General features: G+C 65.3%; 95 protein-coding genes, 2 tRNA genes and 2 pseudogenes (2 of these 99 cut by a window edge). 56 read left to right on the top strand and 43 right to left on the bottom strand.

The features are described from left to right. Window positions 1-50, top strand: partial view of a Bug family tripartite tricarboxylate transporter substrate binding protein gene (locus tag KAQ61_RS13315; RefSeq protein WP_210931919.1) — the end only. The gene continues 943 nt to the left of window position 1, outside the view; the window shows 50 of its 993 coding nt (coding positions 944-993); the start codon falls outside the window, past its left edge; it ends in the stop codon at window positions 48-50. A gap of 50 nt (window positions 51-100) precedes the next feature. Here the strand turns inward: KAQ61_RS13315 and KAQ61_RS13310 are convergent, their stop codons facing one another. Continuing rightward, window positions 101-895, bottom strand: a complete 795-nt coding sequence (locus KAQ61_RS13310; RefSeq protein WP_210929477.1) for a crotonase/enoyl-CoA hydratase family protein — start codon at window positions 893-895, stop codon at window positions 101-103. Between the two features lie 377 nt (window positions 896-1,272). Here KAQ61_RS13310 and KAQ61_RS13305 point away from each other — a divergent pair, with 377 nt between their 5' ends. The 3 genes from KAQ61_RS13305 to KAQ61_RS13295 all read left to right on the top strand — a co-directional run bounded on the left by KAQ61_RS13305 (window position 1,273) and on the right by KAQ61_RS13295 (window position 8,887). Continuing rightward, window positions 1,273-2,304 (top strand): helix-turn-helix domain-containing protein, encoded by a 1,032-nt coding sequence (locus KAQ61_RS13305; protein ID WP_210929476.1) that lies wholly within the window; start codon window positions 1,273-1,275, stop codon window positions 2,302-2,304. Window positions 2,305-2,393: 89 nt separating this feature from the next. Further along, window positions 2,394-8,309 carry an alpha-2-macroglobulin family protein gene (locus tag KAQ61_RS13300; protein WP_244982900.1) on the top strand — a complete coding sequence of 1,972 codons (5,916 nt, stop codon included), beginning with the start codon at window positions 2,394-2,396 and terminating at the stop codon, window positions 8,307-8,309. A 266-nt stretch (window positions 8,310-8,575) separates the two neighbouring features. Further along, window positions 8,576-8,887: a YciI-like protein gene (locus KAQ61_RS13295; RefSeq protein WP_210929474.1), complete on the top strand. Its 312-nt coding sequence runs from the start codon at window positions 8,576-8,578 to the stop codon at window positions 8,885-8,887. 144 nt (window positions 8,888-9,031) lie between these two features. Here the strand turns inward: KAQ61_RS13295 and tenA are convergent, their stop codons facing one another. After that, window positions 9,032-9,706, bottom strand: a complete 675-nt coding sequence (tenA, locus tag KAQ61_RS13290) for a thiaminase II (protein WP_210929473.1) — start codon at window positions 9,704-9,706, stop codon at window positions 9,032-9,034. Window positions 9,707-9,843: 137 nt separating this feature from the next. On the opposite strand from tenA, the gene KAQ61_RS13285 reads away from it, so the two are divergent. Then, a complete protein-coding gene (locus KAQ61_RS13285; RefSeq protein ID WP_210929472.1) occupies window positions 9,844-10,728 on the top strand; it encodes an endonuclease/exonuclease/phosphatase family protein in 885 nt (294 codons plus the stop codon). Beyond that, complete coding sequence (pbpC, locus tag KAQ61_RS13280; RefSeq protein ID WP_210929471.1) at window positions 10,673-13,099, top strand: penicillin-binding protein 1C; 2,427 nt, start codon at window positions 10,673-10,675, stop codon at window positions 13,097-13,099. The genes KAQ61_RS13285 and pbpC overlap by 56 nt, the downstream gene beginning before the upstream one ends. Window positions 13,100-13,131: 32 nt before the next feature. On the opposite strand, the gene lldD is transcribed toward pbpC, so the two are convergent. The 3 genes from lldD to KAQ61_RS13265 form a co-directional block, all read right to left on the bottom strand. Beyond that, window positions 13,132-14,271: an FMN-dependent L-lactate dehydrogenase LldD gene (gene lldD, locus KAQ61_RS13275; RefSeq protein WP_210929470.1), complete on the bottom strand. Its 1,140-nt coding sequence runs from the start codon at window positions 14,269-14,271 to the stop codon at window positions 13,132-13,134. Then, window positions 14,268-15,035, bottom strand: a complete 768-nt coding sequence (gene lldR, locus KAQ61_RS13270) for a transcriptional regulator LldR (RefSeq protein ID WP_210929469.1) — start codon at window positions 15,033-15,035, stop codon at window positions 14,268-14,270. The genes lldD and lldR overlap by 4 nt, the downstream gene beginning before the upstream one ends. A 69-nt stretch (window positions 15,036-15,104) precedes the next feature. Continuing rightward, entirely contained in the window at window positions 15,105-16,904 is a 1,800-nt protein-coding gene (locus tag KAQ61_RS13265) for an L-lactate permease (RefSeq protein ID WP_043380712.1), read from the bottom strand. 272 nt (window positions 16,905-17,176) lie between these two features. Between KAQ61_RS13265 and KAQ61_RS13260 the strand changes: the two genes are divergently transcribed. From KAQ61_RS13260 to KAQ61_RS13235, 6 genes are all read left to right on the top strand, one after another. After that, entirely contained in the window at window positions 17,177-17,500 is a 324-nt protein-coding gene (locus KAQ61_RS13260) for a diguanylate cyclase domain-containing protein (RefSeq protein WP_338026713.1), read from the top strand. 132 nt (window positions 17,501-17,632) lie between these two features. Then, window positions 17,633-18,814, top strand: coding sequence for an alpha-hydroxy acid oxidase (locus KAQ61_RS13255; RefSeq protein ID WP_276514445.1), 1,182 nt, complete (start codon window positions 17,633-17,635; stop codon window positions 18,812-18,814). 221 nt (window positions 18,815-19,035) lie between these two features. Continuing rightward, complete coding sequence (locus KAQ61_RS13250; protein ID WP_183303123.1) at window positions 19,036-19,968, top strand: DMT family transporter; 933 nt, start codon at window positions 19,036-19,038, stop codon at window positions 19,966-19,968. A gap of 63 nt (window positions 19,969-20,031) precedes the next feature. Continuing rightward, window positions 20,032-21,255 (top strand): DNA polymerase IV, encoded by a 1,224-nt coding sequence (dinB, locus tag KAQ61_RS13245; protein WP_210931915.1) that lies wholly within the window; start codon window positions 20,032-20,034, stop codon window positions 21,253-21,255. Between the two features lie 158 nt (window positions 21,256-21,413). Beyond that, complete coding sequence (locus tag KAQ61_RS13240; RefSeq protein ID WP_162524662.1) at window positions 21,414-22,973, top strand: methyl-accepting chemotaxis protein; 1,560 nt, start codon at window positions 21,414-21,416, stop codon at window positions 22,971-22,973. Between the two features lie 101 nt (window positions 22,974-23,074). Beyond that, window positions 23,075-25,342, top strand: a complete 2,268-nt coding sequence (locus KAQ61_RS13235) for a hypothetical protein (RefSeq protein WP_210929468.1) — start codon at window positions 23,075-23,077, stop codon at window positions 25,340-25,342. 70 nt (window positions 25,343-25,412) lie between these two features. On the opposite strand, the gene KAQ61_RS18870 is transcribed toward KAQ61_RS13235, so the two are convergent. From KAQ61_RS18870 to KAQ61_RS13195, 8 genes are all read right to left on the bottom strand, one after another. Next, complete coding sequence (locus KAQ61_RS18870; protein ID WP_244982899.1) at window positions 25,413-26,066, bottom strand: histone; 654 nt, start codon at window positions 26,064-26,066, stop codon at window positions 25,413-25,415. 197 nt (window positions 26,067-26,263) lie between these two features. Beyond that, window positions 26,264-27,349, bottom strand: coding sequence for a ribonucleotide-diphosphate reductase subunit beta (locus KAQ61_RS13225; protein WP_045266219.1), 1,086 nt, complete (start codon window positions 27,347-27,349; stop codon window positions 26,264-26,266). A gap of 123 nt (window positions 27,350-27,472) precedes the next feature. Next, the gene (locus tag KAQ61_RS13220) at window positions 27,473-30,385 is read right to left on the bottom strand and encodes a ribonucleoside-diphosphate reductase subunit alpha (RefSeq protein WP_210929466.1); all 2,913 of its coding nucleotides are present in this window, start codon (window positions 30,383-30,385) and stop codon (window positions 27,473-27,475) included. 518 nt (window positions 30,386-30,903) lie between these two features. Beyond that, window positions 30,904-31,503: a 1,6-anhydro-N-acetylmuramyl-L-alanine amidase AmpD gene (ampD, locus tag KAQ61_RS13215; protein ID WP_210929465.1), complete on the bottom strand. Its 600-nt coding sequence runs from the start codon at window positions 31,501-31,503 to the stop codon at window positions 30,904-30,906. Then, window positions 31,487-32,953, bottom strand: a complete 1,467-nt coding sequence (locus KAQ61_RS13210) for a sigma-54-dependent transcriptional regulator (RefSeq protein WP_210929464.1) — start codon at window positions 32,951-32,953, stop codon at window positions 31,487-31,489. The genes ampD and KAQ61_RS13210 overlap by 17 nt, the downstream gene beginning before the upstream one ends. A gap of 8 nt (window positions 32,954-32,961) precedes the next feature. Further along, on the bottom strand, window positions 32,962-34,704 hold the full coding sequence (locus tag KAQ61_RS13205; protein ID WP_244982898.1) for an MFS domain-containing histidine kinase: 1,743 nt from the start codon (window positions 34,702-34,704) through the stop codon (window positions 32,962-32,964). 21 nt (window positions 34,705-34,725) lie between these two features. Next, a complete protein-coding gene (locus KAQ61_RS13200; RefSeq protein WP_042415249.1) occupies window positions 34,726-34,959 on the bottom strand; it encodes a PP0621 family protein in 234 nt (77 codons plus the stop codon). Further along, window positions 34,956-35,771, bottom strand: coding sequence for a cytochrome C assembly family protein (locus KAQ61_RS13195; protein ID WP_210929463.1), 816 nt, complete (start codon window positions 35,769-35,771; stop codon window positions 34,956-34,958). Before KAQ61_RS13195 ends, KAQ61_RS13200 begins: the two co-directional genes overlap by 4 nt. A gap of 287 nt (window positions 35,772-36,058) precedes the next feature. On the opposite strand from KAQ61_RS13195, the gene ffh reads away from it, so the two are divergent. The 3 genes from ffh to KAQ61_RS13180 all read left to right on the top strand — a co-directional run bounded on the left by ffh (window position 36,059) and on the right by KAQ61_RS13180 (window position 38,815). Then, window positions 36,059-37,450 carry a signal recognition particle protein gene (gene ffh / locus KAQ61_RS13190; protein WP_042415246.1) on the top strand — a complete coding sequence of 464 codons (1,392 nt, stop codon included), beginning with the start codon at window positions 36,059-36,061 and terminating at the stop codon, window positions 37,448-37,450. Window positions 37,451-37,747: 297 nt separating this feature from the next. After that, window positions 37,748-38,311 (top strand): C40 family peptidase, encoded by a 564-nt coding sequence (locus KAQ61_RS13185; RefSeq protein ID WP_244982897.1) that lies wholly within the window; start codon window positions 37,748-37,750, stop codon window positions 38,309-38,311. 84 nt (window positions 38,312-38,395) lie between these two features. Beyond that, complete coding sequence (locus tag KAQ61_RS13180; protein WP_051519380.1) at window positions 38,396-38,815, top strand: hypothetical protein; 420 nt, start codon at window positions 38,396-38,398, stop codon at window positions 38,813-38,815. A gap of 63 nt (window positions 38,816-38,878) precedes the next feature. Here the strand turns inward: KAQ61_RS13180 and KAQ61_RS13175 are convergent. The 6 genes from KAQ61_RS13175 to KAQ61_RS13150 form a co-directional block, all read right to left on the bottom strand. Beyond that, window positions 38,879-38,955, bottom strand: a tRNA-Met gene (locus tag KAQ61_RS13175). 6 nt (window positions 38,956-38,961) lie between these two features. Beyond that, a tRNA-Met gene (locus KAQ61_RS13170) sits at window positions 38,962-39,038 on the bottom strand. A 28-nt stretch (window positions 39,039-39,066) separates the two neighbouring features. Then, window positions 39,067-39,846: an enoyl-CoA hydratase gene (locus tag KAQ61_RS13165; RefSeq protein WP_045266227.1), complete on the bottom strand. Its 780-nt coding sequence runs from the start codon at window positions 39,844-39,846 to the stop codon at window positions 39,067-39,069. 65 nt (window positions 39,847-39,911) lie between these two features. Next, window positions 39,912-41,675, bottom strand: a complete 1,764-nt coding sequence (locus tag KAQ61_RS13160; RefSeq protein WP_210929461.1) for a M61 family metallopeptidase — start codon at window positions 41,673-41,675, stop codon at window positions 39,912-39,914. Window positions 41,676-41,765: 90 nt separating this feature from the next. Then, the gene (locus KAQ61_RS13155; RefSeq protein WP_042415235.1) at window positions 41,766-42,479 is read right to left on the bottom strand and encodes a DsbC family protein; all 714 of its coding nucleotides are present in this window, start codon (window positions 42,477-42,479) and stop codon (window positions 41,766-41,768) included. A gap of 82 nt (window positions 42,480-42,561) precedes the next feature. Continuing rightward, window positions 42,562-43,701: an FAD-dependent monooxygenase gene (locus KAQ61_RS13150; RefSeq protein WP_210929460.1), complete on the bottom strand. Its 1,140-nt coding sequence runs from the start codon at window positions 43,699-43,701 to the stop codon at window positions 42,562-42,564. A gap of 107 nt (window positions 43,702-43,808) precedes the next feature. Between KAQ61_RS13150 and KAQ61_RS13145 the strand changes: the two genes are divergently transcribed. From KAQ61_RS13145 to KAQ61_RS13130, 4 genes are all read left to right on the top strand, one after another. Continuing rightward, a complete protein-coding gene (locus KAQ61_RS13145) occupies window positions 43,809-44,693 on the top strand; it encodes an MOSC domain-containing protein (RefSeq protein WP_210929459.1) in 885 nt (294 codons plus the stop codon). Window positions 44,694-44,741: 48 nt separating this feature from the next. Further along, window positions 44,742-45,044 (top strand): hypothetical protein, encoded by a 303-nt coding sequence (locus KAQ61_RS13140; protein WP_042415228.1) that lies wholly within the window; start codon window positions 44,742-44,744, stop codon window positions 45,042-45,044. Window positions 45,045-45,327: 283 nt separating this feature from the next. Next, entirely contained in the window at window positions 45,328-46,422 is a 1,095-nt protein-coding gene (gene ychF, locus KAQ61_RS13135) for a redox-regulated ATPase YchF (RefSeq protein WP_042415225.1), read from the top strand. Between the two features lies 1 nt (window position 46,423). Continuing rightward, window positions 46,424-47,350 (top strand): NUDIX hydrolase, encoded by a 927-nt coding sequence (locus KAQ61_RS13130; protein WP_043380827.1) that lies wholly within the window; start codon window positions 46,424-46,426, stop codon window positions 47,348-47,350. Between the two features lie 113 nt (window positions 47,351-47,463). Here KAQ61_RS13130 and KAQ61_RS13125 read toward each other — a convergent pair whose 3' ends face one another. Then, window positions 47,464-47,988 carry a YqaA family protein gene (locus KAQ61_RS13125; RefSeq protein WP_210929458.1) on the bottom strand — a complete coding sequence of 175 codons (525 nt, stop codon included), beginning with the start codon at window positions 47,986-47,988 and terminating at the stop codon, window positions 47,464-47,466. Between the two features lie 60 nt (window positions 47,989-48,048). On the opposite strand from KAQ61_RS13125, the gene KAQ61_RS13120 reads away from it, so the two are divergent. The 7 genes from KAQ61_RS13120 to KAQ61_RS13090 all read left to right on the top strand — a co-directional run bounded on the left by KAQ61_RS13120 (window position 48,049) and on the right by KAQ61_RS13090 (window position 55,192). Further along, window positions 48,049-48,591: a M15 family metallopeptidase domain-containing protein gene (locus KAQ61_RS13120; RefSeq protein ID WP_210929457.1), complete on the top strand. Its 543-nt coding sequence runs from the start codon at window positions 48,049-48,051 to the stop codon at window positions 48,589-48,591. 125 nt (window positions 48,592-48,716) lie between these two features. Then, on the top strand, window positions 48,717-49,769 hold the full coding sequence (dusB, locus tag KAQ61_RS13115) for a tRNA dihydrouridine synthase DusB (RefSeq protein ID WP_210929456.1): 1,053 nt from the start codon (window positions 48,717-48,719) through the stop codon (window positions 49,767-49,769). Continuing rightward, the gene (locus KAQ61_RS13110) at window positions 49,766-50,014 is read left to right on the top strand and encodes a helix-turn-helix domain-containing protein (protein WP_042415216.1); all 249 of its coding nucleotides are present in this window, start codon (window positions 49,766-49,768) and stop codon (window positions 50,012-50,014) included. The genes dusB and KAQ61_RS13110 overlap by 4 nt, the downstream gene beginning before the upstream one ends. 84 nt (window positions 50,015-50,098) lie before the next feature. Next, entirely contained in the window at window positions 50,099-51,697 is a 1,599-nt protein-coding gene (gene purH, locus KAQ61_RS13105; RefSeq protein WP_210929455.1) for a bifunctional phosphoribosylaminoimidazolecarboxamide formyltransferase/IMP cyclohydrolase, read from the top strand. A 237-nt stretch (window positions 51,698-51,934) separates the two neighbouring features. After that, complete coding sequence (locus KAQ61_RS13100; protein ID WP_042415210.1) at window positions 51,935-52,381, top strand: c-type cytochrome; 447 nt, start codon at window positions 51,935-51,937, stop codon at window positions 52,379-52,381. Window positions 52,382-52,823: 442 nt separating this feature from the next. Then, complete coding sequence (locus KAQ61_RS13095) at window positions 52,824-54,296, top strand: amino acid permease (RefSeq protein ID WP_043380849.1); 1,473 nt, start codon at window positions 52,824-52,826, stop codon at window positions 54,294-54,296. A 290-nt stretch (window positions 54,297-54,586) separates the two neighbouring features. Next, entirely contained in the window at window positions 54,587-55,192 is a 606-nt protein-coding gene (locus KAQ61_RS13090) for a DNA-3-methyladenine glycosylase I (protein ID WP_210929454.1), read from the top strand. Window positions 55,193-55,250: 58 nt separating this feature from the next. Here KAQ61_RS13090 and hemL read toward each other — a convergent pair whose 3' ends face one another. Further along, window positions 55,251-56,555 carry a glutamate-1-semialdehyde 2,1-aminomutase gene (hemL, locus tag KAQ61_RS13085; protein WP_042415205.1) on the bottom strand — a complete coding sequence of 435 codons (1,305 nt, stop codon included), beginning with the start codon at window positions 56,553-56,555 and terminating at the stop codon, window positions 55,251-55,253. Continuing rightward, window positions 56,539-57,528 carry a bifunctional hydroxymethylpyrimidine kinase/phosphomethylpyrimidine kinase gene (gene thiD, locus KAQ61_RS13080; RefSeq protein ID WP_210929453.1) on the bottom strand — a complete coding sequence of 330 codons (990 nt, stop codon included), beginning with the start codon at window positions 57,526-57,528 and terminating at the stop codon, window positions 56,539-56,541. The genes hemL and thiD overlap by 17 nt, the downstream gene beginning before the upstream one ends. A gap of 110 nt (window positions 57,529-57,638) precedes the next feature. Here thiD and KAQ61_RS13075 point away from each other — a divergent pair, with 110 nt between their 5' ends. From KAQ61_RS13075 to arsC, 15 genes are all read left to right on the top strand, one after another. Next, on the top strand, window positions 57,639-57,791 hold the full coding sequence (locus KAQ61_RS13075) for a rubredoxin (protein WP_042415201.1): 153 nt from the start codon (window positions 57,639-57,641) through the stop codon (window positions 57,789-57,791). Between the two features lie 59 nt (window positions 57,792-57,850). Continuing rightward, entirely contained in the window at window positions 57,851-58,237 is a 387-nt protein-coding gene (locus KAQ61_RS13070) for a response regulator (protein ID WP_210929452.1), read from the top strand. A 37-nt stretch (window positions 58,238-58,274) separates the two neighbouring features. Next, window positions 58,275-58,646 carry a response regulator transcription factor gene (locus tag KAQ61_RS13065; protein WP_042415197.1) on the top strand — a complete coding sequence of 124 codons (372 nt, stop codon included), beginning with the start codon at window positions 58,275-58,277 and terminating at the stop codon, window positions 58,644-58,646. A gap of 11 nt (window positions 58,647-58,657) precedes the next feature. Then, window positions 58,658-59,200 carry a chemotaxis protein CheW gene (locus tag KAQ61_RS13060; RefSeq protein ID WP_210929451.1) on the top strand — a complete coding sequence of 181 codons (543 nt, stop codon included), beginning with the start codon at window positions 58,658-58,660 and terminating at the stop codon, window positions 59,198-59,200. 24 nt (window positions 59,201-59,224) lie between these two features. Further along, on the top strand, window positions 59,225-61,459 hold the full coding sequence (locus KAQ61_RS13055) for a methyl-accepting chemotaxis protein (RefSeq protein ID WP_210929450.1): 2,235 nt from the start codon (window positions 59,225-59,227) through the stop codon (window positions 61,457-61,459). A gap of 64 nt (window positions 61,460-61,523) precedes the next feature. Beyond that, window positions 61,524-67,613, top strand: coding sequence for an Hpt domain-containing protein (locus KAQ61_RS13050; RefSeq protein ID WP_210929449.1), 6,090 nt, complete (start codon window positions 61,524-61,526; stop codon window positions 67,611-67,613). 194 nt (window positions 67,614-67,807) lie between these two features. Further along, window positions 67,808-68,407 carry a YqgE/AlgH family protein gene (locus tag KAQ61_RS13045; RefSeq protein WP_210929448.1) on the top strand — a complete coding sequence of 200 codons (600 nt, stop codon included), beginning with the start codon at window positions 67,808-67,810 and terminating at the stop codon, window positions 68,405-68,407. After that, window positions 68,404-68,856, top strand: a complete 453-nt coding sequence (ruvX, locus tag KAQ61_RS13040) for a Holliday junction resolvase RuvX (protein WP_210929447.1) — start codon at window positions 68,404-68,406, stop codon at window positions 68,854-68,856. Before KAQ61_RS13045 ends, ruvX begins: the two co-directional genes overlap by 4 nt. Beyond that, window positions 68,853-69,362, top strand: coding sequence for a bifunctional pyr operon transcriptional regulator/uracil phosphoribosyltransferase PyrR (gene pyrR / locus KAQ61_RS13035; RefSeq protein WP_042415181.1), 510 nt, complete (start codon window positions 68,853-68,855; stop codon window positions 69,360-69,362). Before ruvX ends, pyrR begins: the two co-directional genes overlap by 4 nt. 1 nt (window position 69,363) lies before the next feature. Then, complete coding sequence (locus tag KAQ61_RS13030) at window positions 69,364-70,326, top strand: aspartate carbamoyltransferase catalytic subunit (protein ID WP_042415178.1); 963 nt, start codon at window positions 69,364-69,366, stop codon at window positions 70,324-70,326. Window positions 70,327-70,551: 225 nt separating this feature from the next. Further along, complete coding sequence (locus tag KAQ61_RS13025) at window positions 70,552-71,847, top strand: dihydroorotase (protein WP_210929446.1); 1,296 nt, start codon at window positions 70,552-70,554, stop codon at window positions 71,845-71,847. 108 nt (window positions 71,848-71,955) lie between these two features. Then, a complete protein-coding gene (locus KAQ61_RS13020) occupies window positions 71,956-72,729 on the top strand; it encodes a lysophospholipid acyltransferase family protein (protein WP_244982896.1) in 774 nt (257 codons plus the stop codon). An 87-nt stretch (window positions 72,730-72,816) separates the two neighbouring features. Next, window positions 72,817-74,238: a dihydrolipoyl dehydrogenase gene (locus KAQ61_RS13015; protein WP_210929444.1), complete on the top strand. Its 1,422-nt coding sequence runs from the start codon at window positions 72,817-72,819 to the stop codon at window positions 74,236-74,238. Window positions 74,239-74,289: 51 nt separating this feature from the next. Continuing rightward, a complete protein-coding gene (locus tag KAQ61_RS13010; RefSeq protein ID WP_210929443.1) occupies window positions 74,290-74,685 on the top strand; it encodes a DUF423 domain-containing protein in 396 nt (131 codons plus the stop codon). 63 nt (window positions 74,686-74,748) lie between these two features. Next, window positions 74,749-75,099, top strand: coding sequence for an arsenate reductase (glutaredoxin) (arsC, locus tag KAQ61_RS13005; RefSeq protein ID WP_210929442.1), 351 nt, complete (start codon window positions 74,749-74,751; stop codon window positions 75,097-75,099). Here arsC and KAQ61_RS13000 read toward each other — a convergent pair whose 3' ends face one another. The 7 genes from KAQ61_RS13000 to ureE form a co-directional block, all read right to left on the bottom strand. Beyond that, window positions 75,100-75,546, bottom strand: a complete 447-nt coding sequence (locus tag KAQ61_RS13000) for a phage tail tape measure protein (protein ID WP_210929441.1) — start codon at window positions 75,544-75,546, stop codon at window positions 75,100-75,102. Between the two features lie 107 nt (window positions 75,547-75,653). Continuing rightward, the gene (locus KAQ61_RS12995) at window positions 75,654-76,736 is read right to left on the bottom strand and encodes a DUF697 domain-containing protein (RefSeq protein ID WP_210929440.1); all 1,083 of its coding nucleotides are present in this window, start codon (window positions 76,734-76,736) and stop codon (window positions 75,654-75,656) included. A 165-nt stretch (window positions 76,737-76,901) separates the two neighbouring features. Continuing rightward, window positions 76,902-77,564 carry an urease accessory protein UreG gene (gene ureG, locus KAQ61_RS12990; RefSeq protein ID WP_043380916.1) on the bottom strand — a complete coding sequence of 221 codons (663 nt, stop codon included), beginning with the start codon at window positions 77,562-77,564 and terminating at the stop codon, window positions 76,902-76,904. Between the two features lie 29 nt (window positions 77,565-77,593). After that, the gene (locus KAQ61_RS12985; RefSeq protein WP_210929439.1) at window positions 77,594-77,926 is read right to left on the bottom strand and encodes an antibiotic biosynthesis monooxygenase family protein; all 333 of its coding nucleotides are present in this window, start codon (window positions 77,924-77,926) and stop codon (window positions 77,594-77,596) included. Window positions 77,927-77,937: 11 nt separating this feature from the next. Beyond that, window positions 77,938-78,636, bottom strand: coding sequence for an urease accessory protein UreF (locus KAQ61_RS12980; RefSeq protein ID WP_210929438.1), 699 nt, complete (start codon window positions 78,634-78,636; stop codon window positions 77,938-77,940). A gap of 1 nt (window position 78,637) precedes the next feature. Then, a complete protein-coding gene (locus KAQ61_RS12975; RefSeq protein WP_210929437.1) occupies window positions 78,638-78,973 on the bottom strand; it encodes a DMT family transporter in 336 nt (111 codons plus the stop codon). Next, window positions 78,970-79,671 carry an urease accessory protein UreE gene (gene ureE, locus KAQ61_RS12970; RefSeq protein WP_210929436.1) on the bottom strand — a complete coding sequence of 234 codons (702 nt, stop codon included), beginning with the start codon at window positions 79,669-79,671 and terminating at the stop codon, window positions 78,970-78,972. The genes KAQ61_RS12975 and ureE overlap by 4 nt, the downstream gene beginning before the upstream one ends. 81 nt (window positions 79,672-79,752) lie before the next feature. Here ureE and KAQ61_RS12965 point away from each other — a divergent pair, with 81 nt between their 5' ends. After that, on the top strand, window positions 79,753-80,226 hold the full coding sequence (locus KAQ61_RS12965; protein WP_045266260.1) for a gamma-glutamylcyclotransferase family protein: 474 nt from the start codon (window positions 79,753-79,755) through the stop codon (window positions 80,224-80,226). A 4-nt stretch (window positions 80,227-80,230) separates the two neighbouring features. Here the strand turns inward: KAQ61_RS12965 and ureC are convergent, their stop codons facing one another. The 4 genes from ureC to KAQ61_RS12945 all read right to left on the bottom strand — a co-directional run bounded on the left by ureC (window position 80,231) and on the right by KAQ61_RS12945 (window position 83,257). Further along, a complete protein-coding gene (ureC, locus tag KAQ61_RS12960) occupies window positions 80,231-81,949 on the bottom strand; it encodes an urease subunit alpha (RefSeq protein ID WP_210929435.1) in 1,719 nt (572 codons plus the stop codon). A 1-nt stretch (window position 81,950) separates the two neighbouring features. Further along, a complete protein-coding gene (locus tag KAQ61_RS12955; protein ID WP_042415133.1) occupies window positions 81,951-82,256 on the bottom strand; it encodes an urease subunit beta in 306 nt (101 codons plus the stop codon). 17 nt (window positions 82,257-82,273) lie between these two features. Continuing rightward, window positions 82,274-82,891 (bottom strand): HupE/UreJ family protein, encoded by a 618-nt coding sequence (locus KAQ61_RS12950; protein ID WP_210929434.1) that lies wholly within the window; start codon window positions 82,889-82,891, stop codon window positions 82,274-82,276. Between the two features lie 63 nt (window positions 82,892-82,954). Then, window positions 82,955-83,257 (bottom strand): urease subunit gamma, encoded by a 303-nt coding sequence (locus tag KAQ61_RS12945; protein ID WP_042415127.1) that lies wholly within the window; start codon window positions 83,255-83,257, stop codon window positions 82,955-82,957. A 195-nt stretch (window positions 83,258-83,452) separates the two neighbouring features. Here KAQ61_RS12945 and KAQ61_RS12940 point away from each other — a divergent pair, with 195 nt between their 5' ends. From KAQ61_RS12940 to KAQ61_RS12905, 8 genes are all read left to right on the top strand, one after another. Beyond that, window positions 83,453-87,061 carry a hybrid sensor histidine kinase/response regulator gene (locus KAQ61_RS12940; RefSeq protein ID WP_210929433.1) on the top strand — a complete coding sequence of 1,203 codons (3,609 nt, stop codon included), beginning with the start codon at window positions 83,453-83,455 and terminating at the stop codon, window positions 87,059-87,061. Then, window positions 87,058-88,035, top strand: coding sequence for a response regulator (locus KAQ61_RS12935; protein WP_210929432.1), 978 nt, complete (start codon window positions 87,058-87,060; stop codon window positions 88,033-88,035). Before KAQ61_RS12940 ends, KAQ61_RS12935 begins: the two co-directional genes overlap by 4 nt. Window positions 88,036-88,127: 92 nt before the next feature. Further along, window positions 88,128-89,396: an urea ABC transporter substrate-binding protein gene (gene urtA / locus KAQ61_RS12930; protein ID WP_043380954.1), complete on the top strand. Its 1,269-nt coding sequence runs from the start codon at window positions 88,128-88,130 to the stop codon at window positions 89,394-89,396. A 100-nt stretch (window positions 89,397-89,496) separates the two neighbouring features. Then, window positions 89,497-91,098 (top strand): urea ABC transporter permease subunit UrtB, encoded by a 1,602-nt coding sequence (urtB, locus tag KAQ61_RS12925; protein ID WP_210929431.1) that lies wholly within the window; start codon window positions 89,497-89,499, stop codon window positions 91,096-91,098. Between the two features lie 148 nt (window positions 91,099-91,246). Next, window positions 91,247-92,392 carry an urea ABC transporter permease subunit UrtC gene (urtC, locus tag KAQ61_RS12920; RefSeq protein WP_210929430.1) on the top strand — a complete coding sequence of 382 codons (1,146 nt, stop codon included), beginning with the start codon at window positions 91,247-91,249 and terminating at the stop codon, window positions 92,390-92,392. Further along, window positions 92,389-93,261: an urea ABC transporter ATP-binding protein UrtD gene (gene urtD, locus KAQ61_RS12915; protein WP_210929429.1), complete on the top strand. Its 873-nt coding sequence runs from the start codon at window positions 92,389-92,391 to the stop codon at window positions 93,259-93,261. Before urtC ends, urtD begins: the two co-directional genes overlap by 4 nt. Window positions 93,262-93,571: 310 nt before the next feature. Then, window positions 93,572-94,264: an urea ABC transporter ATP-binding subunit UrtE gene (gene urtE / locus KAQ61_RS12910; protein ID WP_210929428.1), complete on the top strand. Its 693-nt coding sequence runs from the start codon at window positions 93,572-93,574 to the stop codon at window positions 94,262-94,264. Between the two features lie 238 nt (window positions 94,265-94,502). Then, a complete protein-coding gene (locus KAQ61_RS12905) occupies window positions 94,503-95,873 on the top strand; it encodes a tyrosine-type recombinase/integrase (RefSeq protein WP_210929427.1) in 1,371 nt (456 codons plus the stop codon). On the opposite strand, the gene KAQ61_RS12900 is transcribed toward KAQ61_RS12905, so the two are convergent. After that, a complete protein-coding gene (locus KAQ61_RS12900) occupies window positions 95,874-96,899 on the bottom strand; it encodes a hypothetical protein (protein ID WP_210929426.1) in 1,026 nt (341 codons plus the stop codon). Between the two features lie 614 nt (window positions 96,900-97,513). Next, window positions 97,514-98,146: a hypothetical protein gene (locus KAQ61_RS12895; protein ID WP_210929425.1), complete on the bottom strand. Its 633-nt coding sequence runs from the start codon at window positions 98,144-98,146 to the stop codon at window positions 97,514-97,516. A gap of 513 nt (window positions 98,147-98,659) precedes the next feature. Between KAQ61_RS12895 and KAQ61_RS12890 the strand changes: the two genes are divergently transcribed. Further along, window positions 98,660-99,415: a DNA-binding protein gene (locus KAQ61_RS12890; protein ID WP_210929424.1), complete on the top strand. Its 756-nt coding sequence runs from the start codon at window positions 98,660-98,662 to the stop codon at window positions 99,413-99,415. Window positions 99,416-99,515: 100 nt separating this feature from the next. Here the strand turns inward: KAQ61_RS12890 and KAQ61_RS12885 are convergent, their stop codons facing one another. The 4 genes from KAQ61_RS12885 to KAQ61_RS12870 all read right to left on the bottom strand — a co-directional run bounded on the left by KAQ61_RS12885 (window position 99,516) and on the right by KAQ61_RS12870 (window position 106,778). Beyond that, window positions 99,516-102,032, bottom strand: coding sequence for a DEAD/DEAH box helicase (locus KAQ61_RS12885; RefSeq protein ID WP_210929423.1), 2,517 nt, complete (start codon window positions 102,030-102,032; stop codon window positions 99,516-99,518). Beyond that, complete coding sequence (locus tag KAQ61_RS12880; protein ID WP_210929422.1) at window positions 102,029-104,587, bottom strand: site-specific DNA-methyltransferase; 2,559 nt, start codon at window positions 104,585-104,587, stop codon at window positions 102,029-102,031. The genes KAQ61_RS12885 and KAQ61_RS12880 overlap by 4 nt, the downstream gene beginning before the upstream one ends. 73 nt (window positions 104,588-104,660) lie before the next feature. Continuing rightward, complete coding sequence (locus KAQ61_RS12875; RefSeq protein WP_210929421.1) at window positions 104,661-104,876, bottom strand: helix-turn-helix domain-containing protein; 216 nt, start codon at window positions 104,874-104,876, stop codon at window positions 104,661-104,663. A 639-nt stretch (window positions 104,877-105,515) separates the two neighbouring features. Continuing rightward, window positions 105,516-106,778, bottom strand: coding sequence for a DNA primase family protein (locus KAQ61_RS12870; protein ID WP_210929420.1), 1,263 nt, complete (start codon window positions 106,776-106,778; stop codon window positions 105,516-105,518). A gap of 840 nt (window positions 106,779-107,618) precedes the next feature. Here KAQ61_RS12870 and KAQ61_RS12865 point away from each other — a divergent pair. Further along, a pseudogene (locus KAQ61_RS12865) lies at window positions 107,619-107,759 on the top strand (ABC transporter ATP-binding protein); the annotation flags it as partial. A 34-nt stretch (window positions 107,760-107,793) separates the two neighbouring features. On the opposite strand, the gene KAQ61_RS12860 reads toward KAQ61_RS12865, so the two are convergent. The 3 genes from KAQ61_RS12860 to KAQ61_RS12850 form a co-directional block, all read right to left on the bottom strand. Next, window positions 107,794-108,636: a M48 family metallopeptidase gene (locus KAQ61_RS12860; protein ID WP_244982895.1), complete on the bottom strand. Its 843-nt coding sequence runs from the start codon at window positions 108,634-108,636 to the stop codon at window positions 107,794-107,796. A gap of 190 nt (window positions 108,637-108,826) precedes the next feature. Further along, entirely contained in the window at window positions 108,827-109,198 is a 372-nt protein-coding gene (locus tag KAQ61_RS12855) for an Hsp20/alpha crystallin family protein (protein WP_042415104.1), read from the bottom strand. A gap of 371 nt (window positions 109,199-109,569) precedes the next feature. Then, the gene (locus tag KAQ61_RS12850; protein WP_210929419.1) at window positions 109,570-110,457 is read right to left on the bottom strand and encodes a LysR family transcriptional regulator; all 888 of its coding nucleotides are present in this window, start codon (window positions 110,455-110,457) and stop codon (window positions 109,570-109,572) included. Window positions 110,458-110,643: 186 nt separating this feature from the next. Between KAQ61_RS12850 and KAQ61_RS12845 the strand changes: the two are divergent. From KAQ61_RS12845 to KAQ61_RS12830, 4 genes and pseudogenes are all read left to right on the top strand, one after another. Further along, window positions 110,644-111,584 (top strand): annotated as a pseudogene (locus KAQ61_RS12845) (Bug family tripartite tricarboxylate transporter substrate binding protein). Between the two features lie 11 nt (window positions 111,585-111,595). After that, the gene (locus KAQ61_RS12840) at window positions 111,596-112,999 is read left to right on the top strand and encodes a lyase family protein (RefSeq protein ID WP_244982894.1); all 1,404 of its coding nucleotides are present in this window, start codon (window positions 111,596-111,598) and stop codon (window positions 112,997-112,999) included. Next, window positions 112,983-113,429: a carboxymuconolactone decarboxylase family protein gene (locus tag KAQ61_RS12835; RefSeq protein ID WP_210929418.1), complete on the top strand. Its 447-nt coding sequence runs from the start codon at window positions 112,983-112,985 to the stop codon at window positions 113,427-113,429. The genes KAQ61_RS12840 and KAQ61_RS12835 overlap by 17 nt, the downstream gene beginning before the upstream one ends. Window positions 113,430-113,434: 5 nt before the next feature. After that, window positions 113,435-114,205: an alpha/beta fold hydrolase gene (locus KAQ61_RS12830; protein WP_210929417.1), complete on the top strand. Its 771-nt coding sequence runs from the start codon at window positions 113,435-113,437 to the stop codon at window positions 114,203-114,205. Between the two features lie 27 nt (window positions 114,206-114,232). Here the strand turns inward: KAQ61_RS12830 and KAQ61_RS12825 are convergent, their stop codons facing one another. Then, window positions 114,233-114,246 carry the 3' end of an urease accessory protein UreD gene (locus tag KAQ61_RS12825; RefSeq protein ID WP_210929416.1) on the bottom strand. 817 nt of this gene lie beyond the right edge of the window, so the window shows 14 of its 831 coding nt (coding positions 818-831); the start codon falls outside the window, past its right edge; its stop codon occupies window positions 114,233-114,235.

Genomic DNA, 114,246 nt, shown 5'->3' with positions numbered 1-114,246 from the left:
CCGCGGTCTGGAAGCGCATCATCCAGGACAGCGGCTTTCAGCCCCAGTAAGGCGGGCGGCCAAACGGGGGGCTGCCCCCAGGTTGGCATGCAGCGTGCCGTCAACGCTGCAGTTGCACCTTGTGCGCCTTCTTGTGCACGAAATCGCCCAGGCGCTGCTGCACGTCGTGTCCCTGCTGGATCATGGCCATCACCAGTCCTTCGGTAAAGAGTCCGTCCGTGGCGGACATGTCGGCAATGCGGCTGATGGCGCTGACGATGGCGTAGTTGGACAGCGGCGCGTTGCCGGCAATTTTTTCGGCCAGCTGCAAGGCCAGCTCTGGTGCCTGGGTGTCGCCCTGGGCAGGGTCGCAGACATAGTGGGCCAGACCCAGCTGCCGTCCCTCCTGGGCATCCAGGACGCGGCCGGTGAGCATCATCTCCACCATGCGTGGCGCGGAAATGATGCGCGCCGTGCGCACCGTGGCGCCGCCACCGGTGAAGATGCCGCGCGTGCCCTCGGGCAGGGCAAAGAAGGTGCTGCTGTCGGCCACGCGCACATGGGCCGCGCTGGCCAGCTCCAGGCCCCCGCCGACCACCGCCCCCTGCAGGCAGGCGATGACGGGAATGCCGCCGTGCTGGATCTTGTCGAACGCGCGGTGCCAGCCCTGGCACACGCGCATGAATTCGACGCCGCTGCGCGCCTTGGCATGGTGCTCCTTCAGGTCCAGGCCCGCGCAGAAATGCTCACCCCGGGCCATCAGCACGATGGCGCGGATGTGTGCGGGCACGGCCGAGAAGTAGGCATCGATCGCGGCAATCGCCTCCTCGTTCAGCGCGTTGCGCTTGTGGGCCATGTTCAGGGTGAGGATGCCGATGGGGCCTTGCTCGGACGTCAACACGAGGGGTTCGGTCATGGAAATGCTCCTTGAGGGCTGCGGGTGAAGACGGCGTTGCGGCCGGGTGCTGGCATGGCGACGGGCGTGGTGTGCGGGTCTTGCAGCCATACCGGTGCCATGCACATGCGAATCACGCCATTCACTGGGGGCGAAGGCTTGCACCACTGCAGTCGCCGTGTTCGTGGGAGGCTGCGGTGGGTGTGCCGCGCTGTGTGTGAAGATCGCTACATTTGCAGGTGGTATGCACTAGGATGGATGAAAGAGGTGCGATTTGCAGATCATGGGCCAGTGGCCAACTGGATCTGACATGCCTTCAGCATAGGTGGCAGTGGTGGACCCGCCAATCGCTAATCGCGCCGCGCAATGTGCAAAAACTGACAAGAAGAGGGTGGGTCATGGAATCCCGTCAATGGGCTGCTGTTGCGGCCACGGTGTCGCTGGAGTTGGTGCAGGACTGGCTGGACAGCTTGCAGCGGCTGTGCCCGGAGCCGCTGCTCGACGACTGCCTCAAGCAGGCAGGCATCGTCAAGGCCTTCCTCGGCCACCCCGGGGCACGGCTGACGCACGACCAGTGCGTCGGCCTGTACCAGCGCAGCGCCGCCGCCACGGGCGACGAGATGATGGGCTTGTGGAGCCGCCCGGTGCGCACTGGCGCCCTCAAATACATCATGCGGGCGGTGCTGGATGCGCCCAGCATCCAGGTGGCGCTGTACCGCTTCACGCAGTTCTGGAACCTGTTGCTCGATGACTACCGGCTGCAGCTGAGCGACGCGGGCACCACGCTGTGCCTGGCACTGGTGGCGCGCAGCCCTGCGGCCGGGCTCAACCGCTTCGGCCATGCGCTGATGCTCAAGCTGACCCATGGCATCGTCTCCTGGCTGGTCGGGCGCGAGGTGCCGGTGCAGCAGGTGGGCTTTGCCTTTGCCCCGCCCGCGTTTGCGGCCGACTATGCGGTGCTGTTCCCGGCGCCGGTGGTGTTCGACGCTGCGCATTCGCAGATCGTGTTCGCGGCTGAGCTGGGCAAGGTCCGGCCCGTGCGCAGCCGCACCGAGGTGCGGGCCTTCCTGGTGCGGGCCCCCCGGGACTGGATCTTCACCGCCTACCACGAGCATGCGTTGCGGCTGAAGGTGCGCGAGCTGCTGTACATGGAACTGGGCCGTAGCCTGGAGGATGTGGCCGCGCGCCTGCACATGTCGTCGCGCACCTTGATCCGCAAGCTGCGCCAGGAGGGGCTGTCCTTCCAGGGTATCAAGGACGATCTGCGCCGCGACCTGGCCATCCTGCAATTGGCACGCGGCGAGGTGGCGCTGGGTGAAATCGCCTATGCGCTGGGTTTCAGCTCGGTCGCGGTGTTTCACCGCGCCTTTCGGCACTGGACGGGCATGACGCCCGGCGCCTACCGCGCCGCACAGCGCCAACTGGCCTGAAGAGGCCACCCGGTGCCGGCATGTGCGCGGCCGTGCACCGGCTTGGTGCTACGCTGTGCGCAATTTTTATCGTTTTGAGGGAGCATCAGGTGTTGCAAGGACGTTGGAGCAAAAGGTGGGGGTGGGCGCTGGGGCTGGTCGCAGGCATTCCCTGGGCGGCACAGGCGGTCCAGATCAGCCAGGTGACGCCGCAGGGCGCAGTCAACGAAGTGCAGCAGGTGGTGGTGCAGATGTCGGCCGATGCGGTGCGCCTGGGCAATGCCCAGGCCCCGGCCCCGGTGCGCGTGCAGTGCGCGCCCGGCAACGCGGCGGGCACCGGTCGCTGGACCAATGCGCGCGAATGGGTCTGGCAGCTGGACCAGCCCTTGCCGGCCGGCACGCGCTGCAGCGTGCAGCTAGAAAAATCATTCAAATTGCCATCTGGTCAAGCATTGACGGGCGCTTCCAGCTATCAGTTTGAGATTGCCGGCCCGCTGGTGCGCGAGACCTGGCCGGCCACCTACGAGCCGGTGGACGAATCCCAGACCTTTGTGCTGCAGCTCAATGGCGCGGCCACCCCGCAAAGCCTGCAGCAGCATGTGCATTGCCGGGCCCAGGACGTGGGTGAGCGCATTCCCGTGCGGGTGCTGGATGCCGCGCAGACGCGCGCGGTGGTGCAGGCCCTGCACCTGCCCGCCAAGGGCCACTATGCCGCCCTGGAATGCGGGCGCCGCCTGACGGCTGGCAGCCGCGTGCAGCTGGTCTATGGCGCGGGTGTGCAGATGGCCAGCGGCGTGACCAACAAGGCCAGCCGTACCTTTGATTTCGAGGTGCGCCAGGCCTTCACCGCCGAGCTGCAGTGCCAGCGCGAGCGGGCGAATGCCGGCTGCCTGCCGATCCGCGATGTGACGCTGTCGTTCACCGCCCCCGTGCCGGTGGACCAGGCGCGCCAGGTGCACCTGCTGCACCAGGGCAAGTCATTGCCCCCGGTGCTGGAGGCCGGTACGGACCGTGTGCAAAGCCTGCGCTTTGCCGCGCCGTTCACCCCGACCGGGCAGTACCAGCTGGTGCTGCCGCCCACGCTGCAGGACGATGCGGGGCGCAAGCTGGCGAACGCAGCCTCGTTCCCGCTGACGGTGGTGATGGGCGACACCCCGCCGCTGGCCAAGTTTGCGGCGGCGCCGTTCGGCGTGCTGGAGCGCTTTGCCGAGGGCGAAGACGGCGTGGCCGTGCTGCCCGTGACGGTGCGCAAGGTGGAGTCTGTCGATCAGCCCGCCAGTGGGGCCGGGGCCCAGGTGCGCAGCCTGCGGCTGACGCGCGACAGCGACATCATTCGCTGGTGGGACCTGGTGCAGCGCTACGAGCAAGGCAGCATCCCGCGCAAGACGGCCCAGCGCGAACTGAAGGCGCCTGTGCCGCGGCCGGTGGACGAGTCGGACCAGCACTATGTGCAGACCCGCACCCTGTCCTTGCTGACCGGCCAGAAGGGCGTGCAGTCGTCGCAACTGCCCAAGGCGAGCGCCGACCCGCGCCCCCTGGAGGTGGTGGGCATCCCGCTCAAGGAGCCCGGCCTGCATGTGCTGGAGATCGAGTCCCCGCACCTGGGCGCCGCCCTGCTGGATGAGCGCCTGGGCCAGCCGCGCAGCATGTTCGTGCGCACCTCGGCCCTGGTCACCAACCTGGCCGTGCACCTGAAGCTGGGGCGTGAGGGCTCGGCCGTCTGGGTCACCTCGCTGGACAAGGGGCAGCCCGTGGCGGGTGCCACGGTGCAGGTCTCCGACTGCCGCGGGCAGTCGCACCAGCGTGGCACCACCGACGCCCAGGGCTTGCTGCAGCTGCCCGATCTGGACAAGGAGGCCCCGCGCTGCAACCAGCACGAGGGCAGCGGCCAATGGTTTGTCAGTGCCCGCCACCAGTCCCAGGGCGTGGAGGATGTGGCCTTTGTCTGGAGTGACTGGCAGCGCGGCATCGAACCCTGGCGCTTCAACCTGCCCGTCGCCTGGGGCAACCGGCCCGAGCTGGTGGCACACACGGTGCTGGACCGCAACCTGGTGCGGGCCGGGGAAACCGTGTCCATGAAGCACGTGGTGCGCCTGCAGAACCTGCAGGGCCTGGCCCTGCCGGCGGACTGGCCGGTCGAGATGGTCATCACCCATGTGGGCAGTGGCCAGCAATACCGCCAGCCGCTGGACTGGGTGGACACGCGCAATGGTGGGCGCAACGCCACCAACGCCTGGGCCGTGCCTGCGGCCGCCAAGCTGGGGCAGTACACGGTGGAGCTGCGCTGGGGCGCTTCGGCCCGCCAGGGCCAGCGGATTCAGGAGTCGGGCAGCTTCCGGGTGGAAGCCTTCCGCATGCCCGTGTTCCAGGGCGCGGTGCAGCCCGTGGACAAGGGCGTGCTGGTGCAGCCCAAGACCCTGCCGGTGGCCGTGCAGCTGAACTTCCTCAACGGCGGTGCCGCCAACGGCCATGCCGTGCAGGTCAGTGCCTTGCTGCGCGACCGCTATGTGTCTTTCGAGCGCTGGCGTGGCTACAGCTTCAGCGCCCCGCGGGCCCCCGAGCAGGCCGACCGTGACAGCGAAGACATGGGCAGCAGCAATGACGGTGCACGCCTGGTGGCCGACAAGCTGGCGCTGACGCTGGATGCGCAGGGCCAGGGTCAGGTGGCGCTGCCATCGCTGCCGGCCGTGGCTGCACCGCAGGATCTGGTGCTGGAGGCCAGCTTTGCCGACCCGAACGGCGAAATCCAGAGCCTGCGCAGCACCCACACCCTGTGGCCGTCGGCCGTGCTGGCTGGCTTGCGCACCGAGGGCTGGATGTCCGTGGGCCGCAAGATGCGCCTGCAGGCATTGGCGGTGGACGCCCAGGGCAATCCCCAGGCGGGCGTGCCCCTCAAGGTGCAGGCCGTGCACCACACCACCAGCTCTACGCGCAAGCGCCTGGTGGGTGGCTTCTACAGCTACGACAACCAGCGCAGCAGCAAGGACCTGGGCACGGTGTGCAGCGGCAAGAGTGATGCCCGTGGCCTGTTGCTGTGCGAAGTGCAGGTGGTCGAAGCTGGGGAGGTGGAGCTGATCGCCTCGGCCCAGGATGGCCAGGGCCGCGTGGCGCGTGCCGCCGACACCGTCTGGGTAACGGGGCGCGGCGAGCTGTGGTTCGGCGGCCAGGACCATGACCGCATGGACGTGCTGGCCGAAAAGGCCAGCTACGCGCCGGGCGAAACCGCCAAGCTGCAGGTGCGCATGCCCTTCCGTGAGGCCACGGCCCTGCTGAGCGTGGAGCGCGAAGGCGTGCTGCACACCCAGGTGGTGCACCTGCAGGGCAAGGACCCGACGGTGGAGCTGCCGGTGCAGGCCGGCTGGGGGCCGAATGTCTACGTCAGCGTGCTGGCGCTGCGCGGGCGCCTGTATGAAGTGCCCTGGTACAGCTTCTTCACCTGGGGCTACAAGGTGCCCCGGCAGTGGTGGAATGCTTTCTGGTACGGCGGCAAGGAATACGTGGCGCCCACGGCCCTGGTGGACCTGAGCAAGCCGGCCTTCCGCCTGGGCGTGGCCGAGCTGAAGGTGCAGGACCGTTCGCAGCAGCTGACGGTGGCGGTGCAGGCCGACAAGGCCAGCTACCAGGTGCGCGACAAGGCCAAGGTCACCATCCGCGCCACTCTGCCGGATGGCAAGCCCGCAGCCCATGCCGAGGTGGCCGTGGCCGCCGTGGACAAGGCCTTGCTGGAGCTGTCGCCCAACCCCACTTGGGATTTGCGCGCCGCCATGTGGCAGCGCCGCAGCTGGGCGGTGTCCACGTCCACGGCCCAGATGGAGGTGGTGGGTCGGCGCCACTATGGCCGCAAGGCCGCGCCCCCGGGCGGCGGCGGCGGCAACGGCGCCCCCACGCGCGAACTGCTGGACACGCTGCTGCTGTGGCAGCCCCGCGTGCAGCTGGATGCCCAGGGCCAGGCCGTGGTCGAGGTGCCGCTCAACGATGCCCTGACCAGCTTCCAGATCGTCGCGGTGGCCGAGGACGGTGTGCAGCGCTTTGGCACCGGCAGCACCGACATCCGCACCACGCAGGACCTGCAGCTCATCAGCGGCCTGCCGCCGGTGGTGCGCGAGGGCGACCAGTTCCGTGCCATGGTCACGGTGCGCAATACCACGCAGCAGCCCATGCAGGTGCAGCTGCAGCCCAAGGCCCATGGCCTGGAGCTGCCGGCCCAGACCGTGGAGATCGCGGCGCAGCAGGCGCGCGAGGTGAGCTGGAACGTCACGGTGCCCACGGCCCTGGGTCAGGCCACGGAAAGCGCCTGGGACTGGCGCCTGGAAGGGCGCGACACCAAAACCGGCGCCAAGGATGCGCTGGCCTTCACGCTGCGCCTGCTGCCGGCCGTGCCGCTGGCGGTGCAGCAGGCCACCCTGGTGCAGATCGACGGCCACTGGCAGCAGCCCCTCGAATGGCCCGAGCAGGCCGTGCCCGGCAAGGGCGGCCTGCGCCTGGCCTTCAGCGACCGGCTGGCCGATCCGCAGCAGGGCGTGCCCGGGCTGCGCGACTGGTGGCAGGCCTATCCCTATGCCTGCCTGGAGCAGACCGTGGGCAAGGCCATCGGCTTGAACGACGCCGACCTGTGGCAGCGCACCATGGCCAAGTTGCCCACCTACCTGGACGATGACGGCCTGGCCATGTACTTCCCGCCCCAGGGCGGCTACCAGGCCCGGGGCAGTGACAGCCTGACGGCCCACCTGCTGTCGGTGCACCACAGCCTCCAGCGCGTGGCGCCGGCAATGGCCCTGCCCGTCGCTGAGAAGGCTCGCATGGAGTCCGGTCTGATCGCCTTTGTCGAAGGGCGCATCGAGCGCCAGCACTGGAGTCCGCGCAAGGACCTGGAGGTGCGCAAGCTGGCCGCGATTGCGGCGCTGGCGCGCAGCGGCAAGGCCCGCCCGGCCATGCTGCAGAGCATCAGCCTGTCGCCCCAGGACTGGCCGACGCACGCGGTGATCGACTGGCTCAGCATCCTGCAGCAGATGCCGCAGGTGCCCGAGCATGACCAGCGCCTGGCCGAGGCGCAGCAGGTGCTCAAGGCCCGGCTGTCGTACACGGGCAGCCAGGTCGGTTTCAGCACCGATGCCCAGGACCAGTGGTGGTGGCTGATGCAAAGCGCCGACGTGAACGTGGCGCGCCTGCTGCTGACCACGCTGGACGATGCCGCCTGGGATGCCGAGCGCACGCGCCTGGTCACCGGCCTGCTGGCGCGCCAGCAGCGCGGCCACTGGGGCACGACCACGGCCAACACCTGGGCCGGGCTGGCGCTGCGCCAGTTCTCCCAGAAGTACGAGCGCGATGCCGTCACGGGCGACACCACGGCCCTGCTGGGTGCCGCCACCCAGACCGTGCACTGGGCTGCTGCGGTCACGCCACCGGCGGCCGGTGCCACTGCGCTGCCCGCAGGCAGCGGCGCCGGACTGACCGAGGGCCTGCCACCCCGCACGCTGTTCCTGCCCTGGGGCGAGCGCCGTCTGGGCCAGCTCAATGTGCAGCACCGCGGCACGGGCAAGCCCTGGGTGGCCCTGCAGTCCGTGGCTGCCGTGCCGCGCACCCAGCCGCTGAATGCCGGCTATGTGCTGCGCAAGACCGTGACCGCCGTGCAGGGGGCTGACGCCCAGCGCTGGCAGCGCGGCGATGTGGTGCGCGTGCGCCTGGAAGTGCAGGCCAGCGCGGACATGACCTGGGTGGCGCTGAGCGACCCGATCCCGGCTGGTGCCACCATCCTGGGCAACGGCCTGGGGCGCGATTCCATCGTGGCGCAGCAGGGTGAAGGCAAGGGCGCCGAAGGGGTCTGGCCGGCCTTCGTGGAACGCGGCCAGGACAGCTACCGTGCGTACTGGGACTACCTGCCCAAGGGCACCAGCGTGGTCGAGTACACGCTGCGCCTGAACAACGCCGGTGACTTTGCGCTGCCGCCCACGCGGGCCGAGGCCTTGTACGCCCCCGAGATGTTTGGCGAGCTGCCGAACGCCCGCTGGAAGGTGGCGCAGCCCTGAGCATGCTGCGGATGCACCCCGGGCCTGCGGGCGTGGGCCTGGGATGGTCTGGGGCACGGCCCCGTCGCGCCGTGGCGATGGCCGGGTCTGCGGTGGGCGCTTGGCCGCTCATCCGCATCCCACGGCCCGCCTGGGCCCAGCGTCCACACGTTCGGAGGGCCCTGCCCCCGCTGTCGATCCCGCGACGCGCCGGACCCGCGCGGGCCCCGACAATCCCATCCCGGTACCCTTGTTTTCTTTTCACCGCCTGCTGCGAACGGCCTGCCATGCATTACCTGCTGACCTACCACTACACCGACGATTACCTGGAGCGCCGCGGCGCCTACCGCGACCAGCACCTGCGCCTGGGCTGGGAGGCGCATGAGCGCGGCCAGCTGCTGCTGGGCGGCACCGTGTGTGCCCCGGCCCACAGCGCGGTGCTGGTGTTTGTCTGCGACAGCGCGCAGACGGTGGAGGACTTCGTGCAGGCCGACCCCTACTTCCAGCACGGCCTGGTGCGCAGCCACACCATCCAGCCCTGGAGCACGGTGCTGGGCGCCACGGCCAGCACGCCCGTGTACCCGGCCAAGCCGGCCTGAGGGTTGCTGGGGTCCGCCCCAGTCGCTTCGATATAAAGAGCGCATGGCGCGCGTTCAAACAAGGTTTGCGATGCATTCGATGCTGAAACCCTTGTAGAACGAGCACCACGCGCTCTTTTTTTGCGCGGTGTTCGCCCGCGTGGCTCAGCAGGGCCAGGTCTGCATGCGGTAGGCGCTGTCCCAGAACATCCACTCCAGCCGCGCGGCGTCGGTGTAGGCCGCGTGCATCTCGGCCAGCGTGCGGGCATCGGCCTGCGCGGCCACGGCATCCACGGTGGCGCGCACGGCGCGCACATGGGCGTTGAACTCGTCTCCGCCATAGGTGTCGATCCAGCCCTGGTAGGGGTTGTGCGCCACGCTGCGCGCCTGCAGGTGCACACCGACTTCGGCATAGATCCAGAAGCAGGGCAGCAGGGCCGCCAGCGCGACGGGGTAGGAACGGCTCCAGGCCACGGACTGCAGGAAGTGGCAGTAGTGGTGGCAGGTCGGCGACAGCGGCGTGCGGGCAAACTGCTCGGCGCTCACGGCGTATGTCTGCATGAAGCTGTGGTGCAGCTCCCGCTCGGCCACCACGGCCTCCTGGGCGGCGGCGGCAAACTGCACCACACCCGGCGCATCGTCGGCCTTGGCCGCAGCCACGGCCAGGGCGCGGCCAAAGGCGACCAGGTAGTGCGCGTCCTGGATCATGTAGTGCTGGAACACGTCGCGCGGCAGGCTGCCATCGGCCAGGGTCTGGTTGAAGGGCAGGGCCAGCGTGGCCTCGAACAAGGCCAGGTTCTGTTGCCAGGCCTGCTGGCTGAATGTGGAAGAGTTGCTCATAAGACAGAAAATATGCACACAATGTCAAACTATGCCGCCAAGGGGCGTGCCCGCGCCCGGCCTGTGGCCAGGGCCCGAGCCCGGGCGGAGCACCGCCCGCCAGCGGCCGACGACAGATTGCCGACAGAGAGATCATCATGCATTTAGTGACCTGGAATACCCAATGGTGCTGTGGCCTGGATGGGCGTTCCGATCCTGCGCGCATCGTGCAGGCGGCGCAGGCTCTGGGTCATTGCGATGTGCTTTGCCTGCAGGAGATCGCGGTGAACTACCCGCAGCTGGCAGGCCAGCCCGGCGACCAGGTGGCGCAACTGCAGGCCCTGCTGCCGGACTGGCAGATCTTCTTTGGCGCGGCCGTGGACGAATGGACACCGGCCGGCCGCCAGCGCTTTGGCAACCTGATCGCCACGCGCCTGCCGGTGCTGCAGGTGCAGCACTACCCCCTGCCTTATCCGGCCGACGCGGGCGTGCGCAGCATGCCCCGCATGTGCACCCAGGTCACGGTGCAGGACCCGCAACTGGGCGCCGTGCGCGTGCTGACGACGCACCTGGAGTACTACTCCAAGCGCCAGCGCATGTCGCAGGTGCGCTACCTGCGCCGCCTGCACCTGGAGGCGCTGTCGCAGCTGTGCTGGGCGCCGCAGCCCGCGCAGGATGGCTCGCCCTTCCAGACCAAGGCCCACACGCCGCATGCGGTGCTGTGCGGGGATTTCAATTTCGAGGCCCATGAGCCCGAGTACGAAGCCATGGGCTCCCAGGCCGGCGTGATCGAATGCCTGGATGCCGGCTGGCCCGAACAGGTCGTGGGGGCCCGCTGGCACGATGCCTGGCGGGTGCTGTCGCCCCAGACGCCCCAGCCGCCCACCTTCAAGCTGTTTGACCGGACCTATGGCCCCGATCCCGTGGCCTGCGATTTCGTCTGGCTCAGCGACAGCCTGCGCGCGCAGGTGCGCAGCCTGGACGTGGATGGCCAGACCCAGGCGTCGGACCACCAGCCCGTGCGCGTTGTCCTCGGTGCGTAGTTCCGGACTGCAGGGGCTGCCGCGCAGCCTGCTCTGGCTGGGCTGCCTGCTGGTGCCGTTGGTGGCCCAGGCCCTGCCCAGCCCGCAAGAGGTGCGCCGCGGCTTTCAGCCTTCGGAAACCTACATCCTGTCGCGCGAGGGCGAGCTGCTGCAGCGCCTGCGCACCGACATGCAGGTGCGCCGTGGCCAGTGGGTGGAGCTGAGCGACACCTCGCCCGCGCTGCGCATGGCCTTGTTGGTCAGCGAGGACAAGCGCTTCTACGCCCACAGCGGCGTGGACTGGAAGGCTGTGTCGGCCGCCGCCTGGGGCCAGCTGTGGCACCGCCGCACGCGCGGGGCCAGCACCATCACCATGCAGCTGGCCGGCTTGCTGGACGAGGACTGGCGTGCCAGCAACCAAGGGCGCAGCGTGGGGCAGAAGCTGGGCCAGGCAGTGGCCGCCACGCAGTTGGAGCGCCAGTGGCGCAAGGACCAGATCCTGGAGGCCTACTTGAATCTGCTGCCCTTCCGGGGCGAGCTGGTGGGCATCGATGCCCTCAGCCGCAGCCTGTTTGGCAAGGCCGCGCATGGCCTGGACGCGGTCGAGGCCGCGATCGCCGCCGCCCTGGTGCGGGGCCCGAACGCCAGCCCCGAGGTGGTGGCCCAGCGGGCCTGCGGGGTCTGGCAGGACATGCAGGCCTGGGAGTCGCGTGCCGCGCCGCCGGCCGCAGACTGCGGTGCGATTGAATGGCGCACGCAGCAGAGCCTGCGTGCGCGGCTGTGGCCGGCCAGCGAGGGCCTGGCCCCGCACTGGGCCCAGCGCGTCTGGCAGTCGCAGCGCGAGGCGGCACAGGCCCCGTCCGCGCGGGTGACGACCACCGTCAGTGCCCCGGTGCAGCGCCTGGCGGTCGAAAGCCTGCAGCGCCACCTGCGTGAGCTGCAGGGCCGCAATGTCGAGGACGGCGCCGTGCTGGTCCTGGACAACGCCAGTGGCCAGGTGCTGGCCTGGGTGGGCTCGTCGGGCGGGCTGAGCCAGGCCGCCGAGGTGGACGGGGTGCTGGCCTGGCGCCAGCCGGGCTCCACCCTCAAACCGTTCCTGTATGCCCAGGCGCTGCAGGAAGGGCGGGTGACGGCGGCGTCCCTGCTGGAGGACTCGCCCGCGCACATCGCCACGCCGTCCGGCCTGTACATCCCGCAGAACTACGACCGCAAGTTCAAGGGCTGGGTGTCCGTGCGCTCGGCCCTGGCAGGGTCGCTGAACGTGCCTGCCGTGCGCACCCTGGTGATGGTGACGCCGGACGCGTTTTTTAACCAGCTGCGCCAGCTGGGACTGCCGCTGCGTGAAAACGCCGGGTATTACGGCTACAGCTTGGCGCTGGGCAGCGCAGAAGTGCCGCTGCTGCATCTGACGAATGCCTACCGGGCCTTGGCCAACGGCGGCCAGTTTGCGCCCGTGGCACCTGCGGTTTTGGGTGCAGCGCCGCGCGCCAAGCCGGTGCAGGTGCTGTCGCCGCAAGCTGCATTTGTGGTGGGCGATATATTGTCGGACGCCCAAGCCCGCGCCAGCACCTTTGGGCTGGACAGCGTGCTGGCCACACGGTTTTGGACGGCGGTGAAAACCGGCACCAGCAAAGACATGCGCGACAACTGGGCCCTGGGCTGGTCGCAGCGCTACACCGTGGGCGTGTGGGTGGGCAATGCCTCGGGCGAGGCCATGCATGGCGTCAGTGGCAGCAGCGGTGCAGCGCCCATCTGGGCCGACATCATGGCCGCGCTGCATGCGCGGCTGCCCAGCCGTGCACCGTCAGCGCCTTCAGGCTTGCGCCCGCAGGCGGTGCAATTTGTGGCGGCTGCGGGTGCCGCGGCACTAGAGCCGGGACGCAAGGAGTGGTTTCTGGAGGGAACGCAGCAGCCGGTGTTTGCTATAGAAGGTGAAGCTGCTAGCGCTCCATATTCAAGCACTTCAGGTATGAAAGTATCTGAAAAGACTATGAATCAAGCGCAAGCAGCTATCAAAAATGTGTTGCCTGCCGTGCATGCCCAGATTGCGCAGCCGGTCAGCGGCACCATTTTGGCGCTGGACCCCGACATTCCACCCCAGCACCAGCGGCTGCAGCTGCAGGCCAGGCCTATGGGGGCGGGCAGCGCCGGTTGGCAGCCGCAGGGGCTGCGCTGGCAGTTGGTGACGCGCCAGCCGCACGGGGAAACCGTGCGCCAGGAGCTGGGGCGTGGCAGCCCTGTGGCGTGGTTGCCTTGGCCGGGGCGCCACCGGCTGGAGCTGCGGGATGCCGCAGGCCAGTTGCAAGACAGTGTGGAGCTGGAAGTGCGCGGTGCAGGCACACGCCAGCCACAGGCGGCACCTTCACCAGTGCCTTCAGCACGTTCGCGCTGAAGGTGCGGGGCGGTCCAATCGGGCGCAGAGAATCAGCGCTCGCGCACCAGCAAGTCGCCGGTGATCTCGGCCACGTTTTTCACGCTGGTCAGCGTCATGGCCACGCGCATTTCTTTTTCCAGCAGGTTCAGCAGGTTGGTCACGCCCGCGCCGCCTTCGGCGGCCAGTGCGTAGATGAAAGCGCGGCCAATCATGGTGCAGTCTGCGCCCAGGGCCAGCATGCGCACAATGTCCAGCCCGTTGCGGATGCCCGAGTCGGCCAAGATCTTGATCTGGCCTTTGACCGCGTCAGCAATCGCGGGCAGGGCGCTGGCCGAAGACAGCACGCCATCGAGCTGGCGGCCGCCGTGGTTGGAGACGATGATGCCGTCGGCACCAAAGCGCACGGCATCCTTGGCATCTTCCGCGTCCAGAATGCCCTTGATGACCATAGGCCCCTTCCAGGAGTCACGAATCCATTCCAGGTCTTTCCAGGAGATGGAGGGGTCAAAGTTGGCCCCCAGGTAGCCCATGTAGTCTTCCAGGCTGACGTTTTTGCCCATGTAAGTGGAGATGTTGCCCAGGGTGTGCGGACGGCCCAGCAGGCCCACGTCCAGCGCCCACTGTGGGTGCAGCACCGACTGCACATAGCGGCGCATGGCCGCGTTGGGGCCGCTCATGCCGGAGTGTGCGTCGCGGTAGCGCGCTCCCGGCACGGGCATGTCGACCGTGAACACCAGGGTGGAAACGCCGGCCGCCTGCGCACGCTCCAACGCGTTTTTCATGAAGCCGCGGTCTTTGAGCACGTACAGCTGGAACCACATGGGGCGGTTGAGCTTGGGGGCGACTTCCTCGATCGGGCAGACCGAGACGCTGGACATGGTGAAGGGAATGCCTTTTTGGTCAGCGGCCATGGCGGCCTGCACTTCACCGCGGCGCGCGAACATGCCCGTCAGGCCGACGGGGGCCAGCGTGACGGGCAGCGATAGCTTTTCGCCAAACAGCTCAATGCTGGTGTCCAGCTGGCTCATGTCTTTGAGCACGCGCTGGCGCAGGGCCACGTTGGCCAAGTCATCCACGTTGCGGGCCAGCGTTTTTTCTGCATAAGCACCACCGTCAATGTAGTGAAACAGAAACGGAGGCAAACGCTTTTGTGCCGCAGCACGGTAGTCGGTGGTGGAGGAAATAATCATGACGAGGTCGCAACAGAAGGTGAAAGGCGTCCCAGGCGCTGCAGCCGGGCCGTGTCTGCATCGGCTTGGGTGAGTTTGTCGTGGACAAAATTCAGGTGATCGCTGATCACGCTGCGGGCTTGCTCCGGCTCGCCATTCAAAATGGCTTGCATGAGCTGGTAGTGCTGTTGCGTCAATTGCTCCAGCACTTTGGTGTTGTCATGCACAAACATCAGGCGGCGGTTTTCGGCCACGGTGTTGAGCATCAGCTCAAACAGGCTGCGCATGACTTGCACGATGACGGCATTGTGGGAAGCCTCCGCAATCGCCAGATGGAACTGCGCATCGGCATTCGCAGAGGCTTCGGTATCTTGCAGGTGCTGGTAGCGCAGCAAAGCGTCAAAGCTGCGCTGAATGCGCGTCTTGTCCTGGGCGGTTGCGCGCTGGGCCGCATGCCAGGCGGTGCTGACTTCCAGGCTTTGGCGGGTTTCCAGTACGTCGTAGCGGTACTGGGGGTCATCGCGCACCAGGGGAACCAGCGGGGAGATGACCTGATCATGCCAGTTGGGCTGGATGGGTGGGGTTTGCACAAAGGTGCCAGCCCCGACACGGCTCTCCAGCAAACCGCGGCTGGAGAGTTTTTGAATGGCTTCGCGCAGTGCGGTGCGCGACACACCCAGATCTTCGGCCAGTTGCCGCTCGGCGGGCAGACGCTGGCCGGGCTGCAGCTGGCGCTGCTGAATGAGGGTGTGGAGCTGCTCGGCTATCTGATCGGAAATTCGCATGTGGGTGACTCGGTCCATAACGCTGCAAGCGAATTCGTTGGTCCTGTCGAGATAGCCGAGGCAGCTGCTTTAGCGCGCAGCGGCCAGGTTTTGGCCTTGGTGCCCGCTAGCTGCCAAAGGCTTGCCCTTGGTCATCGACAGGGCCGCCAGCACCACCACCAGCCACACGGCAGCAGCCACCCACCAACCCAGGCTACCGGTGATGAGCGCTTGGCCAATCAAGCCCGCTTGGATGCAGTAGTAGGCCATAGGAACCAAGGTCTTGCGGATGACTTCACCTTCACGGTTCATCATGCCCACCACAGCGCCCGCAGCGACCACGTTGTGCACGCAGATCATGTTGCCTGCAGCACCGCCCACAGCCTGCAATGCCACGACGACGGCGGACTGGTCCAGATTCAGGGCAATTTGCTGTGCCGTAGAGAACTGGAAGTAGGCAAACATCATGTTGCTGACCGTGTTGGAGCCTGCAATGAATGCACCCAGGCTACCCACCCAAGGCGACACGTTGGGCCATGCATTGCCGGCCAGGGCGGCGGCACCCTGTGCCAGCACCAAAGGCATGCTCAGCATGGAGCCGTCAGCTGATGCGGAATTGATGAACACCTGCACCATCGGCACGGCCAGCAGCAGGGCGGGCGCCGCCTCCACCATGGTGTGTGCGGAAGACTTCACAGCGCGACCATATTGGCCTTGCTTCATGCTGAAGATCAAGATACAGGCCAGCGATGCCAGGATCAGGATGAAACCGGGCGAGTACAGGAACTGTGCCGAGGGCGAGATATTGGTGCCAAACAGCGCAGGAATCTTCAGCGTGGTCAAAGGGCCGGTCAAAAAGGCCTTCAGCGGTGCCACGGTGCGAGTGAGGATCAGCAGGGCAACCACCAGCACATAGGGAGAAAACGCACGCAGTACCGAGAACTTGGCAGCGCTGGTCGCAGAGCTGTCAGCATCGTTAGAGACGGTGCCCAGCCACTTTTGCTCCCACGCTGCACGGGGAGGAAAGTCAAAGCTTTGTTTGGGAACCAAAAAGCCTTTTTTGGCAGCGCTGATCACGATGACCAGACCCACCAGTGCACCGACCATCGAGGGGAACTCAGGGCCTAATACGCGGGCAATCAGGTAGTAGGGCAGGGTGAAGGCCACGCCGGCAAACAGTGCAAATTTCCAAGCCTTGAGGCCTTCGGTGAAGGATTGTTGGGCACCGAAGAAGCGGGTGAGCATGCCGCACAGAATCAGCGGAATCACGAAACCCACCAGCGCGTGAACCATGGCCACGTTTTCCACGATTTGCTGCAGGTACTCCAGCGGCTGCATGGGGGCCAGCAATTGCGCCACATCGGTCTTGTTGTCAATGCCCGAACGCACGCCCACCAGCATGGGGGTGCCTACCGCGCCAAAGGACACAGGGGTGGACTGGATGACCAGCACCGCCATGACCGCAGCCATGGCTGGGAAGCCCAGGGCCAGCAGCAAAGGAGCGCCCACGGCGGAAGGGGTACCAAAGCCCGACGAGCCTTCAATCAGCGAACCAAACAGCCACGCCACGATGATGACTTGCACGCGGCGGTCTGGAGAGACATCCATGAAGCCTTGGCGAATGGCCAGCAGTGCACCGCTTTCTTTGAGGGTGTTGAGCAGCAACACTGCACCGAAAACGATAAACAGCAAGGTGATGGCCGTTACCACTCCGTTGATGGTGGCGGCCGCGATTACCGCACCGGGCGCCTGCCACACAAACAGTGCCAGCAGTGCTGTGACCAAGTAGGCCGAACTCATGGAGAGTTTGGCCGACCGCCCTAAAACCACCATCAAAAGAAACACCACCGCAATCGGGGTGAGGGCTAAAAGCGTGTGTCCAATATTCATGTGTGATGTCTCCAAGGGTGGCTGCGCACGGGCGCGTGGCTTATGAATGCCACGTCACCTTTGCATGGTTTTAATTGGTCGTACCAATATTATTTAATGTTGAGCTGCAGATTGTAAAAGTCATTGCATGGACTCTATTTAACGGTTTTTGTCTGTTTTTTCGTGGTTTACCCTTGTTTTTTGTTGATTGGTCATACCAATCTGTGTGCAAGTTCAATGCTTATCCACACGTAGGGAGTGCGATTGCATAAGCCCGCTTTGGCACCCCATCGATGGCTTTCGGTAATGCAGCGTTTAAAAAATGCAGCACAGGCATTGCGCTGCATCTAAGTGTCAAGTCCAGGATGATTGGCTGCTTAAAAACAAGCGCCCTTTGCTCCATGGTCGAGAAGGTGCTGCACGCCAGCGGTGGTGTGGCGCTGTACCCCGACCATGCCCTGCAGTGGGATGCGCTGCTGCACTGTGCCGATACGGCGATGTACGCGTCCAAGCAGGCCGGGCGCCACCAGATTCGCTTGTACCAGGTCCACGCAGAGGCTGCGTTGCTGGCGCGGGCGGAAGTCGCCGCACAGGCGGTCGTCGGCCCCAAGGCGTAAGCCACACTTTTCGCCATCTTGCTTGCGCACGGTGTGCATGCCCAGGCTGGGTGGTGGCAGGGCTTGGAGTGCATGACGACGCACTACGATATGCGCCATGACTGCAATGACTGAATGAAGAAGGGCTGACCTGTGGCTGACCTGTCCAAAATAACCTGTATTGAAGACCTGCGCGTGATCGCCAAGCGCCGCGTGCCGCGCATGTTCTATGACTATGCCGATTCGGGTTCGTACACCCAGGGCACCTACCGTGCCAACGAGCAAGAGTTCCAGAAGATCAAGCTGCGCCAGCGCGTGGCGGTGAACATGGAAGGGCGCAGCACGCGCACCACCATGGTCGGCCAGGACGTGGCCATGCCGGTGGCGATCGCGCCCACGGGCCTGACGGGCATGCAGCACGCGGATGGCGAGATACTGGCGGCCAAGGCGGCCAAGGCCTTCGGCATCCCCTTCACGCTGTCGACCATGAGCATTTGTTCGCTGGAAGACATTGCCACCCACACCGACCGCCATCCCTTCTGGTTCCAGCTGTACGTGATGCGCGACCGCGGCTTCATGGAGCGCCTGATCGACCGCGCCAAGGCGGCCAACTGCTCGGCGCTGCAGCTGACGCTGGACCTGCAGATCCTGGGCCAGCGCCACAAGGACATCAAGAACGGCCTGTCGACCCCACCCAAGCCCACGCTGGCCAACCTGATCAACCTGGCCACCAAGCCCCGCTGGTGCCTGGGCATGCTGGGCACGCGGCGGCGCAGCTTCGGCAACATCGTCGGCCATGTGGATGGCGTGGGCGACATGTCCTCGCTGTCGTCGTGGACGGCCGACCAGTTTGACCCGCGCCTGAACTGGGGCGACGTGGAGTGGATCAAAAAGCGCTGGGGCGGCAAGCTCATCCTCAAGGGCATCATGGATGTGGAAGATGCCCGGCTGGCCGCGCAAAGCGGTGCGGATGCGCTGATCGTCAGCAACCACGGCGGCCGCCAGCTGGATGGCGCGCCGTCGTCCATCGAGGCCCTGCCCGCGATTGCGCAGGCCGTGGGCCAGGACATCGAGGTGTGGATGGACGGCGGCATCCGCAGCGGGCAGGACGTGCTCAAGGCGCGCGCGCTGGGCGCCCAGGGCACCCTGATCGGGCGCAGCTTCCTGTACGGCCTGGGGGCCTTCGGCCAGGACGGCGTGACCCGCGCGCTGCAGATCATCCAGAAGGAGCTGGACACCACCATGGCCTTCTGTGGCCACACCAACATCAACAACGTGGGCACCGACATCCTGCTGCCCGGCACCTACCCCCAGCCCTGGCACGACCGCGGCTGAGCCGTGCGCCGGCACCTGCCGCGCAGCGTCGCAGGTGGGTGGGCGTATTGAAAAAACAGAGCGGCTGGCGCTCGTGCAGACTGGAATTCAATGTCAAAAGCATCTGAAACCAAGGTCTGACAAGCGCCAGCCGCTTCTTTTTTATCTGTCGTTGCTGGCTGTGCCCGCCGTCGCCAATCGGCGCGAGACGCCCCGGCCCCCGCGCCGTATGCTGCCAGCCCATGTCTGAATCGCTTGTTTCCTGGATGTGGCTGTGGGTGCCCATCACCCTGTTTGCGGCCCTGGCCCAGACCGTGCGCAACACGGCCCAGCGCAGCCTGACCCAGCAGCTGGGCACGCTGCCCGCCACGCTGGTGCGCTTTCTGTACGGCCTGCCGTTTGCGGCCGTGTTCCTGCTGCTGCTGTACGTGCTGCCGGCGCAGCCCCCGGCGCTGCCGCATTTCAGCGCCGCCTACCTGGCCTGGATCACGCTGGGCGCGGTGTTCCAGGTGGCGGCCACGGCGGCGCTGCTGCTGGCCATGAAGGAACGCAATTTCGCCGTGGCGGTCACGCTGTCCAAGACCGAGATCCTGCAGGTCGCCCTGTTCGGGGCTGTGTTCCTGCACGAGTTGCCCACGGCCCTGGCGCTGGCGGCCATGGTGATTGCCACCGTCGGCGTGCTGCTGCTGTCGCTGCCGCCGCGCGGGCAACTGCTGTCGCTGCAGGCCTGGTTCAGCAAGTCGGCGCTGTACGGCCTGGCCTGCGGCGCGTGCTTTGCGATTGCGGTCATCGGCTTTCGCGGCGGTGCGCTGGCACTGCAGGCGCAGACGCCGTGGCTGTCGGGGGCCTGGGGCGTGCTGGTGGCCCAGACCCTGCAAAGCATCGTGCTGGGGGCCTGGGTGGCCTTCAAGACGCCGCAGGGCATCCGGCCCATCTTCCGGGCCTGGCGCATCTCGCTGCTGGCCGGCTCCATGGGGGCGGCGGCCTCGCTGGCCTGGTTTACCGCCTATGCCATGCAAAGCGCGGCGGCGGTGCGCACCCTGGGCATGGTGGAGGTGGTCTTCAGCTACCTGGTGTCGCGCCGCATGCTCAGCGAGCAGTTCAACCGTGCCGAGCTGCTGGGCATGGCGCTGATGGTGCTGGGACTGGTGCTGATCTGCCTGCAAGGGGTCTGAAACTCTGGCGACAATAGGGCGGTGCGCCCTGCCGACCTGCCCCGCCGTATCGCCCATCTGGACATGGACGCCTTCTTTGCGTCCGTGGAACTGCTGCGCTACCCGCAGCTGCAGGGCCTGCCGGTGGTGATCGGCGGCAGCCGCCACACGCCCGAGCATGAACAGGCCCTGCTGGACCGTTGGGGCACGCTGGCGGCCATTCCCGTCGAGGCTTTTCCGCGCCTGGGCGGCTATGTGGGGCGCGGCGTGATCACCACCGCCACCTACCCTGCGCGGCAGTTCGGCGTGGGCTCGGCCATGGGCATGATGAAGGCGGCGCGCCTGTGCCCGCAGGCCATCCTGCTGCCCATCGACTTTGCGCGCTACCGCCAGTTTTCGCGCGCCTTCAAGCAGGTCATCCTCTCCATCGCGCCGGTGATGGAGGACCGCGGCGTGGACGAGGTCTACATCGACTTCACTGAGGTGCCCGGCGGCCAGGACGAGGGTGGGCGCGTGCTGGCCGCGCGCATCCAGGCCGCCATCCGCGCCGAGACGGGCTTGACCTGTTCCGTGGGGGTGGCCCCCAACAAGCTGCTGGCCAAGATGGCCAGCGAATTCGAAAAGCCCCAGGGCATCTCCATCGTCCAGCCGCAGGACCTGGCCACGCGCATCTGGCCCTTGCCGTGCCGCAAGATCAATGGCATCGGTCCCAAAGCCGGTGCCCGGCTGGAGCAACTGGGTATCCAGCGTATTGGCGAGCTGGCCGCCTGCAGCCTGCCCTGGCTGGTGCAGCATTTCGGCAAATCGTATGGGGCCTGGCTGCATGCGGTGTCGCACGGGCTGGACGATCGCCCGGTGGTCACGCACAGCGAGCCGGTCAGCATGAGCCGTGAAACCACCTTCGAGCGCGACCTGCATGTGCGCGAGGACAAGGCGGAGCTGGGCGCCATCTTCACGCGCCTGTGCGAACGTGTGGCCGAGGACCTGCAGCGCAAGGGCTATGCCGGCCGCACGGTGGGCGTGAAGCTGCGCTACGCCAACTTCAAGAGCGTGACGCGCGAGGTGACGGTGGAGCACTACACCCAGGATGCCGCCACGATCCGCCGCATTGCCGGGCAGTGCCTCAAGCGCGTGCCACTGGCCCAGAGCATTCGCTTGCTGGGGGTGCGCGTGGGCAGCCTGGTGCACTGGGATGCCCAGGCGCACAAGGCCGATGGACCACCGTTGCCTGGTGCGCGCCGTCCCCCGGGGGCAGCGCCGATCCGCTGTCGCTGCCGCTGTTTTAGCCCGCGCCGACGGTGTCCGTGAGGGTGTGCACTGGTTTGGTGCTTAAAAACATGGCAATTGTGAGCAACTGCAACCTGGCTGTGCGATGATGTGAGGTTTTCTTGCGCGCGGCCGTGGTTTGCTTATGGCAAATCAATGTGCACGGGCGCAGGTTGTGTCAGCTAGTTTGGAGAGACAGCGTGCGAGCGAATTTCCCCGTTACCCAAAACAATTACGACTTTCCGGGCGATGAACTGCTGGTATCGGTGACCAATACCAAGGGCGAGATCACGCACTGCAACCCGGCGTTTGTGCGTGTGAGTGGCTATGTGTATGAGGAGCTCATCGGGCAGCCACACAACCTGATCCGCCACCCGGACATGCCCGAGGGGGCATTCAAGGACATGTGGCGCACGATCGGCAACGGCTATCCCTGGACGGGGATCGTGAAGAACCGCCGCAAGAACGGCGACCACTACTGGGTGCGCGCTAACGTCACCCCCATCATGGAAGGGGGCCGGCCCCAGGGCTATCTGTCGGTGCGCACCAAGCCGGCGGTCCAGGACATCCAGGCGGCCGAGGCGCTGTATGCGCAGATGAACCAGGAAGCCCAGGCAGGTGCCGAAACCATGCGCCTGCGTGCCGGGGAAGTACGCCGTCTGGGCTGGCGCGGCCTGTGGGCGCAGCGCAGCGATGTCGGCCTGCTGGCGCGCATGGTGCTGATGCTGGCCACCGTGGCGGCACTGACCTTGCTGCCCGATGTGCTGGGCTGGCAGGGCGTGGCGGCCTGGGGCACGCGCCTGGCGGTGCTGCTGCTGGGCGGTGCCTGGGTGGCCTGGCGCTTCGAGTCACGCTGTGTGCGCGGCATCGAACAGGCCAGTGCCTGGGCGGCCCAGATGGCCAGTTGCAACCTGTCGAGTACCTGCAGCCACAACTACACCGGCAGCGTGGGCACCCTGATGGCCCGCCTGCAACAGATCCAGATCAATCTGCATGCGGTGGTCGGTGACGTGCTGACGGAGGTCCAGGGCTTCAACGACATGTCCAAGGAGATGGCGCACGCCAGCCTGGACCTGGCCAAGCGCACGGAGTCGCAATCGTCCAGCCTGCAGCAGACGGCCGCGTCGATGGAAGAGATCGCCGGCACGGTGCTGCAAACGGCCGAGACCGCCCAGCAAATGGAGCAGGAAAGCAACCAGAGCAAGACCGTCGTGGGGCGCAGCGGACAGGCCATCCAGGATGTTGGCGGGGCCATGGAGCGCATACGCGCATCGTCGACCCGCATGAGCGAAATCATCAGCGTGATCGAAAGCATCGCCTTCCAGACCAATCTGCTGGCCTTGAACGCGGCCGTTGAAGCGGCCCGTGCCGGCGAGCAGGGCCGTGGCTTTGCCGTGGTGGCGGGCGAAGTGCGCGCCCTGGCCCAGCGCAGTGCCTCGGCGGCCAAGGAAATCAGCGTGCTGATCCACCAGACCGTGGATGGCATCAACGACGGCAATGCGCGCATGCAGGCCGCCGGCAAAACGATCGACGGCATGGTCGAAGCCGTGGAACGCGTCAGCCACCTGGTGCGTGAAATCAGCCTGGCCACGCGCGAGCAATCGCAGGGCATTGCCCAGGTTAACGAAGCCGTGGCCAACCTGGATTCCATGACCCAGCAGAACGCCGCCTTGGTGGAGCAGTCCACGGGTTCTGCGGAACAGCTGAACACGAACGCCCAGCGTTTACAGCGCTCGGTCTCGTTCTTCAAACTGACGTGAGCATGACTGTCACCGACAAGCAGCCCCAGGGCTGCTTTTTTTATGCCGGTTTGTGTAACAACTTAGACGCTGAAACCGGTGAGCTTGGTTAGCATGCAGGGATGCAAGTTTTGTTCATTATTTTGGCAATACTGGCGTTGCTGCTGTGGTGGGTGCGAAGCCGGGGCCCGCGCCAGCCTGCACCGCAGCGAGCCAAGCCATTGCCCGCAGCCGCCGTGGCCATGGAGCCCGAGCCGCCACCTCCGCCGGACAGCGATGTGAAGTTCCGCATGCGCGGCGAGCGTGGCATGGGCGGGCCCATCTACGGGGATGTGCTGTGCAGCGATGGGGTGTACTTGCCTTATGTCTGGGAGTCGGACTTTCACACTTCATTCGATGGCCGCTGGATTCGGACTGGCTCGTATGGGGATTCCACACCACGCCTGCTGGACCGCAAGAACCGCTGCAGCTGGCTGATGAGCGTGGCCGAAGCCAGCCTGGTGGACGATTTGCATTGGCGCCTGCCGCGCTGGAACGGTGAAAGCCAGGGGGGCAACGGCGTGGCCGCCGAAGGCCGCCATGTGCTCAGTGACGGCATCTTCGAGGCCTGGCTGGCCAAGCACGTCAGCGGCAAGGCACAAGCCTTGGTCGGGGTGTGCGACCTGTGGATCCCTGCTGATTGTGTGCCGGTGCAGGCACAGGCCATCCCGCCCGCGATCGCACAGCAAGACAACGCCGTGGTCCAGGTGGCCGTGCAGCGCCACTGGCCAATCTCCTTGCGGGTGCTGGACGACCCGCTGGAGCCTTTGCTCCATCCGCAGTGGCAACTGCAGATCAATGGCGAGCCCCAGCAGTGGACGATTGACAGCCAGAGCCCGTTTGTCTGGCGCCCGGATGGCCAGGCCTTCGCCAGCTATGGTTACCCGGTCACGGACAGCGCGCACAAGCCCAAGATGCGTCTGGGGGTGTGGAGCCTGGCGCTGGGCCGGCAACAATGGTCCTACTGGATGCCGGAGGACCGCAAGCCCTGGACGATCAACCTGCACCTGCCGCAGGAAGCTGCAGGCTATCCCGCGCTGAGCTGGGAGGGCGAGGAACTGCTGCAGTGTGTGGAGATGGACACCCCGCAGCTGGAACGCCTGCACGATGGCCGCAGCATCGCCTGCGTGGTGGGAGACGCGGTGCAGGGACGGGTGCAGCACCGGCCTGACGGACGCCCGCTGGTCAAGCCCTTGCCGGTGCGGTTGTTCCGCTGGCGCCGGGATCTGCACAACCCCTTGCACTGGGAGGCGCAGAGCCTGCCGGTGGCGGGCCAGTCCCTGAGCTGGAGCCTGGTGCACGAGGCCAAGGACGAGCCCGGGGCGACCCCGGCGTATGCCGTGCAGTGGGGCGAGCACCAGCTGCCCGGCTTGTGGGAACTGGAACACCTGGTGGTCGATGGCCAGTGGGCGCTGCTGTGCCCCTGGGGGCCGTCACCACTGCAAGGGGCCAAGCCGGTGCCCTGGGTCTGGGACGGCAAGCAACTGAATGCGATCGAGATGCACTGGCCGGTGTTGCGCATGCGCCCACACCTGCAGCGGGGGCGGGCGCAGTTGCTGGTGCTGGTGGGCTGTGGTCCGGACAACAGCAACCATGCCAGCAGCGGCTTGTGGCGCTGGCCGCTGCAGGTGGCCGATGAGGTCAACCTGGCCAAGCCCGGCTGGACCCCGGCGTACGAATGGCGGGAAGTGGGCGTGAACGCGCAAGGCGTGTGGAAGCTGCTGCCGCGCTGGCGCGAGGTGCGCCAGATCCAGCACCCCTGCGCCGATGGCGACTATGTCTGGCGCCTGCCGGCCTCACACGATGCGGCATGGTGGTGGGGGGGGCTGACCAACCACATGAACAACGAGTGGGCGCCGGAAGCCGCGCGCTGCGAAGGCGTGCTGGTCACGCAGTCGGGGGCCGTGCTGTGCGGTGTGGGCCCCAGCGTCTGCCCGCACTATGCGGGTGACGGCTGGCTGGTGCTGGAATGGCTGGCGCGCGGGCAGCACAACGAGCCCCACCACTGGAAGCTGCATTGGCTGCGCCCGCACAAGCATGAAGTCTGGACGCTGGAGCTGCGGGCCTTCACCCCGATGGTGCAAGGCTGGGATGCGCAGCAGGGCGTGCAGTGGATGGACGAGGGCCTGCCGGTGGCCGAGGCTGCCACGCAGGAGTCTGCTGCACCTGTGCCAGAGATCCAGTACAACGTGATTGCCCCCATGCGCTGGGAGTCCGCGCAGCTCGATGTGCTCAAGCAAAGCGCGGCCGGTTTGTGGATTCGCAAGCAGGATGCGGTGTATGCCGATGCGATCGTACTGCGCGATGACTGGCCCTGGGTACGGGCCCCGGCCGCTGTGCGCACGGCATAAAAAAACCGGCTTCGAGGAGCCGGTTTTTTTATGGTGCCTGCAGCAAGCAGGCGCTGCAGGGCAGGAAGCTTTAGGGCTTGTTGCCGGTCGGGAAGGGCCAGGCAGCCTGGGGAGCCAGCACGGTCTTGGCCACAGGCGCTGCGGTCTCCGTGGCAGGCGCAGCAGCCTTCTTGGCAGCAGGTGCAGCGGCCTTCTTGGCAGCAGGTGCCGCAGCCTTCTTGGCAGCAGGTGCAGCGGCCTTCTTGGCAGCAGGTGCCGCAGCCTTCTTGGCGGCAGGTGCAGCGGCCTTCTTGGCAGCAGGTGCAGCGGCCTTCTTGGCAGCAGGTGCAGCGGCCTTCTTGGCAGCAGGTGCAGCGGCCTTCTTGGCAGCAGGTGCCGCAGCCTTCTTGGCAGCAGGTGCAGCGGCCTTCTTGGCAGCAGGTGCAGCGGCCTTCTTGGCAGCAGGTGCAGCGGCCTTCTTGGCAGCAGGAGCCGCAGCCTTCTTGGCGGCAGGAGCCGCAGCCTTCTTGGCAGCAGGTGCCGCAGCCTTCTTGGCAGCAGGTGCCGCGGCCTTCTTGGCGGCAGGTGCAGCGGCCTTCTTGGCGGCAGGAGCCGCAGCCTTCTTGGCGGCAGGAGCCGCAGCCTTCTTGGCAGGTGCGGCAGCCTTGGTTACGGCCTTCTTGGGCGCTTCGGTCTTGGTTGCGGTGGTGGCCTTTTTCTCAGCCGGTTTTTTTGCAGTTGCCATCGTTTTCTCCTTCATCAATTTGCACACAGCATTTGCGTGATCGCTTGGAAAAAGAGCGACTCACCAGCCATTGCGACGTGGAGTGTTTCGCCGCATGGACACACAAACGCCCCATGCCATCACCTGTAGAAATAATTGTGATGGCATGGGGCGCATTATGAATTCCCTTGCGTGAGTTTGCGAGGCTTTATCGCGTCTTAATCCCAAGAAAGTGCGCCACCGGTTTGGTATTCGATCACGCGTGTCTCAAAGAAGTTACGTTCCTTCTTCAGATCGATCATTTCGCTCATCCAGGGGAACGGATTTTCTTCGCCGGGGAACAGCTCTTCGAGGCCGATTTGCGTGGCGCGGCGGTTGGCGATGTAGCGCAGGTAGCCCTTGAACATCGAGGCGTTCATGCCCAGCACGCCGCGCGGCATGGTGTCCTCGGCATAGGCATATTCCAGGTCCACGGCCTTGCGGAACAGGGCGTTGATTTCTTCCTTGAATTCGGCCGTCCACAGGTGCGGGTTTTCGAGCTTCAGCTGGTTGATCAGGTCGATGCCGAAGTTGCAGTGCATGGACTCGTCGCGCAGGATGTACTGGTACTGCTCGGCCGCGCCGACCATCTTGTTCTGGCGGCCCAGGGCCAGGATCTGCGTGAAGCCGACGTAGAAGAACAGGCCCTCCATCAGGCAGGCAAAAACGATCAGCGACTTCAGCAGGGTCTGGTCGGTTTCGGGGGTGCCGGTGTGGAAGTGGGGGTCCATGATCGCTTCGATGAAGGGGATCAGGAACTCGTCTTTGTGGCGGATCGACGGGATCTCGTTGTAGGCGTTGAAGATCTCGCCTTCGTCCAGGCCGATCGACTCCACGATGTACTGGTAGGCATGCGTGTGGATGGCTTCCTCGAAGGCCTGGCGCAGCAGGAACTGGCGGCACTCGGGCGCCGTGATATGGCGGTAAGTCCCTAGGACGATGTTGTTGGCAGCCAACGAGTCGGCCGTGGTGAAGAAGCCCAGGTTGCGCTTGACGATGCGGCGTTCGTCGTCGGTCAGGCCGTTCGGGTCCTTCCACAGCGCGATGTCGCGCGTCATGTTCACCTCCTGCGGCATCCAGTGGTTGGCGCAGGTGGCGAGGTATTTCTCCCAGGCCCATTTGTACTTGAAGGGCACCAACTGGTTGACGTCGGTCTTGGCGTTGATGATGCGCTTGTCGGCTGCATTCACACGCTGGTGCGTGCTGGCCGATGCGGTGTGGCTGGGGCTGGTGGTGGACGAAATCTCGTCATCAAAAGTCAGCATGTCGTACTCCCTGCAATCTGCAAAAAAGTGAGCTGGCTGCGCAGGACAGACAAGGGGTTCAAGCGATGAAGCTTGAAAACCCTTGCGGTCTGCGCGCTGGCTGCTATGAAATCAATGGGTGCCTTATTGGCAGGCTTCGCAGCCCGGGTCGTCGATGGCGCAGAACTTGACGTCCGTGGCCGGTGCCCCGGTGCTGGCCCGTGCGGCGGCGGCGGCGCGGTCCAGTGCGCTGGAGGTCTCGACCGCGGCGGGCGAGACAGCGTTCAGCGCGCGGCTCTGGATGGTCGACTTCTCGGCCGCCGTGGCGCTGGTGGTGCGCAGGTAGTAGGTGGTCTTCAGACCGCGCAGCCAGGCCAGCATGTAGGTGTCGTGCAGCTTCTTGCCCGAGGCACCGGCCATGTAGATGTTCAGGCTCTGGGCCTGGTCGATCCACTTCTGGCGGCGTGCAGCGGCTTCCACCAGCCAGGTGGGCTCCACCTCGAAGGCCGTGGCGTACAGCTGCTTGAGGTCCTGCGGCACGCGGTCGATGGCACGCAGCGAGCCGTCGAAGTGCTTCAGGTCCATGACCATTACGCTGTCCCACAGGCCCAGCTGCTTCAGGTCACGCACCAGGTACTGGTTGATGATGGTGAACTCGCCCGACAGGTTGGACTTCACCGACAGGTTGCCGAACGAAGGCTCGATCGAGGCATCAACGCCGACGATGTTGGAGATGGTGGCCGTGGGCGCAATCGCCACGCAGTTGCTGTTGCGCATGCCATCTTGGGCGATCTTGGCGCGCAGCGCCTCCCAGTCCAGGCGGGTGCTGCGGTCCACATCGACGTAGCCGCCGCGCGCCTGCTCCAGCAGGTTCAGCGAGTCCAGCGGCAGGATGCCCTTGGACCACAGCGAACCCTGGTAGCTGGAGTAGGTGCCACGTTCCTTGGCCAGCTCGGTCGATGCCCAGTAGGCGTAGTAGCAGATGGCTTCCATGGAGGCATCGGCGAACTCCACCGCCGCGTCGCTGGCATACGGCGTGCGCATGGCGTACAGCGCATCCTGGAAGCCCATCAGGCCCAGGCCCACGGGGCGGTGGCGCAGGTTGGAGTCACGCGCCTTGTCCACGGCGTAGTAGTTGATGTCGATCACGTTGTCCAGCATGCGCATGGCGGTGCGCACGGTCTTGCGCAGCTTGTCGTGGTCCAGCTGGCCATCGCGAATGTGCTGGGCCAGGTTGACCGAGCCCAGGTTGCACACGGCGGTCTCGGTAGCGCTGGTGTTCAGCGTGATTTCGGTACACAGGTTGGACGAGTGCACCACGCCCACGTGCTGCTGGGGCGAGCGGATGTTGCAAGGGTCCTTGAACGTGATCCAGGGGTGGCCGGTCTCGAACAGCATGGACAGCATCTTGCGCCACAGGTCCACGGCGGGCACGCGCTTGAAGAGCTTGAGCTCGCCCGCATCGGCCTGGGCTTCATAGGCGGTGTACGCCTTGGCAAAGGCCTGGCCGTACAGGTCGTGCAGGTCGGGCACGTCGGAAGGGCTGAACAGCGTCCACTGTCCCTTTTCCATCACGCGCTGCATGAACAGGTCGGGGATCCAGTTGGCGGTGTTCATGTCGTGCGTGCGGCGGCGGTCGTCGCCGGTGTTCTTGCGCAGTTCGACGAACTCTTCGATGTCCAGGTGCCAGGTTTCCAGGTAGGCGCAGACGGCGCCCTTGCGCTTGCCGCCCTGGTTCACGGCGACGGCCGTGTCGTTGACCACCTTCAGGAATGGCACCACGCCCTGCGATTCGCCGTTCGTGCCCTTGATGCGGGCGCCCAGGGCGCGCACGGGGGTCCAGTCGTTGCCCAGGCCGCCAGCAAACTTGGACAGCAGGGCGTTTTCCTTGATGGCGTCGTAGATGCCGCCCAGGTCGTCGGAGACGGTGGTCAGGTAGCAGCTGGACAGCTGCGAACGCTGCGTGCCGCTGTTGAACAGCGTGGGCGTGGACGACATGAAGTCGAAGGAGCTCAGCAGCTCATAGAACTCGATGGCGCGGGCGTTGCGGTCGTCCTCGTTCAGTGCCAGGCCCATGGCCACGCGCATGAAGAAGGACTGGGGCAGCTCGATGCGGGTCTTGCGCACGTGCAGGAAGTAGCGGTCGTACAGGGTCTGCAGGCCCAGGTAGTCGAACTGCTGGTCGCGTTCGGCCTTCAGGGCCGCACCCAGGCGCGGCAGGTCGAACTTAAGCAGCTCGGGGTTCAGCAGTTCGTGCTCCACACCCTTGGCGATGAAGGCGGGGAAATCCTCGGCGTAGGCCGCGTCCATGTCGGCCGGCTGCACGTCGCGGCCCAGCACCTCGCGCACGATGGTGTGCAGCAGCAGGCGGGCGGTGACGTAGGTGTAGTCGGGGTCGCGCTCGATCAGCGTGCGGGCGGCCAGGATGGCGGCCTTGTAGACCTCGGCCAGGGGTACGCCGTCGTACAGGTTGCGCAGGGTCTCGGCCACGATGGGCGCGGGGCTGATGTCGGCGTTCAGGTCGTGGCAGGCGGCCGTGATCAGCGCCTCCAGGCGGGCCTGGTCCAGCGGGATGCGCTGGCCGTGGTCGGTCACGTGCAGGCTGGGCTGGGGCGCGGCGGCGGCAGCAGCGTCTTCGGCGGCCTTTTTCTTGGCGGCGGCACGTTCCTGGTTGCGGGCTTCGCGGTACAGCACATAGGCACGGGCCACGTCCTGGTGGCCGCCGCGCATCAGGGCCAGTTCCACGTGGTCCTGCACGTCCTCGATGTGGAAGGTGCCGCCCTCGGGGCGCGAGCGCAGCAGCGCACGCACGACGCCGTTGGTCAGCGCTTCGACGGTTTCACGGATGCTGGTCGAGGCGGCGCCCTGGGGGCCGCGCACGGCCAGGAAGGCCTTGGTCAGGGCGATGGCAATCTTTTGCGGCGCGAAGGGCACGACGTCGCCGCTGCGGCGAATGATCTGGTATTGGTCCAGGACCGCCGGAACGCTGCTGGCCCCGGGCGTGGGGGCGCCGTGCGTTGCAAGGTCGGTGTGGGAGCTGTTCATAGCGTGCTGCATGAGGGCCTCTGGAGGATGGAAGGGGGCGTGCGGTGCGCCGGAATAGGGAGGTGCTGCACAAAAAATGTGCGCTACCTGTAGCGTCATGTGATTTCAATGACACTAGGGGTAGTGTATTTCGCCAGCGTGACGAAATCTGCGTTGTAGGCTGGCAGCACCTGGGTGTGGCCCGTGTTGACAGGCGTGCGGCCGGCGGGCGCCGTGGCCCCGCGCCCGCAAAGCCAGGCTGCATGCGGCTTGCGGGCCCATGGCCCGTGCGCAGGCCTTGTGGCGTCAGGGGTAAAAAGTTGTAAGAATTTGTTGATAACCCATGGCCCAGGAAGGTCTTGATGCGCTAGCTATGGGTGCTGATGGGGTGATTTGCACTAAATCTAGTGTTTGTGATGCGAATCAGCGCCGGCCTTGCCAGAGCGGCGCTGGCGCCGGGGTGCTGTCTGAAAGAGGAGCGTGCCGCGCAGCAGGGCAGGCGGTTTTCAATGCTTTGGGCATTGAAACCCTTGTTGGATCTGCGCTGGCAGCTATGCCTTTTGGATCGCTGCCGGGTAATCCACCCCCAGTTGCGGCAGGGCAGCCTGCAGGCGCGGCCAGTCGAAGCCGGGGCCGGGGTCCTGCTTGCGCCCGGGGGCTATGTGCTCGTGGCCGGCGATGTGGCGGATGGGGTGGTGGTCCGCTAGCGCCTGGCACAGCTGGGCCAGGGCGTGGTACTGGGGGGGCTCGAAGGTCTGGCCTTCCAGACCTTCCAGTTCGATGCCGATGGAGAAGTCGTTGCAATTGCGGCGCTCGCCCCATTGCGACTGGCCGGCGTGCCAGGCGCGGTCCTCGGTGCTGACAAACTGCCACAGCGTGCCGTCGCGCTCGATGAAGAAATGGGCCGACACCTCCAGGCCGCGGATGCCCTGGAAGTAGGGGTGGGCCTCCCAGTCCAACTGGTTGGTGAACAGCTGCTGCACGCAGCCCGTGCCGTACTGCCCGGGCGGCAGGCTGATGGAATGCACCACCACCAGGTCCACAGGCATGCCCGCGGGGCGAGGGCCGAAGTTGGGCGAAGGCAGGTGCCGCGCGGTGCTCAGCCAGCCTTGTTGCCAGCGGGGGGAATGGGGGTCAGTGCAGCGCGTCATGCAGCGGATTGTCGCTGACCGCCAGCGGCTCTTCCGGGCACACGGGGATGTTCAGGCGTTCAATCCGGTAGCGCATCTGCCGCAGGCTGATGCCCAGGCGCGCGGCCGCGGCCGTGCGGTTGTAGCCGCAGGCGTGCAGCGCGCGGGTCAGGATATGGCGTTCCTGCTGGTCCAGCCAGGCCTGCAGGTCGTGCGGCAGTTCGTCCGGCGCCACCAGCATGCTGGCGGCGCTGGTGTCCTGGGCGCAGGGGCTGTCGGTGGGCACGCCGTCCATCGCCAGCTCCTCGCCCAGCGCCAGGGCCCGGTGCAGCAGGTTTTCCAGCTCGCGCACATTGCCCAGCAGCGGCAGGCCCTGCAGTTGCTCCATCAACTGGGGCGAGAGCATCGCCGGCTGGGCCCCCTCGCCGGCAATGCGCTGCAGCAAGGCGTTGCACAGGGCCGGCAGGTCTTCCCGGCGTTCGCGCAGCGGGGGCAGGGGAATGTCGATGACGTTGAGGCGGTAGTACAGGTCCTGGCGGAATTCGCCGCTTTGCACGGCCGCCGCCAAATCGCGGTGGGTGGCACTGACGATGCGCACATCGACCGGTTCTTCCTGGGTGGTGCCCAGCGCGCGCACGCTGCGCTCCTGGATGGCGCGCAGCAGCTTGGCCTGCATGGACAGCGGCAGCTCGCCAATCTCGTCCAGAAACAGGGTGCCGCCGCGGGCCGCGGCAAAGAAGCCGGGGCGGTCGGCCGTGGCGCCGGTGTAGGCACCTTTGCGGGCGCCGAAGAACTCGGCTTCCAGCAGGTGCTCGGGGATGGCGCCGCAGTTCACGGCCACCCAGGGCGCCTGGGCGCGGTGGCTGCAGGCGTGCAGCGCGCGGGCCACCAGTTCCTTGCCGGTGCCGGACTCGCCGGTGATGAGCACCGGGGCCATGCTTTGCGCCACTTTCTGGATGCGCTGCTTGACCTGGCGCATGGCCTGCGATTCACCCACCAGGCGCTCCAGCGCCGTCGAGGCGCTGAGGATGTCAACGGTCTTGCTGTGGGCGACGGCCGCCAGTCCGGACGCCAGGCTGCCCGGCTTGGGCACGCTGCCTTCGCCCTGTACGGCCGAGGCGACCACGGTGCGGAACTGCTTGAGGTCCACGGGTTTGGTCAGGTAATCGAAGGCGCCGCAGCGCAGGGCCTCCACCGCGTTCTCGGCCGAGCCGTAGGCGGTCATGACGATGGTGCGCTCGCGGCGGCGCTGGTCGCGCAGCTCACGCAGCAGCTCCATGCCGCTGCCATCGGGCAGGCGCATGTCGGTGATCAGCACGTCAAAGCGGCACAGCTGCAACTGCGCGCGGGCCTCGGCCAGGGTGCCGGCCGTTTCGACACGGTAGCCCTCGCGCAGCAGAGTGAGCTCATACAGCGTGCGCAGATCGGGTTCGTCGTCAACGACAAGGATGGTGGCGAAGGAAGTGACCATGGCGGCGATCAAACCACAATTGGATCGAACAGGGAAGCCGTGTCCGGCTGGCGCTGCTGTCCGCGAAAGTGCACGGTGAAGGCATTGCCCGGCTGCGGGCCGCGTGCCGTGGGGCGCTCGGCGCGGGCATAGCTGATGCTGCCGCCGTGGCGCTGGCACAGCTCGCGGCAGATGTAGAGGCCCAGTCCGGTGGAGCGGCTTTGCGAGGAGAAGAAGGGCTCGAACAGGTGTTTCTCGACCGAGGCCTCCACCGGCGGGCCTTCGCTCCAGACCTGCATCCAGAAGGGTTCGCCCTGGCCGCCGCCGCCGGTGTGCAGTTGCAGGCCATCGGCCAGCAGGCTGGCGCGGTGGCGCGCCGCATTGTCCAGCAGGTTGATGGCCACGCGGCGCAGGTGTTCGCTGTCGAACGCGATCTGCGCCTGGCCGCAACCGGGCACGAACACCCCCTGGCGCTGGGGCGCGTCCTGCTGTTGCCATTCGTGCCAGATGGTGGACAGCTCCGCGTCCAGGCTCAGGGTGCGCGAGTCGGCATGCTGGATCTGCTGTTGCACGCGGGCGATGTCCAGCACGTCTTCGGCGATCCGCGCCAGGCGCTGGGCGTTCTGTTCCACCATGTGGCTCAGGCGCTGCTGGGCAGGCTGGTCCAGGTCCTCGGCCAGCAGGGCATTGGCCTGCAGGATGGCGGCCAGTGGATTGCGGATCTCATGGGCCACGGCGGCGGACATGCGGCCCATGGCGGCCATTTTTTCGGTGCGAATGCGCGCCTCGACCAGCCGCAGGTCGTTCACGAAGATCACGCACAGCCACAGATGGGGGGCCAGCAGGCTTTCCCCGGCGCCATCGTGCTCGGCCTCTGCCGCCAGCACTTCCGGCTCCAGGCTGGTGGTCAGCCAGGTGCGCACATACAGGCCCACCGGGCGTTCCCCTTCGGCCAGCAGGTGCACGTGTTGGCTCTGGGCCTGGCCGCTGGCATAGGTGTGGGCGACCATGTCGCGCAGCGGTTGCCACAGCGCCATGTCGTGCAGGTTGTGCAGGGCCAGTGGCGGAGGCAGCCCCAGCAGCTCGCAGGCCGCCGGATTGGCCAGTCGCACCTGCTGCTCGGCATCGACCACCAGCACGCCCTCGCTCAGGTTGGCAATGATCAGGCTGTTGACCTGGGCATGCGTGCGGGCCGCCTGGCGGCTTTGGCGGGCCTGGCGTTCCTGGTAGGTCAGGCGCAGTGACAGCTGGCGTGTCAGATAGGCCACGGCAAAAAAACCCGCGCAGACCAGGGCGGTCTGCATGTAGCCGTCGCTGCTGAAGTTGCCGCTCTTCCAGGCGCTGACGATGTTGGCACCCAGCAGCAGCAAGGTGATGCTGGCGGTCGTGGCCAGAGCCATGCGCATGGGCCCCAGCACGGACACCGTGAGGATGGGCAGTGCCAGCAGCGGCGTGTAATACATCCGGCCGGTCTGCATTTCCTGCAGCAGGCAGATGGTCAAGATGTCCGCCACCAGCAGCAACAGCCAGGGCCAGCGCCAGTGGGCGGCCGGTGGCTTGTGGTGCAGCAGCACCCAGCCGACCAGGGCCACGACCAGATAACCCGTGGACAGCGCCCAGGACCAGGGCATGCTGGGCGGCATGCCGGTCGAGGTCCAGGTCTGCATCGCCAGCAGGGCAATCAGCAGCGTGGCCACCAGCACCCGGGCCGACAGGAAGGCCTGCCAGAGCCGGCGTGCACTTTGCAGCGGAAGGGTGTGGGGGCTGGCCAAGGGATGCCTGGCAGGTGGGGGTTAGCGCGGGCCGAGGTGGCGGTGCTCGGTGCTGCAGTAATGCAGGCTGCGGTCCGGACCGACCAACGCATCGCTGGCGGGCAGGTGCAGTCCGCAGTGCGCACAGGTGACCATGTCTTCCGTGGCGTGGTGGGGCTTGGGGCGGGCAGGGGGCGGCGCAGCCGCTTTGCGGCGGTTATTGCGCCAGATGCCGATCGCGATGATCAGCACCACGGCAACCAGAAGGTATTTCATGATCCATGCCCCAGCATGACGACTTCCAAAACAAAACGCGAGCCAGCATAGGCCAGCAGCAGCAAGGCAGCACCTGCGTAGATCAGGTGCACGGCGTGGCGACCGCGCCAGCCAAAGCGTGAACGGCCCACCAGCAGCAGGGCGAACGCCATCCAGGCCAGCAGGGAGAAGATGGTCTTGTGGTCCCACACCCAGGCGCGGCCGTAGAGGGATTCGCCAAACAGCAGGCCGGCCAGCAGCGTGGCGCTGAGCAGCACAAAGCCGGCTGCGACAAAGCGGAAGGTCAATCGCTCCAGCATCAGCAGCGGCATGCCGCTTTCGTCGTTGCTGGCGCTGCGCATGCGGCGCTCGGCGCGCGACATCAGTCCGGCGTGGACCACGGCGGCCGCGGACAGTCCGTACGAGGCAATCCCCAGCGCCAGGTGCAGGGGCAGCCAGGCCGAGGCGTGGACCGCCATCGGCTTGCCGGGAAAGATCTGGGCCAGCAGCACGGCCAGGGCGCCCAGCACGGACAGCACCCCGACGGCGCGCAGCTTGGGGTAGAGCTGCTGCTCGATGGCGTACACGGTCAGCATCAGCCAGGCGGTCATGGACAGTGCCGGCGCGAAGCCAAAGCGCGCCGGCGAGGTCATCAGGCCGGCGGCCACGGTCAGCAAGTGCAGCACCCAGGCGGCACGCATGGCCAGGCGCGTAGGGCCGTCGGCCAGGCGGCGCGCGCCCAGGGCCGGCACCAGGTAGGCGGCAATCGCCGCCGCGGCCAAGGCCATGACCCAGGGGGGGCTGGCATTGAAAAAGTGGGTGGATGACTCCATGCCCGCAATCATAGCGGCCCGTTTTGCCGGTGGGAGTCGCCGCGGCAGGCCATTCTTGCGCCGTGTCAGTGCTTGCTGCGGCCGCGGCTGGCAGGCCCGGCCCGGGCGGTGGCCGGCCCAGGGCAGGTCCCGTGGTCAACGGGTAGAATGGAGCACTCATTTGTACAGGGCTGCCCGCGGCGGGCGGCACGGGCTGGCTGCCAGCGCACCGCCCCCTGCCCAAGGCGCCAGGCCCCGTTGGCCCAGCCGCATGCGGCGCTGCTTTCTCTCTTCGGACATTCCTGCTTATGGCATCCGCACTCACCGACAAACTCTCGCGCCTCGTCAAGGAAATGCGTGGCCAGGCCCGCATCACCGAATCCAATGTGCAAGACATGCTGCGCGAAGTGCGCATGGCCTTGCTGGAGGCGGACGTGGCCTTGCCCGTGGTGCGCGACTTCATTGCCCGCGTCAAGGACAAGGCCCTGGGCCAGGAGGTGCTGGGCAGTCTGAAGCCCGGGCAGGCGCTGGTCGGCATCGTGAATGCCGAGCTGGCCGCCACCATGGGCGAAGGCGTGGCCGACATCAACCTGAACGCCCAGCCGCCCGCCATCATCCTGATGGCCGGTCTGCAGGGTGCGGGCAAGACCACCACCACCGCCAAGCTGGCCAAGCACCTGATCGAAAAGCGCAAAAAGAAGGTGCTGACTGTGTCCGGCGACGTGTACCGCCCCGCGGCCATCGAGCAGCTCAAGACCGTGACCGCCCAGGCCGGTGCCGAGTGGTTCCCCTCGACCCCCGACCAGAAGCCGCACGACATTGCCGTGGCGGCGCTGGACTACGCCAAGAAGCATTACTTCGACGTGCTGCTGGTCGACACGGCCGGCCGCCTGGCCATCGACGAGCTGTTGATGGCCGAAATCAAGGACCTGCACGCCACCCTGAATCCGGTGGAAACCCTGTTCGTGGTCGATGCCATGCAGGGCCAGGACGCGATCAACACCGCCAAGGCCTTCAAGGAAGCGCTGCCGCTGACCGGCATCGTGCTGACCAAGCTGGACGGTGACTCGCGCGGCGGTGCGGCGCTGTCGGTGCGCCAGATCACCGGTGCGCCCATCAAGTTTGCCGGTGTGTCCGAAAAGATCGACGGCCTGGAAGTGTTTGACGCCCAGCGCCACGCGCAGCGCGTGCTGGGCATGGGCGACATCGTGGCCCTGGTCGAGCAGGTCACCAAGGGCGTGGACATGGATGCCGCGCAGAAGATGGCCGAGAAGCTGAAAAGCGGCGACGGCTTCGACCTCAACGACTTCCTGGCGCAGCTGCAGCAGATGAAGCAGATGGGTGGCCTGTCGCAGCTGATGGACAAGCTGCCCTCCGAGCTGACGGCCAAGGCCGGTCAGGTTGATATGGACAAGGCCGAGCGCGAAATCAAGCGCAAGGAAGGCATCATCTGCTCGATGACGCTCAAGGAGCGCAAGCACCCGGCCCTGATCAAGGCCACGCGCAAGAAGCGCATTGCCGACGGCGCGGGCGTGCAGGTGCAGGATGTGAACCGCCTGCTCAAGGAATTCGAGCAGATGCAGACCATGATGAAGAAGATGAAGGGCGGCGGCCTGATGAAGATGATGAAGCGCATGGGCGGCATGAAGGCCATGAAAGGCATGATGGGCGGTGGCGGCATGCCCAAGCTGCCGTTCTGATTCCCTCGGTCTCGCGCGACCTCCGAGCCGCATCGCCTCCGGGCCATGCGGCTTTTTGCTGCCCGTGGTGTGTTCGCGATGGACCGAGGGTGAGATGCTGTGGGGGCGTGCATCGCATTGCGGCGTTGCGGTGGCTGGCCGTCCGGCGTGCCCAACCCTTGCCGTCTTGGATAAATGAGAGCTGTCAACGCTCTGGATTCAAGGCTTTCCAGGCTAAAACGATCGGTAATTCTTGCGGAGCCTGCGCAGATAGCTCTGTTTTTTACTTTTGTCGGCAACTTGCCCATAATGCGCGGCATGCAAGCATGGCCTTTTTCTCCTTCGCCGCGGCTGAGCACGCGCCGCACCTGGCTGCTGGCTGGCACGGCCGCGGTGCTGGCCGGGTGCTCCAGTGCCCCTGTGCAACCTCCGGCAGACCGGCGCTCGGCTGCGGGCACGCGCAGCGGTGGTGCGACCGGTAGCGATGCCCTGCAATTGCAGGCAGAGCTGCGCGAGGCCCTGCTGGCGCGCACCATGCTGGTGGTGAATACGCCCTACACCTATGGCGGCAACTCGCCGGAAGGTGGCTTTGACTGCAGCGGCCTGATCCAATGGGCCGTGCAGGGCATTCATGCCGGCCGCCTGCCACGCACCACCTCGCAGTGGGCGCAGTCCAGCGCCCCGGTGCGTGAGCGCGGTCTGCAGCGTGGCGACTTTGTGTTCTTCAACACCCTGGGTGGACCGTACTCCCACATGGGCATTTTTGTGGGCAACGGCCAGTTTGTGCACGCCCCGTCCAAGGGTGGCACCGTCCAGCGCGTGCGCATGGACAATCCCTATTTCGCCAAGCGCTTCACCGAGGCACGCAGCATTTTTGCCTGAGGGCGTGTACCCGATTTGGGGCGTTGCCTGACAGACAGTCGCGTTGATTGCGGTGATTCTCGGTCCTCCAAGGAGGAATTCGCCATGTCCATGACCCGAGAACTGCGCTTGCATGCCACCGCTGCCGCCGCAGTCACGGCCCTGGCCCTGCTGGCCGGGTGCGACCAGTCCGGCCCCCAGATGCGGGCCGATACTTTCCCCATGGGACAGGCGGCACGGTTTGACCAGCCGCCCCCCGACAAGCCCTTGTTCGGCTCCAGCGACTACCTGCGCGCGCACGATGTGCTGCCGCCCGCCAAGGCCGATATCCGGGAGCCCTTGCCACCTGCCGTTCCCTTGCCGGCGATGGCGGCGGCGCAGCCGGTGGTGCAGCCCCAGGCCAGCACGGCCGAGCCCGGAGCGCAGCAAGGCGGCGTGACCCCGGCGGCCGGCATGGCCGCGGGCATCACCAATGCCCAGGGCGATGGCGAAAAGCACAAGCTCGATGGCGGCACCGTGAAATAGCGGCGGCCCGGTGGGAACAAACAAAAACCCCGCAGCGTTTGCACACTGCGGGGTTTTGAATTTTGGTGGTCGTAGTGGGACTTGAACCTACGACATCAGCATTATGAATGCTGCGCTCTAACCAACTGAGCTATACGACCGAACTCTGGTGGTCGTAGTGGGACTTGAACCTACGACATCAGCATTATGAATGCTGCGCTCTAACCAACTGAGCTATACGACCAAGAGAACGCGATTATATATCAAGTTTTTCAGAGGTTGGCGAAGTTCGCCGGACGCTTGTTCACGAAGGCGTCCATACCTTCCTTTTGGTCCTGGGTGGCGAACAGTGCGTGGAACAGGCGGCGCTCGAACATCACGCCATCGTTCAGGCTGCCTTCGAAGGCTCGGTTGACCGATTCCTTGGCGGCCATGACGGCAATCTGCGAGAAGCCGCTGATGATGAGGGCTGCGCCCAGGGCTTCGTCCATCAGCTTGTCGAAAGGCACGATGCGGCTGACCAGGCCGGCGCGTTCGGCCTCGGTGGCATCCATCATGCGGGCGGTCAGGGCCATGTCCATGGCCTTGGATTTGCCCACGGCACGTGGCAGGCGCTGTGTGCCACCGGCACCGGGAATCACGCCCAGCTTGATCTCGGGCTGGCCGAACTTGGCGTTGTCGGCAGCAATGATGAAGTCGCACATCATCGCCAGCTCGCAGCCACCCCCCAGGGCAAAGCCGCTGACGGCCGCGATCACCGGTTTGCGGATGCTGCGGATGGTTTCCCAGTTGCGCGTGATGTAGTCGCCCTTGTAGGCATCGGCAAAGCTGTACTTGGCCATGGCGCCGATGTCGGCCCCTGCGGCAAAGGCGCGCTCGCTGCCGGTGATGATCATGCAGCCGATGCGCTCGTCGGCATCGAAGGCCTGCAGGGCCTGGCCCAGCTCGTTCATGAGCTGGTCGTTCAGGGCATTCAGCTGCTTGGGGCGGTTGAGGGTGATGATGCCCACTTTGTCCGCTTCGACGCGGACCTCGATCATTTCGTATGCCAAGGTTTATCTCCTGATAGTCATGTGTGTGGCACGCACGACTATACCCAAGCCCGCAAACGCAGCCTTCAGTGGCCCAGCCAGCGCTCCACAGCTGCGGCATCCGTGATGCTGAGCTTGTAGTTGGCAATCGCCGTGGCGGTGGCCGGGGGCAGCTGCAATGGCAGGCGCAGCAACTGGCGGTCGCGGGCCACCAGAGCCGTGATCTGCGCGGTGCCACGGGCCACGTACAGATCCAGTTCCTCCAGCTTGGCCAGGCGCCAGGCCTGGGGGCCGTTGGCGGTGGCGAGTTCGATGCCATACCACTCGTCGCCCGCCATCATGCCGGCCTGCTCGGCCAGCCCGCCGCGCAGGACCTGCTTGAGCAGCACGCTGTGCGTTTCCTGCACGCGCAGGCCCAGGGCCTGTGCTGGTGCAGGCTTGTCGGCGTCGGGCTGGATCCCGTGGACCGCCAGCAGGCTGGGCAGGGGCAGGTCTTCGGTGCCGTGCACCCAGGCCTGCAGCTCGGCCTGCCAGCTGCGGCCGGTACGCTCTTGCAGCACGGCCAGCACATCGGCTTCGGTCATGGCGCCACCCCGGCAGCGCAGCCACAGGGCGCGCATGATGTCATCCAGGGTGGTGCTGCCTTCTTGGCGCAGCTTCAGGTCCAGGCACATGGCCACCAGGGCGCCCTTGGTGTAGTAGCTGACCGTGGCGTTGGCCGTGTTCTCGTCCTGGCGGTAGTACTTCACCCAGGCGTCGAAGCTGGAGACTGCGACGCTTTGCACCTGGCGGCCCGGTGTCTGCTGCACCTGGTTCAGGGTCTTGGTGATCAGCTTGAGGTAGGTGGCGGTGTCGATCAGGCCGGCGCGGCGCAGCAGCAGGTCGTCGTAGTAGCTGGTGAAACCTTCGAAGAACCACAGCAGCTGGGTGTAGTTTTCCTGGTCGTAGTCGTACGGCACCAGTTCGGCCGGGCGCAGGCGCTTGACGTTCCAGGTGTGGAAGTATTCATGGCTGATCAGTCCCAGCAGCTGCACATAGCCATCGCTGGCCTTGTCCACGCCGATGCGTGGCAGGTCGGGGCGGCTGCAGATCAGGGCGGTGGAGTTGCAGTGTTCCAGGCCGCCATAGCCGTCGTGTGTCACATTCAGCATGAACACATAGCTGGCATGCGGGGCCGTGCCCCAGAAGGCAATTTCGGCCTCACAAATCTTCTGGGTGTCGGCCAGCAGGCGCTCGCCATCGAAAGATGCCGGGGCTCCCGCCACGACAAAGCGGTGGGGCACGTCGCCGGCGTTGAAGTGGCCGCTCCAGAAAGTCCCCATCTCGACGGGACAGTCCACCAGCTCGTCGTAGTTGGCCGCCGCGTAGGTGCCAAAGCCCTGCTCGTCTACCGCCACGGCGGTCATGCCGGTGGCCAGTTGCCAGTGTGGCACCTCGGGCGAGGCCTGCACCTGCAGGCGGTGTGTCAGGGCTTCCTGGCCATGCACGCGCAGCAGCAGGCTGGTGCCGTTGAAGAAACCACGGCGTGCATCCAGCCAGGCGGTGCGCACCGAGGTGTCGTAGGCGCTGACTTCGTACTCCAGTTCCAGCGGGGCACCGGCCTCGCAGTCCACCTCCCACTGGTGCTTGCTGAGCTGGTGCACGTCCACGGACTCCTCGCCCTGGCGCGCGCGCAGCTGCTGCAGGTTTTTAGCGAATTCACGCACCAAGTAGCTGCCGGGGATCCAGACCGGCAGCGACACCCGCTGGCGGGCGCTGGGCTGTGCAATCGTGAGGGTGACGCGGAACAGGTGGGCATGCAGGTCATGCAACTGGACGCGGTAGTGAACGGGGGCGGTGGTGTGGGGCATGTCGGTGACCGGGCAGTCCAGCGGCATGCCTGGGCGGTCATGCCGCGGGGAGACAGCAGGCGCCAGAGCGCCCGCTGCTGGAGGAGGGTGTTATTTCTTGTGGGCGGTGGCGAGGTATTTTTCCACCTCGCTGGCTGGGATGGCGCCGGGCACGCGGGTGTTGTCGGCAAAGATCAGCGTGGGGGTGCCGGTGATCTTGTGCTTGCGGCCCAGGGCCAGGTTGCGCTGGATGGCATCGATGTCGCAGCTGGCTGCGGCCGGGGTCTTGTCCTTGAGCATCAGGTCGTGCCAGGCCTTCTCGCTGCTTTTGGCGCACCAGATGTTGCGCGACTTCTCGGCCGAGTCGCGGCTGAGGATGGGGTAGAGGAACAGGTGGACGGTCACGTTGTCCACGCTCTGCAGGTCGCGCTCGAAGCGCTTGCAGTAGCCGCAGTTGGGGTCTTCGAACACGGCCAGCTGGCGCTCGCCGTTGCCGCGCACGATCTTGATGGCGTCGGCCAGTGGCAGCTTCTTGAAATCGATCGCCGTCAGCTGGTTGATGCGGTCTTCCGTCAGGTTGCGCTGGGCCCGGGTGTCGATCAGCTCGCCCTGGATCAGGTAGTCGCCACTGGCGTTCGAGTAGAAGATGTCCGTGCCGATGCGCACCTCGTACAGCCCCTTCATCGGGGTGGGCTTGATCTCATCCACCTGCTGCAGCTGCGGAATGCGCTCGGCCAGGGTCTTGGCGATTTGGTCTTGTGGCTGGGCGGCAATCGCGCAGCCCCAGGCCGCAGTGGCCAGCAGTGCAGTGGCAAACAGTTTCATGGCAACGGTTCCAAGAAAAGATAAAAACTGAGGGGTTAGGGCGCCGGCGGCGTAAAAGGTTCCTGGCGCTGGGGCCGTGGCCTCAGCGGTCCAGCCCCATGGCTTGCCGGACGGTCCAGTCTTTGAGCAGGCCGCTGCGCTCGAAGCTTCGCAGCCCCCAGTTGCGCAGTGTCTGCAGCGGGGCTTCGGTGCGGGTGAAGATCTGCTGCAAGCCATCCATGGCCGCGCCCAGCGGGGCCAGTCCGGCTTTGCGTTCGCGCTCGTAGCGGCGCAGCAGCTTCAGGTCGCCCGTGCTGCGCCAGGCGTCACGGGTGCGCAGAATGCGGGCCAAGGCCTGTGCATCGGCCAGACCCAGGTTCAGCCCCTGGCCTGCCAGGGGGTGTACGTTGTGTGCGGCATCGCCGGCCAAGGCCCAACTGCGCGGATGGCGGTCCTCGGTCGTGCCAGGCATGGCACCGCACCAGCGCTTGGCCATTGCTTGCTGCAAAGGCCAGGCCATGCGGGGGCCTTGCAGCTCCAACTGGCCCAGGCTGTGCTGGCTGATGTCCGCCAGGGCCTGGCTGAAGTCGGCCGCCTCGGCGGCCAGCCAGTGGCCGACCTGGCTGTGGTCCAGCGACCACACCACGGCCACGGAATGGTCATCGGCGCCGTCCAGCGGCAAAAAGGCCAGGATCCCCTGGGGGCTGAACCATTGGCGGGCCACCTGCCCATGGGGCAACTCACAGCGCAGGCGCGTGGCAATTGCATGCTGGCCGTAGGGGGTGACGGCAAAGTCGACGCCAAACTCGGCCCGCGTCAGGCTGGCGCGCCCTTCGCAGACGACGGTCAGCGGCGCCTCCACGGGGGCTGCAACCACCTCGATCTGGGGTTGGTAGCGCACGGCTTCGGCCAGGCGCTGCTCCAGCGCCGGCACATCCACGATCCAGGCCAGGGCATCCACCCCTTGTGCCAGTGCATCGAAATGCACGCTGCCGTCGACGTCGCCATGCACTTCCATGTGCCGGACTGCGGTCACGTGGGCGGCGTCCGGCCAGGTGCGCAGGGACTCCAGCAACTGTTTGGAGCTGGCGTTGAGCGCATAGGCACGCACGTCCGCCTGGGGTGCCTCCGTGCGCTGGGGGGCCACCAGCGCGACGCGCAGGCGTTCGCGCGCCAGCAGGAGGGCCAAGGTGCGGCCGACAATGCCGGCTCCGCGGATACATACGTCAAAGGTGTGCGCCATGGACGGGATTGTAGGAGGGCTGGGGGGCGTCTTGCGGCAGGACGGTTTTCCTGACGGCTGACAGGCCGGTGACGTGTGCGCCGGGTGCTTGGGCTGACAATAGCCGCATGAATACTTCTGGTTTTGATCAAGCCGACGTCACGGGCACGGTCGGTGCGCTGTGGGTTTTTCCCATCAAATCGTGTGCCGGCATCTCGGTCACCGAGGCCCGGTTGCTGCCGACCGGCCTGGAATGGGACCGGGCCTGGATGGTGGTGGACCCCGACGGACAGTTCATCACCCAGCGCGAAGTGGCGCACATGGTGCTGGTGCAGCCGCGCATCGATACCGCGCACGGCGTGCTGCGCGTGGGCTTCCCTGGGCAGCCGGAGTTGAGCCTGCCGCTGGCAGTCCCCGCCGAAGGGCCCCAGCGCCAGGTCCAGGTGTGGGAGAGCCGCGTGCCGGCCTGGGACGCCGGCGACGAGGCCGCGCACTGGTTCAGCCAGGTACTGGGGCGCCCCTGCCGCCTGGTGCGCTATGACCTGGAGCAGGCGCGCTGGTCCGGCACGAAGTGGACGGGGGGGATTCAGGCCCCCAACCAGTTTGCCGATGGCTATCCCTTGCTGGTGACCACCCGCGCCGCCTTCGACGCCCTCAACGATCGCCTGCAGGCCCAGGGGCGGCAGCCGGTGGATGGCCTGCGCTTTCGCGCCAACCTCGTGCTGGACGGTCTGGCGGAGCACGAGGAAGACTTCATCGAGACCCTCTGGCTGCCTGCGCCGGAGCCTGTGGCCATCCGCCTGGGCAAGCCGTGCTCGCGCTGCCTCATCCCCGACATTGACCCCGCCACGGCCGTGTCCAGCCACGATGTGGGCGACACGATTGCGCAGTATCGCCAGGATGCACGCCTGGATGGTGCTATCACTTTCGGTATGAATGCCGTGGTGGCGCAGGGTGCCGGGCAGGTGCTGCACGTGGGGCAGGCGGTGGCAGGGCTGCTGAAGTTCGACTGAGCGCGCCCAGGGCTTCGTTAAGATGTTTCCCGTTTTGGAGGATTTTTCATGAAGCTTGTCACCCTTGCCGCGTTGGCCGCTCTGGCCTTGGCCGGCTGTGCCACCCAGACCACCGACCGCATGGCCAAGGAAGCGGCCCCGTATGTGGAAGCCCCCGACTACGACCATGCCATGGTGTGTGACACCCGCCACGACGATCTGCACAAGTGCGAAGCCACCCTGAAGTCGCTGTGCGGCGATCGCGGATTCCTGGACTTGCGCATCCGCCCCCTGCGGGAGCCGGGCAGCAGTGTGGACAGCTCCACCCACCGCCTGTTGCAGCTGCAGTGCAAGCCCCGCGCGGCGCAGTAAGTCCCTGACGGCAAGTGCCCCGGCAGGCAGTCCCTCACGGGCTGCCTGCTTTTTTGTTGCCGGCGCGGGGCGGCTGCCCGGGCAATCTGCCGCGCACCAGCAGAGATTTGCCGATCATTACAATCGGCATAGATTTCAGTGACAAAACGGGCACACCACTCTGCACAACACAGAGCGACCACGTCACATCTCTTTAGAACACCGAACACGCATCCATGCGCCTCGGGCACATCGGCCACATTGCTGTGGTGCTTGATCGTGCATTGATACCAAAGGAATTTCCATGAGCCTCAAATGCGGCATCGTGGGCCTGCCCAACGTCGGCAAGTCCACCCTTTTCAACGCGCTGACCAAGGCCGGCATCGCCGCCGAGAACTATCCCTTCTGCACCATCGAGCCCAACACCGGTGTGGTGGAAGTGCCCGATCCGCGCCTGAACCAGCTGGCCGAGATCATCTCGCCCGAGCGCATCGTCCCCGCCATTGTGGAGTTCGTGGACATCGCCGGCCTGGTGGCTGGTGCCTCCAAGGGCGAAGGCCTGGGCAATCAGTTCCTGGCCCACATCCGCGAGACCGACGCCATCGTCAACGTGGTGCGCTGCTTTGAAGACCCCAACGTGATTCACGTGGCGAACAAGGTCGACCCGATTGCCGACATCGAAGTCATCCAGACCGAGCTGTGCCTGGCCGACCTGGCCACCGTGGAGAAGGCGCTGAACCGCTACTCCAAGGCTGCGCGTTCGGGCAATGACAAGGAAGCGGCCAAGCTGGTCTCGCTGCTGGAGCCGATTCAGGCCGCGCTGAACGAAGGCAAGCCCGCCCGCGTGGTGCCCGTGTCCAAGGAAGACGCGCCCCTGCTCAAGCCTTTCTGCCTGATCACCGCCAAGCCCGCCATGTTTGTGGGCAACGTGGCCGAAGATGGCTTTGAGAACAACCCGTTGCTGGACCAGCTCAAGGCCTATGCCGAAGCCCAAGGTGCACCGGTGGTGGCCATCTGCGCCAAGATCGAAGCGGAAATGTCCGAGATGGACGATGAAGACCGCGACATGTTCCTGCAAGAGCTGGGCCTGGAAGAGCCCGGCCTGAACCGCCTGATCCGTGCCGGCTTCAAGCTGCTGGGCCTGCAGACCTACTTCACCGCCGGGGTCAAGGAAGTGCGCGCCTGGACCGTGCGTGTGGGCGCCACCGCCCCCCAGGCGGCCGGCGTGATCCACGGCGACTTCGAGCGTGGCTTCATCCGCGCGCAGACCATCGCCTTCGAGGACTTTATTGCCTACAAGGGCGAGCAGGGTGCCAAGGATGCCGGCAAGATGCGCGCCGAAGGCAAGGAATACATCGTCAAGGACGGCGATGTGATGAACTTCCTGTTCAACGTCTAAATTGACCGAGGCCCCCGCCCACGCCTTGCATGCCGAGCTGGTGGCGGTGCTCGCGGCCGTCAGCCTGGGCCAGCCCCGGGTGCTGACCACGCGCTGCGGGCAGGCCTTGCCGGCCGGGCCTTTCCAGATGCTGCACCGCTCGCTGCAGGCGGGTCTGCGCAGCTGGGTCGAGACCCAGACCCAGCACAGCCTGGGCTATGTCGAGCAGCTCTACACCTTCGCTGACCGCGAACGCCCCGAGGCGGCCCATGTGCTGTCCATCAGCTACCTGGGTCTGACCTGCGAGCCCGAACAGGCGCCGCAGGGCGACACCAGCTGGCAGGACTGGTACAGCTATTTCCCCTGGGAAGACTGGCGCGATGGGGCCCCCGCGGTGCTGGCCCAGCACATCCTGCCGCCGCTGCAAGCCTGGGTCGATGAGGCATCCAATACGGCACTGCGGCAATCCCGGCAAGCGCGGGTAGCTATCAACTTTGGTGCCGATGGCCAGGCCTGGAACGAGGACCTGGTGCTGCAGCGTTACGAGCTGCTGTTTGAAGCCGGCCTGGTCGAGGAGGCCACGCGCCGCGGCATTGCTGCGCGTGCCAGCCTGCCGGGGCGAGCCATGCAGCACGACCACCGCCGCATCCTGGCCACGGGCATCGCGCGCCTGCGCGCCAAGATCAAATACCGCCCCGTGGTGTTCGAGCTGATGCCGCCCGAATTCACCTTGCTGCAACTGCAGCAGACCGTCGAGGCCCTGGCCGGCCGTGGCCTGCACAAGCAGAACTTCCGCCGCCTGATGGAGCAGCAGCACCTGGTGGAGGAAACCGGCGCCATGACGGCGGGGGCGGCAGGCCGCCCGGCCAAGCTGTTCCGCTTTCGCAGCGATGTGCTGCAGGAGCGGGCGATCACCGGCAGCAAGCTGCCGCTGGCGCGCGGCGCCTGAGCACTTCGGGGTGATGCTCTCTTTGCGAGAGCGAATGACGCAGGTTGGATCTGCGCAAAAACCCTAAAACGTCTGATTTTTTCGGGGGCTGCGGCGTGAGGGCGGTGTGGCCATCAGCCGGGCAGCGCCCACAGGATGGCGGCGGTCATGGTCAGGTAGCGCAGGAACTTGCCCACGGCCATATAGAACACACAGGGCCAGAACGGCAGGTGCAGCCAGCCCGCGACGGCGCACAGCGGGTCGCCCACCACGGGCAGCCAGCTCAGCAGGCAGGTCTTGGCGCCCCACTTGCGCAGCCAGATGCGGGCGCGCCGCTCATGGCGCGACAGGGTGCGCGCCGGCTTGGCGTCCGGGGTGTCCGGCAGCCCGGCGCGGCGGCGCTGGCGCGCGGCCTGCCAGGCCTGCTGGGCGCCCAGGCCCATCCACCAGCTGATGGCTCCGCCGATGGTGTTGCCGGCCGTGGCCGTGAAGATGGCGGGCCAGAACAGCTCCGGATTGAGTTGTAGCAATCCCACCACAGCGGGCTCGGACCCCATGGGCAGCAGGGTGGCGGACAGCAGCGCCACCACAAACAAGGTGCTCAGCCCGTACTGCGGCAGTGCCAGGGACTGCAAGATTTCCTGAAACCAGACTTCCATCGCCACAGTGTAGGTGCAGGCTGGCTGACAGGCAGCGGTGCCATGGCCTACGCTGTGGGCATGAACTTTTTTGCTTCCAAGTGTTTCTCGCGGCCCACGGCGGTGGGCGGCCTGCTGCTGGTGGCCTGCCTGGCCGCCGCCCAGGCGCGTGCGCCGGACGAGGCCGACGTGCAGACCGTGGAAACCGATTGCCAGGCGCTGCTGGCACAGGCCCAGGTGCGCCGGGCGCTGCAGCTGGTCCGGGTGCAGCTGCTGGCCCAGGGCCTGCAGCTGCGCACCAACGGCTGTCCCTTTGTGCGCACGGGCCTAGGGCAGATGCAGCAGGTGCTGGACGTGGCGGTGCGCGTGGTCGACAGCGATGTGGCCGGCGCCGTGGTGCGTGGGCCGCTGGCGGACGGCGAGGACGTCGACATGGGCGGCATCCAGCTGGGCGGCATGCCTGCTGTGGTGGAGGTGGGCGGGCTGCCGGCCGAGGAGGATGTCTCGCCCGACGTGCTGTTCAACCGTGCCTGGCTGGCTGCGGTGATGCGCGCGCGGGGCTTCCAGCCCCTGCCCGGGGCCTGGTGGGGCTTTCTGCCCGGGCGCCAGACACAGGGGTTGTAAAGCTGTCCCAGGGCAGGCTGTTACCTGTGCATGCGCTAGTGTCTTTGTAGCGCACCGCGGTGCTCATTTTTTGGGCAGATACAATATCGCCCTTTCCCCTCCTGCATTTCCCTCGGATCGCTTCCATGACTGTGCTGCGTATCGGTCAGTACACCCTGGCCAATAACCTGTTGGTCGCCCCCATGGCGGGGGTGACGGACCGGCCGTTTCGCCAGTTGTGCAAGGCCCTGGGGGCGGGCTATGCGGTCAGTGAGATGGTGACGTCGCGCAAGGACCTGTGGAACAGCCTCAAGACCAGCCGCCGTGCCAACCATGAGGGCGAGCCCGGGCCGATCGCGGTGCAGATCGCCGGCACCGACGCCGAGATGATGGCCGAGGCCGCGGTCTACAACATCGAGCGCGGCGCGCAGATCATCGACATCAACATGGGCTGCCCGGCCAAGAAGGTCTGCAACAAGTGGGCTGGCTCGGCGCTGATGCAGAACGAGCCCCTGGCCGTCGAAATCGCCCAGGCGGTGGTCGAGGCCGCGCGCCCCTTCGAGGTGCCGGTCACGCTGAAGATGCGCACCGGCTGGTGCGCGTCCCACAAGAACGCCGAAGTGCTGGCGCGCCAGTTCGAGGACGTGGGCATCCAGATGCTGACCGTCCACGGTCGCACGCGCGAGCAGGGCTACAAGGGCTTTGCCGAGTACGACACCATCGCCGCCGTCAAGCAGGCCGTGCGGGTGCCGGTGGTGGCCAATGGCGACATCACCAGCCCCGAGAAGGCGCGCGACGTGCTGGCCTACACCGGCGCGGATGCCGTGATGGTGGGCCGTGCGGCGCAGGGCCGTCCCTGGATCTTTCGCGAGATCGGCCACTTTCTGGCCACGGGCACGCACATGGCGCCGCCGCTGGTGGCCGAGGTGCGCCGCCTGCTGCTGGAGCACCTGCATGACCACTATCGCCTGTATGGCGAGCTGACCGGGGTGCGCAGCGCCCGCAAGCACATTGCGTGGTATGTGCGCCAGTTGCCGGGTGGGGAAGAACTTCGACAACACATCAACACCATCGACGACTGCCAGGTGCAGTGGCAGGCGGTGGCCGATTATTTCGATCGGCTGGGCCAGCAGATGGAGCGTCTGCCGCGCATGGCGCAGGCCGATGCAGAGCAAGCAATTGAGGAATTGGCTGCATGAGCACCCAAGCACAGAACAACCAGAGCATCGAGGAATGTGTACGCGCCAGCCTGGAGAGCTATTTCAGCGATCTGGGCGGAGAAATCCCCAGCAACATGTACGACATGGTGCTGCGGCTGGTCGAGAAACCCCTGCTGGACGTGGTCATGAGCCAGGCCGACCAGAACCAGTCGCGTGCGGCGCAATGGCTGGGCTTGAACCGCAACACCTTGCGCAAGAAGCTGCTCGAGCATGAGATGCTCTGAGGCGTTGGACATTCCTACTTTGATAGCTGTCAGCGCTTGCCAGATGGGCGCTGAGTCACGATTTCATCATTATTGAGTTGCACCATGAAAGCACTGCTCTCCGTCTCCGACAAGACCGGCATCGTTGAATTTGCACAAGCCCTGCACGCCTTGGGCGTGCAACTGCTGTCCACCGGCGGCACCGCCAAGCTGCTGGCCGACCAGGGTCTGCCCGTGACCGAGGTGGCCGAAGTCACCCAGTTCCCCGAAATGCTGGACGGCCGCGTCAAGACCCTGCACCCCAAGGTGCACGGCGGCCTGCTGGCCCGCCGCGCGCTGCCTGAGCACATGGCCGCCCTGAAGGAACACGGCATCGAGACCATCGACCTGCTGGTCGTGAACCTCTACCCCTTTGAAGCCACCGTGGCCAAGGCCGGCTGCACCCTGGCCGACGCCATCGAGAACATCGACATCGGCGGCCCCGCCATGGTGCGTTCCGCCGCCAAGAACTGGCAGGACGTGGGTGTGATCACCGCCGCCGACCAGTACGAGGCCGTGATCGCTGAACTCAAGGCCGCTGGCAAGCTGTCGGACAAGCTGCGTTTCGCCCTGTCCGTGGCTGCGTTCAACCGCATCAGCCAGTACGACGGTGCCATCAGCAACTACCTGTCCAGCGTGCAGTTCGAGGGCGAGAAGCTGGGTGAAGCCTACGTGCCCGAGCGCACCGCCTTCCCCGGCCAGAGCAACACCCAGTTCGTCAAGATCCAGGACCTGCGCTACGGTGAAAACAGCCACCAGCAAGCCGCTTGGTACCGTGACCTGTACCCCGCGCCCGGCTCGCTGGCCACCGGCGTGCAGCTGCAGGGCAAGGAACTTAGCTACAACAACATCGCCGACGCCGATGCGGCCTGGGAATGCGTCAAGAGCTTCGACGCCCCCGCCTGCGTGATCGTCAAGCACGCCAACCCCTGCGGTGTGGCCGTGGGCCAGGATGCGCACGAAGCCTATGCCAAGGCCTTCCAGACCGACCCCACCAGCGCCTTTGGCGGCATCATCGCCTTCAACCGCCCCGTGGACAAGGCTGCGGCCGAGGCCGTGTCCAAGCAGTTCGTCGAGGTGCTGATGGCCCCTGCGTTCAGCGCTGAAGCCCTGGAGATCTTCAAGTCCAAGGTCAATGTGCGCCTGATGCAGATCGCACTGCCCGCCGGCGGCGCCACCGACTGGGACAACGGCCGCAACGCCGTGGAATCCAAGCGCGTGGGCTCCGGCATCCTGCTGCAGTCGGCCGACAACCACGAGCTGGCGCTGGCCGACCTGAAGGTCGTGACCGTCAAGCAGCCCACCCCCGCAGAGCTGAACGACCTGCTGTTCGCCTGGAAGGTGGCCAAGTTCGTCAAGTCCAACGCCATCGTCTTCTGCAAGAACGGCATGACCATGGGCGTGGGCGCGGGCCAGATGTCGCGCCTGGATTCGGCGCGCATCGCCTCCATCAAGGCCGAAGCGGCCAAGCTGAGCCTGCAGAACACCGTGGTGGCGTCGGATGCCTTCTTCCCCTTCCGCGACGGTCTGGACGTGGTGGTGGACGCTGGCGCGACCTGCGTGGCCCAGCCCGGTGGCTCCATGCGCGACCAGGAAGTCATCGACGCCGCCAACGAGCGCGGCGTGGCCATGGTCTTCACCGGCGTGCGCCACTTCCGCCACTGATCGCACGGAACCGCGCCGCCTGGCGCGCGTGAGGCCGCGTGGCCATCCCCCGCCGTAGCACGGCGACGGTTTTTGGGATGGGCACTTCAGCACCCGCCGCCCCTCAGCGGCGGGCTGCGCGCACGGCACGGCCGGCCAAGCCCCTGCTGGAACCCAGCTTGGGCCAGGCATTGCACACTCGGCATGGTGGTTGCGGCCTCCGTGCCGTTTTTGTTTTAGGAAAAAGGAAGCGTATCCATGCAGGACTACGACGACGAGCCGGTACAGCGCCCCAAGTGGCTGGCCTGGGTCATCATCATTGGCATGATCCTGGTGGTGCTGGGGCTGCTGAATCTGGGCGTGCGGCTGTACATCGGCACGCCCTCGGACCAGGCCACGGCGGCCAAGACCGAGGCCGTGGCGCAGCAGCGGCCCGAGCTGGTGCAGGGCCAGCGCCTGGTGCAAGGCAGTGACTGCATGCGCTGCCACGGGGTGGACCGCAAGTTTGTGGGCCCCAGCCTGGCCGAGGTGGCGCAACGCTACCAGGGCCGCAGCGATGCCCCCGAGTACCTGGCCGGCAAGATCCGCGAGGGCAGTGTCGGCGTCTGGGGCCGCACCATCATGCCGCGCCACCCGCAGGTGACGCCGGAGCAGGCCGAGCTGATGGCGCAGTGGATCCTGGCCCTGCCCGCGCCCCAGCCCTAGGCGGGGTCCACGCAGGCCGGGGCCTGGGTGTTTGCGCCGGGCCGCACGCCCTGTCGGTGCGCGGTGGTGGGCAAACGGTGCACCGCAGCCTGGGGCCCCCGTGGCGGAGCGGGGCAGGGACTGGCGACCAGCCCCGCCCCGTCCCTCGTCAGCGAAGGTGCCGATCTTGATCCCAGTTGCCATGGGGTGTGATTTTTCGCGTACAGCGATATTTTCTTGCAGTCTGAAGTTGCATTTTTAAAGTGTGAAGCAGGTTTTTTGAGTGGTGGTGCGCGCTAACGTGCCTGCGCCCGGGCTGCAGCGGCCATTGCAAAAATCAAGCGCTCCACAGGGCGTAAGCGCAGGCTTTGTGCGTGGGGAAAGGGTAATCCCTAGGATTGTCGTTTTGAAACGATATGGCCGCCTGCGCCGTGCGCGGTGGTGGGCGGCCCAAAGGGTTTGCATGCAGTGGTTACGAACCAAGACCGTCGCACAGGCACTGGCCGATGCCGACGAACCAGGGCGCCAGCTCAAGCGCACGCTGGGCACTTTTGACCTGATCATCCTGGGCATGGCGGTGGCCGTGGGTGCGGGCATCTTTTCGGTGGGCGCGCGCGCGGCCGGCACCTTCGCCGGGCCGGCGGTGATCTTCTCCTTCATCCTGGCGGCCTTCACCTGCGCGCTGGCCATCATGTGCTACGCGGAGTTCGCCTCCAACGTGCCGGTCACCGGCAGTGCCTACACCTACACCTACCTGACCCTGGGCGAGGGGCTGGCCTGGATCATTGGCTGGAACCTGCTGCTGGAGATGATTTCCGCCGCCGCCGTGATTGCCAAGTACTGGGGCATCTACCTGTCGGCGGTGTTCTCGACGGCCGGGGTGGACATCCCCCAGACCCTGCAGCTGGGCGCGCTGTCGCTGAACTGGGGGCCGTTCTTCATCGTCGCCGTGTTCACGGGCTTGCTGATTGCCGGCACCCAGGTGTCGGCGCGGGTCAACAACGTGTTCACGCTGGTCAAGATCGCCATCACCCTGTTTGTCATCGTGGTGGGCTTCACCTACATGAACCCCGACCACTTCACGCCCTTTGTGCCGCCGGCCCAGCCGCCGGTGGTGGCGCACGGGGTGACGGGCGACGCCTGGGGCCAGCCCATGCTGGCCTGGCTGTTTGGTGCCGCGCCCAGCCAGTACGGCTGGCTGGGGGTGGTGTCGGGCGCTGCGCTGGTGTTCTTCGCCTTCCTGGGCTTCGATGTGGTGGCCACCTCGGCCGAGGAGGTCAAGGACCCGCAGCGCACCTTGCCGCGCGGCATCCTGGGCGGGCTGGCACTGGTGACGGTGCTCTACATCCTGGTGACGTTGGCCCTGACCGGCATGGTGCCCTACACCGAGCTGGCCAAGGCCGAGAACCCCTCGCTGGCCACGGCCTTCATCGCCGTGGGCGCGGGCTGGGCGGCGCAGGTCATCTCGGTCGGCGTGCTGATCGGCATGACCACCGTGGTCATGGTGCTGCTGATGGGCAGCTCGCGCGTGCTGCTGGCGCTGTGCCGTGACGGCCTGCTGCCGCGCAGCTGGGGCGTGACCTCCAGCACCCGCAAGACGCCGGTGCGCCTGCAGCTGGCCGTGGGGGCGGTGGTGGCGGTGCTGGCCGGCTTCACCAAGGTGGAGCTGCTGGAAGAGATGATCAACATCGGCACGCTGTCGGCCTTCGTGCTGGTCAGCCTGGGCGTGCTGGTGCTGCGCCGCAAGAACCCGCAGGCGCGGGGCTACCGCGTACCCCTGGCGCCCGCGCTGCCCGTGCTGTCGGCGCTGCTGTGCGTCTACCTGATGCTGAACCTGACCACGCTGACCTGGCTGCGCTTTGTGGGCTGGATGGCGCTGGGCGTGCTGATCTATGTGGGCTACGGCATGCGCCACTCGCGCCTGGCCCAGGCCTAGGGCTGCGCCCGCCAGCGGGGCGGTGATGCCGGACGGGCCCTCGCGTACGGCCCGCCCTGGCGCAGGGCGCCGCGCATGCCCCCTGCCTGCCGCAGCGTGCGGGCGTAGCGGAGGTGCTTTCTAAAAGTGAGCGCTTGGCGCTAGATAGATCAAAGTTTCTGCGAGAAAAGCATTTGAAAGCGTTGTTTATCAAGCGCTGATAGCTATGCTTTTGAAAACCCCACCTCGCCAGACGCTGGGTTTTTGGTGGGCCCTGTTTGCCTTACAGTGGCCGCCAAGGAGCGCTTTGCATGATTCCCTCTGGACCCGGCCCCGACGGCCACTCGCGTTGCAGCTGGTGCCTGGCCACCGACCGCTACATCCACTACCACGACCATGAATGGGGCTTTCCCGTGGCGGACGACCGCCGGCTGTTCGAGAAGATCAGCCTGGAAGCCTTCCAGTCCGGCCTGAGCTGGTACACCATCCTGCAAAAGCGCGACCATTTCCGCGCCGCGTTTGCGCAGTTCGACTTTCACCAGGTGGCCCGCTTCACGGACACCGATGTGCAGCGCCTGCTGCAGGATGCCGGCATCGTGCGCCACCGCGGCAAGATCGAAGCCGTGATCCACAACGCCGCCCGCGCCGTGGAGATGGTGGCGCAGGAGGGCTCGCTGGCCGCCTTCTTCTGGCGCTTCGCACCCGCCACGCCCGGCGAGGGGACGGCGCTGCTGGCGCAGACGGCCGAATCCCAGGCCCTGGCCAAGGCCCTGAAGCAGCGCGGCTGGAAGTTCGTCGGCCCCACCACGGTCTACGCCTTCATGCAGTCCATGGGCATGGTCAACGACCACGCCCCCGATTGCGTGACGCGCGCGGCGGTCGATCAGGTGAAAAAGGATTTTCAGCCACCGCGCTAAAAACAACGCCCCGCGACGCGGCAGCGTGCGGGGCGGGCGCCAGGGCGTGAAAAAACGCTTACAGCGTCTGGAACACCGCGCGGGCGGCCTCCACTGTGCGTTCGATGTCGGCCTCGGTGTGGGCGCTGCTCACAAAGCCGGCCTCGTAGAGCGCCGGGGCGAAGTAGTGACCGCGCGCCAGCATGCCGTGGTAGAACTTGTTGAACAGCGCACCGTCGGTCTTCATCACCGCGTGGTAGGTGCTGGGCAGCTCGGGCAGCAGGTAGAAGCCGAACAGGCCGCCCTGCCAGTCGATGCTGAAGGGAATGCCGGCGGCGTCCGCCTCGGCCTTCAGGCCCTGCATCAGGTGGCCGGTCTTGAGGTGCAGTTCGGCATGGAAGCCGGGCTGGCTGATCAGCTCCAGCGTCTTCAGGCCGCAGGCCGTGGCAATCGGGTTGCCCGACAGCGTGCCGGCCTGGTAGACCGGGCCCAGGGGCGAGAGCTTTTGCATGATCTCGCGCCGCCCGCCGAAGGCCGCCATGGGCATGCCACCGCCAATCACCTTGCCCAGCACGGTCAGGTCGGGCACAAAGCCCTCGATGTGCTGGGCGTAGAGGCTTTGCGCGCAGCCCAGGGCGACGCGGAAGCCCGTCATCACCTCGTCGTAGATCATCAGCGCGCCGTGTTCCTGCGTCAGCTCGCGGATGCGGCGGGTGAACTCGACCGAGGCGCGCACGAAGTTCATGTTGCCGGCGATCGGCTCCAGGATCACGCAGGCCACCTCGTTGCCGATCTTGGCGAAGGCTTCCTCCAGCTGGGCCACATCGTTGTACTCCAGCACGATGGTGTCCTTGACCACATCGGCCGGCACACCGGCCGACGACGACGCACCGAACGTGGCCAGGCCCGAGCCGGCTTTGACCAGCAGGGAGTCGGCGTGGCCGTGGTAGCAGCCGTTGAACTTGATGATCTTGTTGCGGCCGGTGTAGCCGCGCGCCAGGCGCAGGGCGCTCATGCCGGCTTCGGTGCCGGAAGACACCATGCGCAGCATCTCCATGGACGGCACCAGCTCGCGGATCTTCTCGGCCAGCACCACTTCGCGCTCGGTCGGCGCGCCGAAGCTGAAGCCTTCCAGCACGGCCGCCTGCACGGTGGCGACCACCTCGGGGTGGCCGTGGCCCAGGATCATCGGACCCCAACTGCCGATGTAGTCGACGAACTGCTGGTCGTTGGTGTCCCAGAAGTAGGCGCCTTGCGCGCGCTGCACAAAGCGCGGCGTGCCGCCCACGGCATTGAAGGCACGCACCGGGGAGTTCACGCCACCAGGGATGATGGTCTTGGCGCGCTCGAACAGGGGAAGATTCAGATCAGTGTTTGGTGTCATGGGGATGCATCTCGAAGCCTTCCAGCGGCGGCGGTTCGTCGTCCGCGGGCGGGGCGTCAGTCGGGGGTTGCGCGCTATCTTCGTCGCTTTCGGCGGCTTCGGCAGCTTCATCGGGCTGCGCCCAAAACATACGGTCGGGTATCAGTTGACCCATGCCTGGGCGAAAGCCACTGCCCAGGCTGTGGTCCAGGTATTCCAGCGCGTCCTGCGCGGCCGCGCCCAGGTCGTTGCCCGCGGCCAGCAGCGCCGTCAGCGCCGCCGACAGCGTGTCGCCCGCGCCGTGGAAGCTGCCGTCGAACATCTCGAACTTGCTGCTGCCAATCACGGTCTCGGTCGAGGCCAGCACGTTGTCGATGTACTGGTCGGGCAGGGGGATGCCGGTGACCAGCACGAAGGGCACGTCCAGGGCATCGGCGGCCTTGGCGATGTCGCGGGCGCTGGGCGGACGGCTTTGCGACCAGTCCGGCAGCAGCCAGCGGCTGAGCGTGCCGTGGTTGCCAACCAACACCGAGGTTTGAGGCATGACAAGAGCCTGAAAGGCATCCAGGTACTCTTCCAGGCCATCGCCCTGCCACCAGGACAGGTCGGGCATGTAGCTGACGATGGGAATGTCCGGGTAGTCGCTGGCCAGCTCGGCAATCGCCGCCAGGTTGGCGGGGCTGCCGGCAAAGCCGACCTTGATGGCCCGCACGGGAATGTCTTCCAGCACGGCGCGCGCCTGGTCGGTGACGGTTTCGTCGTCGATGGCAGAGTGCGAGAACACGTGGCTGGTATCGCGCACGACGACGCCCGTCACCACGGCCACCGGATGGCCACCCACTGAGGCGATGGTGGTGATGTCGGCCGTCAGACCGCCGGCACCGCTGGGGTCGCAGGCGTTGAAACTCATCACGCACATCGGCTGTGCCAGGGCGGCTTCGGAATCTTCGGGGGTGTTAGGTGCAGTTGGAACTGCGGGGGGCTGAAAGGCCATGCGTTGTCCCAATGGCCGCCTGTCTGTCAAGAGGGGGCGGCAGGCGGCTATATACAATCGTTGCATTCTATTGGATGCGACTTTAAGCTGTGGCCGACCCTAAAACTTGGATGTGTTTGATTTGCGGATGGATGTACGACGAGTCGGTGGGCGACCCCGAACATGGCATTCCGGCCGGAACGCGCTGGGAAGATGTTCCCGATGACTGGACCTGCCCCGAATGCGCGGTGGGCAAATCAGACTTTGAGATGGTCGAAATTTGAGAGGCAGGCAGGGAATGTGTGGCCCTGCTGGGGAGTTCCACTAACTCAAGGGGTGCCAATTGAGTGCAGCAAACGCATCGTTCAAGGTGCTGGTTGTCGATGACAGCAATACGATCCGCCGCAGTGCCGAGATCTTCCTCAAGCAAGGGGGGCACGAGGTGCTCCTGGCCGAGGATGGCTTCGACGCGCTGGCCAAGGTCAACGACTTTCAGCCGCAGCTGATTTTTTGCGACATCCTGATGCCCAAGCTGGATGGCTACCAGACCTGCGCCATCATCAAGCGCAACCCCCATTTTTCGGACACGCCGATCGTGATGCTGTCTTCCAAGGACGGTGTCTTCGACAAGGCCCGCGGCAGGATGGTGGGGTGCCAGGAATACCTCACCAAGCCGTTCTCCAAGGATCAGTTGCTGCAGGCTGTGCAACAGTTCGGACGTACCGCCTGACTCGGCCCCCTGAAAAATACAACGAGAGGAGAGGCATATGCCTATCGAGAAGGTGTTGGTCGTGGATGACTCCAAGACGGAGCTTATGTTCTTGACAGACCTGCTGCAAAAGCAGGGCTATAGCGTGCGCACGGCGGAGAATGCGCAGGAGGCGATCCAGCGGCTGGGCGAGGAAAAGCCCGACCTGATCCTGATGGACGTGGTCATGCCCGGGCAAAACGGTTTCCAGCTCACGCGCTCGATCGCCCGCGACACCAAGTACGCCGATGTGCCCATCATCATGTGCACCAGCAAGAACCAGGAGACCGACAAGGTCTGGGGCTTGCGCCAGGGCGCGCGTGACTACATCACCAAGCCCGTGAACCCTGCGGAACTGCAGGCCAAGATTGCAGCCCTGAACAACGCGTGAGGCGGTGACCTATGGCCAACCGACAAGCGCTGCGCGATCTTCAAACGCGTCTGGCTGAGCGCTTGCAGGCGGCGCGCAGCAACACGTCCCGCAGCGCCCGCTGGCTCGCCATCCAGGCCGGTGGACGCAATTACTTGCTGCCGCTGGAGCAGGCCGGGGAGATCTTCTCCTGGTCGGGCGTGCTGCGCGTGCCATACACCCTGCCCTGGTTCTGGGGGGTGGCCAATCTGCGTGGCACCCTGGCCGGGGTGGTCGATCTGTGTGCCTTTCTGGGGCACCCGGTGGAACGCACCGAGCAGTCCCTGCACGAAGTCAGCCTGCTGGCGGTCAATCCCACCCTGCAGGTGAATGCCGCCCTGGTGGTGGACCGCTTGATGGGCCTGCGGGGCGTGGAGGACTTTATTTCCGAGGGTGTTGAGGTGCCGCAGGGCGCAGGCCCCTTGGCTGCGGGTATGGTGAGTGCCAGCTATGCCGACAGCGCTGGGGCCGTGTGGCAGGTACTGCAGTTGCACCACCTGGTCCAGACCCCGGAATTCTTGAGCATACGCATCTGATCCATTGATTCTTCGAGGACGAGCATGTCTTTTATCCAGCAGGTCGGGAGTATTTTTCGTCGCAGGTCCGGCGAAAAGAATGAGGCGGTGGCAGCGGCAGCGACGGAGGATTCCAGCCAGCACACGCTGACGGCAGATACCCTGCAGAGTGTCCAGGACACGGACCTGATGGATGACTTGACGCTGGAGCAGAGCAGCATCGAGCTGCCCTTGCTGGGCCCTGCACCTGCCGCCACGCACCAGCGCCGCCTGCTGACCATGCTGGCGCTCGGGGTGTTGCTGCTGGCCCTGGTGGCCGGCTGGGTGCTGCAGCAGGCCGACCGCTCCGCCAAGCAGCTGGCCGCCACGGGGCAGTCCCTGATGCAGTCGCAGCGTTTGGCCAAATCGGTGACGCAGGCCTTGCTGGGCAAGGAGAGCGCGTTTGTGGAGCTGCAAGACAGTGCCAGCGTGCTGGGGCGCAATGTGCGTGCCTTGACACAGGGCGATGCCGAACTGGGCGTGCAAAGCGTGGATACCGCGTTCGAGCAGGATCTGGGGTCCGTCAGCGCCTTGGCCCAGCGTGCGGAAAAGAATGCGCAGGCGGTGCTTGCGCAAAAAGCCGTGCTGATCCAAGCAGGGGATGCCCTGCGTTCGATCAACCGACAGTCCTCCACGCTGCTGGAGCTGGCGGAGGCGGTGGCCAACAGCAAGCTGCAGCTCGGCGCCTCGGCCACCGAGATTGCCGCATCCAGCCAGTTGCTGATGCTGACCCAGCGGATCGGCAAATCGGCCAACGAATTCCAGACGGTCGATGGCGTGAGCCCCGAGGCCGTGTTTTTGCTGGGGCGCGACTTGAACTCGTTCAAGGAGCTGGCCGAAGGGCTGTTGCAAGGCAACCCGGAGCTGCGCCTGTCGCCGGCGCGTGATGGGCAGGTGCGCGAACAGCTCAAGGCCATGCTGCAGGAGTATGAGCAGACACGGACCCAGGCGACCTCGATCCTGACCAATCTGCAAGGCCTGGTGGCTGCCCGCGAGGCGCAGAATTCCATCATTGGCGACAGCGAGCCGCTGCGCTCGCAGCTGGAAAACCTGCAGAACAAGCTGTCGGAGCAGGCGGGTATCTCCGCCGGCCAGATGGCCCTGCTGGTGCTGCTGGGTCTGTTTGTGCTGGTGTGCGGTGTGGGCATTTCCCGCGTGCAACTGCTGGACAGCCGCCAACGCCAGGAGCTGGCCGAGCAGCAGCAACGCGATGCACGGCGCCAGGAGCAGGAGGCCAAGCGCGTCAATGACGCCAACCAGGCCGCCATCTTGCGCTTGATGAACGAGCTGCAGAACGTGGCGGAAGGGGATCTGACGCAGGAAGCCACGGTGACCGAAGACATCACCGGTGCGATTGCCGACTCGGTGAACTACACGGTGGAAGAGCTGCGGCTGCTGGTGGGCAGCGTGCAGAACACGGCGACCCGCGTGGCCCAGACCACGGCCCAGGTGGACAGCACCTCGTCGGAGCTGCTGGCGACTTCGGCCGAGCAGCTGCGCGAGATTCGTGAAACCGGGCAGTCGATTCTGGACATGGCCTCCCGCATCACGACGGTGTCGGGCCAGGCCCAGGAGTCGGCCACGGTGGCGCGCCAGTCGCTGCTGGCGGCCGAGCAGGGGCAGCAGGCGGTGCAGAACACGATTGGCGGTATGAATGCCATCCGCGACCAGATTCAGGAAACCTCCAAGCGCATCAAACGCCTCGGTGAATCCTCGCAGGAGATCGGTGAAATCACCGAGCTGATCTCGGACATTACCGAGCAAACCAACGTGCTGGCCTTGAACGCCGCCATCCAGGCTGCGTCGGCAGGGGAGGCCGGGCGCGGCTTCTCTGTGGTGGCGGAAGAAGTGCAGCGCCTGGCGGAACGCTCCGCGGATGCGACACGGCAGATTTCGGTGCTGGTGAAAACGATTCAGACGGACACCCAGGATGCGGTGGCGGCGATGGAGCGGTCGACCCAGGGTGTGGTCGAAGGCGCGCGTCTGTCAGACTCTGCGGGCACGGCCTTGTCGGAGATTGACAGCGTGTCACGCCGTTTGGCCGAGCTGATCGAGCAGATTGCGCACACCACCCAGAGCGAGGCCGAGCTGGCCAACGATGTGGCTGGCAACATCCAGCACATTTTTGCGGTGACCGAGCAGACCGGCGAAAGTACGCGCACCACCGCCCAGCAGGTGCGTGACTTGGCGCACATGGCCGAAGAGCTGCGCCAGTCGGTGGCTCGATTCAAGATTGACTGACGTGCAGCGCGACGGATGAGGCGCGGCGCACAGGATTGCGGCTGGGAGAAGCCAAGGATGAACCATGTCACCAACTGAAGCCACCGCACCGATCGGGCATGTTTCCCAGAGCGACCGGGATCTCGGACCGCTGGCCTGGGTGCTTGACGAACTGCGCAAGTCGATGGACGCCGCCGTCAAGGCGACGCGTCGTTTTGTGCGCGAGGCCGAAGAGGCCCGCGATTCGGACCTGGCGGCGCTGGACAGCAGTCCCTTGCGCATGGCCAAGCAGCAGCTGCACCAGTCCAGCGGTGCCCTCGACATGGTGGGCATGCCCCAGGCCGCGCTGTTGCTGCGGGCCATGGAAACGGCGATGCAGCACTATGTGCAGCAACCCGCGGACTGCACCGAGGCCGTCGCCTTGACCCTGGAAAAGGCCAGCTTTGCCCTGCTGGAGTTCCTGGAGTCGGTGCTGGCTGGCAAGCCAGTGTCTGCCGTGGCGCTGTTCCCGCAGTACCGCGACGTGCAGGCCTTGTTTGGCAACCACACCAAGGTGCACCCGGCCGACCTGTGGCCGGTGGAACGCCGACTGCGTGACCCTGCGTTGCCCTACGAGGTGTCGCCGCTGGGCTATGGTCCCGAGCCCCGCAAGGTGCTGGATACGTCGGTCTTGCAGATCGTCAAGGGCAGTGAAGTGGCCCCCGCTGGCGAGCGCATGCGGGAAATCTGCCTGGGTTTTGCCCAGGCCCAGACCGATGTGCAGATGCGCATCTTCTGGAAGGTGGCCGCGGCGTTTTTCGATGCGATGGCGCACGGCTTGCTCAAGCCCGACATCTACACCAAACGCGTGGCCTCGCGGCTGTTGACGGTGAGTGCGGCCCTGGCCAAAAGCGATCCCGTCGCACCCGAGCGGCTGCTGCAGGACATGCTGTTCTTCTGTGCCCAGGCGGCGCAGGAAGGGCACCCCGGGCAGGCCGCGGCCGTGGTCTGGCGTGCGGTGCACGAGGCCTTCGATCTGCAGCGCCATGCGGTCGTTAATTACGAACAGCCGCGGTTTGGCCGTTTCGACCCCCACCTGCTGGCCCAGGCGCGCAAGCGGATTGCGACGGCCACCGAAGTCTGGTCGGCCCTGGCCGGGGGGGATGTCCAGAAATGCAAACCTGCCGTGGACCAATTCACCCTGGTCTGTGATTCCCTGGTCAAACTGCATCCGGGCAGCCTGCCCCTGGCCAGGGCCTTGATGCAGGTGGTGCACAGCGTGGCCACCCAGGCCCAGACACCGTCGCCCGAAGTGGCCATGGAGGTGGCCACGGCCGTGCTGTACCTGCAGGCGGCCTTCGCCTCGTTGGACCTGGCCGACGATGCGATGGCTTCGCATGCCGACACCTTGGCGGGCCGTCTGCTACAGGTGCTGGCCGGGCAACCGGCCCAGCCGCTGGAGCCCTGGATGGAACAGCTGTACCGCCAGGTCAGCGACCAGCAGACCATGGGCAGCGTGGTGGGCGAGTTGCGCGGCACCCTGGCCGATGCCGAAAAACTGCTGGACCAGTATTTCCGCAACCCTGCCGATACGGCGGTGCTGGCACCGGTGGCGGCGCATTTGTCGCAGATGCGTGGCGTGCTGTCGGTCCTGGGGCTGGACCAGGCCTCGCAGGCCATGGTGCGCATGCGCCAGAACGTGGAGCGCCTGCAGACCGAGCAGGTGCCGGAGGACGAACAGCACCGCCTGTTCGACAAAATGGGCAACAGCCTGGGTGCCTTGGGCTTTCTGATTGACATGCTCAGCTACCAGCGCAACCTGGCGCGCAAGCTCTACGAGTTCGATGAGCAAGAGGGCGAGCTGAAGCTGCTGATGGGGCGCGTGCGCCACCGTGCCAGCGATGGCGAGGGTCCGGCATCCCGGGAGGCCATGCAGGCCCGCGAGCCACAGAGTCCCCCGCCTGTGGAGCTGGTCGCGCCGGAGGTCCCAGTCACTCCTGAGGCGGTGCCTGCCGCCGCCACAGAGGCTGTGCCACAGCCATCCGCAGACCGTGCGCTGGCGTCCAAGGCTGCAATCACGCCGCCTGTGGCGGACACCCAGGCCGCGGCTACCCCCGCACCTGCACCCGCGTTGCAGGTGGAGCCGGAAGATACGGACGGCGAACTGCTGGGCATCTTCCTGGAAGAGGCCCGGGAGGTGGTGGCCAATGGCCGTGCGGCCTTGCAGGCCCTGACCGAGGAGCCTGCCAACCTGAGCGAGCAAACCGTGCTGCGCCGGGCTTTCCATACGCTCAAGGGCAGCTCGCGCATGGTGGGGCTCGACGATTTCGGGCAGGCTGGATGGGCCATGGAGCAGATGCTCAACGCCTGGCTGGCCGAGCAGAAGGCCATGCCCGAGCCCATGCGGCAACTGTCGGCGCAGGCGCTGGATGCGTTCGAGGCCTGGGTCGGTGCGATCGAAGCCCAGTCGGGCCAGCACTGGCAGTCCGCACCGTTTCGCGCCAGCGCGGATGCCATGCGCCTGGACGCCCGTTTCATTCCGCTGGACAGGCAGGCGGTGCAGGGCGCGGCAGCCAACGATGTGGCCCCTCCGGTGGCCGAGGTCGATGCTGCACAGTGGTCGGCAGCGCAGGCCTTGGACCTCGAGGACCTGACGGCCAGTGCGCCAGCGTTGATCGAGGGTGCCGAGGCGGCGCCACCGGCTGCGTTCGACAGCCTGGACGTGGCGGCACTGTCGGCCGACGTGCCCGTGACGGCGGAAGCTGCTGCGCCGCTGGCACCGGAGGCGGTGACCGAGGCATGGGCGGAGGCAGCAGCCGCAGCACAGCCCGCACTGGAGGAGCCCGAAGCCCGCGCGATGGAGGTGCCGCAGGCCGAGGAAATCAGTTTTGACGAGTTCGATGCGCTGTTGCACGAGGCGGGCGATGGCATCTCCGCGCCCATCTTGCCGGTTGCACCATCGCGCGAAGAGGTGGTGGAGCGGCCCGGGCCTTCCGAGGTCGCGGAGCCTGTGGAGGCGACCGCCGAAGCCTGGATGCTGGAGGAGGTGGCCGCCACTGCTGAGCCCGGGCCCGAGCCCGAGCCCGAGCTCACCTTGTCCGGGGTGGACGAGGTGCCCGCCGCTCCAGCGGACATCTCTGCAGCCGATGCAGCGCCATCGGAGCCGCCTGCCGCGCAGGTCAAGCAGATCGGGGATCTGTCGGTGCCCCTGCCCCTGTTCAATGTGTATCTGAGCGAGGCCGAGGGCTGGTCCTACCGTTTGCTGGATGCACTGACTGCCTGGCAGGAGAACCTGGAGGAAGCACAGCCCGATTCCGTGATCGCGTGGGCCCACTCGCTGGCTGGCAGCTCGGCCACCGTCGGCTTCCAGGCACTGTCGGGTCTGGCACGCAAACTGGAAGCCGCGCTGCAGCACGTGGAGCCCCAGGCCTGCGGTGTGGCCGAGCAGGTCCAGGTGTTTGTGCAGGCGGCGGAGGAAATTCGTGGTTTGCTGCACCAGTTTGCGGCCGGCTTCCTGCGCACGGCTTCGGCCGATGTGCAGCAGCGTTTGCAGGAGGTGCTGCAAGCCAATCTGGAACTGGCGCCCGCACCGGTCGCGGCGCAAGCACCGGCCGAGGTGGACGAACCCCTGCCGCAGGCTGCCGCCGTGGCACAGGAGCGCAGTGCGCCGCTGCTGCCGCCATCCGATGCCGCGATGCCCCAGGCTGTGGTGGACGGCGACGATGACATCGATGCGTTCGATGTCATCGATCCGGACCTGTTCCCGATCTTTGAAGAGGAAGCGGTGGAACTGCTGCCCGTGTTGGGCGCCGCGATGCGGGAGTGGGCGGGGCATCCGACGCGGCTTGAAGCCCGCAGCACCTTGCTGCGCGCCTTGCACACCCTCAAGGGCAGCGCCCGGCTGGCCGGTGCCTTGCGCCTGGGCGAAATGGCCCACCGCCTGGAGTCGGCGCTGGAGGCGCTGGATGTCGACACGGTCACCACCGAGCAGATCGAGCCGCTGTTCGGGCGCCTGGACAGCATGGAAGCCAGCTTCGGCCTGTTGCGCGCGGTGGGCGAGCAAGCCCCCGAAACCCCGGTCCGCATCGAACCGGTGGCCAGCAGCCTGGAGGGGGCATTGCCCGACGATGCTGTGCCACCAGCCACGGCGGCGCAGCTCCAGGTGGCGAATGTGGTGGATGCCGCCCCCGCACCGGCGGCCGTGGCACAGCCTGTGGCCGTACCCCCCGAAGCGCCGCCGCCAGCGCTGGCCGGTGGCGTGCGCCAGGGCGTGCAGCAGACCGTGCGCGTGCGCGCGCAGCTGCTGGACCGCCTGATCAACGAGGCTGGCGAGGTGATGATTGCCCGCTCGCGCCTGGATGAGCGGGTGGGCAGCATCAAGCATTCGCTCAACGACCTGACCCACAACCTCGAGCGTCTGCGCCACCAGCTGCGCGACATCGAGGTGCAGGCCGAATCCCAGATGCAGTCGCGCATGCAGCTGTCCAAGGAGGCGGGCGCGGACTTCGATCCGCTGGAATTCGACCGCTTCACCCGGGTGCAGGAGCTGACCCGCATGATGGCCGAGTCGGTCAACGACGTGGCCACGGTGCAACGCAACCTGCTGCGCGATGTGGCGGGGGCGGAAGACGATCTGGTGGCCCAGGGCCGCCAGGCGCGCGAGCTGCAGCGCGACCTGCTGCGCACGCGCATGGTGGAGTTCGATGCGATCTCGGAACGTCTGTACGCCGTGGTGCGCTTGACGGCCAAGGAAACCGGCAAGCAGGTGAAGCTGGGCCTGTCCGGCGGCACCATCGAGATGGACCGCGGCGTGCTGGAACGCATGGTGCCCGCCTTCGAGCACCTGCTGCGCAACTGCGTGGACCACGGCATCGAGACCCCCGAGGAGCGCGTGGCCGCGGGCAAGCCGGCCACGGGCAGCATCCAGGTGCATGTGCAGCAGGAAGGCAACGACGTGGCCGTCCGCGTCAGCGACGACGGCGCCGGCCTGAACGTGGCGCGCATCCGCGACAAGGCGCTGGAGCGTGGCCTGATCACGGCCGAGGAAATGGTGGATGCCGCCCGCGCGGCGCAACTGGTGTTCATGCCGGGCTTCACCACGGCCGAGCAGCTGACCGGCGTGTCCGGCCGCGGCATCGGCATGGACGTGGTGCGCTCGGAGGTCCAGGCCCTGGGGGGGCGCATCGAGACCGTGACCCAGGACGGGCAGGGTTCGTCCTTCCGCCTGGTGCTGCCGCTGACCACGGCCGTGACGCAGGTGGTGATGCTGCGCGCGGGCGAGTTCTCGGTGGGGGTGCCCGCCAGCCTGGTCGAGGTGGTGCGCCGCGTCAGCCTGGCGGACCTGGAGGCGGCCTACCGCACCGGCGAGCTGGTCGATGGCGAGGACCGCGTGCCCTTCTTCTGGGCCGGCGCGGTGTGGAGCCAGTCGCCGCGCAGCCTGGAAGTTGGCGCCGGCAAGACGCGCCCGGTGGTCATCTGCCGCAGCGCCTCGCAGCGCATTGCGCTGCACGTGGACGAAGTGCTGGGCCACCAGGAAGTGGTGGTCAAGCACCTGGGGGCGCAGATGTCGCGCCTGCCGGGGCTGACCGGCATGTCGGTGCTGGCCTCCGGGGCGGTGGTGCTGATCTACAACCCGGTGGCGCTGACGGCCGTGTATGGCACGCAGATTCGCCAGCTGGGTGCGGGCTTGCCGGCTTTGCTGGACGCGCAGGCGGCCCAGCAGCTGCAGCACGCGATGGCACCGCAGGTGCCGCTGTCCGGGATGCAGGCCGCCAGCCAGGTGCCCCTGGTGATGGTGGTGGACGATTCCATCACCGTGCGCCGCGTCTCGCAGCGCCTGCTGCAGCGCGAGGGCTACCGCGTGGTCACGGCGGCCGATGGCCTGCAGGCGCTGGAGCAGCTGCAGGAGGAGCTACCCTGTGTGGTGCTGTCGGACATCGAGATGCCGCGCATGGACGGGTTCGACCTGCTGCGCAACATCCGCGCGCAGGCGCGGCTGCAGCACCTGCCCATCATCATGATCACCTCGCGCATGGCGCAAAAGCACCGCGATCTGGCCATGGAGCTGGGGGCCAACCACTACCTGGGCAAGCCGTATTCGGACGAGGAACTGATGGGCCTGGTGCACCACTATGCCGTCGGCAAGCCGCTGCCGTTGGCGGCGGAATCCGCCGGTGCCGAGGCGGTCGATGGCTGACGCGCGTGTGCTTCGATAAAAAGAGCTGCAGGCGCTTGTTTTTCAAGGGTTTTGCATATGAAAGTATGTGAAGTCCTTGTTGATCCAGCGCAGGCAGCTCTTTTTTCTGAAAAACCCGGGCGCTGCAGCGCCCGGCCCAAGGACATCGTGTGCGCCCCGGGCAGGTCGGTGGTTCGCCGCTAAAATGCCGGCTTATGCCCGCTGAATCTGCGCCTATCAATCTGACGCACCACTTCCTGATCGCTATGCCCGGTCTGGAAGATGAGTCGTTTTCTCGCAGCGTGGTGTATTTGTGTGAGCACAACGAGCGCGGCGCGCTCGGGCTGATCATCAACAAGCCCTCCACGCTGAGCCTGCAATCCCTGCTCAACAAGATCGACCTGCCCCTGGGGCGCGAGGACCTGCGCGAAGACCTGGTCTTCAAGGGCGGTCCGGTGCAGACCGACCGCGGCTTCGTGCTGCACGACCCCATCCTGATCGAGGGCGCCGAGGCCGATGAATCCGCCTACGCGTCCACCCTGGCCATTCCCGGCGGCCTGGAGATGACCACCTCCAAAGACGTGCTGGAGGCAATCGCCAACGGCGCCGGTCCGCGCCGCGTGCTGGTCACGCTGGGCTACGCCTCCTGGGGCGAAGGCCAGTTGGAGTCCGAGCTGGGCGAGAACGCCTGGCTGACCGTGGACGCCGACCCGCATGTCATCTTCGACACCCCCGCCGAAGACCGCTACAACAAGGCCCTGGGCCTGCTGGGGCTGCAGCCCTGGATGCTGTCGCCCGAAGCAGGACACGCATGAACCCCGAGACTTCGTCCCCACGGCCCAGCAACGCTGCTGTACAGGCCGTGGATTTTCCTGCGCACATCCAGCAGTTCCTGGCCTTCGACTTCGGCACCAAGCGCACCGGGGCCGCCTCGGGCAACCGTGTGTTCGGTGGCGCCAGTCCCCTGCCCACCATCAAGGCCGAGGGCACGGATGCGCGCTTTGCGGCGATCGAGCAACTGATCCGGGAATGGCAGCCCCAGGCCCTGGTGATCGGCGTGCCCTACCACCCGGACGGTGCGCCGCACGAGAACACGGCCCGGGCGCTGAAGTTCGGGCGCCAGCTGCGCGGTCGCTTCCGCTTGCCGGTGTATGAAGTGGATGAGCGCTACAGCACCACCGAGGCCCTGGCCAGTGGTGCCAAGGATGCCGATGCCGCGTCGGCCTGCATCATCCTGGAGCAATTTTTGAGGAGTCTTCCATGAGTCTTTCCGCTGGTTCTTTGGTCCTGGATGCCGAAGCCCTGTACCGTGAATTGCTGCGTGGCGTGCGCAGCCTGATGGGCCCGAACACCCAGCTGGCCGGCGTGGCCTCCGGCGGCGCCTGGCTGGTCGAGCGCCTGCACAAGGACCTGGGCTTGGCCGGCAAGCCGGGCGTGCTGTCCTCGGCCCTGCACCGCGACGACTTCGCCCAGCGCGGCATGGCGCAGAGCGTGCAGACCCAGCTGGACTTTGATGTCAACGGCGCCGACATCCTGGTGCTGGACGATGTGCTCTACACCGGCCGCACGGTGCGCGCCATCCTCAACGAGCTGTACGACTATGGCCGCCCCGGTTGCGTGCGCCTGGCCGTGCTGGTGGACCGCGGCGGCCGTGAGCTGCCCGTGGCCGCCGAATTTGCCGCCGCGCGTGTGGCGCTGCCCGCCAGCCAGTCGCTGGCGCTGGCGCGCACAGAAGACGGCACCTTCCAATTTGAAGTCAAAGAGGCATAACGTGCTGTACAAGCGCAACCCCCAACTGAACAAGAACGGCGAGCTGATCCACCTGCTGTCCACCGAAGGACTGTCCAAGGACATCCTGACCCACATCCTGGACACGGCCAGCAACTTCGTCAGCGTCAACGACCGCGAAGTCAAGAAAGTGCCGCTGCTGCGCGGCAAGAGCGTGTTCAACCTGTTCTTCGAGAACAGCACGCGCACCCGCACCACGTTTGAAATTGCCGCCAAGCGCCTGTCGGCCGACGTGTTCAACCTGGACATCGCGCGCAGCTCGGCCAGCAAGGGCGAGACCCTGCTGGACACCATCGACAACCTGAGCGCCATGGCCGCCGACATCTTTGTGGTACGCCACAGTGAGTCGGGCGCGCCGTATCTGATCGCCCAGCACGTGGCCCCCCACGTGCACGTGGTCAATGCCGGTGACGGTCGTCACGCACACCCCACGCAGGGTTTGCTGGACATGTACACCATCCGTCACTACAAAAAAGATTTCTCCAACCTGCGCGTGGCCATCGTGGGCGACGTGCTGCACTCGCGCGTGGCGCGCTCGGACATCCATGCGCTGACCACGCTGGGCGCGGCCGAAGTGCGCGTGGTGGGCCCCCGCACCCTGGTGCCTGCCGATTTGGCCAGCATGGGCGTGCGCGTGTTCCACAACCTGGAAGAGGGCATCAAGGACTGCGACGTCATCATCATGCTGCGCCTGCAGAACGAGCGCATGAGCGGTGCCCTGCTGCCGTCCAGTCAGGAGTATTTCAAGAGCTTCGGCCTGACCGAAAAGCGCCTGCAGCTGGCCAAGCCCGATGCCATCGTCATGCACCCTGGCCCCATCAACCGCGGTGTGGAGATCGACTCCGCCGTGGTCGACGGCCCGCAGGCCGTGATCCTGTCGCAGGTGACCTTCGGCATCGCAGTGCGCATGGCGGTGATGTCCATCGTGGCGGGGAATGAGGCCTGATGCCTCAGGCCATCCCCCTGAGCGGCTGCGCCGCTTCCCCCTTCTCTCGCTGCGCTGCAGCGGGAATGAGGACGACACCATCGCGTCGGGGCGGCCCTAGCTCGGTGCCCCCCGCGCAAGGGGGCGGTGGCGTGGGGCAGGGTGGCACTGCGCACTGGTAGAGATGTTTTTGATAGCTGCTAGCGCTTGCTGGGTAAGGGCTGGTGGCCAATTGGGTGATTAACCATGAAAATCTTGATTCAAAACGGCCGCGTGATCGATCCGGCCCGTGGTTTTGACCAGGTCTGTGATGTGGCGCTGGCCACCGGCCGGGTGGTGGCCATCGGCCAGGCCCCCGCCGGGTTTGAGGCGGACCGTGTGCTCGACGCCAGCGGCCAGTGGGTGCTGCCCGGTCTGGTGGACTTGGCCGTGCGCCTGCGCGAGCCAGGGCATGAGCACGAAGGCATGCTGGCCTCCGAAATGGCCGCCAGCGTGGCCGGTGGTGTGACCAGCCTGGTGTGCCTGCCCGACACCGACCCGGTGCTGGACGAGCAGGGCCTGGTGGAAATGCTCAAGCTGCGCGCCAAGAAGCTGCACCAGTCGCGCCTGTTCCCCATGGGGGCGCTGACCAAGGGTCTGGAAGGCGCGGTGCTGACCGAGATGGCCGAGCTGACCGAGTCCGGCTGCGTGGCCTTCGGCCAGGCGGATACGCCGCTGTCCAGCATCACCACGCTGAGCCGCGCGCTGGCCTATGCCAACACCTTCGGCTATGCCGTGTGGCTGCGTCCCCAGGACAAGGACCTGGGCAAGGGCGTGGCGGCCAGCGGGGCCCTGGCCACACGCATGGGCCTGTCCGGCGTGCCGGTGGCGGCCGAGACGATTGCGCTGCACACCATCTTTGAGCTGATCCGTGGCTCGCAGACCCGCGTGCACCTGTGTCGCCTGTCCAGCGCCGCTGGCGTGGAGCTGGTGCGCAAGGCCAAGGCCGAGGGCCTGAATGTGACGGCCGACGTGTCCATCAACTCGCTGCACCTGACCGAAAACGACCTCGGCTACTTCGACAGCAGCGCCCGCCTGGTGCCGGTGCTGCGCCAGCAGCGCGACCGCGATGCGCTGAGTGCGGCCCTGGCCGACGGCACCATCGACGCCCTGGTTTCCGACCACTGCCCGGTGGACGATGACGCCAAGGTGCTGCCCTTTGCCGAGGCCGAGGCCGGCGCCACCGGTGTGGAGCTGCTGCTGTCCCTGGCCGTCAAGTGGTCGCAGGACCAGAACGTCCCCCTGACCCGCGCGCTGGAGGTGGTGACCGCCGCCCCCGCCCGCGTGCTGGGCCAGGCGCTGGGAACGCTGCAGGCCAGCCTGGGTCAGTTGGTGGAAGGTGGGGTGGCCGACCTGTGCGTCGTGCAACCCCAGGCCGCCTGGACCGTGGGACCCGAGGCGCTGGTCAGCCAGGGCAAGAGCACGCCCTTCCAGGGCTACGAGCTGCCCGCCCGCGTGCAATGCACCGTGGTGGCGGGCCACGTCGCTTTCGAGCGCGGCTGAGCCCAGGGCAGGGCGACCACCGGTGCGGGAAAGGTGACTGTATTTAACTTGTGAAGGAGGGCGGCCCGGATGGCTGGAACTTGGCGTGCGATCGGACGATTCACTCGGATGCTGCGGCACACCTTGCAGGGGCTGCGCCTGGCGCGCAACGGTTTCCACGATCTGGATGCGGCCAGCCAGCATCGCGCGGTCGAGCGCTGGGCCCGCGGCTTCCTGACCGAGGCCGGCGTGGCCCTGCAGGTCCAGGGCAGCCCCGTGGCCCAGGGCCCGGTGCTGCTGGTCGCCAACCACCAGTCCTGGCTGGACATTCCCACCCTGCACGCGGCGCGCCACTGCCGCTTTGTCTCCAAGGCCGAGATCGCCCGCTGGCCCCTGGTGGGAGCGCTGGCGCAGGCGGCCGGCACCCTGTTCGTGCAGCGCAGCGTGCGCCGGGACACCCAGCGCACCGTCCAGGCCATGGTCGAGGCCCTGCGCCACGGTGACGTCCTCGCCGTCTTCCCCGAGGGCACGGTGGGCAATGGCCGTGACCTGTTGCCTTTTCACGGCAACATGCTGCAGGCGGCCATCGAGGCCGACGTGCCGGTCCAGCCCGTGGCCATGACCTTTGTCGATGCCCGCACTGGCCTGGCATCGTATGTGCCCTGCGAGGCCACCCCCGACGAAGCCATGCTGCGCAGCCTGTGGCGCACGATTGCCACCGAGCACCTGATGGCCGTGGTGCGCTACGGCGCGCCAGAGAAGGCTGAAGGCCGGGACCGCCGCACCTGGGCGCGCGACCTGCAGCAGCGCATCGAGTCGCTGCGCCGCAACCAGGAAGCACCGCACACCCCCCTGCCGCAGACCGCGCCCGACCCGCCCGTGGTGGCCGACCTGGCGCAATAGGCATTTACCGCAGCATGGCATCGTGGCCGCCGCGCTGCCGGTTTTGCACAATGGGGGCATCTTGCCCCGCTGACCAGGAGTGTGCACATGGCCCCTTCTTCCATGACCGTGGACGTTGCCGTCATCGGCGCCGGTACGGCAGGCATGAACGCGTACAGCACGCTGCGCCGGGCCGGCGCCCGGGCGGTGCTGATCGACCAGGGGCCGCTGGGCACCACCTGCGCGCGCGTGGGCTGCATGCCCTCGAAGGCCGTGCTGCACGCCGCCCAGCGCTGGGACGGCTTGCGCCAGCTGATGCCGGCCGGCATGCCGCAGGCGCAATGGCGGGCGGCCCTGCCCAAGGGGCATGCCACGCCGCAGCAGCTGTGGCAGGAGGCCCTGCAGATCCGCGACCAGTTGGTGCAAGGCAACGTGCGCCAGCTGCATGCCCTGGCCGACAGCGATCTGCTGCAGACCGGGGCACGCTTTGCGGCCCCCGACCTGCTGGAGCTGGGCGACGGCCGCCGCGTGCAGGCGCGCGCCTTTGTGGTGGCGACCGGCTCCGAAGCCCGCAAGCCAGCGCAACTGCAGGAACAGCTGGGTGCGGCGCTGATCACAACCGATGAACTGTTTGCCCTGCACGAGCTGCCACACAGCGTGGCCGTCTGGGGCATGGGGGCCATCGGCCTGGAGATGGGCGTGGCCTTGTCGCGCCTGGGGGCGCAGGTGGTGGCAACGGGGCGCAATCCGGTGCTGGCCAAGATCGCCGACCCCGAAGTGGCCAAGGCGGCCCAGACCTATTTCGCCCACCAGATGCCCATGGCCCTGGGGTGCCGCGACGTGCTGGCCGAGCGCCGTGGCGACATGGTGCGCTTCGAGGCCGGTGCCCTCAAGGCCGATGTGCAGTATGTGCTGGTCACCCAGGGGCGCAGCCACCGGCTGGCGGACTTGGCGCTGGCCCAGGCGGGGGTGCGCTTTGATGCCCAGGGCCGGCCGCTGTGGGACCGCGCCAGCCTGCGCTGCCTGGACAGCCGGGTGTTCCTGGCGGGCGACGCCACGGGCGAGCGCCCGCTGATGCACGAGGCCGCGCAGGAGGGGACGATCGCCGCCCAGCAGGCCTTGCGCGCGTTGGGCGACGCCCGCTGGCAGGACCTGCCGGTGCGCGGGCGCAGTGTGCCCCTGTCCATCGTCTTCAGCGCCCCGGATGTGGCCGAGGTGGGGCTGCGTTTTTCCGAGCTGCCGCCCGAGGCGGTGGTGGTCACGGCCCGGGGCGCGGGCAATGGCCGCTCCAAGATCATGCAGGCCCCCGAGCACGTGCTGCGCCTGTACGCCGATCCGGCCAGCCGCCAGTTGCTGGGTGCCAGCCTGCTGTGCGCCGGGGGCGAGCACCTGGCCCACCTGCTGGCCTGGGCGATCCAGCGTGCGGATACGGTGGAGCAACTGCTGGCACTGCCCTACTACCACCCGACGGTGGAGGAAATGCTGGACAACGCCTTGCGCGACCTGCGCAAGCAGCTGCGTTCGGCCTGAGCGCCGCACGGCCGATAATGGCGGCTTTGCTGGGGAATGAGGGAGTTGAGCATGCGCAACTGGTGGCTGCCTGTGGCCGCGTTTTTGGGACTGACGGCGGTCGGCATGGCCGCCTACGCTTCGCACGGTCTGGGGTTCATTGTCGATCCGCAGGTCCGTGAGGCCACGCGCGTCTCGCTGCAACTGGCGGTGCAGCAGCAGATGTTCCATGCCCTGGCGCTGCTGGGCCTGGGCGTGGCGGCGCTGACCACGGCTGGCAATCGCTGGCTGTGCGCCGCGGGCGGGCTGTTTGTGCTGGGGCTGCTGCTGTTCAGCGGCCTGATCTATCTGCGCACCTTCACCGGGATCGAGACCTTCCGCCCGTTCGTGCCCTGGGGCGGCACCTGCCTGATGCTGGGCTGGCTGAGCCTGGGCATTGGCGGCTGGAAGCTGGCGCGCCGGGCCTGAAGGCGCATGGGGGATCTCGCGCCGAGATCGCCCGTGGGCGTGCCGCGGCCTACACTTGCCGCCATGAGCGATATCACCATCTTCCACAACAACCGCTGCAGCAACTCGCGTGGCGCCCTGGAGCTGCTGCGCGCGCGCGGCATCGAGCCCAACATCGTCGACTACATCGCCACGCCGCTGACGGCCCCCGAACTGGCCGAGCTGGTGGCCCACCTCGGCGTGCCGGTGCGCGAGCTGCTGCGCACCAAGGAAGCGGCCTACCAAGCGCTGGGGCTGGACCAGCCGGCGGTGAGCGACGCCCAGATCCTGCTGGCCGTGGCCCAGCACCCGCAGCTGCTGAACCGCCCGATCGTGGTCACGCCCAAGGGCGCGGCGCTGTGCCGCCCGCCCGAGAAGGTGCTGGCGCTGCTGTAATCAGCAGCCCGCGCGGAACTGCCAGTCGCGCGCTTCCTGGCGCTCCTCGCGCAGGCGCTCCATCTGCTGCACTGTGCCACCGCGCCGTGCCAGCTGGTCGATCTTCTGGATGCGCCGGTCGCGGGCTTCGCACTGGCTGCGGTCCACCCCGGACTTGCGCTGCGGCGGGGCGTTGGCTTGGGCCTTGTCCAGCTCGCGCTCGATGCGGTCCCAGGCCCGTTCTTCGCGGTCTGCATGGCGCCGTGTGGCACGGCGCTCTGCCGCGCCCTGGGCGGGGGGATGGACTTCCACGATGGGCTCGACCGGCACGGGCTTGCCATCGGCGCACGGGGTGCTGCTGTAGCTGTTGCCGCAGCGAAAGACCTGGGCCTGGCCGCTGAGCGGCCACGCCGTGCAGGCCAGCCACACCGCGGTGGCGATCAGGGGGAGTCGGGGCAGGATGGGCATGTCCAGATGCTAGGCGTTTGCCGGCGGGGGCTCAAGCGCAGCCATCCGGAAATAAAAAACCATAGCTGTCAGCGCTTGCTGTGTCTGCGCTGCAGCCCAAAAACACTTCAAGGTTTGTCCGGGTCGTCCTGGCGGCGGAGGGTCTGCTGCAGGCGCTGGGTGGCGGCCGATGTGGTGCCGCGCACCTGGTGTACGGCCTGGTTCAGCCCCTGCGCCGTGGCCTGGTAGGCCGACTGGGTGGCTTCGCTGACGGAGCGGCCGGCTTGCTTGACGCTGTCTGCTGCGGCCTGGGCCGTGTGCAGCACGCCCTGCTTGAGGCGACCGTACACCGCTTGGGTGATCTGCGTGCCGCAGTCCTTGACGATGCCGCCCAGCATCTGTGCCGCGCGGTGCGTGGCGTGGTGGCGCACCAGTTGGCGTTGCGGCAGGTGCTGCGGGGCGCAGTAGGCATCGGCCACCAGGCCGACGCGCAGCGTCAGAAAGGCGTTGGCGGCCCCGCTGGCCATGCTGTTGGTCAGCAACTGCCCCATGCCACCCAGCCCGGGCACGCTGCCCATGGCGGCGGGCGTGGCCGATTGCACGATGGGGGCGGTCAGCTCGGCAAAGTCCACCTCGTCCAGCCCGTAGGCGACCAGCACGCAGGCGCCGACATTGCCGTACAGGTAGGACAGCTGGCGCAGCGAGGGGCGCAGGCCATAGATGCGCGCAATGCGCCACACCAGCTGCACCTGGCTGACCAGCACCACCAGACCGTCCAGGCGCCCGTTCTGCAGCAGGGCCGTGCTGGCCAGCACGCTGGCGGCGCTGCGCCGGGTTTCGGTCTCGGCCGCATCGCGCAGCACGGTCAGCGCCACCTCCACGTCCTGCGTGCTGTCCAGCGGGCGGCCTGCCAGCCGAGGGTTGCGCGCCAGGTGGGCGCGCAGGCGGGTGGCGTAGTCGGCCAGGGCCTGGGCATCGCCCTCGGGCGGGTGGCGCAGGGCCGGCGGCAGGCGCAGCAGCCAGATGCTGGGTGCCAGCACCGTGGCCACCAGCAGGGTCAGCATGCTCCAGAACACGGGCTGCCCGGCCCCGGCATGCACGCGGTCGGCCGCATCGGCCAGCTGGCTGACCATGGCCACGGCAAACACAGCGCTCCAGACCACCAGGGCGCAGGTTCCCAGGAGCAGCAGGCGGGATGTGAAGCGGGACATGGGCGGCATCCTTCAAAGCAAAAAACGGCATCCAGTCTGCCTGAATGCCGTTGCTGGTGACAGCAGCCGGGGCATTGGGCAGCCCGGGCCAGGCCTTGCGCTGCGTCCTGGCGCGGCCGGACCGGGCCGTCCCTGGCTACCGCCCCCGCGGCCGTGGCGCGGGCTTCAGGCGCCGTGCAGCAGCCCCTGGCGCTCGATGAAGGCCACCACCTCGTCCAGGCCTTCCAGCGTCTTGAGGTTGGTCATCACAAAGGGCTTGAGGCCCTTGGGCGTCGTGCGCTGCTTCACGGTGTCGCTGCGCATGATGGCCAGATCGGCGCCCACGTGCGGGGCCAGGTCGGTCTTGTTGATGACGAACAGGTCGCTCTTGGTGATGCCGGGGCCGCCCTTGCGCGGGATCTTTTCGCCCGCGGCCACGTCAATCACATAAATCGTCAGGTCCGACAGCTCGGGGCTGAAGGTGGCGGCCAGGTTGTCACCGCCGGATTCGATGAAGACGATGTCGGCATCGGGGAAGTCGCCCAGCATGCGGTCGATGGCTTCCAGGTTGATGGAGGCGTCTTCGCGGATGGCGGTGTGCGGGCAGCCGCCGGTCTCCACGCCCATGATGCGCTCGGGCGGCAGGGCACCGCTGATGGTCAGCAGGCGCTGGTCTTCCTTGGTGTAGATGTCGTTGGTGATGGCCACCAGGTCCCATTTCTCGCGCATGGCCTTGCACAGCATCTCGAGGATGGTGGTCTTGCCGGAGCCGACGGGCCCGCCGATGCCCACGCGCAGCGGGGGCAGCTTCTTGGTGCGGTGGGGGATGTGGTGCAGGGCGCTGGACATGGTCGGTGCTTTCTCAAAACAAGGGGGGCTCAGGGGTGCGTGCCATAGGCCCGTTCGACCTTGGCGATGCGCAGTTCAAAGTGCTGGTACCAGCGGGCGTGGCCTTGTGCCTGGGCCACCTGGTGTTCGGCCTGCTGTTTCCAGTCGCGGATGGCGGCTTCGCTGGTCCAGTAGGACACGGTGATGCCGAAGCCGTGGGCATCGCGGACGCTTTCCGCGCCCAGGTAGCCGGGTTGCTGGCCGGCCAGCTCCAGCATGCGGTCGGCCATGGCGCCATAGCCCTGGTCGCCGGCGGTGCGCTGCGAGGTGAAGATGGCCGCGTAGTAGGGCGGCTGCGGGGTGGGGACGAAACCAGGGGACATGGTGGAGGGACTCAGCTGCGGAACAGCCGAGAGTACTGGTGTTCATGCCGCGCCGACAGGATCGCCAGCATCGGCGAGAAGGCCTGGCGTTCGGCATCGGGCAGCGCCAGGGCCAGCTCGACGGCAGCAGGAATCTCCTGCGTCAGGCGTGCCAGGATGCGCTGGCCGGCGCTTTGCCCCAGCGGCACGGCCTTGATGGCCGCCTGGACCATGTTCTCGGCCCAGCCAAAGGTATAGGCCAGCAGCGCATCGGGGGCGTGGGCCCCCGTCAGGTGGGCTGCCAGCGCAAACGCCAGGGGGTAGCTGGCGTCTTGCGCGGCCAGCCATTGCACCTGGGCCTGGATGGCGGCATCGCCGGCATGGCGGTTCTTCAGCCACTCGACCAGCGAGCGGCCCATCTGCTCGGTCTGCAGGCGCAGCTCGGCGCTTTCGCGGGTGTGGCGCACCCAGTCGTTCAGCTCGGCGAGGCGGGCCCGGTCCTGCGCCGCCCACGCCGGCAGGGCCTGGGCGATGGCGGCCATGTCGCCGCGCGACTGCGTCAGGTGCAACTGGTGGCGCAGCCACTCGGCGGCCTCGGCCTCCGTGGTGACGCGGCCGCTGTCGATGGCGGCCTCCAGCCCCTCGGAGTACGAAAACCCCCCGATCGGCAAGGCCGGCGAGGCCAGCCACATCAGCTGCAAGAAGGTGGCGGCGGTGGGATGGCTCAGCATCTCAGGCCCCCGTGTCGCTGCGCAGGGTGAGCAGCTTCAGGCCCACGATGCCCATCAGGATCAGGCCGAAGCAGGCCATGCGCGCCACGCTGCGGTCTTCGCCCAGCCACAGCATGCCGTAGGCGGCCGTGCCCACCGCACCGATGCCGACCCAGACCGCATACGCGGTCCCGACAGGAATGCTGCGCGTGGCCAGCGACAGCAGGTACATGCTGGCGGCGATGAAGCTGAGGCAGAACAGGCTGGGCCCCAGCCGCGTGAACCCTGCGGTGCGTGGCATGGCGGCGGCGTAGGCGATCTCGCACAGGCCGGCCGCGATCAGGTAGAGCCAGCTCATCCGCCACAGCCCTGACTGGGGTGGTGGGCATGGTCGTGGTGATCGCAGTGGCCGCAGCCCGCCCCGGAGGCGCACTGGGACTTGGGCTGCGCATGCGCATGCCCGCAGCCGCCTGCAGGCTGTGCCGGGGCGTGATCATGGCTGTGGCTGTGGCTGTGGCTGTGGCTGTGTGCATGCTCGTGCCCATGGGCATGCCCTGCCCCGTGGCTGTGGTGATGGTGGCTGTGTCCGTCGTTGGTCACATGGCCGCCATAGGCGCCGCCTTCGGGCTCGAACGGCAGATCGGCCGCCACCACGGTCATGTGCAGGCTGCGCAGCATGTCGGCCAGCACGTGGTCGGGTTCGATCTTCAGGTGGTCGGGCTGCAGTTCGATGGGCACATGGCGGTTGCCCAGGTGGTAGGCGGCACGCACCAGGTCAAAGGCCGTGCCGTGCGTGGCGCAGGCGGTGATCTTCAGCACGCGCTGGGGCGCGGCAATCGCACGGATCAGCGATCCGTCTTCGGCCACCAGCACGTCGCCGCCGCGCACGGCCTGGCCGCGCGGCAGGAAGATGGCCAGTTCGCGGCCCTGGCTGTCGGTGGCGGCAAAGCGCGACTTTTGGCGCACGTCCCAGTCCAGCTCGACGGTGGCGGCGCGTTGCAGCAGCACTTTGGCCAGGCCTTGGCCCTGGGGCAGGAGTTTGTGGATGGTCAACATAGGGTACTTTCAAAAGGAGAGCTACAGACTGGCGCGCTTTGTGCATTCCCAAGCGCTTTCCAAACCAATAGCATGACAAACATGTCAACCCCCTCTGAACTCTCTCGGTCTGATAAGTCCGGCTGGCAGCCCTGCGGTGTGGGCCATGTGGCCGTCTACGGCACGCTGCGCGCCGGCGCGGTGAATGACATTGCGCGGCTGCGCGGCGGCATGGTGATCACCGGGCGCACCACGCTGACGGGCACGTTGCACGACCTGGGCTGGTACCCCGGCCTGGTGCTGCAGGGCACGCAGCAGGTGCTGGCCGAGGTCTATCCGCTGGATGCGGCCCTGGAGCAGGTGCTCGACGGCTACGAAGGCATCTGGCCCCAGGACACGGGCGAATACACCAAGCGCACCCTCACCGTGCCGGTGGCCCTGACCGGTGGCGGCACGCAGATGCTGGCGGTGCTGGTCTACGAGGCCTTGCCAGCGACCGTGCAGGCCGCGCCGGTGATTGACAGCGGCGACTGGCTGGCGTGGTTCAAGGCGCATAAGACAGCTCCCGGCGCGTGAGCGCTCAGAACAGGAAATAGCGCTGCGCCATGGGCAGGCTGACTGCGGGTTCGCAGGTCAGCAGTTGCCCATCGGCGCGCACGGCATAGGTCTGGGCGTCCACCTCCATGCGCGGCGCCAGGTCGTTGTGGACCATGTGTTGCTTTTGCACGCCGCGGATGCCCTTCACGGCCGACAGGGGCTTGGCCAGGCCAAAGCGCTCGCCGATGCCGGCCGCCAGCCCGGCGTGTGAGACAAAGGTCAGCGAGGTCTTGGCGATGGCCCCGCCAAAGCTGGCGAACATGGGGCGGTAGTGCACGGGCTGGGGCGTGGGGATGGAGGCGTTTGGGTCGCCCATGGCGGCCATGGCGATGCTGCCGCCTTTCAAGATGCAAAACGGCTTGACGCCGAAGAAAGCCGGTTTCCAGATCACCAGGTCGGCCCACTTGCCCACCTCGATGCTGCCCACCTCGTGGCTGATGCCGTGGGCAATCGCCGGGTTGATGGTGTATTTGGCGATGTAGCGCTTGACGCGGAAGTTGTCGTTGCGCGCGCCGTCGCCTTGCAGTGCACCGCGCTGCAGCTTCATCTTGTGGGCGGTCTGCCAGGTGCGCAGGATGACCTCGCCCACGCGGCCCATGGCCTGGCTGTCGGAGCTGAACATGCTGATCGCGCCGATGTCGTGCAGGATGTCCTCGGCCGCAATCGTCTCCTTGCGGATGCGGCTTTCGGCAAAGGCCAGGTCCTCGGCAATGCCGGCGTCCAGGTGGTGGCAGACCATCAGCATGTCGACATGCTCGTCCAGCGTGTTGATGGTGTAGGGGCGCGTGGGGTTGGTCGACGAGGGCAGCACATTCGCCTCGCCCACCACCTTCAGGATGTCGGGCGCATGGCCGCCGCCCGCGCCTTCGGTGTGGAAGGTGTGGATGGTGCGGCCCTTGAAGGCGGCCACGGTGTCTTCCACAAAGCCGGATTCGTTGAGCGTGTCGGTGTGGATGGCGACCTGGGTGTCGGTCTCCTCGGCCACATCCAGGCAGTTGCTGATGGCCGCGGGCGTGCTGCCCCAGTCCTCGTGCAGCTTCAGGCCGATGGCGCCGGCGCTGATCTGCTCGTGCAGGCCGCCCGGCAGGCTGGCATTGCCCTTGCCCAGAAAACCCAGGTTCATGGGGAAGGCGTCAGCGGCCTGCAGCATGCGCTCCAGGTGCCAGGGGCCGGGCGTGCAGGTGGTGGCAAAGGTGCCGGTGGCCGGGCCGGTGCCGCCGCCAATCATGGTGGTCACGCCGCTGGTCAGCGCTTCCTCGATCTGCTGCGGGGCGATGAAGTGGATGTGGGTGTCGATGCCGCCGGCGGTGACGATATGGCCTTCGCAGGAGATGATTTCCGTGCCCGGGCCGATGATGATGTCCACGCCCGGCTGGGTGTCGGGGTTGCCGGCCTTGCCGATGGCCACGATGCGGCCGCCCTTCAGGCCGATGTCGGCTTTGACAATCCCCCAGTGGTCCAGGATCAGCGCGTTGGTCAGCACGGTATCGACCGCGCCTTGCTCGCGCGTGCGCTGGCTTTGCGCCATGCCGTCACGGATGGTCTTGCCGCCGCCGAACTTCACTTCCTCGCCATAGCCGCCCGCAGCCAGGGTGTAGTCTTTCTCGACTTCGACGATCAACTCGGTATCGGCCAGGCGCAGGCGGTCGCCCACGGTGGGGCCAAAGGTTTCGGCGTAGGCACGTCGGTCCATGGTGGCCATATCAAAGTGCTCCTTGAATCAGGCCGCGAAAGCCGTAGATCTGGCGGTCGCCGCCGATGTCGACCAGCTCCACCGTGCGTTGCTGGCCGGGCTCGAAGCGCACGGCCATGCCGCTGGCGATGTTCAGGCGCATGCCGTGGGCGCTGGCGCGGTCGAAGTCCAGGCCGGCGTTGGTTTCGGCAAAGTGGTAGTGCGAGCCGACCTGGATGGGCCGGTCGCTGGCGTTCTTGACCAGCAGCGTGACCGTGCGCCGGCCGGGGTTGAGGGGGTGGGCCCCCTCGTCCAGGAGCAGTTCACCAGGAATCATGCGGTGCCTCCGTGGGATCAGGCCAGACGCGTCAGCAGGGCCACGCCCAGGACGGCGGTTGCGGCGCCCGCCAGCCTGGCTAACAGCTGGTGGCGCTGCATCACGCGGTGGCCCAGGGCCATGCCGCCCAGGTGCAGCAGGGCCGATCCGGCCGCCATGCCCAGCACTGCACCGGCTGCAGCGGCGGCGCTGTCCTCGAACAGTTCATAGCCATGGGCCGCGCCGTGGAAGAAGGCAAACACCCCCACCAGGGCGGCGGCGGCACCCCAGGCCATCTTCTGCCGCACCATCACCAGCAGGCCCAGCACCAGCACCGAGGCGGCAATCATGGGCTCGACGGCCGGCACGTGCAGGCCCGCAAAGCCGGCCAGGCAGCCGGCCACCAGCAGGGCCACAAAGGCCGCCGGGGCGCGCCAGGCCGTGCCGTGGTGGGGAAAGGCCAGGGCGCTCCAGGCGCCCACGGCCAGCATGGCCGCCAGGTGGTCGGCGCCGCCGAAGGGGTGGGCGAAGGCGTGGGCCAGGCTGTCCAGAAAATTGTGGTGGCCGCCACCGTCCGCGCCCACGTGGGCCAGGGCGCTCAGCGGCAGGGCCGACGCGGTGGCGAGGAGGGTGGTGATCAGGTTCTTGGTTTTCATAGCTGTCTGCGCTGGTGGAATAAGGGCTGGAGGCCTAAAAGCCTGCAAGTTCTGGGCGGTCGCTCAGACGATGGGTTCGTGCACCGTGACCAGCTTGGTGCCATCGGGGAAGGTGGCCTCGATCTGGATGTCGGGGATCATCTCGGCCACGCCGTCCATCACGTCGGCGCGCGTCAGCACGGTGCGGCCTGCGCTCATCAGCTGGGCCACGGTCTTGCCGTCGCGGGCGCCTTCCATGACGAAGGCGCTGATCAGGGCCACGGATTCCGGGTAGTTCAGCTTCAGGCCACGGGCCTGGCGGCGCTCGGCCAGCAGCGCGGCGGTGAAGATGAGCAGCTTGTCTTTTTCTCGCGGCGTTAATTCCATGTCGATTCCCTCCATCGGTCCGCAGTGCCGGCCCCGTGGACGGGGGCGGTGCGGCCATGCCATGTCGCGGCCTGCATGCCGCCCGGCGTGCGCACACACGGCGGGCCGTGCGGCGCCTGGGCGGTCACCAGGGCTGGCACCTGCAGTGCAAGCACCGTGCCAGTCGGGCACAGAAGCTGCATCGCTGACCCCACCATGACCCAGTCCCCTGCCGCCGCCGCGCCTGCGACGCCTGCCTCGACCGACCCCTGCGTGCCGCAGCAGGTGGTCAAGGTGCGCCGCGACTACAACGGCTGGGTGGCGACGGAAACCCTGGAGGACTACGCCCTGCGCTATACGCCGCAGCGCTTTCGGCGCTGGTCCGCGTGGCGGGTGGCGAACACCGCCTTCGGCGCGGCCTCGTTCCTGATCCTGGAGGCCGTGGGCGCCACGCTGCTGGTGCAGTACGGCTGGGCGAATGCCTTCTGGGCCATCGTGGCCACCGGCCTGATCATCTTTGCGGCGGGCCTGCCCATCAGCGTCTACGCGGCGCGCTACGGGGTGGACATGGACCTGCTGACGCGCGGCGCGGGCTTTGGCTACATCGGCTCGACCATCACCTCGCTGATCTACGCCACCTTCACCTTCATCTTCTTCGCGCTGGAGGCGGCCGTGATGGCCTACGCGCTGGAGCTGGCGCTGGACATCCCGCCGGCCTGGGGCTACCTGATCTGCGCCCTGGTGGTGATTCCGCTGGTCACGCACGGGGTGTCCATGATCAGCCGGCTGCAGATGTGGACCCAGCCACTGTGGCTGCTGATGCTGGTCGTGCCCTTTGTCTACGTGCTGCTGCGCAATCCTGGTGCGTTTGCGCAGGTGGTGCACTACGGTGGTGAGTCGGGCGCGGGTGCGCATTTTTCATTGCCTCTTTTTGGTGCGGCGCTGACCGTGGGCATTGCCCTGATCACCCAGATGGGGGAGCAGGCCGACTACCTGCGCTTCATGCCGGCGCGCGCGCAGACCACGCGGCTGCGCTGGTGGTCCGGCGTGCTGCTGGGCGGGCCGGGCTGGGTGGCGCTGGGCGTGGCCAAGATGCTGGGCGGGGCGCTGCTGGCCTATCTGGCGATCTCGCACTCCGTGCCGGCCAGCCATGCGGTCGATCCCAACCAGATGTACCTGGCGGCGTATGAGTACGTGTTCCCGCACTACGGCTGGGCGGTGGCGGCCACGGCGCTGTTCGTGGTGATCTCGCAGCTCAAGATCAATGTGACCAATGCCTATGCGGGCTCGCTGGCCTGGTCCAACTTCTTCTCGCGCCTCACGCACAGCCACCCCGGGCGCGTGGTCTGGGTGGTGTTCAACACGTTGATCGCCTTCATGCTGATGGAGATGAACGTGTTCCGCGCCCTGGGCGAGGTGCTGGGCCTGTACTCCAACATCGCCATCGCCTGGATCATGGCCGTGGTGGCCGACCTGGTCATCAACAAGCCGCTGGGCTGGTCGCCCCGGGGCATTGAATTCAAGCGTGCCCACCTGTACGACATCAACCCCGTGGGTGTGGGGGCCATGGGCCTGGCCTCGGGGCTGTCGATCGCAGCCCACTTGGGCGTGTTCGGGCCGCTGGCCCAGGCGTTCTCGGCCCTGATCGCCATGGTGGTGGCCCTGGTCGCCGCACCGCTGATCGCCTGGGCCACGCGCGGGCGCTACTACCTGGCGCGCACGGCCACGCTGCCGGCCCAGGCCTGCACCGGGTGCACGGGCTGCCGCGCGGTCCCCCAGGCCCAGGCCGTGCACACCTTGCGCTGCACCGTGTGCGAGCGCGACTACGAAGTGCCGGACATGGCCCACTGCCCGGCCTATGGCGGCCACATCTGTTCGCTGTGCTGCACCCTGGATGCGCGCTGCGGCGACCTGTGCAAGCCCCAGGCGCATTGGGGCGTGCAGTGGCGCGCCGCGCTGCGCTGGCTGCTGCCGGAGCAGCTGTGGCGGCTGTTCGACAAGGGCCTGGGGCACTTTCTGCTGCTGATGCTGGTGATTGCCCCGCTGCTGGCGGCGGTGCTGGGCCTGCTCTACCACCAGGAGCTGCAGACCCTGCAGCGCACCGCCATGACGCCGGCCGCACTGCAGGCGGCACAGGCGGCGCTGGGTTCGGCCATGCTTAAGGCCTACCTGGGCCTGCTGCTGATTGCTGGCATCGTGGCCTGGTGGCTGGTGCTGGCGCACCAGAGCCGCCGCGTGGCGCAGGAAGAGTCCAACCGCCAGACCGGCCTGCTGGTGCGCGAAATCGCCCTGCACCAGCAGACCGATGCCGCGCTGCAAAGCGCCCGCAAAGCCGCCGAAGAGGCGCGTGCCGTGGCCGAGGCGGCACGCGAAACCGCCGACCACGCCAACCAGGCCAAGAGCCGCTACCTCAGCGCCATCAGCCACGAGCTGCGCACGCCGCTCAACAGCATCCTGGGCTATGCCCAGCTCATGGGGGCCGATGACAGCGTGCCCCCGCACCGCCAGCACGCGGTGCAGGTGATCCGGCGTGGCGGCGAGCACCTGCTGTCGCTGATCGAGGGCACGCTGGACGTGGCGCGCATCGAATCGGGCAAGCTGGCCCTGCAGGTGGCGCCCATGCACTTTGCCGAAGGCATGCAGGCCCTGGCCGATCTGTTCGCCCTGCAGGCCCAGGCCAAGGGCCTGGCCTTCCACTACGAGGTGCAGGGGCGGCTGCCCGCCGTGGTGCGGGCCGACGAAAAGCGGCTGCGCCAGATCGTCATCAACCTGTTGGGCAATGCGCTGAAGTTCACGCAGCAGGGCCACGTCACCCTGCAGGTGCAGCATGCGCGGCAGATGGCCATCGTGCGCGTGATCGACACCGGCCCGGGCCTGGGGCCCGAGGAGCAGGCGCGCATCTTCGAGCCCTTCGAGCGCGGCCAGGCCGCCACGGCGGCGGGCGGTGCCGGCCTGGGCCTGACCATGGCCAAGATGCTGACCGAACTGATGGGCGGCGTGCTGACCCTGCACAGCGCACCGGGCCAGGGCGCGGTGTTCGAGGTGCGGCTGTTCCTGCCCTCGGTCGAGGGCGTGGCGCCCGCCGTCGCGCCGCTGCAGCGCATGCCCGTGGGCTATGCTGGGCCGCGTCGGCGGGTGCTGGTGGTGGACAACGAGGAGGCCGACCGCGGCGTGCTGCGGCAGCTGCTGGCGCCGCTGGGCTTTGAGGTGCAGCAGGCCGACAGCGGCCACGCGGCCCTGGCCTGGGTGGCGGGCGGCTGGGTGCCCGATGCCGTCTTCATGGACCTGGCCATGCCCGGCATCGACGGCTGGGAAACGCTGCGCCGCCTGCGGGCGCTGCAGGCCGGCGACATTGCCTGCGCCGTGGTCTCTGCCAATGCCTTTGACCGCGAGCTGCCCAACGACGTGGGCATTGCGCCGCAGGACTTCCTGGTCAAGCCCGTGCGCCACAGCGAGCTGCTGCACTGGCTGGCCCAGCGCCTGGACCTGGTGTGGCACTACGCCCTAGAAGCAAAACCCACCGCAACGCCTGTACAGCGGGCGCAAGATGCTATGCAATTCAATAGCAAAGAACCTGCGGGCGATGGCCTGCACGTCGCTGCGGTCCCGGCCGCAGTCCCGGCCGAGGCCCTGGCGCCGCTGTGCCAGGCGCTGCAACTGGGCTATGTGCGCGGCGTGCGCCAGGCCCTGGCGCAGCTGGAGCAGGCGTACCCCGCGCAGGCGGCGCTGTGGACGCAGTGGCGCGGCCTGGTGCAGCAGTTCGACATGGACGGCCTGGCGCGCGCGGTGGCGCAGCAGCAGGCGACGGACGTGGGGCAGCCATGAACGCGCCGGACGTGGTGCTGATCGTGGACGACGTGCCCGACAACCTGTCGGTGCTGCATGACGCGCTGGACGAGGCGGGCTACACCGTCCTGGTGGCCACGCATGGTGAGAAGGCCTTGCAGCGCGCCGTGCAGGCCCAGCCGGACATCATCTTGCTGGATGCGCTGATGCCGGGCATGGACGGTTTCGAGGTGGCGCGCCGCCTCAAGGCCGATGCGCAGACCGCGGCCATCCCGGTGGTGTTCATGACCGGGCTGACCGAGACCGAGCACCTGGTGGCCGCCCTGGCCGCCGGCGGCGTGGACTATGTGACCAAGCCCCTGAAGCCCGCCGAGGTGCTGGCCCGCATGCAGGTGCACCTGGGCACCGCCCGGCGCGCCCGCAGCCAGGCGCAGCAGGCCCTGCAGGCGCGCAGTGCGCTGGATGCCTTTGGCTATGCCAGCATGACGGTGCGCGTGGCGGACGGCCGCATCCTGTGGCAGACCGCGCTGGCGCGGCGCCTGTTGCTGGCCTATGGCGACAGCCCCGGCGACGCCGGCAGCGCCACCGTGGGCGAGACCCTGCGCCACTGGATGGCGCGGCAGCTGGACGGGGTGCTGCAGGGGCTGGCCGAGCCGCCCCGCTGGGTGCTGGTGGCCCCGCAGCCCGTGGCCGGCAGCGACCGGCGCCTGGTGCTGCACCTGCACCCGCCGATGGAAGAGGGGCAGGGTGGCGAGCTGCTGGTGGTGATGCGCGAGGAGTCGGGCAGCGCCGCGGCCCAGCTGCTGCGCGAGGCCTTTGCGCTGACGGCCAAGGAGGCCGAGGTGCTGTTCTGGGTGGCGCAGGGCAAGATCAACCGCGACATTGCCGACATCGTGGGCAGCAGCCCGGCGACGGTGAAAAAGCACCTGGAGCGCATCCACGCCAAGCTGGGCGTGGAAACGCGCACAGCCGCCGCGGCCCTGGCCCTGGGGCGGCTGCGCCAGGGTGGATGAGCGGCGCAGGGCGTACGCCATCCGGCGTATAGGCGCGGTGGCGGGTCATCCCTAGCATGGACTCCATCAACCCACCGAGAGGAGTTCTCACCATGCCACGCCGTTTCACCCTGAAGACCCTGGCCGCTGCCGCAACCGTTGCCGGCATGGGCTTTACCGCACTGTCCGCCCAGGCGGCCGACACCATCAAGGTGGGTGTGCTGCACGCCCTGTCGGGCACCATGGCGATTTCGGAGACCGCCCTCAAGGACATGGCCTTGATGACCATCGAGGACATCAACGCCAAGGGTGGCGTGCTGGGCAAGAAGCTGGAGCCCGTGGTGATCGACACTGCCTCCAACTGGCCGCTGGCGGCAGAGAAGGCCAAGCAGCTGATCAGCCAGGACAAGGTGGCCGTGACCTTCGGCTGCTGGACCTCGGTGTGCCGCAAGTCGGTGCTGCCGGTCTATGAGGAAAACAACGCCCTGCTGTTCTACCCCGTGCAGTACGAGGGCGAGGAACTGTCCAAGAACGTGTTCTACACCGGTGCGGCGCCCAACCAGCAGGCCATTCCCGCCGTGGAATACCTGATGGGCGAGGACGGCGGCAGCGCCAAGCGCTGGGTGCTGCTGGGTACCGACTACGTCTACCCGCGCACGGCCAACAAGATCCTGCGTGCCTTCCTGAAGAAGAAGGGCGTGGCCGACAAGGACATCATGGAGGCCTACACCCCGTTTGGCCACAGCGACTACCAGACCATCGTGGCCGACATCAAGAAGTTCGCTGCGGGGGGCAAGACGGCCGTGATCTCCACCATCAACGGCGACTCCAACGTGCCCTTCTACAAGGAACTGGGCAACGCCGGCATCAAGGCCACCGAGGTGCCCGTGGTGGCCTTCTCGGTCGGCGAGGAAGAGCTGCGCGGCCTGGATCCCAAGCCCCTGGTCGGCCACCTGGCCTCGTGGAACTACTTCATGAGCGTCAAGAACCCCACCAACGACGCCTGGATCAAGCAGTGGAGCGCCTATGCCAAGGCCAAGAACCTGCCCGGCCAGTCCACCAAGCCGCTGACCAACGACCCCATGGAAGCCACCTACGTCGGCATCCACATGTGGAAGCAGGCCGTGGAAAAGGCCAAGTCCCTGGAGGTGAACAAGGTGATCGCCGCCATGGCCGGCCAGACCTTCAAGGCGCCCAGCGGCTTCACGCTGACCATGGATGCCAAGAACCACCACCTGCACAAGCCGGTGCTGATCGGTGAGATCAAGGCCGATGGCCAGTTCAACGTGGTCTGGAAGACCAAGGAACCCATCAAGGCCCAGCCTTGGAGCCCCTTCATCGACGGCAACGACAAGAAGAAGGACGAGCCCGAGAAGAAGTGAGGGGACACGCGTGCGGCCGCAGCGCGGTCGCACCGGTGAACCGCACCTCGACCCGAAGGCCCGTCCCCACCGGACGGGCCTTTTGCTGATTGGATGACCTATGCTTTTTCCCCTCTTGCGCACCTTCCGGCCCTGGCTGGGCGCAGCGCTGGCCTGCACGGCCCTGTGGCAGGCCCCGGCCCAGGCGTTGACGGCCGAGCAGGCGCTGGCCATGGCCGATGGCGACAACAACCGCCGCATTGCCGCCATGCAGGAGGCCGCGGCCACGGGCGATGCCGCCCGCACGGCCGACTTCCTGCAGGCCCTGCGCGACGGTGAGGTGCAGTTCACCGGCGCGCAGGCCTTCATCGTGCGCGGGGGCGAAGCCCGCGACCCCGTGACGGGCCAGGCCGTGCCGCTGCCCGAGGGGGCGAGCGACGCCAGCACCAACAACCGCCTGCGCCGCGAGATCGGCAACGCCCTGGCCGCACTGAACCTGCTGGTGGGCAACGACGCCGAGCGCTTGGAAGCGGCCCAGGCCATGCTGCAGGGCGCGACGCCCGAGCGCCTGCCGCTGCTCGACAAGGCCCTGGCGCGCGAGCAGCAGGCGGACGTTAAGGCCGCGCTGGCGCTGGCGAAATCTGCGGCCCTGCTGGGCAGCCCGCAGGCCGAGCAGCGCATCGACGCTGCGGCCCTGCTGGCGCGCCACGCCACGCCGGCCACGCGTCTGCTGCTCAACGAGCAACTGGCCCAGGAGCAGGACGCCCAGGTGCAGGCGGCGCTCAAGCGCGCCCTGGCCGAGGTCAAGGACCAGCTGGCCTGGGGCGAACGCCTGGGCGTGGCCTTCACCGGCATCAGCCTGGGCTCCATCTTGCTGCTGGTGGCCCTTGGCCTGGCCATCACCTACGGCCTGATGGGCGTGATCAACATGGCCCACGGCGAGCTGATGATGATCGGCGCCTACGCCACCTATGTGGTGCAGGGCGTGTTTCGCAGCTACCTGCCCGATTTCTTTGACTGGTACCTGCTGGCAGCCCTGCCCGTGGCCTTCCTGGCCTCGGCCCTGGTGGGCGCGGTGATGGAGCGTGGCGTGCTGCGCTTTCTGTACGGCCGCCCGCTGGAGACCCTGCTGGCCACCTGGGGCATCTCCCTGGTGCTGATGCAGCTGGTGCGCTCCACCTTCGGCGCGCAGAACGTGGCCGTGGAAAACCCGGTGTGGATGAGCGGCGGCTGGCAGCTGCTGCCCAACCTGACCCTGCCTTTCAACCGCCTGATCATCATCGCCTTTGCTTTCGCCGTGCTGGCGGGCGTGGCCTACCTGATTGCACGCACCCGCCTGGGCCTGTTCGTGCGCGGGGTCACGCAGAACCGCCCGATTGCGGCTTGCATGGGCGTGAACACGGCGCGCGTGGACACGCTGGCGTTTGCCCTGGGCAGTGGCATTGCCGGCCTGGCCGGCTGCGCGCTGAGCCAGGTGGGCAACGTCGGCCCCGACCTGGGGCAGAGCTACATCGTGGACTCCTTCATGGTGGTGGTGCTGGGCGGCGTGGGCCAGCTGGCGGGCACGGTGTATGCCGCGCTGGGGCTGGGCATTCTGAACAAGTTCCTCGAAGGCTGGACCGGCGCGGTGCTGGCCAAGATCGCGGTGCTGGTGTTCATCATCGCCTTCATCCAGAAGCGGCCCCAGGGCATCTTCGCGATGAAGGGGCGGAGCGCGGAATGACCCTGAATCAATCCCCTGTGCGGCTACGCCGCTTCCCCTTTCTCTCGCTGCGCGGGAAAGGGGACGACAGCCTCGCTGCGGGGCGGCCCTTGCGGGCTGTCTGCCGCGAAAACTGGCTTTTTTCCTTGCTGGGTGCGGGAGCTAAGTAATGACAAGTTCTGTTTTGAAATCGAGCGTGTTCGTGCCTGTGGAGCTGCCGACACGCCAACCGCTGCTCACCAAGGCCGGCTGGTCGGCCTTCATGCTGGCGCTGGTCGTGGTCTGTGCCGTGGCCCCGGTGCTGAATCTGTGGGTGGGCGAGGGCAGCGTGTTCCACCTGTCCGACTACGCGGTGCGCCTGCTGGGCAAGATCATGTGCTACGCCATCTGCGCGCTGGCCATGGACCTGATCTGGGGCTACACCGGCATTCTCAGTTTGGGCCATGGCCTGTTCTTTGCGCTGGGTGGCTACGTCATGGGCATGTACCTGAGCCGCCAGTCCGTGGGCGCCGAGGAACTGCCCGCCTTCATGGTGTTTCTGGCCTGGAAGGAGCTGCCCTGGTTCTGGGCGCTGTCGGACAGTTTCATCGCCACCTTTATCCTGATCTTCGCGGTGCCCGGCGTGGTGGCCTTCGTGTTTGGCTGGTTTGCCTTTCGCTCGCGCATCAAGGGTGTGTATTTCTCCATCATCACGCAGGCGCTGACCTATGCGGCCATGCTGCTGTTCTTTCGCAATGAAACCGGCTTTGGCGGCAACAACGGCTTCACGGACTTCAAGCAAATCCTCGGCATGCCGCTGGCCACGCAGGAGATGCGCATGGCTCTGTTCGTGCTGACGGGCTGCACCCTGCTGGGCTGCTTTCTGCTGGCGCGCTGGCTGGTGCGCAGCAAGTTTGGCCGCGTGCTGCAAGCGATTCGCGATGCAGAAAGCCGCGTGATGTTCTCGGGCTATGCGCCGCTGCCGTACAAGCTGACCATCTGGGTCATCAGCGCCATGATGTGTGGTGTCGCAGGCGCTTTGTACGTGCCGCAGGTGGGCATCATCAACCCGGTGGAAATGTCGGCCGCCAGCTCCATCGAGATTGCCGTGTGGACGGCCGTGGGCGGGCGCGGCAGCCTGATCGGCCCCATCGTCGGCGCGTTTGCCGTGAATGGCGCCAAGAGCTGGCTCACCGTGGCAGCGCCGGAGTTCTGGCTGTATTTTCTGGGCGCTCTGTTCATCGCCGTGACACTGTGGATGCCCCAGGGCATCGTCGGCGTGGTGCGCAAGCTGCGCAGCAAGTTCGGATCGAAGCAAGAAGGAGGTGCGGCATGACCCCGGACCTGATGGAGGCGGGCGCGGTCCGCATGCGTGCCGCGGCTGAAAAAGCCGCACAAAACATCGGTTCAGGTGGCCGCAGCGCCAGCATGGCGCGCATCGCGACGCCAGGCGAAGTCGATGTGACCCATGGCCGCATCCTGTACCTGGAAGATGTGCACGTCAGCTTCGACGGCTTCAAGGCCATCAACGGCCTGAACCTGGACATTGCGCCGGGTGAGCTGCGCTGCATCATCGGCCCCAATGGCGCAGGCAAGACAACGATGATGGACATCATCACCGGCAAGACCCGGCCGGACAAAGGCTCGGTGTTCTTCGGCTCCACCATCGACCTGCTGCGCCACAACGAGCCGCAGATCGCCCAGCTGGGCATTGGCCGCAAGTTCCAGAAGCCCACGGTGTTCGAACAGCTGACGGTGTTCGAGAACCTGGAGCTGGCGCTCAAGACGCACAAGGGCGTCAAGCACTCCATGTTCTTCCGGCTCGACAGCGCGCAAAGCGACCGGCTGGCCGACATCCTGCACACCATCCACCTGGCCAGCGAAGTCCACCGCCAGGCCGGCGTGCTCAGCCACGGCCAGAAGCAGTGGCTGGAGATCGGCATGCTGCTGATGCAGGAGCCCAAGCTGCTGCTGCTCGACGAACCCGTGGCCGGAATGACCGATGACGAAACCGCGCGCACGGCCGAGCTGTTCCTGACCCTCAAGGGCCAGCACTCGTTGATGGTGGTGGAGCACGACATGTCCTTCATCGCCACCATCAGCGAGAAGGTCACCGTGCTGTGCGACGGCAGCGTGCTGGCCGAAGGCACGCTGGCCCAGGTGCAGGCCGATGAGCGCGTGATCGAGGTCTATCTGGGTCGCTAGCGCTATGCACACAAGCCTGGATACGTCATTGCCAAGCCAAATCGCAGTGCAGCGACTGTCTGCAGTGCAGCGCAGCGACGGTCTGCGGCGTGGCACCTCGTCTCCACCGCAGCGCGATGCGGTGCTGGCGGGCCTGCATAGCTGGGGGGCAATGAAGATGGATAGCTGTTAGCGCTTGTAGTAAGAGGTTTTCAAATGTTTTTTGCTTTGAAAGCCTCTGAATACCAGCGCAAGCAGCTATGAAAATTGAAACAGCAGCTCTCGAAATAAGAGCTGCTTGCGCAGGATTGATCTGCGTTGGAGGCCAAAAATGCTCAAAGTTCAAAACCTGCACCAGTACTACGGCGGCTCGCACATCCTGCGCGATGTGAGCGTGCAGGCCGAGCCCGGCCAGATCACCGTGCTGCTGGGGCGCAACGGCGTGGGCAAGACCACGCTGCTCAAGAGCCTGATGGGGCTGGTGCCCATCCGCAGCGGCACCATCACCTGGAACGGCCAGCCCATCCAGGGGCTGACACCCTACGAGCGCGCACGCGCCGGCATCGGTTTTGTGCCCCAGGGGCGCGAGATCTTTGGCCGCTTGACGGTGGAGGACAACCTGCGCATGGGCCTGGCCTACCAAAGTGGCCGCACGCCGATCCCGCAGGACTTGTACACGCTGTTCCCGGTGCTCCAGCAGATGCTGCAGCGCCGCGGGGGCGACCTGTCCGGCGGCCAGCAGCAGCAGCTGGCGATTGCCCGCGCCCTGGCGCCGGCGCCGGGCCTGCTGATCCTGGACGAGCCGACCGAAGGCATCCAGCCCAGCATCATCAAGGACATTGGCCGCGTGATCCGCATGCTGGCCAAGGAGCGCGGCATGGCCGTGCTGCTGTGCGAGCAGTACGTTGATTTTGCCTTAGAGCTTGCGGACCATGTCGTTGTCATGGAGCGAGGGGAAATCAAATACTCCGCTCAATTTCGGGATGTTTTGGTAGATGAGGTTAAGGTGATGGTTTCTGTATAAGTTGCTGATTTTTATGATTTTTTTGCTACTAATTTTTCATATTTTTTGATGTTGATTCTTGTGCTTGAGATGAAGCGAGAGAAAACGGCTTGCATTCACTGATGATTTTTTGGGATGCTGGACTTATCCATGCTGCACCCCCAAATTGCACCCCCTGTGAGTGATGATTTGCACCCCTTACTTACTGACTTTGGTACGATGCTGCACCCCTTGACATTGGTATGGAGTGCTAAGCAGCATGAGTAAGAAAGTTCTGAATACGAAGTCAATCGAAGCGATCAAGCTAGAGCCAACACAGAAAGAGCTTGATGTTTACGACGCGCAGCAGAGCAACCTAGTGTTGCGAGTACGCCCAGCCAAGCCGGGGGGCTACAGCTACGCTTGGCTCTTCAGATACAGCAAAGCTGGTCGACGGCGCAAAATCAACTTGGGTGCATACCCAGCGGTGTCAGTTGCTGCTGCGCGTGAAGCTGTGCGAAGACATCTTGAGCAATTGGAACTTGGCATTGATCCCAGAGCCGCAGCTTTGGTTGAAAAAGCGACATTCACTCCAAAAACAGTCGGTGAATTATTTGCTTACTGGTTTGAAGAAAAAATAAAAAATAATCGTAAAGAAAAATCAGTTAATCAATGTGCTCAGATATTTCGAGATCATATTTTTGAAGACAAAGCATTTATTGATTTTCCATTGTCTCAATTAAAACCAAAAGTTATTGAAAAACTTATTAATACAATTAATGCAAAAGGAAAAAAAAGAACTACAGCACTTGCAATACAATTGATGAAGTTAATGTTTAGATGGGCAACATTTCATAATTATATTGAAAGAGACCCTATTTATGAATATTCTGCGAAAATTTGGGTGAAATTATATAGTAGAGATCGTTATTTGAGAGAAAGTGAATTAATTTTATTATTTAAGGGGATGCGTCAAGCCAGAATAGATCCGCAATTTGTTCATGCAATTTCATTAATATTGGCTACATCGAATAGATCCACTGAAACAGTTTTAATTGAAAAGCGGCATATCCATCTTGATGACGGATATTTAATAATACCTAAAGATAATCAAAAAGAAACTAATGCCAAACCTCGTGATCATATAGTTTTTCTATCTGATTTTTCTAAAAAACATATCAAAGAGTTGTTGTTGCTATCTGGAGACTCAAGGTATTTAATACCCCATTTACGAAGTAAAAATAATTTTTCTGATAAACCAATCAGCAGTAAGACATTGATGCAGCAATTAGCTAGAAACGACGGTGAATCTAATCACGCTGTATCAGGGTTTATGAAAATGCCTTTTGGTAAAATAACCATTCATGACTTGAGGCGCACAGGATCAACAATATTATCAGAGTTAAATGTTAATCCATATGTTATTACATTAATGCAGAATCACAAAATTTCTGATAAAATAATAAGTACATATCAAGCAGGTAAACTTCTTCAATTAAGAAAAGAGGCGACGAATTTGCTCGGTGAAGTACTTGAGAAGTGTGAAGCACAAGCACTGCATGAGTTGCGAACACAGCCCCATGAGTATCGAGTTCCTTGGTCTCGTAATTCCAGCGAAACAGAAAGAATTATTCTTTCTGATTGTGCTTAGTCATGAAAAAGGATTTGCTTTTTGATTAGCAATAAGCTCTGCTGCTCGGCGCTTTGCCTCACTGATTGAGCCAGCATATCCAGCTTGACCAAATCCTTCTCCATCGCGTTCAGCATCGTAAGACCACGTGCCTGGTGCATCAGGGTCTTGCCACACATAGGCAGTGCAGTTGCCGTAGTTGGCTTTGCACACGCCAGATTTTTCATCCGGGTTCCAACCATTTGCGTTGAGGCGCTTCAATACCGCAGATGTGTGGTCAGCTGGTACGGTTGCTTCACTGAACTCAATTTTCGAGATGCCTGCGGCGCCTTTGCGGGTGCATTCTGCGAACGTTAGCTGGATATCGTTGCGTGCTTGGGCTGCAATCGCCTTAGTAATACGTTCGCGGTGGTTTACCCGATAGCCACGCTCATCCTGGCAGTGTTCCCAGTATGCAATTAGGCAGCGAGATGGGCGCACCCCACAGATTTCAACTTGATTTCCGGAAACTGCTGCAATAGCGTCCGCGAGCCGGCGCATATGGGGCCCACTTTTGCGTGCATTTTCTACTTCCAGCCACAGCCATGTTCCGTCGGGTGAGCGTGCAAGGCCGTCAGGCAGCTTGGCGAGGATGCCAACTCTGCGTCGAATTTCGGCTTCCGGCATTACTGCATAGCCTAGCTTGAAAAGCTCGCATAGAACGCCGTGAGCAAGTATGTCGTGTTTCCATGTAGTCGACGGGGTCCACTCCTTGCCGACTGTTTGCCCAATACTTTTGCCGCTGACGGCATGGATATCATATTCGGCTAGTAAGCGTACTCCAGCAGCAGCCAATACAAGCGCTTGTCCGGCGCCCTCGGGCAGTCGCCGTGCCAGCACGAGTTGGCGGCTAATAAGGCTGCGAGCAAGACGCGATCCGGCTTCTAATGACGTCGCCGTGTGAGGCTTCATCAGTGTGCCTAGCGAAGTAATTCGAAGCCAGCCGAATAAGTGAATGAAGCGCAGGGCTGCAACGTCCTTACGAAGGCGAATTTCATGGTTTTGCATACCTTGTATAGCGCGAAAACCTAGCGTTTTCGCGTGTGTTAGCAACTTCTTTGAGTTGCTAACACACAAACCCTCCGGCACTTCCGACGTGGAGACGTCGGAGAGCCTGCGCAGGCTGGGTCGGTTTTTGCAAAAACCTCCTTGCCGCCCTTGCCCTTCTCGCCGTGCTTTCAGCTCGGCTACAGCGCCATCCTACGGTGGCTTGTGGGCGCTCCAGCGGCCTACGGCCCGCCCTTCGGGCGCCACTTCGCGGGCTGGCAGGCGGCTTCCTCATGTCACCCAACCCGGGCGGGTTAGGTGCCACCGCCGACCCTCCCCCAACAATCCGCAAGCGGCTTGCTGTGGCCCCCTTAGAGGGTCGTCTTTCGTAAGCCACCTGCCAGCTCACTGCGTATGCTGGAGCGCGGGCTTTGCCCCCAAAAAGCTTTTTGGCAGCACTCGGCTAAAGCCTCGGCATCGCTGCCAAAAACTTTTCGGCTCCCCCACCAGCGGCCCGCTGGACCCGGGGCTAGCGCCCCCACTTCCCCGGCTCCGCGCCGACCCTTCGCTGCGCTTCGAGATCGTCGCCGCGTCCCGTGAAAGCGGCTCCCCCGCCGGCGGCCGCCGGCTCCAACTCACTTCACAGCCCCCTTGAGCGCTGTTTCCAACTCGGGCAAAGCTTGGGCCAGCTTTTCGTGCGCAGTCACTAGCACTTGCTTCGCCGCCGGGCTGGTAGGCGCCACACGCACAAGACGCTCAACCACCTGCGGAAGCCACTGCGGGCGATTGGTAGCCTGAGTGAGCAGCACATCTTGCATGCCTACTGAACTGCCAGCCAGTATCTCGGGCTTAGAAAAGATGCCCGTACCTTGGACGCCGACATGCAAAATAGCCTCTGGCTTTTTTCCTGGGCAGGTGCGCTGGTAAACCACGGCTGCATAGCCTGCGATCTTGCCAGGTTCGGGTGGCAGCATTTGCGGATTTGCCGCATCTCCACCAAGCGCACGTTCTTCCCAGGTGCGCTCCCATGGGACCACTACTCCGTCAAATTGGCACTTACTCTCATCACGCATGAAGTGGCGCTTGTAAGGCATGGCTGTGACTACGTTCAAGGATGGCTCAATCGAGACACTTCTCTCCAGCTTTGGAAAGTATTTGATAGTGAAGCCTTCTTCCGCAGCATGCATGGCCAAAAACACCAGATCAGCAGCGCACCCGCTGATCAGCACAGAGCCTGCCACGATGCTGCCCAAAACACGCTTTTTCATTCCATTTACTCGTCGTAGTCCTTATTAGGGAAATGTAACATTTCGCAAATTCTGATGGAAGTAACTAAAAGTGGGTAAGCCTGTTGCAGACGATAGAGAGTGTCTTTAAATACATCCAACGCTTGGTAGAAAAAGCGTTAGTAGCTCATTTTTTTAATGGCGATTGAGTAGGTTGTTTGACCTCAAAGCTGTCTTGTTGCCAGACCTTGCTGTCGCTCGTCGCTGTACGGGCACCTTGTTCTCAACTTTGTTTACGTAAAAAAGCCCGGGCGATGAGCCCGGGCAAGAGAGGTGAGGAGGAAACATGACGAATTGAGACCTGCAAAGCTGGACACATACCTCTAACAAATGCAGTCCTCATCTATGTATAGCTCGCGCAGTACCGGATGATTGGCCTCTAATGCAAAAATATTTTTGAACAATATCTTCCTGCTGGCGAGGGAGTTTTCTGACTGAAGCTCTAAGCGTTTTGTAATTCTGGCGGTTATGTCATGTGGAGTTGCTTATACCTCTATGGACGATGTCGATATCAATACCGTATCGGTACTGTATCGATATTGTTTAGATATCAATGGTGATATCGATATCAACCCGATTAGGAGACCTCATATGACCGCCCGTTTAGTAACACAAGAAATTGTTTTTGCAGCAGCCAACAAGCTGCTAGCCGAAGGAAAGCGACCGTCTCAACGCGCTGTTTTGAATGAAATAGGCTTTGGCAGCATGACCACGGTGTCACCGCTATTGAGAGAATGGCGTAATAACGCGCTGGATATTGCTGCTACCAGTCAACCATTGCCTGCTGGTCTGCTTCGTGAGTTGGACCTACTACGGCGCAACACTGACAAAGCGATCCGTGAAGAATGCGCGGCAGACCTTGAAGATGTGAGGGACAGCGAGCAACTACTGATTCAAGAAAATGAGCAGCTAATTGCGCAAGTCGCTGCTATACAAGCCGAACTGCAAGCAGCGCGGGAAGACGCCACCACAGCTCAAGCCCAACTGACGCAAATTCACACTGACCATGCTGCGCTGAAGTTAGAACTTAATAGCGAACGTGCAACCGTGGCGGAGTTGCGGATTGAGCTTGCTAAGGCATCATTGCGGATTGATGAGACCATGCCCCGCTTGATGCAAGAACTCGTCGAGTGCCGTGAGCAGTTGAATCTGGCTCGCAAAGCACAGACGGATGCAGAGCTTAAAGCAGCCGTCTCCAGGGAGCGCGTCAGCGGGCTTGAGCAGCGTTTGGTAGATTTGCAAGTTAGCTAAAAACTAGCACGCGATTGGGCATTTTCATTGTGCTTCACGCTCTGCTCAGATTGTGCAGAGCGTTTTAGCTTTTTTTACCTTGGCTCATCAGTTCTCCAAATTATTTGAGCACATCTGTGAACAACTCATCAAGCAGCGGATTGCTGTTGATCAGCAGCAACTTCTTGATCGTGGCCGCTTGATTAATCTCCAAGCGTGCGAAATGCTCTCCACCGCCAGATGACTGCTTGCGGATCAACTGAATGCGCCCGAACAACGCACCGTGCTTTTCCGCGAACTTCGCCAGCCCCACAGCCTTCTCAAAGTTGTCGCTCAGGCTTGGGTCATGCGGCTCCAGAATGTCGATAGCAAATTCGCTACCGCTTTTGCGCACCACGACCAAGTCCGGAAACATCGGGCGAACATCGCCGCCCGACGCATACGGAATCTCCAGCGACCAAGGTTTGCGATCCAGGTTGCGCAGCCAGCCCACCACCTCGGGCTTGGCCAGTTCCTCCTTCAACACAGCGGCTTCCCAAGTACCAAGCTCAGCGCGGAACTGCCCATTGGCTTCCACGTACAAGTGCCGTTCCCACAGCGGATCGGTCGGAAGGCGCTTGAAGTCGATGGCTGCCGGCAAGTGCCAAGGCACTTCATTCGGCTGGGCCGTGGCCAGGCGCAGCTTTTCGTAATTGGCTCGCCGCTGCTCCTTCAACTTGAAAATCGCCTTTTTGTGTTGGTCGTACAAGGCATCGAAAGCCGCTTCGGCTTGCGCCTCCAGCTTGGCCATTTCCGCAGCATTGCGCGCCAGCACAATGGCCTCGACCTTGACCTCCAACGCATCACGGTCGGCATGGGCACGCCAGTAGTCCATCTGTAGGCCGTGGCTGAAAGCGCGTCCCGCTTCTTCAAACAGGCGGTCGATGTCTACATCCGAGGCGTCAATGTGGTAATCCGCTGCGGGCTCCGAAACACCGGTGCCGTTTTGCACGGCTAAGGTGCGCAGCCCCACCTGCGTGATGGCCTTGGCAGCCGCATTGAACTGGCCTGCATCCTTGATGGCAGCAATCCGCTGGCCCATCCACTCGACGATCTGGCGCTTGGCGACATCCCAAGTGTCATCGTCGATCTCGTCCGTGGTCAGGCTGCGGGCAATCGCCATGTAGCGACGCAGCGGGCTCTGAGCACGAGCGGCATTCACCCGGTAAGTGATCAAGCCATCGAGTTCGGCAAAGATATCCTCCGTGCCGTCACGGCGCTTGAGCACCACGAGATTGCGGCTGGAGCCTGTTTCAGCAGGAGGTACATCCTCCGCGTTGTGCAGGGACGCAACCACGCTCTCCACCGCCTGGGTGTCGAAGTACGGCAGAAACAGGTGCACGTCATTCAGCGCGGCATCCTTCTCGATACGGCGAGCCAGCGGCGTGCGCACCATCCGGCCCAGCAGCTGGGCGATGTAGGTGTGGTCTTCCGCACGGCGGAACGACATCATCACCTCGGCGCGCGGGCAGTCCCAGCCAGTAGATAGGCTGGTTTTGAAGAAAACCACGCCAATGTTCTTATCGGCATCGATGCGCGAGGCGTCCACCTTGCGCACACGCCGACCGCCAATATCCAGGTCACCCGTGTCGTGCATTGCATGCGCCACCTCGCCTTCGTTCAGGCGCCGGCCAATCGCGCTTTCAATCACCGTCAACGCGTCGGCCAGATCGGTCCGGGTCAACTGCCGATCGGACCCGTTTTCTACCTGCACCACCAGCACAGGCCACACCACCTGCTCCTGCTCATCCTTGCAATAGGCGCCCCAGGCCGTGGTCATCTGGCCCCAACGGCGCGCGGCTTCTTCCAGCAGAGCCATCTCAGCTGTGGTGGCTGCCTCGGGGTGATGAATCAGGATCCGGTCTTTCAGCAAGCCGGACTTGCGGACCTCATCGGCCGGAATGGCAATCTTGTGGATCGTGTGCGGAGCGTGCTCCAGCAAGTCCATGAAGCGCTTGGGTGTGGCCGACACCCCGATCACCAGCGGCATCTTGACCAGGCCAACCTCTGGGTAGCCCAACACGAAGCGCTGCATCAAGGTCTGTGCGGCCTGCGCCCCCCGGCCTGCGGTCATCCCACGGTGGGCTTCGTCAATCACCACGTAGAAACGGTCGGGGATCGCCAGCGCCGTGTTGGTCAGCGTTTCCCAGATCAAGTGCTGGCGCCCGTCACCCCGATTGGTCAGCGGCTGGTTGACTGCCAGCTTCTGCGTGTTGATGAAATAGATACGCCCACCATCCAGCCGTGGCGCGTCGAAATGCGCATCGATGGTGATGAGCTGGTTGACCCGGTAAACCTTGTTGGACTTGCTTTCGATCTTGAGTTTGGTCTGCTCGTTGAGTTCGGGCATGTCCGACACCCACAGGATCACCGCATCCGACTGCGGCTCCCAATCCAGCGGCCAGGCCAGCTCATCGTCAGGCTGGTCGAGGATGGCCTCGAACAGCGCCGTCATCATGATGGTCTTGCCGCTGCCGGTAGGCGCCGAGAACGCAATCGCCTGCGGTTGCTGACTGCTGGCGAACTTGCGCGCGGCCAAGATTTTGTCGCGCAACAGGTGCAACGCATCCCGCTGAAAATCAAACAGCGATACCCTCATGCCCGCGCTCCCTGTGTGCCTGCCGCGGTATTGAACACTGTGCTCGTTGGCACAGCCGCGCGGTCCTGGTTTTTGTTGATCATGAAATTGAGCAGGTAATCACGGTACAGCTGCACCACCTGCAAGCCGGGGTTGGCCTTGGCTGCCACTTCGCGCACGTCCTGCGCCATGCTCTTGAAGGCTTCGTCGGCATCGGTGACGATGAATACGTGCGAGACACCAGACCGGCCATCCAGCGTTTTGAGCAGGCGGCTCATTCGCGATTCATCGAGCAGCACCACAAAGTTGCTGCCTTCAGGCGCCAGCAGAGCGGGCTCAGGCTCTCCGCGTTTCAGCTCCGGCCTCGGCCCCACGGCACCGGCCTTCACCCACAGCAGCGGCAGGATTTCGCGGAAAGCCCGGCGCAGAGACACCCGCTCGCGCTCCAGAAAATCGAGTTTGAAATACGCCAGGTTGGCGGCAAAGCCAGCACTCATCGGGCGCTTTTCTTCCTCCGGCACCAGGATTGGCCCCAGCAATTCCGCCACCTGGGATTTCAACTGGTCGAATACCCGCTTGGTAGGTGTGACGATGTAGAAGTCGGTGATGTGCTCTTGCCCGTCCAGCGCCTCCAGCCAATCCTCGGAAGATGCGGGATCAAACAGCACGCTGGCCTTGTGGTCCTCCGACACGATGAAGGGGCACGGGTCTTTCACCAGCGTTTGCGGCAGACCGTCGATCAGCGCCACCACCTGCTTTTTCTTGGGCAGCGTGTCGAGCTGCGCCGGATCGACAAAACCGATCTGCTGGAAACTACGTGCCTTCTCGCGCTCCACGGTTTTGCCAGTCAGGTATTCACCGGTCAGCACCGAGCCATCGTCACGCTGGCCCAGGATGGTGTACTTGCTGCGTGGCCAAGTTACCGAACGGCAGATGCCCTGGGCTTCCCATTCCGCATCGCCGGGTTGCAAGCCGCGGGCGCTCAGGCTGGCCGCTTCTTCAGCCGACACCTCGTTGTTGGTGACCAGGATGCAGCGCCGCTGACCTCCATCGGTGGCGTTCAGCAGGTTGACGGCATTGAGCGTGGTGCCGCTACCAGCGAAGAAATCGACGATCAGGGCGTTGGAACGATCGCGGACAACCGCTGCCACTGCATCACGGGTAGCGTAAAGTGATTTTGGAAAAGAGAATTTCCTTCCTTCTCCAAAAATAGATTTCAGTATGTCAGCGCCGTAGGCCCCGGCATCGTGTGCACTTCTATGCCAGACCGTTTTGATCTGTCGCTCGCGTTCTTCAGCGTATTCAACGCTCACAACATTGCGTACTTTGTCAAACTCGACGATTCGGATTGCGCCACTTTCGATTTGCAGTTGGAGTTTTCGACTTAGGTACGAGATACCCCAAGTTCGTCTGTTCTCGTCAAAACCGCCGAGGCTTACGTAGCCTTTTTTGATTAAAGCACGCAACGATTCTGGACCGACTCCCCAGTTTCCGAAACTTCCATCCATACGAATTGGCCAAGCGGCGGCATAACCGTCAACTTTCGCGTCCAAGTCTGGAATCTGATCCAACGGAAGGTAGTCACCAGCCCCTACGATGGCATTCCGCTCAGTATCAATGAGTACGGGAAAAAACATCTTGTGACGATCTTGGCGGCGCGCATTTGTCCCTGACCGAAGAAGCCCTTTCCATCGCGGAGTGGTGTTTGCGCCGGGCTTTGCTGGTGAGAGCAGATCATCACCCAAGCTGTGCACGAATGCTTGGTTTCCAAAACAGAAAAGAGCGTACTCCTCAACCCTAGAGAAACGCCCCTGAGTTACCCCTTTGGGGTTGATTACGATGGTCACCAACTGCCGGTATGTCTCCGGGAACTCCCGCTCCAGCAGCATCCCGAGGTGATGCACCTCGTGTTCGTCAATCGTAACGATCAGCACGCCTGTATCCGGCTTGAGCAGGCGCTTGGCCAGCTTCAGCCGTTTTTCCATGAAGGCCAGCCACTTGCTGTGCCGCCAGCCGTCGTTGCCGTCCACATAGTCGTTGTTGTACTTCCAGTCGCGCGCGCCGGTGTTGTAGGGCGGGTCGATGTAGATGCAATCCACCTGACCGGCATACAGGTAATCCAGCAGTTGCAGCGCGTGGTAGTTGTCGGCCTCGATCAGTACGTGCCAGGGCGCGTCAATCGGGCCGTTGGCCACGGTATCTACCGGCATCAAAGCCGGAAAGATCGGCTCGCCAAATTCGCGCACTACCAGCAATTCACCCAAAGAGAACTGCACCAGATCCGCTGTGGCACGGGTGGGTTCACTGAGGTGCTTATCGTTGCTGGGCTTGACGCAGGTGGCGACGCCCGTGTTGATGGACATGATTTGCCACACATCTTTCAGCGTACCCTGACGGCGGCATACCAGATCACCCTTGCGTGGTTTTGCACCATGCAGCGGCAACAACTCGGGCAGGTGATCTTCAAACACCAGACCGAATTTTTTTTCTTGGGCGGCGTTCGCCCACTCGGCGGCCAGGCGCTCGCGCAGGCGGTGATCGCTGATTTGTGCGATCAAGTCATGGATTGCAGACAAGCATTCCTCCTTTGGGCCTGTGCGCCGACAGGGGCGGCAGGCTTATGTCTATTCAGCAATTCGGTAGGTTGGGTTAGATTCGTGAAGCAGACTTGTCAGTTGGGTTCGTTTCCTCATCCGCGCCACCGACGCGCACCCAGTCGTCCACCTCGGACACCTTAAACTTCCACAGCCGGCCCACACGGTGGGCAGGCAGAGCTTTACGATCAATCCAGCGGTAAATCGAATCCCGTGTCACGCCCAGATGCTCTGCAATCTGGTCCACCGACACCCACGGCTCAGCAGTCATAACAAAGCTCCTAGAATAATGGCTTGGGTTGCATAAAGTCGGTTTTAATCGTAAAGATTGAATGTATCAGGTTGAGGTCAACCTGATGCGCACTAGCCCTCTATGACATCGTTTTTCTTGGTTTGATGTTGTTCATGTCCACCTGGGAGACTTTGAACGCATCAGCTGCTGCGGGCATGCGCTGATCAAGCTTGGTGCTCAGCGCGTTAAAGCGCATGTGAAGGGTTCTGCACCCAGGGGGCGAGGTATGCAGGGCAGTGCTCGAATATTCCATCCCCGCCCCGTGTTGAAGCAAACTTGTTGCAGATGCGTGACGAGGGATTGCATGCTTGTCTGGATGAATGCTTTGAAGAAGCCTGCACGCTGCCCATGGCAGCGTGCCTGGGTGCAGATCAATTCAGTGAAGTGTCCGGGCTTGAAAACTTGCGTTGAATGCTAGAAGTTTTGATGCCTGACCAGGTGACCGGGTAGATTTCTTAATTCTTTTCTATATCCCTTTTTTATTGTTCTCAACAAAGAAGAGAGAAAGAGAAGAATCTTCAGAAAAAAGTTTTGCAACGAATCCGGTCCATCTGGTCAGACAAGAAAAAAGCCGTCATCGACGGCTTTTTTGCTGACCCCTGCGAAAGACTCAAACGGTCACGGCAGCTGCACGTTGCACGTGCGAATTCTGCGACCTTCGGTGGTGAACGCACGACCTTCTACGACCTCCCCCAGCGAATCTTGCAAGCGTTTCCAAAAACGTGGTGCTGATACAGATAGCATCCCGTTTTGCTTGCACCAAGATGTGTATTCAGCGTACACATCGGTTTTAGATGTGCTTGTATCGGTCAAGAGTTCAATCGCAGCATCTGTCACCCAGCTGTGGACTGAGTTCGTTTCAACCTTGGCTGCTTGAACTGCGTCCGTCATGGCAGCAGGCGGTGTTGCGTCAAAGCGTCCGCGAGCAAGCAATCGCTGAAGCCCTTCCAGTGCCCAGTTAAGGACACCAGTCAGCTCATGTTTGATGATCTCCTTGGCAAGAAGGGGGTCGCGCTCGTTGGCGGGAATCGATACAGGAAACGGAACTACATCAAAGCGGCGCCAAAACCCGTTTGACTGATCTTTGATTGCAGGGATGTGGTTCGCAAGAATGAGCCACTTTCCGGTGATCCGTGTTGTAACTGTAGGCAGGTACTTGCGATCTACTGCAAGCATTTCACCGGCAATCATCGACTTGATAGTCTGTTCGCTCCAGTCCTTTGCGGGTGCTTCATCGCAATAAATCAGCGATGAGCCGAGTAGTGACGCGGCCGCGTAACCATCAAGCTTGGACGGCGATGCAGCCGCGTGTAGTTCATGCAGCGCTTGCACGATGTTTGCAAGAGTGCCTTTTCCGTTGGCACCGGAGCCTATCCAGATTTGTGCGATCTGAAAACGTGCATCTGGTATCAGTGTGTAGCCGATATATTCTTGAACGCGACTCCTGACTTCGGGGTCCGGAAGAATGCGCTGCAACAGCGTTTCAAACTTGGCGGGCGCTGGTGCGGCTGGGTCATAGTTGCAGTTGAGGATATGGCAAATACCCAACTCTTTGTCGTGTGGCAGAAGCACAGGAGATCCGCCGTCGAGATGGAGGTATCCATTCTTGACGGGGATGACAGCGTTATCAGTGGTGACAGGTAGCGAGTTGAGCCATCCAATCGCCGTGATGCAAGCGGCCTTGGTATTGGCAGGATTTACGATACCGTGGTTGCCTGAAACTATCCACTTCATCGCTTGCTTGAACAAGGCGTCTTCGCTAATCATCGACCAATGCGTACCCGTCCAGTGATGGAGGTACTTGTTCGTTGATGCGTAATTACCGGTTCGCTCCAGCTCCAACGCGAAGTTCAAAGGCTCGAATGGAGGGCGGCGGCTCATGCTTGCGCTCCTTGTGTCCAGTCGGCTGCGACTTGGTCGCTTTCTCCGCGCTCTTTGGCATAGAGATCCGTGTCAGCTGCTGTGGATTGCAGATTTCTGCTGTGCAGGGGGACGTAAACAGAACTCGCAAGCATTCCGCTTGGGCATGGGAAGGTGGGAAGGTGTCGCATGTATTGCTCCAAAAAGTATGCAGCCGACATGACTGCTCCCCGTATAGGCCGATGCGTTATCCCAGGAGCTTGTTTTTTCGATTGATCCTTTCTATCAGCAAGATAGTGACGTGTCATAGGGGCGCTTTGGTGTCGCTCTTATGCGGAGTTGGCCATCGGTGATCAGCATGCTGCCGAGTACTGAAGGTCACGCTTGACCTGTGGCTGTAACTGACCTGGGAGAGGTGGTCGGGCTGCCTCCCGCTAATTTGATTTCCCTGAGCAGGTAAGGAGCTCAGAGATCTAACTCCAGACGTGCTCAGCATTTAATGTGCGGCATCTCTAGATCGAAGCCCGCTTGCTGGGATAGTGATCTCATCAATGGGAGGGCAATGTCACTATGGTGGTTAGGTTCATGAGCTCGCCAGCCGGCCAGGGAAGCAGGTCAAGCTCCCAGAGGTATGCAAGTGTCGCCAACGTCTTGCAGCCTTCACGTACAAGTTGCTGGATTTGGCGCGGCAGTCGGCTAGAGAGTGGGTGGTTGGTGGTGTGAATGCGTAAAAGAGTCAGTTTTTACTAACGCTTTTGTTGAGTGCACCCCCTGTATGCCCCCCCTTAGCAGTGAATTTTCAAAAAATATAGCAACAAACTCAATATTTATAAGTTTTTTATCTGGCAAATAGTGATAGAGGTGCTGCTGTGCGAGCAGTACTACGACTTTGCCGAAGCGCTGGCCGACCAGTACGTGGTGATGGAGCGCGGCGAGGTGATCGCCGCAGGGCCGGGCACCGAGATGCAGGCCAAGGGGATCCAGAAGCTGGTGGCGATTTAGGGCGGGCTGGGCCGCCTCTGCGTGGGGGCCTGCCTCAGCGGCTGCGGGCCGGGGATTTTTTCTGCGCCACGGCCGCCTGGTACAGCGGCAGCACCTTGGGCACATAGGCGTCCAGCTCGGCAATCCGTTGATCGCCCGCGGGGTGGGTGCTGAGGAACGAGGCCCCTTGCTGGCCGCCGCTGACCTGCTGCATCTTGCGCCAGATGGACGAGGCATTGCGCGGGTCGTAGCCGGCGCGGGCCATCAGCTCCAGGCCGATCACGTCCGACTCCAGCTCCATGGCGCGCGAATTGGGCAGGTGCACCAGCATCTGCGAGCCGGCATCCATCAGCTCCCCGGGGACGCCCGTGGCCACGGCGATGGTGCTGGTGATGAGGCCGGAGAGGGTCTTTTGCGACATCTGCTCGCGCGAGTGTTCGCGCAGGGCGTGGGCGATTTCGTGGCCCATGACGGCGGCCAGCTCATCGTCGGTCAGGCGCAGCCGGTTGACGAGGCCGGTGTACACGCCGATCTTGCCGCCGGGGGCGCAGAAGGCATTGATGTCATCGGACTCGAAGACATTGATTTCCCAGGCCCAGTTGCGCGCATCGGGGCGTAACACCCCGACCTGGGCAATCAGGTCGTGGCCGATGCGGCGCACGCGCTGCGTCATCGCCGCATCGGTGTTGAGTTTTTTCTTGGACTGGGCATCGGCCGTCAGCTGCTGGAAGCCCTTGGCCGCCTGGGCGTTGATGCTGTCGCTGGACACCAGCATCAGCTGGCTGCGTTGCAGGCCGATGGCCCCTGATTGGGTGGTGCTGGCGCAGCCTTGCAGCAGGCCGATGGTGCAGGCCAGCGCGGCCATGGTGCGCCAGAGGGAGGCAGGTGCCCGGGTCATGTGCAGTCCTTTGGAAAACAGCGCCCGCACGCTCCAGGGGGTGTGCAGGCCAAAGCGCCTATTTTCATACAGCCTGCCGCGTCGGCCGCGCAGCGGCTGGGCCTGGCACGTGCGGGGTTGTCCCACCCGGACGGCAGCACGCCGTGGGGCGGTGAAGCGACCACGGCGTGGGAGGGGCAGGGCGCCGGAATTACTGGATGTTCAGCGTGACCGTCTTGTCGACGGGCTTGCGGCGCTGCAGGGTCAAGGTCAGCACGCCCAGGTCCAGCTTGGCGCTGGAGGCTGGCACATCGATCTCGTGGGGCAGCTCCCAACTGCGGCGCACCTGGCGGGGCGCGCCTTCTATGCTGTGCAGGTGCACCATGTTGTCTTCGATGCGCAGCTGCAGCTGCTCGCGGCTCAGGCCGGGGACGTCGATGCTCAACACCGTGGCTTCGTCGGTTTGGCTGACCTGGAAGTCACCGTTGAGCTGCTGGGCGGCATTCGTGGCGGCCTGCATGAAGCGTTGCAGGCTGGCATCGGGGCGGGTCACATGGCGGATGATGGGGGTTGCGAGGAACATGCGATAACTCCTTGGTGTGGGGTGGCGCCGTCTGCGCCTGGATGTTCCGTAGATATCGCCGGCCCAGGGCTTTTCAAGTCTGTTTTTTCAACAATAAATTTCGCCAAAACCCCTTGAAAAACCGCCAACAGCCTTTATTGCGCGCTGCCTGCGCGGCGAGGGTGGGTCCGGGCAGAAAAAAAGCGCTGCCCAGGGCAGCGCCAAAACCTGCGGCGAGGGTGCCATGCCGAGGAGACAAAACAGCATCCGCCCTGGCAGCCGGGGGCCGGGTGAACGGATGGGGTGTGGGCCAGTGTAGGCAGGGTGGCCGGCGCTGCGAACGACGTTGTGCGCATGAGCTTGTGCGGAAAACGAGGATGCCGACGGGCCGTTCACCCCTGCGGGGGCACAGCCTGCGCGCACTGCAGCAAGCCCTGGATCCAGCCTTGGCGCGGGGAAGCGCGCATCCACAGCAGTCCGACCTCGCGCCCGGAAGGCGCGCTGGGCGTGGTCTGCGGCAGCGGCAGGGCCTGGATGGTGCGTCCCTGGGTCAGGGCGGGGCCGATGTCGGGCACCAGCGCCACGCCCAGGCCATGTTCCACCAGCATGGCAATCGCCAGCACGGAGTTGATCTCGAAACGCTCCAGCGGGGTGATGCCCAGGGGGCGCAGGTGGTCGTCGGCCAGCTTGCCCCCGCCCAGGCGCCGGTCGTAGCGGATCAGGGGCTGGGTGCGCAGCAGCTCCAGGGGCCCCAGGTGGGCAGATGCCGCCGGAGCCAGGACCACCAGGGGCTCATGGCGCAGGGGGTGCCAGAGCACGGACTTGGGCAGCTCGAACGTGGGCTTGAGGCACAGGGCGGCATCCAGCTCGCCGTGCATCAGGGCGGCGTACAGCTCGGGGGCCAGGCCGGTGCGGATGTGCAGTTGCACCCGCGCGTGCGCCTGGGTGAAGCGCCGCAGCACATCGGGCAGAAAGCCGTGCAGCGCGGTGTTCAGCGTGCCCAGGCGCAGCTCGCCAGCATCCTCCTCGGCGCCGACGTGGTCGCGCAGCTCGTGCAGGGAACGCAGCAGCAACTGCCCCTTGGCGTACAGGCGCTGGCCGGCCCCATTGGGGCGGACGTTGCGGCCCTGTCGCACCAGCAGGCTGCAGCCCATGTCGTGTTCCAGCACCCGCATCTGCTGGGCAATGGCCGCCGGGCTGAGTTGCAACTGGCGCGCCGCTTCCGACATGGAGCCACAGTCCACGACTTTTAAAAAATTTTGAATGTAAGAGGTCTCCATTCAACACATTTTCTTAAAACAAATCACGTTTTCACATCCTTGGTTTCCACACGGCGAGCGCGGACACTGCCAGACATCGGCAGCACCTTGTCGACAGACCTATAACAAGGAGACATTCATGAAGCCTCAAACCCCCCGACCGCCTGCGTGACCGAGCGCCGCCAGTGGCTGCAGTCCGCCGTCGCCATGGCCGCCTGCTTGGCGGCACCCGCCTGGGCGCAGGGGCGTGGCGGCGCCAGTGGGCGCCTGGTCGTGCCTTTTGCGCCCGGTGGCGGCAATGATGTGTTGGCCCGGCAGCTCTCCCACGGGCTGGCCGAGTCCTTTGGCTACAACATGATCGTGGAGAACAAGCCGGGGCTGGGGGCAACCTGGGCACCGAGATGGTGGTGCGTGCCTCGGCGCAAAGCGAGACCTACCTGCTGGGCCATACCGGCACGGTCTCCATCAATCCGGCCTTGTACAAGGGGTTGAAGTTCAATGCCGCCACCGACCTGCAGCCCGTGGCGATGTTTGCCTCGTCCGCGCTGCTGCTGGTCGTGCCGTCCACGTCGCCCATCCGCAGCGTCAGTGAGCTGGTCAAGGCGCTGCGCGACAAAGGCGAGGCCATGAACTATGCCTCCAGCGGCTCCGGATCGGGCGGTCACCTGGCCGGTGAAATGCTGGTCTACATGCTCGGTGCCAAAGCCACCCATGTGCCCTACAAGGGCACGGCCCCTTCCCTGAACGACGTGGCCGGGGGCATGGTGGATTTCAGTTTCAGCGTGATCCCGGCCGCCCAGGCCCTGGTGAAGGCAGGCAAGCTGCGGGCCCTGGCCGTGACCAGTCTGGAGCGCCACGCGCAATTGCCGGACGTGCCCACGGTGGCGGAATCGGGCGTACCGGCCCTGTCCAAGTTCGAGAGCACGCTCACCTACGGCGTGCTGGCGCCCAAGGGAACGTCGCCAGACACGGTCAAGAAACTGGCCCAGGACATCCTGCAGGTGGCTGCGCAACCGGCCTTCCAGTCCAAGCTGGGGGTGGAGGGGGCCGTGCCCCTGCTGGGGGATGCCGCGGCCTACGCGCAAAAAATCCAGCAGGAAACCAGCAAGTGGGCCGCTGTGATCAAGGCCTCGGGCGCCTCGGTGTAAGCAAGGCAGCCATGGCACTTTCATCCATGTCCCTGGTCAGCGCCTACCTGCACCCCCTGCCCGCGACGGAGCTGTTCAGCGATGCGCTGTGGGTGGAGGCCATGCTGCGCTTTGAAGCGCAGCTGGCCCGGGCCCAGGCGGACTGCGATCTGATCCCGGAAGCGGCCGCCCAGGCCATCGAACAGGCCTGCGCCTGCGTGCTGCTGGACCCGGTGCAGATGGCGCAGCGCGCGCGGGAGACCGGCGCGCTAGCGATGGCCGTGGTCGAGCCGCTGCAGCACTGGCTGCGTAGCCACCGGCCGGAAGGCCTGGCCTGGCTGCACTGGGGCACCACCACCCAGGACGTGGTGGACACGGCCAACGCGCTGCTGACCGCCCTGGCACTGGCCTTGTTGCAGCAGGAGCTGCAGGGCTTGCAGCAGCATTTGCTGCGCCTGGCCGCCGACCATGCGGCCACCCCGATCCTGGGGCGCAGCCTGCTGCAGCCGGCGCAGGTCACCAGCTTTGGCCTCAAGTGTGCGCAGACCGCCGCCGCACTGGGGCGCAGCAGTGTCCAGTTGCAGCGCCTGTCGGCCCAGGCCCTGTGCGTGCAGCTGGGCGGTGCGGTGGGCAACAACGCCGTCCTGGCCGAGGAGGCCCGCCGGGTCGAGCAGGCGCTGGCGCAACGCCTGGGGCTGGGCGCATGCGGCCACAGCTGGCACACGCAGCGCGACAGCTGGCTGCGCCTGGGCATGGAGGTGGCGGTGTGCGGCGGGGCCCTGGCCAAGCTGGCCAAGGACTGGTCGCTGCTGTCGCAGTACGAGGTGGGCGAACTGTCGGAAGCCGCGCGCGGGCAGACATCGAGTGCCATGCCGCACAAGCGCAATCCGGTGCACTGCCTGCAGGCCCTGGCGCACACCCGGTCCGTGCCGCAACTGGCCGCCACGCTGCTGGCCTGCATGGAGCAGGCGCACGAGCGGGCATTGGGCGAATGGCAGGCCGAGGTGGTGCACTGGGCGCAGTTGTGGACGCAGGTGCACGCCGCGGCGGCGGCCCTGCGCCTGGCCGCCGAGGGGCTGCAGGTGCACACACCGCGCATGCGCGCCAATGTGGAGGGGCTGCACGGGGTGGTGTTCTCCGAACCCCTGACGCAAGTCCTGGCCCGCTGGCTCAGCAAGCCGGAGGCCCAGCGCATCGTGGCCGAAGGTTCGCAGCAGGCGCTGCAGCAAGCCCGCCCGCTGCCCGACGTGGTGGTCGACCACCTGGCCCAGCAAGGCCACGCCGTCCCCGCGGAACTGCAATCCCAGCTGCACGCGGCAGCGAACGCACAGCTGGCCGTCCAGGTTTCTGCGGCCCGCTGCCACGCCCTGATCGATGACATGCCCCGGGTCCAGCACCCGGGGTGGGAGGAAGCACGCCATGACACACATTTCTGACACCACCTTGCAGCAAGGCCTGGCCAATCGCCGCCAGGTGCTGGGCGACGCCTGGGTGGAGCAATCCCTGCGCGGTGCCAACCGCCTGAATGTCGAATTCCAGCGCCTGATCACCACCTACGCCTGGGACAGCATCTGGAGCCGGCCCGGCCTGGATCGGCGCACCCGGCGCATCATGGTGCTGGCCACCACGGCCGCCATGGGACGCTGGGAGGAGTTCGAGCTGCACGTGCGCTCTGGCCTGATGGCGGATGCGGCCGATCCCCAGGCGGCCGCGCTGGATGTGGACACCCTGCAGGAGGTGCTGCTGCAGACGGCGGTGTATGCCGGCGTGCCCGCAGGCAACACCGGCATGGCGATTGCCCTGAAAGTCCTGCGCGAGTTGGGGCAGGAGCCCGCGCCCGCCAGTTTCTTTCCCTCCCAACCCTGAACGCCATGTCCACAGATCTGCACTATGAGGTCGAGGGCCTGGGGCCGGTGGTCATGCTCAGCCACGCACTGGGGTGCGACCTGGGCATGTGGAATGAAGTCGCCGCCTGGCTGCGCCGCCACTACACGGTGGTGCGTTATGACCACCGCGGGCACGGGGCCTCCCCGGGCGGGCACTCGCCTTTCGGCATGCAGGACCTGGCGGAGGATGCAGCGGGTCTGATTGCACACCTGGGCCTGGGGCCAGTGCATTTTGTCGGCGTGTCCATGGGCGGAATGACGGCCCAGGCCCTGGCGGCCAGCCACCCCCATCTGGTGCGCAGCATCACCGTGGCGCATTCCGCCAGCCATTACGACGCTGCCGCCCAGGCGGGCTGGCGGGCGCGCATCGACACGGTGCGCCAGGACGGCATGGCCGCGGTGGCCGACGGGGCGTTGCAGCGCTGGCTGTCCGATCCCTACCGCGCGGCACATCCGGTGCGCGTGGCGCAGTTGCGCAGCAGCTTGCTGCAGACCGATGCCGGGGCCTACGCCCATGCCTGCGAAGCGGTCGCGGGCATCGCGCTGCAGGACGGCAATGCCCGCATCCGCTGCCCGGCGCTGGTGCTGGCCGGGGCCCTGGACCAGGCCACGCCGCTGGCGTGCTCCGAGGCGATTGCCGCGCAGATTCCCGGGGTGCGTCTGGAAGTGCTGCCGGTGGCGCACATCGGCTGTGTGGAGCAGCCCGCCGGCTTTGCCCGCGCGGTGCATGACTTCATCGCGCAGCAGGGGGGCTGACCCGGGGGCTGGCGGGCACCGCAGGCCTTACATGCTCCAGA

This window comes from Comamonas aquatica (assembly GCF_018064205.1).
Taxonomy (GTDB): Bacteria; Pseudomonadota; Gammaproteobacteria; order Burkholderiales; family Burkholderiaceae_C; genus Comamonas; species Comamonas aquatica.
This window is presented reverse-complemented; position numbering and strand designations above follow the sequence as displayed.

What these genes read in the sequence shown, in the direction of transcription:
- KAQ61_RS13310 (WP_210929477.1), bottom strand. Translation starts at nt 895, where the DNA reads ATGACCGAACCCCTCGTGTTGACGTCCGAGCAAGGCCCCATCGGCATC.
- KAQ61_RS13305 (WP_210929476.1), top strand. Translation starts at nt 1,273, where the DNA reads ATGGAATCCCGTCAATGGGCTGCTGTTGCGGCCACGGTGTCGCTGGAG.
- KAQ61_RS13295 (WP_210929474.1), top strand. Translation starts at nt 8,576, where the DNA reads ATGCATTACCTGCTGACCTACCACTACACCGACGATTACCTGGAGCGC.
- tenA (WP_210929473.1), bottom strand. Translation starts at nt 9,706, where the DNA reads ATGAGCAACTCTTCCACATTCAGCCAGCAGGCCTGGCAACAGAACCTG.
- KAQ61_RS13285 (WP_210929472.1), top strand. Translation starts at nt 9,844, where the DNA reads ATGCATTTAGTGACCTGGAATACCCAATGGTGCTGTGGCCTGGATGGG.
- pbpC (WP_210929471.1), top strand. Translation starts at nt 10,673, where the DNA reads ATGGCCAGACCCAGGCGTCGGACCACCAGCCCGTGCGCGTTGTCCTCG.
- lldD (WP_210929470.1), bottom strand. Translation starts at nt 14,271, where the DNA reads ATGATTATTTCCTCCACCACCGACTACCGTGCTGCGGCACAAAAGCGT.
- lldR (WP_210929469.1), bottom strand. Translation starts at nt 15,035, where the DNA reads ATGCGAATTTCCGATCAGATAGCCGAGCAGCTCCACACCCTCATTCAG.
- KAQ61_RS13265 (WP_043380712.1), bottom strand. Translation starts at nt 16,904, where the DNA reads ATGAATATTGGACACACGCTTTTAGCCCTCACCCCGATTGCGGTGGTG.
- KAQ61_RS13260 (WP_338026713.1), top strand. Translation starts at nt 17,177, where the DNA reads ATGGCTTTCGGTAATGCAGCGTTTAAAAAATGCAGCACAGGCATTGCG.
- KAQ61_RS13250 (WP_183303123.1), top strand. Translation starts at nt 19,036, where the DNA reads ATGTCTGAATCGCTTGTTTCCTGGATGTGGCTGTGGGTGCCCATCACC.
- dinB (WP_210931915.1), top strand. Translation starts at nt 20,032, where the DNA reads ATGGACGCCTTCTTTGCGTCCGTGGAACTGCTGCGCTACCCGCAGCTG.
- KAQ61_RS13235 (WP_210929468.1), top strand. Translation starts at nt 23,075, where the DNA reads ATGCAAGTTTTGTTCATTATTTTGGCAATACTGGCGTTGCTGCTGTGG.
- KAQ61_RS18870 (WP_244982899.1), bottom strand. Translation starts at nt 26,066, where the DNA reads ATGGCAACTGCAAAAAAACCGGCTGAGAAAAAGGCCACCACCGCAACC.
- KAQ61_RS13225 (WP_045266219.1), bottom strand. Translation starts at nt 27,349, where the DNA reads ATGCTGACTTTTGATGACGAGATTTCGTCCACCACCAGCCCCAGCCAC.
- KAQ61_RS13220 (WP_210929466.1), bottom strand. Translation starts at nt 30,385, where the DNA reads ATGCAGCACGCTATGAACAGCTCCCACACCGACCTTGCAACGCACGGC.
- ampD (WP_210929465.1), bottom strand. Translation starts at nt 31,503, where the DNA reads ATGACGCGCTGCACTGACCCCCATTCCCCCCGCTGGCAACAAGGCTGG.
- KAQ61_RS13210 (WP_210929464.1), bottom strand. Translation starts at nt 32,953, where the DNA reads ATGGTCACTTCCTTCGCCACCATCCTTGTCGTTGACGACGAACCCGAT.
- KAQ61_RS13200 (WP_042415249.1), bottom strand. Translation starts at nt 34,959, where the DNA reads ATGAAATACCTTCTGGTTGCCGTGGTGCTGATCATCGCGATCGGCATC.
- KAQ61_RS13195 (WP_210929463.1), bottom strand. Translation starts at nt 35,771, where the DNA reads ATGGAGTCATCCACCCACTTTTTCAATGCCAGCCCCCCCTGGGTCATG.
- ffh (WP_042415246.1), top strand. Translation starts at nt 36,059, where the DNA reads ATGGCATCCGCACTCACCGACAAACTCTCGCGCCTCGTCAAGGAAATG.
- KAQ61_RS13185 (WP_244982897.1), top strand. Translation starts at nt 37,748, where the DNA reads ATGCAAGCATGGCCTTTTTCTCCTTCGCCGCGGCTGAGCACGCGCCGC.
- KAQ61_RS13180 (WP_051519380.1), top strand. Translation starts at nt 38,396, where the DNA reads ATGTCCATGACCCGAGAACTGCGCTTGCATGCCACCGCTGCCGCCGCA.
- KAQ61_RS13160 (WP_210929461.1), bottom strand. Translation starts at nt 41,675, where the DNA reads ATGCCCCACACCACCGCCCCCGTTCACTACCGCGTCCAGTTGCATGAC.
- KAQ61_RS13155 (WP_042415235.1), bottom strand. Translation starts at nt 42,479, where the DNA reads ATGAAACTGTTTGCCACTGCACTGCTGGCCACTGCGGCCTGGGGCTGC.
- KAQ61_RS13150 (WP_210929460.1), bottom strand. Translation starts at nt 43,701, where the DNA reads ATGGCGCACACCTTTGACGTATGTATCCGCGGAGCCGGCATTGTCGGC.
- KAQ61_RS13145 (WP_210929459.1), top strand. Translation starts at nt 43,809, where the DNA reads ATGAATACTTCTGGTTTTGATCAAGCCGACGTCACGGGCACGGTCGGT.
- KAQ61_RS13140 (WP_042415228.1), top strand. Translation starts at nt 44,742, where the DNA reads ATGAAGCTTGTCACCCTTGCCGCGTTGGCCGCTCTGGCCTTGGCCGGC.
- ychF (WP_042415225.1), top strand. Translation starts at nt 45,328, where the DNA reads ATGAGCCTCAAATGCGGCATCGTGGGCCTGCCCAACGTCGGCAAGTCC.
- KAQ61_RS13125 (WP_210929458.1), bottom strand. Translation starts at nt 47,988, where the DNA reads ATGGAAGTCTGGTTTCAGGAAATCTTGCAGTCCCTGGCACTGCCGCAG.
- KAQ61_RS13120 (WP_210929457.1), top strand. Translation starts at nt 48,049, where the DNA reads ATGAACTTTTTTGCTTCCAAGTGTTTCTCGCGGCCCACGGCGGTGGGC.
- dusB (WP_210929456.1), top strand. Translation starts at nt 48,717, where the DNA reads ATGACTGTGCTGCGTATCGGTCAGTACACCCTGGCCAATAACCTGTTG.
- KAQ61_RS13110 (WP_042415216.1), top strand. Translation starts at nt 49,766, where the DNA reads ATGAGCACCCAAGCACAGAACAACCAGAGCATCGAGGAATGTGTACGC.
- purH (WP_210929455.1), top strand. Translation starts at nt 50,099, where the DNA reads ATGAAAGCACTGCTCTCCGTCTCCGACAAGACCGGCATCGTTGAATTT.
- KAQ61_RS13100 (WP_042415210.1), top strand. Translation starts at nt 51,935, where the DNA reads ATGCAGGACTACGACGACGAGCCGGTACAGCGCCCCAAGTGGCTGGCC.
- KAQ61_RS13095 (WP_043380849.1), top strand. Translation starts at nt 52,824, where the DNA reads ATGCAGTGGTTACGAACCAAGACCGTCGCACAGGCACTGGCCGATGCC.
- KAQ61_RS13090 (WP_210929454.1), top strand. Translation starts at nt 54,587, where the DNA reads ATGATTCCCTCTGGACCCGGCCCCGACGGCCACTCGCGTTGCAGCTGG.
- hemL (WP_042415205.1), bottom strand. Translation starts at nt 56,555, where the DNA reads ATGACACCAAACACTGATCTGAATCTTCCCCTGTTCGAGCGCGCCAAG.
- thiD (WP_210929453.1), bottom strand. Translation starts at nt 57,528, where the DNA reads ATGGCCTTTCAGCCCCCCGCAGTTCCAACTGCACCTAACACCCCCGAA.
- KAQ61_RS13075 (WP_042415201.1), top strand. Translation starts at nt 57,639, where the DNA reads ATGTGTTTGATTTGCGGATGGATGTACGACGAGTCGGTGGGCGACCCC.
- KAQ61_RS13065 (WP_042415197.1), top strand. Translation starts at nt 58,275, where the DNA reads ATGCCTATCGAGAAGGTGTTGGTCGTGGATGACTCCAAGACGGAGCTT.
- KAQ61_RS13060 (WP_210929451.1), top strand. Translation starts at nt 58,658, where the DNA reads ATGGCCAACCGACAAGCGCTGCGCGATCTTCAAACGCGTCTGGCTGAG.
- KAQ61_RS13055 (WP_210929450.1), top strand. Translation starts at nt 59,225, where the DNA reads ATGTCTTTTATCCAGCAGGTCGGGAGTATTTTTCGTCGCAGGTCCGGC.
- KAQ61_RS13050 (WP_210929449.1), top strand. Translation starts at nt 61,524, where the DNA reads ATGTCACCAACTGAAGCCACCGCACCGATCGGGCATGTTTCCCAGAGC.
- KAQ61_RS13045 (WP_210929448.1), top strand. Translation starts at nt 67,808, where the DNA reads ATGCCCGCTGAATCTGCGCCTATCAATCTGACGCACCACTTCCTGATC.
- ruvX (WP_210929447.1), top strand. Translation starts at nt 68,404, where the DNA reads ATGAACCCCGAGACTTCGTCCCCACGGCCCAGCAACGCTGCTGTACAG.
- pyrR (WP_042415181.1), top strand. Translation starts at nt 68,853, where the DNA reads ATGAGTCTTTCCGCTGGTTCTTTGGTCCTGGATGCCGAAGCCCTGTAC.
- KAQ61_RS13025 (WP_210929446.1), top strand. Translation starts at nt 70,552, where the DNA reads ATGAAAATCTTGATTCAAAACGGCCGCGTGATCGATCCGGCCCGTGGT.
- KAQ61_RS13020 (WP_244982896.1), top strand. Translation starts at nt 71,956, where the DNA reads ATGCTGCGGCACACCTTGCAGGGGCTGCGCCTGGCGCGCAACGGTTTC.
- KAQ61_RS13015 (WP_210929444.1), top strand. Translation starts at nt 72,817, where the DNA reads ATGGCCCCTTCTTCCATGACCGTGGACGTTGCCGTCATCGGCGCCGGT.
- KAQ61_RS13010 (WP_210929443.1), top strand. Translation starts at nt 74,290, where the DNA reads ATGCGCAACTGGTGGCTGCCTGTGGCCGCGTTTTTGGGACTGACGGCG.
- arsC (WP_210929442.1), top strand. Translation starts at nt 74,749, where the DNA reads ATGAGCGATATCACCATCTTCCACAACAACCGCTGCAGCAACTCGCGT.
- KAQ61_RS13000 (WP_210929441.1), bottom strand. Translation starts at nt 75,546, where the DNA reads ATGCCCATCCTGCCCCGACTCCCCCTGATCGCCACCGCGGTGTGGCTG.
- KAQ61_RS12995 (WP_210929440.1), bottom strand. Translation starts at nt 76,736, where the DNA reads ATGTCCCGCTTCACATCCCGCCTGCTGCTCCTGGGAACCTGCGCCCTG.
- ureG (WP_043380916.1), bottom strand. Translation starts at nt 77,564, where the DNA reads ATGTCCAGCGCCCTGCACCACATCCCCCACCGCACCAAGAAGCTGCCC.
- KAQ61_RS12985 (WP_210929439.1), bottom strand. Translation starts at nt 77,926, where the DNA reads ATGTCCCCTGGTTTCGTCCCCACCCCGCAGCCGCCCTACTACGCGGCC.
- KAQ61_RS12980 (WP_210929438.1), bottom strand. Translation starts at nt 78,636, where the DNA reads ATGCTGAGCCATCCCACCGCCGCCACCTTCTTGCAGCTGATGTGGCTG.
- KAQ61_RS12975 (WP_210929437.1), bottom strand. Translation starts at nt 78,973, where the DNA reads ATGAGCTGGCTCTACCTGATCGCGGCCGGCCTGTGCGAGATCGCCTAC.
- ureE (WP_210929436.1), bottom strand. Translation starts at nt 79,671, where the DNA reads ATGTTGACCATCCACAAACTCCTGCCCCAGGGCCAAGGCCTGGCCAAA.
- KAQ61_RS12965 (WP_045266260.1), top strand. Translation starts at nt 79,753, where the DNA reads ATGTCAACCCCCTCTGAACTCTCTCGGTCTGATAAGTCCGGCTGGCAG.
- ureC (WP_210929435.1), bottom strand. Translation starts at nt 81,949, where the DNA reads ATGGCCACCATGGACCGACGTGCCTACGCCGAAACCTTTGGCCCCACC.
- KAQ61_RS12955 (WP_042415133.1), bottom strand. Translation starts at nt 82,256, where the DNA reads ATGATTCCTGGTGAACTGCTCCTGGACGAGGGGGCCCACCCCCTCAAC.
- KAQ61_RS12950 (WP_210929434.1), bottom strand. Translation starts at nt 82,891, where the DNA reads ATGAAAACCAAGAACCTGATCACCACCCTCCTCGCCACCGCGTCGGCC.
- KAQ61_RS12945 (WP_042415127.1), bottom strand. Translation starts at nt 83,257, where the DNA reads ATGGAATTAACGCCGCGAGAAAAAGACAAGCTGCTCATCTTCACCGCC.
- KAQ61_RS12940 (WP_210929433.1), top strand. Translation starts at nt 83,453, where the DNA reads ATGACCCAGTCCCCTGCCGCCGCCGCGCCTGCGACGCCTGCCTCGACC.
- KAQ61_RS12935 (WP_210929432.1), top strand. Translation starts at nt 87,058, where the DNA reads ATGAACGCGCCGGACGTGGTGCTGATCGTGGACGACGTGCCCGACAAC.
- urtA (WP_043380954.1), top strand. Translation starts at nt 88,128, where the DNA reads ATGCCACGCCGTTTCACCCTGAAGACCCTGGCCGCTGCCGCAACCGTT.
- urtB (WP_210929431.1), top strand. Translation starts at nt 89,497, where the DNA reads ATGCTTTTTCCCCTCTTGCGCACCTTCCGGCCCTGGCTGGGCGCAGCG.
- urtC (WP_210929430.1), top strand. Translation starts at nt 91,247, where the DNA reads ATGACAAGTTCTGTTTTGAAATCGAGCGTGTTCGTGCCTGTGGAGCTG.
- urtD (WP_210929429.1), top strand. Translation starts at nt 92,389, where the DNA reads ATGACCCCGGACCTGATGGAGGCGGGCGCGGTCCGCATGCGTGCCGCG.
- urtE (WP_210929428.1), top strand. Translation starts at nt 93,572, where the DNA reads ATGCTCAAAGTTCAAAACCTGCACCAGTACTACGGCGGCTCGCACATC.
- KAQ61_RS12905 (WP_210929427.1), top strand. Translation starts at nt 94,503, where the DNA reads ATGAGTAAGAAAGTTCTGAATACGAAGTCAATCGAAGCGATCAAGCTA.
- KAQ61_RS12900 (WP_210929426.1), bottom strand. Translation starts at nt 96,899, where the DNA reads ATGCAAAACCATGAAATTCGCCTTCGTAAGGACGTTGCAGCCCTGCGC.
- KAQ61_RS12895 (WP_210929425.1), bottom strand. Translation starts at nt 98,146, where the DNA reads ATGAAAAAGCGTGTTTTGGGCAGCATCGTGGCAGGCTCTGTGCTGATC.
- KAQ61_RS12890 (WP_210929424.1), top strand. Translation starts at nt 98,660, where the DNA reads ATGGACGATGTCGATATCAATACCGTATCGGTACTGTATCGATATTGT.
- KAQ61_RS12885 (WP_210929423.1), bottom strand. Translation starts at nt 102,032, where the DNA reads ATGAGGGTATCGCTGTTTGATTTTCAGCGGGATGCGTTGCACCTGTTG.
- KAQ61_RS12875 (WP_210929421.1), bottom strand. Translation starts at nt 104,876, where the DNA reads ATGACTGCTGAGCCGTGGGTGTCGGTGGACCAGATTGCAGAGCATCTG.
- KAQ61_RS12870 (WP_210929420.1), bottom strand. Translation starts at nt 106,778, where the DNA reads ATGAGCCGCCGCCCTCCATTCGAGCCTTTGAACTTCGCGTTGGAGCTG.
- KAQ61_RS12860 (WP_244982895.1), bottom strand. Translation starts at nt 108,636, where the DNA reads ATGACCCGGGCACCTGCCTCCCTCTGGCGCACCATGGCCGCGCTGGCC.
- KAQ61_RS12855 (WP_042415104.1), bottom strand. Translation starts at nt 109,198, where the DNA reads ATGTTCCTCGCAACCCCCATCATCCGCCATGTGACCCGCCCCGATGCC.
- KAQ61_RS12850 (WP_210929419.1), bottom strand. Translation starts at nt 110,457, where the DNA reads ATGGAGACCTCTTACATTCAAAATTTTTTAAAAGTCGTGGACTGTGGC.
- KAQ61_RS12840 (WP_244982894.1), top strand. Translation starts at nt 111,596, where the DNA reads ATGGCACTTTCATCCATGTCCCTGGTCAGCGCCTACCTGCACCCCCTG.
- KAQ61_RS12835 (WP_210929418.1), top strand. Translation starts at nt 112,983, where the DNA reads ATGACACACATTTCTGACACCACCTTGCAGCAAGGCCTGGCCAATCGC.
- KAQ61_RS12830 (WP_210929417.1), top strand. Translation starts at nt 113,435, where the DNA reads ATGTCCACAGATCTGCACTATGAGGTCGAGGGCCTGGGGCCGGTGGTC.